The 114,225-nt window shown below is 62.0% G+C and carries 105 protein-coding genes, 7 tRNA genes and 1 riboswitch (2 of these 113 cut by a window edge); of the genes, 46 read left to right on the top strand and 66 right to left on the bottom strand.

The genetic code is table 11. The features are described 5' to 3' along the window. The 6 genes from N005_RS07305 to leuC form a co-directional block, all read right to left on the bottom strand. A protein-coding gene (locus N005_RS07305) for an aspartate-semialdehyde dehydrogenase (RefSeq protein WP_047700575.1) crosses the window boundary here: on the bottom strand, positions 1 to 223 show its beginning. Its footprint begins 788 nt before the window's first position; only the first 223 of its 1,011 coding nucleotides appear in the window; its start codon is at positions 221 to 223; its stop codon lies off the left edge, out of view. A 250-nt stretch (positions 224 to 473) separates the two neighbouring features. Further along, the gene (gene asd, locus N005_RS07300; RefSeq protein WP_024779161.1) at positions 474 to 1,586 is read right to left on the bottom strand and encodes an aspartate-semialdehyde dehydrogenase; all 1,113 of its coding nucleotides are present in this window, start codon (positions 1,584 to 1,586) and stop codon (positions 474 to 476) included. Between the two features lie 54 nt (positions 1,587 to 1,640). Next, positions 1,641 to 2,723 (bottom strand): 3-isopropylmalate dehydrogenase, encoded by a 1,083-nt coding sequence (leuB, locus tag N005_RS07295; protein ID WP_024779162.1) that lies wholly within the window; start codon positions 2,721 to 2,723, stop codon positions 1,641 to 1,643. Between the two features lie 63 nt (positions 2,724 to 2,786). Next, the gene (locus N005_RS07290; protein WP_047700574.1) at positions 2,787 to 3,551 is read right to left on the bottom strand and encodes a class I SAM-dependent methyltransferase; all 765 of its coding nucleotides are present in this window, start codon (positions 3,549 to 3,551) and stop codon (positions 2,787 to 2,789) included. A 138-nt stretch (positions 3,552 to 3,689) separates the two neighbouring features. Beyond that, positions 3,690 to 4,334, bottom strand: a complete 645-nt coding sequence (gene leuD / locus N005_RS07285; RefSeq protein ID WP_047700573.1) for a 3-isopropylmalate dehydratase small subunit — start codon at positions 4,332 to 4,334, stop codon at positions 3,690 to 3,692. A gap of 14 nt (positions 4,335 to 4,348) precedes the next feature. After that, positions 4,349 to 5,767 carry a 3-isopropylmalate dehydratase large subunit gene (gene leuC, locus N005_RS07280; protein WP_047700572.1) on the bottom strand — a complete coding sequence of 473 codons (1,419 nt, stop codon included), beginning with the start codon at positions 5,765 to 5,767 and terminating at the stop codon, positions 4,349 to 4,351. A gap of 156 nt (positions 5,768 to 5,923) precedes the next feature. Between leuC and N005_RS07275 the strand changes: the two genes are divergently transcribed. Both N005_RS07275 and N005_RS07270 read left to right on the top strand, forming a co-directional pair. Next, positions 5,924 to 6,814, top strand: coding sequence for a LysR family transcriptional regulator (locus N005_RS07275; RefSeq protein WP_047700571.1), 891 nt, complete (start codon positions 5,924 to 5,926; stop codon positions 6,812 to 6,814). A 67-nt stretch (positions 6,815 to 6,881) separates the two neighbouring features. After that, positions 6,882 to 10,160 carry a PAS domain S-box protein gene (locus N005_RS07270; protein ID WP_047700570.1) on the top strand — a complete coding sequence of 1,093 codons (3,279 nt, stop codon included), beginning with the start codon at positions 6,882 to 6,884 and terminating at the stop codon, positions 10,158 to 10,160. Positions 10,161 to 10,377: 217 nt separating this feature from the next. Here the strand turns inward: N005_RS07270 and N005_RS07265 are convergent, their stop codons facing one another. From N005_RS07265 to uvrB, 11 genes are all read right to left on the bottom strand, one after another. After that, positions 10,378 to 10,830 carry an Hsp20 family protein gene (locus N005_RS07265; RefSeq protein WP_047700569.1) on the bottom strand — a complete coding sequence of 151 codons (453 nt, stop codon included), beginning with the start codon at positions 10,828 to 10,830 and terminating at the stop codon, positions 10,378 to 10,380. Between the two features lie 120 nt (positions 10,831 to 10,950). After that, positions 10,951 to 11,910: a tRNA dihydrouridine synthase gene (locus N005_RS07260; RefSeq protein WP_047700568.1), complete on the bottom strand. Its 960-nt coding sequence runs from the start codon at positions 11,908 to 11,910 to the stop codon at positions 10,951 to 10,953. Positions 11,911 to 12,106: 196 nt separating this feature from the next. Beyond that, entirely contained in the window at positions 12,107 to 12,565 is a 459-nt protein-coding gene (locus tag N005_RS07255) for an acyl-CoA thioesterase (protein ID WP_047700567.1), read from the bottom strand. 140 nt (positions 12,566 to 12,705) lie between these two features. Beyond that, complete coding sequence (locus N005_RS07250; RefSeq protein ID WP_047700566.1) at positions 12,706 to 13,539, bottom strand: alpha/beta fold hydrolase; 834 nt, start codon at positions 13,537 to 13,539, stop codon at positions 12,706 to 12,708. A 29-nt stretch (positions 13,540 to 13,568) separates the two neighbouring features. Continuing rightward, the gene (locus N005_RS07245) at positions 13,569 to 14,108 is read right to left on the bottom strand and encodes a TetR/AcrR family transcriptional regulator (RefSeq protein WP_047700565.1); all 540 of its coding nucleotides are present in this window, start codon (positions 14,106 to 14,108) and stop codon (positions 13,569 to 13,571) included. Positions 14,109 to 14,291: 183 nt separating this feature from the next. After that, positions 14,292 to 14,367, bottom strand: a tRNA-Glu gene (locus tag N005_RS07240). A gap of 77 nt (positions 14,368 to 14,444) precedes the next feature. Continuing rightward, a tRNA-Ala gene (locus N005_RS07235) sits at positions 14,445 to 14,520 on the bottom strand. 53 nt (positions 14,521 to 14,573) lie between these two features. Next, positions 14,574 to 14,649, bottom strand: a tRNA-Glu gene (locus N005_RS07230). A 76-nt stretch (positions 14,650 to 14,725) separates the two neighbouring features. Further along, positions 14,726 to 14,801 (bottom strand) — tRNA-Ala (locus tag N005_RS07225). 146 nt (positions 14,802 to 14,947) lie between these two features. Further along, complete coding sequence (gene gltX, locus N005_RS07220) at positions 14,948 to 16,429, bottom strand: glutamate--tRNA ligase (protein WP_041023763.1); 1,482 nt, start codon at positions 16,427 to 16,429, stop codon at positions 14,948 to 14,950. A 221-nt stretch (positions 16,430 to 16,650) separates the two neighbouring features. Continuing rightward, positions 16,651 to 18,666, bottom strand: coding sequence for an excinuclease ABC subunit UvrB (gene uvrB, locus N005_RS07215; RefSeq protein ID WP_047700564.1), 2,016 nt, complete (start codon positions 18,664 to 18,666; stop codon positions 16,651 to 16,653). Between the two features lie 332 nt (positions 18,667 to 18,998). Here uvrB and N005_RS07210 point away from each other — a divergent pair, with 332 nt between their 5' ends. From N005_RS07210 to N005_RS07195, 4 genes are all read left to right on the top strand, one after another. Beyond that, complete coding sequence (locus tag N005_RS07210) at positions 18,999 to 20,195, top strand: amino acid aminotransferase (RefSeq protein ID WP_047700563.1); 1,197 nt, start codon at positions 18,999 to 19,001, stop codon at positions 20,193 to 20,195. Positions 20,196 to 20,434: 239 nt separating this feature from the next. Continuing rightward, positions 20,435 to 20,510, top strand: a tRNA-Asn gene (locus N005_RS07205). 246 nt (positions 20,511 to 20,756) lie between these two features. Beyond that, positions 20,757 to 20,951 carry a hypothetical protein gene (locus tag N005_RS07200; protein WP_047700562.1) on the top strand — a complete coding sequence of 65 codons (195 nt, stop codon included), beginning with the start codon at positions 20,757 to 20,759 and terminating at the stop codon, positions 20,949 to 20,951. 88 nt (positions 20,952 to 21,039) lie between these two features. Further along, positions 21,040 to 21,222, top strand: coding sequence for a hypothetical protein (locus N005_RS07195; RefSeq protein WP_047700561.1), 183 nt, complete (start codon positions 21,040 to 21,042; stop codon positions 21,220 to 21,222). A 9-nt stretch (positions 21,223 to 21,231) separates the two neighbouring features. On the opposite strand, the gene N005_RS07190 is transcribed toward N005_RS07195, so the two are convergent. Continuing rightward, on the bottom strand, positions 21,232 to 22,293 hold the full coding sequence (locus tag N005_RS07190) for an AI-2E family transporter (RefSeq protein ID WP_047700560.1): 1,062 nt from the start codon (positions 22,291 to 22,293) through the stop codon (positions 21,232 to 21,234). A 146-nt stretch (positions 22,294 to 22,439) separates the two neighbouring features. Here N005_RS07190 and trhP point away from each other — a divergent pair, with 146 nt between their 5' ends. After that, entirely contained in the window at positions 22,440 to 23,765 is a 1,326-nt protein-coding gene (gene trhP / locus N005_RS07185) for a prephenate-dependent tRNA uridine(34) hydroxylase TrhP (RefSeq protein WP_047701019.1), read from the top strand. Between the two features lie 297 nt (positions 23,766 to 24,062). Here the strand turns inward: trhP and N005_RS07180 are convergent, their stop codons facing one another. The 6 genes from N005_RS07180 to N005_RS07155 form a co-directional block, all read right to left on the bottom strand. Continuing rightward, positions 24,063 to 25,742 (bottom strand): methyl-accepting chemotaxis protein, encoded by a 1,680-nt coding sequence (locus N005_RS07180; RefSeq protein ID WP_047700559.1) that lies wholly within the window; start codon positions 25,740 to 25,742, stop codon positions 24,063 to 24,065. A gap of 170 nt (positions 25,743 to 25,912) precedes the next feature. Continuing rightward, positions 25,913 to 27,229, bottom strand: a complete 1,317-nt coding sequence (locus N005_RS07175; protein WP_162843638.1) for a Na+/H+ antiporter family protein — start codon at positions 27,227 to 27,229, stop codon at positions 25,913 to 25,915. A 242-nt stretch (positions 27,230 to 27,471) separates the two neighbouring features. Beyond that, positions 27,472 to 28,785 carry a sensor histidine kinase gene (locus N005_RS07170; protein WP_047700557.1) on the bottom strand — a complete coding sequence of 438 codons (1,314 nt, stop codon included), beginning with the start codon at positions 28,783 to 28,785 and terminating at the stop codon, positions 27,472 to 27,474. Further along, positions 28,782 to 29,450 (bottom strand): response regulator transcription factor, encoded by a 669-nt coding sequence (locus N005_RS07165; RefSeq protein ID WP_047700556.1) that lies wholly within the window; start codon positions 29,448 to 29,450, stop codon positions 28,782 to 28,784. The genes N005_RS07170 and N005_RS07165 overlap by 4 nt, the downstream gene beginning before the upstream one ends. Further along, positions 29,450 to 29,761: a PepSY domain-containing protein gene (locus tag N005_RS07160; protein WP_047700555.1), complete on the bottom strand. Its 312-nt coding sequence runs from the start codon at positions 29,759 to 29,761 to the stop codon at positions 29,450 to 29,452. Before N005_RS07160 ends, N005_RS07165 begins: the two co-directional genes overlap by 1 nt. Further along, entirely contained in the window at positions 29,761 to 30,069 is a 309-nt protein-coding gene (locus N005_RS07155; protein WP_144402634.1) for a PepSY domain-containing protein, read from the bottom strand. The genes N005_RS07160 and N005_RS07155 overlap by 1 nt, the downstream gene beginning before the upstream one ends. Before the next feature lie 237 nt (positions 30,070 to 30,306). Between N005_RS07155 and N005_RS07150 the strand changes: the two genes are divergently transcribed. The 3 genes from N005_RS07150 to N005_RS07140 all read left to right on the top strand — a co-directional run bounded on the left by N005_RS07150 (position 30,307) and on the right by N005_RS07140 (position 32,930). Next, complete coding sequence (locus tag N005_RS07150) at positions 30,307 to 31,386, top strand: patatin-like phospholipase domain-containing protein (protein WP_047700554.1); 1,080 nt, start codon at positions 30,307 to 30,309, stop codon at positions 31,384 to 31,386. A gap of 83 nt (positions 31,387 to 31,469) precedes the next feature. Further along, complete coding sequence (gene queD, locus N005_RS07145; protein WP_047700553.1) at positions 31,470 to 31,826, top strand: 6-carboxytetrahydropterin synthase QueD; 357 nt, start codon at positions 31,470 to 31,472, stop codon at positions 31,824 to 31,826. Positions 31,827 to 32,099: 273 nt separating this feature from the next. Continuing rightward, complete coding sequence (locus N005_RS07140) at positions 32,100 to 32,930, top strand: alpha/beta fold hydrolase (protein WP_047700552.1); 831 nt, start codon at positions 32,100 to 32,102, stop codon at positions 32,928 to 32,930. A gap of 57 nt (positions 32,931 to 32,987) precedes the next feature. Here N005_RS07140 and N005_RS07135 read toward each other — a convergent pair whose 3' ends face one another. Then, a complete protein-coding gene (locus tag N005_RS07135) occupies positions 32,988 to 34,148 on the bottom strand; it encodes a patatin-like phospholipase family protein (protein ID WP_047700551.1) in 1,161 nt (386 codons plus the stop codon). Between the two features lie 36 nt (positions 34,149 to 34,184). Further along, positions 34,185 to 35,117: a lipid A biosynthesis lauroyl acyltransferase gene (locus tag N005_RS07130; RefSeq protein ID WP_047700550.1), complete on the bottom strand. Its 933-nt coding sequence runs from the start codon at positions 35,115 to 35,117 to the stop codon at positions 34,185 to 34,187. A 118-nt stretch (positions 35,118 to 35,235) separates the two neighbouring features. Here N005_RS07130 and minC point away from each other — a divergent pair, with 118 nt between their 5' ends. The 6 genes from minC to N005_RS07100 all read left to right on the top strand — a co-directional run bounded on the left by minC (position 35,236) and on the right by N005_RS07100 (position 39,952). After that, the gene (gene minC, locus N005_RS07125) at positions 35,236 to 35,973 is read left to right on the top strand and encodes a septum site-determining protein MinC (protein WP_047700549.1); all 738 of its coding nucleotides are present in this window, start codon (positions 35,236 to 35,238) and stop codon (positions 35,971 to 35,973) included. Positions 35,974 to 36,174: 201 nt separating this feature from the next. Further along, on the top strand, positions 36,175 to 36,987 hold the full coding sequence (gene minD, locus N005_RS07120) for a septum site-determining protein MinD (RefSeq protein ID WP_024779631.1): 813 nt from the start codon (positions 36,175 to 36,177) through the stop codon (positions 36,985 to 36,987). Beyond that, positions 36,987 to 37,241: a cell division topological specificity factor MinE gene (gene minE, locus N005_RS07115; RefSeq protein ID WP_007960071.1), complete on the top strand. Its 255-nt coding sequence runs from the start codon at positions 36,987 to 36,989 to the stop codon at positions 37,239 to 37,241. The genes minD and minE overlap by 1 nt, the downstream gene beginning before the upstream one ends. A gap of 180 nt (positions 37,242 to 37,421) precedes the next feature. Then, entirely contained in the window at positions 37,422 to 38,057 is a 636-nt protein-coding gene (locus N005_RS07110) for an RluA family pseudouridine synthase (protein WP_003204542.1), read from the top strand. Positions 38,058 to 38,236: 179 nt separating this feature from the next. Then, positions 38,237 to 39,526, top strand: a complete 1,290-nt coding sequence (locus N005_RS07105) for a M18 family aminopeptidase (RefSeq protein WP_047700548.1) — start codon at positions 38,237 to 38,239, stop codon at positions 39,524 to 39,526. 243 nt (positions 39,527 to 39,769) lie between these two features. Further along, positions 39,770 to 39,952 (top strand): hypothetical protein, encoded by a 183-nt coding sequence (locus N005_RS07100; protein WP_047700547.1) that lies wholly within the window; start codon positions 39,770 to 39,772, stop codon positions 39,950 to 39,952. Here N005_RS07100 and N005_RS07095 read toward each other — a convergent pair. Further along, positions 39,944 to 40,672 carry a UTRA domain-containing protein gene (locus N005_RS07095; RefSeq protein ID WP_047700546.1) on the bottom strand — a complete coding sequence of 243 codons (729 nt, stop codon included), beginning with the start codon at positions 40,670 to 40,672 and terminating at the stop codon, positions 39,944 to 39,946. The two genes, N005_RS07100 and N005_RS07095, sit on opposite strands and share 9 nt — an antisense overlap. 361 nt (positions 40,673 to 41,033) lie before the next feature. Here N005_RS07095 and N005_RS07090 point away from each other — a divergent pair, with 361 nt between their 5' ends. The 6 genes from N005_RS07090 to N005_RS07065 all read left to right on the top strand — a co-directional run bounded on the left by N005_RS07090 (position 41,034) and on the right by N005_RS07065 (position 46,406). Continuing rightward, positions 41,034 to 42,101 carry an ABC transporter substrate-binding protein gene (locus N005_RS07090; protein WP_047700545.1) on the top strand — a complete coding sequence of 356 codons (1,068 nt, stop codon included), beginning with the start codon at positions 41,034 to 41,036 and terminating at the stop codon, positions 42,099 to 42,101. A 183-nt stretch (positions 42,102 to 42,284) separates the two neighbouring features. After that, the gene (locus tag N005_RS07085; RefSeq protein WP_047700544.1) at positions 42,285 to 43,091 is read left to right on the top strand and encodes an alkaline phosphatase family protein; all 807 of its coding nucleotides are present in this window, start codon (positions 42,285 to 42,287) and stop codon (positions 43,089 to 43,091) included. Positions 43,092 to 43,096: 5 nt separating this feature from the next. Then, on the top strand, positions 43,097 to 43,933 hold the full coding sequence (locus tag N005_RS07080; RefSeq protein ID WP_162164414.1) for an ABC transporter permease: 837 nt from the start codon (positions 43,097 to 43,099) through the stop codon (positions 43,931 to 43,933). Then, a complete protein-coding gene (locus N005_RS07075) occupies positions 43,920 to 44,720 on the top strand; it encodes an ABC transporter permease (RefSeq protein WP_047700543.1) in 801 nt (266 codons plus the stop codon). Before N005_RS07080 ends, N005_RS07075 begins: the two co-directional genes overlap by 14 nt. Continuing rightward, a complete protein-coding gene (locus N005_RS07070; protein ID WP_047700542.1) occupies positions 44,717 to 45,706 on the top strand; it encodes an ABC transporter ATP-binding protein in 990 nt (329 codons plus the stop codon). Before N005_RS07075 ends, N005_RS07070 begins: the two co-directional genes overlap by 4 nt. A 46-nt stretch (positions 45,707 to 45,752) precedes the next feature. Next, positions 45,753 to 46,406: an HAD family hydrolase gene (locus N005_RS07065; protein WP_047700541.1), complete on the top strand. Its 654-nt coding sequence runs from the start codon at positions 45,753 to 45,755 to the stop codon at positions 46,404 to 46,406. Between the two features lie 201 nt (positions 46,407 to 46,607). On the opposite strand, the gene N005_RS07060 is transcribed toward N005_RS07065, so the two are convergent. The 3 genes from N005_RS07060 to N005_RS07050 all read right to left on the bottom strand — a co-directional run bounded on the left by N005_RS07060 (position 46,608) and on the right by N005_RS07050 (position 49,026). Continuing rightward, positions 46,608 to 47,210, bottom strand: coding sequence for a hypothetical protein (locus N005_RS07060; protein ID WP_047700540.1), 603 nt, complete (start codon positions 47,208 to 47,210; stop codon positions 46,608 to 46,610). 9 nt (positions 47,211 to 47,219) lie between these two features. Beyond that, positions 47,220 to 47,462 (bottom strand): hypothetical protein, encoded by a 243-nt coding sequence (locus tag N005_RS07055; protein WP_047700539.1) that lies wholly within the window; start codon positions 47,460 to 47,462, stop codon positions 47,220 to 47,222. Between the two features lie 601 nt (positions 47,463 to 48,063). Next, positions 48,064 to 49,026, bottom strand: a complete 963-nt coding sequence (locus tag N005_RS07050) for a zinc-binding dehydrogenase (protein ID WP_047700538.1) — start codon at positions 49,024 to 49,026, stop codon at positions 48,064 to 48,066. Positions 49,027 to 49,165: 139 nt separating this feature from the next. Between N005_RS07050 and N005_RS07045 the strand changes: the two genes are divergently transcribed. Then, entirely contained in the window at positions 49,166 to 51,247 is a 2,082-nt protein-coding gene (locus tag N005_RS07045; protein WP_162843637.1) for a carboxy terminal-processing peptidase, read from the top strand. Between the two features lie 119 nt (positions 51,248 to 51,366). Continuing rightward, a complete protein-coding gene (locus N005_RS07040; RefSeq protein WP_047700536.1) occupies positions 51,367 to 53,154 on the top strand; it encodes a bifunctional diguanylate cyclase/phosphodiesterase in 1,788 nt (595 codons plus the stop codon). A 496-nt stretch (positions 53,155 to 53,650) separates the two neighbouring features. Here the strand turns inward: N005_RS07040 and N005_RS07035 are convergent, their stop codons facing one another. The 6 genes from N005_RS07035 to bamJ all read right to left on the bottom strand — a co-directional run bounded on the left by N005_RS07035 (position 53,651) and on the right by bamJ (position 61,489). Continuing rightward, positions 53,651 to 54,067: a hypothetical protein gene (locus tag N005_RS07035; protein WP_047700535.1), complete on the bottom strand. Its 417-nt coding sequence runs from the start codon at positions 54,065 to 54,067 to the stop codon at positions 53,651 to 53,653. After that, entirely contained in the window at positions 54,067 to 58,800 is a 4,734-nt protein-coding gene (locus N005_RS07030) for an RHS repeat-associated core domain-containing protein (RefSeq protein WP_047700534.1), read from the bottom strand. Before N005_RS07030 ends, N005_RS07035 begins: the two co-directional genes overlap by 1 nt. Before the next feature lie 403 nt (positions 58,801 to 59,203). Then, positions 59,204 to 59,575, bottom strand: coding sequence for a hypothetical protein (locus N005_RS07025; RefSeq protein WP_003179080.1), 372 nt, complete (start codon positions 59,573 to 59,575; stop codon positions 59,204 to 59,206). Beyond that, positions 59,572 to 59,913: a helix-turn-helix domain-containing protein gene (locus N005_RS07020; RefSeq protein ID WP_047700533.1), complete on the bottom strand. Its 342-nt coding sequence runs from the start codon at positions 59,911 to 59,913 to the stop codon at positions 59,572 to 59,574. The genes N005_RS07025 and N005_RS07020 overlap by 4 nt, the downstream gene beginning before the upstream one ends. Positions 59,914 to 60,026: 113 nt before the next feature. Next, positions 60,027 to 60,482 (bottom strand): YkvA family protein, encoded by a 456-nt coding sequence (locus N005_RS07015; RefSeq protein ID WP_047700532.1) that lies wholly within the window; start codon positions 60,480 to 60,482, stop codon positions 60,027 to 60,029. 293 nt (positions 60,483 to 60,775) lie between these two features. Beyond that, positions 60,776 to 61,489: a BamJ family beta-barrel-assembly machinery protein gene (gene bamJ / locus N005_RS07010; RefSeq protein WP_003204577.1), complete on the bottom strand. Its 714-nt coding sequence runs from the start codon at positions 61,487 to 61,489 to the stop codon at positions 60,776 to 60,778. A 377-nt stretch (positions 61,490 to 61,866) separates the two neighbouring features. Here bamJ and N005_RS07005 point away from each other — a divergent pair, with 377 nt between their 5' ends. Together N005_RS07005 and N005_RS07000 are read left to right on the top strand one after the other, a co-directional pair. Then, entirely contained in the window at positions 61,867 to 63,675 is a 1,809-nt protein-coding gene (locus tag N005_RS07005) for a c-type cytochrome (RefSeq protein ID WP_047700531.1), read from the top strand. Positions 63,676 to 63,706: 31 nt separating this feature from the next. After that, a complete protein-coding gene (locus tag N005_RS07000; RefSeq protein WP_047700530.1) occupies positions 63,707 to 64,843 on the top strand; it encodes a catalase family protein in 1,137 nt (378 codons plus the stop codon). Between the two features lie 84 nt (positions 64,844 to 64,927). On the opposite strand, the gene N005_RS06995 is transcribed toward N005_RS07000, so the two are convergent. Both N005_RS06995 and N005_RS06990 read right to left on the bottom strand, forming a co-directional pair. Further along, a tRNA-Asp gene (locus N005_RS06995) sits at positions 64,928 to 65,004 on the bottom strand. 17 nt (positions 65,005 to 65,021) lie between these two features. Continuing rightward, positions 65,022 to 65,097 (bottom strand) — tRNA-Val (locus N005_RS06990). Between the two features lie 160 nt (positions 65,098 to 65,257). Here N005_RS06990 and rdgC point away from each other — a divergent pair. The 3 genes from rdgC (at position 65,258) to sugE (ending at position 67,728) form a co-directional block, all read left to right on the top strand. After that, a complete protein-coding gene (rdgC, locus tag N005_RS06985) occupies positions 65,258 to 66,178 on the top strand; it encodes a recombination-associated protein RdgC (protein WP_047700529.1) in 921 nt (306 codons plus the stop codon). Between the two features lie 149 nt (positions 66,179 to 66,327). Then, a complete protein-coding gene (locus tag N005_RS06980; RefSeq protein WP_047700528.1) occupies positions 66,328 to 67,296 on the top strand; it encodes a bile acid:sodium symporter family protein in 969 nt (322 codons plus the stop codon). A 117-nt stretch (positions 67,297 to 67,413) separates the two neighbouring features. Then, on the top strand, positions 67,414 to 67,728 hold the full coding sequence (sugE, locus tag N005_RS06975; protein ID WP_041022709.1) for a quaternary ammonium compound efflux SMR transporter SugE: 315 nt from the start codon (positions 67,414 to 67,416) through the stop codon (positions 67,726 to 67,728). A gap of 98 nt (positions 67,729 to 67,826) precedes the next feature. Here the strand turns inward: sugE and N005_RS06970 are convergent, their stop codons facing one another. The 4 genes from N005_RS06970 to N005_RS06955 form a co-directional block, all read right to left on the bottom strand. Next, a complete protein-coding gene (locus N005_RS06970) occupies positions 67,827 to 69,701 on the bottom strand; it encodes an MFS transporter (RefSeq protein ID WP_047700527.1) in 1,875 nt (624 codons plus the stop codon). 100 nt (positions 69,702 to 69,801) lie between these two features. Continuing rightward, positions 69,802 to 70,950 (bottom strand): TDT family transporter, encoded by a 1,149-nt coding sequence (locus N005_RS06965; protein ID WP_047700526.1) that lies wholly within the window; start codon positions 70,948 to 70,950, stop codon positions 69,802 to 69,804. A gap of 104 nt (positions 70,951 to 71,054) precedes the next feature. Continuing rightward, positions 71,055 to 71,366, bottom strand: coding sequence for a cupin domain-containing protein (locus N005_RS06960; protein ID WP_047700525.1), 312 nt, complete (start codon positions 71,364 to 71,366; stop codon positions 71,055 to 71,057). Positions 71,367 to 71,434: 68 nt separating this feature from the next. Beyond that, complete coding sequence (locus N005_RS06955; RefSeq protein WP_047700524.1) at positions 71,435 to 72,628, bottom strand: MFS transporter; 1,194 nt, start codon at positions 72,626 to 72,628, stop codon at positions 71,435 to 71,437. Between the two features lie 116 nt (positions 72,629 to 72,744). On the opposite strand from N005_RS06955, the gene N005_RS06950 reads away from it, so the two are divergent. Together N005_RS06950 and N005_RS06945 are read left to right on the top strand one after the other, a co-directional pair. Continuing rightward, positions 72,745 to 73,284 (top strand): TetR/AcrR family transcriptional regulator, encoded by a 540-nt coding sequence (locus N005_RS06950; protein WP_047700523.1) that lies wholly within the window; start codon positions 72,745 to 72,747, stop codon positions 73,282 to 73,284. Positions 73,285 to 73,653: 369 nt separating this feature from the next. Continuing rightward, positions 73,654 to 77,124: a hybrid sensor histidine kinase/response regulator gene (locus tag N005_RS06945; protein ID WP_047700522.1), complete on the top strand. Its 3,471-nt coding sequence runs from the start codon at positions 73,654 to 73,656 to the stop codon at positions 77,122 to 77,124. A 179-nt stretch (positions 77,125 to 77,303) separates the two neighbouring features. On the opposite strand, the gene N005_RS06940 is transcribed toward N005_RS06945, so the two are convergent. Both N005_RS06940 and N005_RS28060 read right to left on the bottom strand, forming a co-directional pair. Continuing rightward, positions 77,304 to 78,692, bottom strand: a complete 1,389-nt coding sequence (locus tag N005_RS06940; protein WP_162843636.1) for a DNA recombination protein RmuC — start codon at positions 78,690 to 78,692, stop codon at positions 77,304 to 77,306. A gap of 175 nt (positions 78,693 to 78,867) precedes the next feature. Continuing rightward, the gene (locus N005_RS28060) at positions 78,868 to 79,191 is read right to left on the bottom strand and encodes an SEL1-like repeat protein (RefSeq protein WP_081993228.1); all 324 of its coding nucleotides are present in this window, start codon (positions 79,189 to 79,191) and stop codon (positions 78,868 to 78,870) included. Between the two features lie 909 nt (positions 79,192 to 80,100). Between N005_RS28060 and N005_RS06930 the strand changes: the two genes are divergently transcribed. The 3 genes from N005_RS06930 to N005_RS06920 all read left to right on the top strand — a co-directional run bounded on the left by N005_RS06930 (position 80,101) and on the right by N005_RS06920 (position 82,504). After that, the gene (locus N005_RS06930; protein ID WP_008051046.1) at positions 80,101 to 80,325 is read left to right on the top strand and encodes a hypothetical protein; all 225 of its coding nucleotides are present in this window, start codon (positions 80,101 to 80,103) and stop codon (positions 80,323 to 80,325) included. 276 nt (positions 80,326 to 80,601) lie between these two features. Continuing rightward, positions 80,602 to 81,084, top strand: coding sequence for a hypothetical protein (locus tag N005_RS06925; protein ID WP_047700519.1), 483 nt, complete (start codon positions 80,602 to 80,604; stop codon positions 81,082 to 81,084). Between the two features lie 145 nt (positions 81,085 to 81,229). After that, complete coding sequence (locus N005_RS06920) at positions 81,230 to 82,504, top strand: OmpP1/FadL family transporter (protein ID WP_047700518.1); 1,275 nt, start codon at positions 81,230 to 81,232, stop codon at positions 82,502 to 82,504. An 88-nt stretch (positions 82,505 to 82,592) separates the two neighbouring features. Here N005_RS06920 and N005_RS06915 read toward each other — a convergent pair whose 3' ends face one another. The 13 genes from N005_RS06915 to cobO all read right to left on the bottom strand — a co-directional run bounded on the left by N005_RS06915 (position 82,593) and on the right by cobO (position 94,095). Further along, positions 82,593 to 83,144 (bottom strand): glutathione peroxidase, encoded by a 552-nt coding sequence (locus N005_RS06915; protein WP_047700517.1) that lies wholly within the window; start codon positions 83,142 to 83,144, stop codon positions 82,593 to 82,595. Positions 83,145 to 83,326: 182 nt separating this feature from the next. After that, positions 83,327 to 84,526, bottom strand: coding sequence for an MFS transporter (locus tag N005_RS06910; protein ID WP_408003365.1), 1,200 nt, complete (start codon positions 84,524 to 84,526; stop codon positions 83,327 to 83,329). A gap of 61 nt (positions 84,527 to 84,587) precedes the next feature. Next, on the bottom strand, positions 84,588 to 84,992 hold the full coding sequence (locus tag N005_RS06905; RefSeq protein WP_047700515.1) for a MarR family winged helix-turn-helix transcriptional regulator: 405 nt from the start codon (positions 84,990 to 84,992) through the stop codon (positions 84,588 to 84,590). Between the two features lie 94 nt (positions 84,993 to 85,086). Further along, positions 85,087 to 85,818 carry an adenosylcobinamide-GDP ribazoletransferase gene (locus N005_RS06900; RefSeq protein ID WP_047700514.1) on the bottom strand — a complete coding sequence of 244 codons (732 nt, stop codon included), beginning with the start codon at positions 85,816 to 85,818 and terminating at the stop codon, positions 85,087 to 85,089. A gap of 2 nt (positions 85,819 to 85,820) precedes the next feature. Then, a complete protein-coding gene (gene cobC, locus N005_RS06895; protein ID WP_047700513.1) occupies positions 85,821 to 86,396 on the bottom strand; it encodes an alpha-ribazole phosphatase family protein in 576 nt (191 codons plus the stop codon). Then, positions 86,393 to 87,448 (bottom strand): nicotinate-nucleotide--dimethylbenzimidazole phosphoribosyltransferase, encoded by a 1,056-nt coding sequence (gene cobT, locus N005_RS06890; RefSeq protein WP_047700512.1) that lies wholly within the window; start codon positions 87,446 to 87,448, stop codon positions 86,393 to 86,395. Before cobT ends, cobC begins: the two co-directional genes overlap by 4 nt. Continuing rightward, the gene (cobU, locus tag N005_RS06885; RefSeq protein ID WP_047700511.1) at positions 87,445 to 87,966 is read right to left on the bottom strand and encodes a bifunctional adenosylcobinamide kinase/adenosylcobinamide-phosphate guanylyltransferase; all 522 of its coding nucleotides are present in this window, start codon (positions 87,964 to 87,966) and stop codon (positions 87,445 to 87,447) included. The genes cobT and cobU overlap by 4 nt, the downstream gene beginning before the upstream one ends. 120 nt (positions 87,967 to 88,086) lie before the next feature. Beyond that, complete coding sequence (locus N005_RS06880; RefSeq protein WP_047700510.1) at positions 88,087 to 89,538, bottom strand: cobyric acid synthase; 1,452 nt, start codon at positions 89,536 to 89,538, stop codon at positions 88,087 to 88,089. Next, complete coding sequence (gene cobD, locus N005_RS06875) at positions 89,535 to 90,527, bottom strand: threonine-phosphate decarboxylase CobD (protein WP_047700509.1); 993 nt, start codon at positions 90,525 to 90,527, stop codon at positions 89,535 to 89,537. Before cobD ends, N005_RS06880 begins: the two co-directional genes overlap by 4 nt. After that, positions 90,520 to 91,428: an adenosylcobinamide-phosphate synthase CbiB gene (gene cbiB, locus N005_RS06870; RefSeq protein WP_047700508.1), complete on the bottom strand. Its 909-nt coding sequence runs from the start codon at positions 91,426 to 91,428 to the stop codon at positions 90,520 to 90,522. The genes cobD and cbiB overlap by 8 nt, the downstream gene beginning before the upstream one ends. Beyond that, a complete protein-coding gene (gene bluB, locus N005_RS06865; protein ID WP_047700507.1) occupies positions 91,425 to 92,075 on the bottom strand; it encodes a 5,6-dimethylbenzimidazole synthase in 651 nt (216 codons plus the stop codon). The genes cbiB and bluB overlap by 4 nt, the downstream gene beginning before the upstream one ends. Further along, positions 92,072 to 93,472: a cobyrinic acid a,c-diamide synthase CobB gene (locus N005_RS06860; protein ID WP_047700506.1), complete on the bottom strand. Its 1,401-nt coding sequence runs from the start codon at positions 93,470 to 93,472 to the stop codon at positions 92,072 to 92,074. Before N005_RS06860 ends, bluB begins: the two co-directional genes overlap by 4 nt. After that, on the bottom strand, positions 93,469 to 94,095 hold the full coding sequence (gene cobO / locus N005_RS06855) for a cob(I)yrinic acid a,c-diamide adenosyltransferase (RefSeq protein WP_047700505.1): 627 nt from the start codon (positions 94,093 to 94,095) through the stop codon (positions 93,469 to 93,471). The genes N005_RS06860 and cobO overlap by 4 nt, the downstream gene beginning before the upstream one ends. Before the next feature lie 80 nt (positions 94,096 to 94,175). Further along, positions 94,176 to 94,375, bottom strand: a riboswitch (cobalamin riboswitch). 158 nt (positions 94,376 to 94,533) lie between these two features. Here cobO and N005_RS06850 point away from each other — a divergent pair. Both N005_RS06850 and N005_RS06845 read left to right on the top strand, forming a co-directional pair. After that, entirely contained in the window at positions 94,534 to 95,118 is a 585-nt protein-coding gene (locus N005_RS06850; RefSeq protein ID WP_047700504.1) for a hypothetical protein, read from the top strand. Positions 95,119 to 95,184: 66 nt separating this feature from the next. Beyond that, positions 95,185 to 96,495 carry a PQQ-dependent sugar dehydrogenase gene (locus N005_RS06845; protein WP_047700503.1) on the top strand — a complete coding sequence of 437 codons (1,311 nt, stop codon included), beginning with the start codon at positions 95,185 to 95,187 and terminating at the stop codon, positions 96,493 to 96,495. Between the two features lie 145 nt (positions 96,496 to 96,640). Here the strand turns inward: N005_RS06845 and N005_RS06840 are convergent, their stop codons facing one another. The 6 genes from N005_RS06840 to N005_RS06815 form a co-directional block, all read right to left on the bottom strand. Next, positions 96,641 to 97,303 carry a class I SAM-dependent methyltransferase gene (locus tag N005_RS06840; protein WP_047700502.1) on the bottom strand — a complete coding sequence of 221 codons (663 nt, stop codon included), beginning with the start codon at positions 97,301 to 97,303 and terminating at the stop codon, positions 96,641 to 96,643. A 15-nt stretch (positions 97,304 to 97,318) separates the two neighbouring features. Beyond that, positions 97,319 to 97,852: a C40 family peptidase gene (locus N005_RS06835; RefSeq protein WP_047700501.1), complete on the bottom strand. Its 534-nt coding sequence runs from the start codon at positions 97,850 to 97,852 to the stop codon at positions 97,319 to 97,321. Positions 97,853 to 98,017: 165 nt separating this feature from the next. After that, the gene (locus tag N005_RS06830; RefSeq protein WP_041020804.1) at positions 98,018 to 98,644 is read right to left on the bottom strand and encodes a C40 family peptidase; all 627 of its coding nucleotides are present in this window, start codon (positions 98,642 to 98,644) and stop codon (positions 98,018 to 98,020) included. A 212-nt stretch (positions 98,645 to 98,856) separates the two neighbouring features. Further along, a complete protein-coding gene (gene hda, locus N005_RS06825; protein WP_003178999.1) occupies positions 98,857 to 99,561 on the bottom strand; it encodes a DnaA regulatory inactivator Hda in 705 nt (234 codons plus the stop codon). A gap of 179 nt (positions 99,562 to 99,740) precedes the next feature. Beyond that, positions 99,741 to 100,814, bottom strand: coding sequence for an AI-2E family transporter (locus tag N005_RS06820; protein ID WP_047700500.1), 1,074 nt, complete (start codon positions 100,812 to 100,814; stop codon positions 99,741 to 99,743). Between the two features lie 32 nt (positions 100,815 to 100,846). Continuing rightward, positions 100,847 to 101,905: a DUF2066 domain-containing protein gene (locus tag N005_RS06815; protein ID WP_047700499.1), complete on the bottom strand. Its 1,059-nt coding sequence runs from the start codon at positions 101,903 to 101,905 to the stop codon at positions 100,847 to 100,849. A gap of 366 nt (positions 101,906 to 102,271) precedes the next feature. On the opposite strand from N005_RS06815, the gene purM reads away from it, so the two are divergent. The 4 genes from purM (at position 102,272) to N005_RS06795 (ending at position 105,208) form a co-directional block, all read left to right on the top strand. Beyond that, positions 102,272 to 103,330: a phosphoribosylformylglycinamidine cyclo-ligase gene (gene purM, locus N005_RS06810; RefSeq protein WP_047700498.1), complete on the top strand. Its 1,059-nt coding sequence runs from the start codon at positions 102,272 to 102,274 to the stop codon at positions 103,328 to 103,330. 11 nt (positions 103,331 to 103,341) lie between these two features. Beyond that, a complete protein-coding gene (purN, locus tag N005_RS06805; protein WP_047701017.1) occupies positions 103,342 to 103,992 on the top strand; it encodes a phosphoribosylglycinamide formyltransferase in 651 nt (216 codons plus the stop codon). An 8-nt stretch (positions 103,993 to 104,000) separates the two neighbouring features. After that, the gene (locus N005_RS06800; RefSeq protein WP_041020213.1) at positions 104,001 to 104,714 is read left to right on the top strand and encodes a DUF3108 domain-containing protein; all 714 of its coding nucleotides are present in this window, start codon (positions 104,001 to 104,003) and stop codon (positions 104,712 to 104,714) included. Positions 104,715 to 105,013: 299 nt separating this feature from the next. Next, positions 105,014 to 105,208, top strand: a complete 195-nt coding sequence (locus tag N005_RS06795) for a hypothetical protein (RefSeq protein ID WP_047700497.1) — start codon at positions 105,014 to 105,016, stop codon at positions 105,206 to 105,208. A gap of 123 nt (positions 105,209 to 105,331) precedes the next feature. Here N005_RS06795 and N005_RS06790 read toward each other — a convergent pair whose 3' ends face one another. Both N005_RS06790 and mazG read right to left on the bottom strand, forming a co-directional pair. Further along, on the bottom strand, positions 105,332 to 105,871 hold the full coding sequence (locus tag N005_RS06790) for a DUF2058 domain-containing protein (protein WP_024779739.1): 540 nt from the start codon (positions 105,869 to 105,871) through the stop codon (positions 105,332 to 105,334). Positions 105,872 to 105,897: 26 nt separating this feature from the next. Continuing rightward, entirely contained in the window at positions 105,898 to 106,731 is an 834-nt protein-coding gene (gene mazG, locus N005_RS06785; RefSeq protein WP_047700496.1) for a nucleoside triphosphate pyrophosphohydrolase, read from the bottom strand. A gap of 264 nt (positions 106,732 to 106,995) precedes the next feature. Between mazG and rpmE the strand changes: the two genes are divergently transcribed. The 3 genes from rpmE (at position 106,996) to N005_RS06770 (ending at position 109,491) form a co-directional block, all read left to right on the top strand. Further along, complete coding sequence (gene rpmE, locus N005_RS06780) at positions 106,996 to 107,214, top strand: 50S ribosomal protein L31 (RefSeq protein WP_047700495.1); 219 nt, start codon at positions 106,996 to 106,998, stop codon at positions 107,212 to 107,214. A gap of 41 nt (positions 107,215 to 107,255) precedes the next feature. Continuing rightward, positions 107,256 to 108,041 (top strand): thermonuclease family protein, encoded by a 786-nt coding sequence (locus N005_RS06775; protein ID WP_047701016.1) that lies wholly within the window; start codon positions 107,256 to 107,258, stop codon positions 108,039 to 108,041. A gap of 181 nt (positions 108,042 to 108,222) precedes the next feature. Then, complete coding sequence (locus N005_RS06770) at positions 108,223 to 109,491, top strand: malic enzyme-like NAD(P)-binding protein (RefSeq protein ID WP_047700494.1); 1,269 nt, start codon at positions 108,223 to 108,225, stop codon at positions 109,489 to 109,491. Between the two features lie 292 nt (positions 109,492 to 109,783). Here N005_RS06770 and N005_RS06765 read toward each other — a convergent pair whose 3' ends face one another. Continuing rightward, the gene (locus N005_RS06765; RefSeq protein WP_408003361.1) at positions 109,784 to 112,228 is read right to left on the bottom strand and encodes a penicillin-binding protein 1A; all 2,445 of its coding nucleotides are present in this window, start codon (positions 112,226 to 112,228) and stop codon (positions 109,784 to 109,786) included. 207 nt (positions 112,229 to 112,435) lie between these two features. On the opposite strand from N005_RS06765, the gene N005_RS06760 reads away from it, so the two are divergent. The 3 genes in view from N005_RS06760 to pilO are tightly spaced (each overlapping or abutting the next) and all read left to right on the top strand, a layout consistent with a single transcriptional unit that may run on beyond the window. Then, positions 112,436 to 113,500 carry a pilus assembly protein PilM gene (locus tag N005_RS06760; RefSeq protein ID WP_047700492.1) on the top strand — a complete coding sequence of 355 codons (1,065 nt, stop codon included), beginning with the start codon at positions 112,436 to 112,438 and terminating at the stop codon, positions 113,498 to 113,500. After that, positions 113,500 to 114,066 carry a PilN domain-containing protein gene (locus N005_RS06755; RefSeq protein ID WP_047700491.1) on the top strand — a complete coding sequence of 189 codons (567 nt, stop codon included), beginning with the start codon at positions 113,500 to 113,502 and terminating at the stop codon, positions 114,064 to 114,066. The genes N005_RS06760 and N005_RS06755 overlap by 1 nt, the downstream gene beginning before the upstream one ends. After that, a protein-coding gene (pilO, locus tag N005_RS06750) for a type 4a pilus biogenesis protein PilO (protein WP_047700490.1) crosses the window boundary here: on the top strand, positions 114,063 to 114,225 show its 5' portion. 461 nt of this gene lie beyond the right edge of the window; the window shows 163 of its 624 coding nt (coding positions 1-163); its start codon is at positions 114,063 to 114,065; the stop codon falls past the right edge of the window. Before N005_RS06755 ends, pilO begins: the two co-directional genes overlap by 4 nt.

Raw genomic sequence — 114,225 nt, 5'->3', positions numbered from 1 at the left:
CGGCAGCGAAGAACACCAGCTGCACTTTGCTGAAATCGAACGCGTCGACTTCTCGCACTCGCACGTTTTTGTTGCGGAACATCACCGAACTGCCTGCCGACTCACTGCTGGCCAACAGGTGCAGGGTGCCGACGGGGAAATCCCGCTCTTCGAGAATCTGGACGAGGGTTTCGCCGACCGTACCGGTGGCGCCGATCACGGCAATGTCAAAGGACTGGCTCATGGGGGTCTACCTCGGGTAATGCGTGGGGAGCGGCACTTTACCGGGTGGTTGGCGGCCAGGCAATTGACGGGGATTTGTGGTGGATGGACTGGCGCCATCGCGAGCAGGCTCGCTCCCACATTGGATCTTCAGTGAACACAAAACCTGTGGGAGCGAGCCTGCTCGCGATGACGACCTCACTGCCGATACAACCCCATAAAAAAACCCGCACCTCTCACAAGGCGCGGGTTTTTTCACAGCAGTGACACGATCAACGCTCGAGCAGGATCCGCAGCATGCGACGCAGCGGTTCGGCCGCGCCCCACAGCAGCTGGTCGCCGACGGTGAAGGCACCGACGAACTGCGAGCCCATGTTCAGCTTGCGCAGGCGCCCCACCGGCACGTTCAGGGTGCCGGTGACCTTGGTCGGGCTCAGCTCCTGCATGCTGGTTTCGCGGTTGTTCGGCACCAGTTTGACCCAAGGGTTGTGCTGGCTGATCAGTCCTTCGATGTCGGCGATCGGCACGTCCTTGTTCAGCTTGATGGTCAGCGCCTGGCTGTGGCAGCGCATGGCGCCGATGCGCACGCAAATGCCGTCCACCGGGATCGGGCTCTTGAAGCGACCGAGGATCTTGTTGGTTTCGGCCTGGGCCTTCCACTCTTCGCGGCTCTGGCCGTTAGGCAGTTCCTTATCGATCCACGGGATCAGGCTGCCGGCCAGCGGTACACCGAAGTTCTCGGTCGGGTAGGCATCGCTGCGCATCGCCTCGGCGACCTTGCGGTCGATGTCCAGGATGGCGCTGGCCGGGTTGGCCAGGTCATCGGCGACGGCCGCGTGGGTCGCGCCCATCTGCTTGATCAGCTCGCGCATGTTCTGCGCGCCGGCACCGGAAGCCGCCTGGTAGGTCATGGCGCTCATCCATTCCACCAGACCGGCCTCGAACAGGCCGCCCAGGCCCATCAGCATCAGGCTGACGGTGCAGTTGCCGCCGATGTAGTTCTTGGTGCCGGCATCCAGTTGCTGGTCGATGACCTTGCGGTTGACCGGGTCGAGGATGATCACCGCGTCGTCCTGCATGCGCAGGCTGGAAGCGGCGTCGATCCAGTAGCCCTGCCAGCCGGCCTCGCGCAGCTTCGGGAAGACTTCGCTGGTGTAGTCGCCGCCCTGGCACGTCAGGATCACATCGAGGGTCTTGAGCTCTTCAATGCTGTAGGCATCCTTGAGCGCCCCGGTATCCTTGCCCACGGACGGGCCCTGGCCACCGACATTGGAAGTGGTGAAGAACACCGGCTCGATGAGATCGAAATCCTGCTCTTCCAGCATTCGCTGCATGAGCACGGAACCGACCATGCCCCGCCAACCGATCAGACCTACACGTTTCATCGCAACTGCACCTATACAAAAGTGGGCCACCGTCGAAGCGGTGGACCGGAGAGATTACAGATTCCGCAGCGCGGCGACTACCGCGTCGCCCATTTGCTGCGTACCGACTTTGGTACAACCGGCCGACCAGATGTCGCCGGTGCGCAAACCCTGGTCCAACACCACGCTGACGGCCTTTTCAATGGCGTCGGCGGCGTCGGTGAGGTTGAAGCTGTAGCGCAGCATCATCGACACCGACAGGATGGTCGCCAACGGGTTGGCAATGCCCTGCCCGGCGATGTCCGGCGCCGAACCGTGACACGGCTCGTACATGCCTTTGTTGTTGGCATCCAGGGAGGCCGACGGCAGCATGCCGATGGAGCCGGTGAGCATCGACGCTTCGTCGGACAGGATGTCGCCGAACATGTTGTCAGTGACGATCACATCGAACTGCTTCGGCGCGCGCACCAGTTGCATGGCGGCGTTGTCGACGTACATGTGGCTCAGTTCGACATCCGGGTAATCCTTGGCCACCTGCTCGACCACTTCGCGCCACAGTTGGCTGGACGCCAGCACGTTGGCCTTGTCCACCGAGCACAGCTTCTTGCCACGCACGCGGGCCATGTCGAAGCCGACCCGGGCGATACGGCGGATTTCGCTCTCGCTGTACGGCAAAGTGTCGTAGGCCTGGCGTTCGCCATTATCCAGCTCGCGGGTACCGCGCGGGGCACCGAAATAGATACCGCCGGTCAGTTCACGGACGATGAGGATGTCCAGGCCGGAAACGATTTCCGGCTTCAGGCTCGACGCGTCGGCCAGTTGCGGGTAGAGGATCGCCGGACGCAGGTTGCCGAACAGACCCAGTTGGGCACGAATCTTCAGCAGGCCGCGCTCGGGGCGGATGTCGCGCTCGATCTTGTCCCATTTCGGGCCACCCACGGCCCCCAGCAGCACGGCATCGGCTGCACGGGCACGGTCCAGGGTTTCATCGGCCAGGGGCACGCCGTGCTTGTCGATGGCCGCGCCGCCGATCACGTCGTGACTGAGTTCGAAGCCCAGGCCGTACTTGTCGTTCGCCAGTTCCAGGACCTTGACCGCTTCGGCCATGATTTCCGGACCAATGCCGTCGCCTGGGAGAATCAGAATCTGCTTGCTCATGCTTTCCTCGTTTGTTGTACCGGCGCGCCAGGTTTTCTACTGCCTGGCAGGCCGGGAAAAAGGCTATCGCTCGGCCCACAGCACCAGTACGTCCGTACTGAAAGAACCATCGGCCTTAATCTCGAAATATTCACGCACTTCATCGCCCATCGAGCGCTGCAGCGCGAGTATCGCCCCGCGCATCACCTCGGGCGTGCGCATGCGCTCGACCCAGGAGCGGTATTCCAGGCGCAGGCGCTGGCGCGAAGTGCTGCTTACCTGTAACCCCGCTTCGCTGACCTGGCGCAACCACTCGGCAGCGGAATAATCGCGCACATGACTGGTGTCGCGCAGCACCTCGACGCTTTGCAGGTAGGTGTCCAGCAGCGGCATGCCCGGCGACAGTACATCAATGAACGCCGCCACGCCGCCCGGCTTGAGCACCCGGCGCACTTCCCGCAACGCCACACCCAGGTCGCCCCAATGATGCGCCGAATAGCGACTGAACACGAAGTCGAACTCGGCATCGGCGAACGGCAGGCGCTCGGCGGCACCGCACACCGTGGTGATATTGCCCAGGCCACGCTCCGCCGCCGCTGCCGCCACGACATCGAGCATCTGCCGGGACAGGTCATAGGCCACCACTTCACCGGCCAACGGCGCCACGTGAAAACTCACGTGACCGGCGCCGCAGCCCAGGTCCAGCACCCGGGCATCGCCACGATCGGCCAAGGCAGCCTGTAGCAGCGCGAACTCGGCGCCCTGGGCGTGCACGGCACTGCTCAGATAGGCCGAAGCCTGTTCACCGAATTGCTTTTGTACAACCTGACTGTGGGCGGTGCTGGTCATGGGAATGTCCTTAGGGTTCTGTAGTGCCTGGGCTGGCCTCTTCGCGAGCAGGCTCGCTCCCACAGGGTTTTGGATACGGCGCAAATCCAATGTGGGAGCGAGCCTGCTCGCGATGGCGTCGTCATGCCTTACGCGAAATCAAACCTCGCGAAACAACCAGGGCTGACTCGCCCGATGCTTCGCTTCAAACGCGGCAATCGCCTCGCCGTCCTGCAGGGTCAAGCCGATGTCGTCGAGGCCGTTGAGCAGGCAATGCTTGCGGAACGCATCGATCTCGAATCCCAGCACCTTGCCGTCGGGACGGGTCACGGTCTGGGCTGCAAGGTCGATCTGCAGTTGATAACCCGGGTTGGCCTCGACCTGCTGGAACAGTTCGTCCACTTCAGCGTCGCTGAGGATGATCGGCAGCAAACCGTTCTTGAAACTGTTGTTGAAGAAGATGTCGGCGTAGCTCGGCGCGATGATGCTGCGGAAGCCGTACTCTTCAAGCGCCCATGGCGCGTGTTCGCGGCTCGAACCGCAACCGAAGTTCTCCCGGGCCAGCAGCACGCTGGCGCCCTGGTAGCGTTCGGCGTTGAGCACGAAGTCCTTGTTCAGCGGCCGCTTGGAGTTGTCCTGGTAGGGCTGGCCCACATCCAGGTAACGCCATTCGTCGAACAGGTTCGGGCCGAAGCCGGTGCGCTTGATGGACTTCAGGAATTGCTTGGGAATGATCTGGTCGGTGTCGACGTTGGCACGATCCAGAGGCGCGACAAGACCATTGTGCTGGGTAAAAGCTTTCATGCTGCGCTCTCCTTTCAGATCAATTCACGAACGTCGACGAAACGGCCGTTGACGGCAGCCGCCGCGGCCATGGCCGGGCTGACCAGGTGGGTACGGCCACCGGCGCCCTGACGGCCTTCGAAGTTACGGTTGGAAGTGGACGCGCAGTGTTCGCCCGATTCCAGGCGATCCGGGTTCATCGCCAGGCACATCGAGCACCCTGGCTCACGCCACTCGAAACCGGCCTCGAGGAACACCTTGTCCAGCCCTTCCGCTTCGGCCTGGGCTTTCACCAGGCCGGAGCCCGGCACCACGATGGCCTGCTTGATGGTCGATGCGACCTTGCGGCCCTTGGCGATCACCGCCGCGGCGCGCAGGTCTTCGATCCGCGAGTTGGTGCAGGACCCGATGAACACGCGGTCGAGCTGAATGTCGGTGATCGCCTGGTTCGCCTTCAAGCCCATGTATTTCAAGGCACGGACGATAGAGTCGCGCTTGACCAGGTCCATCTCCTTGTCCGGATCCGGTACGTTCTGATCCACCGCCAGGACCATCTCAGGGGACGTCCCCCAGCTGACCTGCGGCTTGATCTGGGTCGCGTCGAGCTCGACCACCGTGTCGAACCTGGCATCGGCGTCGGACACCAGGTCTTTCCAGGCCTCGACCGCCAGGTCCCATTCGGCGCCTTTCGGGGCGAACGGACGACCCTTGACGTATTCGACGGTCTTTTCATCGGCGGCCACCAGGCCCACGCGGGCACCGGCCTCGATGGACATGTTGCAGATGGTCATGCGGCCTTCGATGGAGAGGTCGCGGATCGCACTGCCGGCGAACTCGATGGCATGGCCGTTACCGCCGGCGGTGCCGATCTTGCCGATCACGGCCAGGACGATGTCCTTGGCGGTCACGCCGAACGGCAGCTTGCCCTCGACGCGCACCAGCATGTTCTTCATTTTCTTGGCCACCAGGCACTGGGTGGCGAGCACATGCTCGACCTCGGAGGTGCCGATGCCGTGGGCCAGGGCACCAAAGGCACCGTGGGTGGAGGTGTGGGAGTCGCCGCAGACCACGGTCATGCCGGGCAAGGTCGCGCCCTGCTCCGGGCCGATGACATGGACGATGCCTTGGCGCACGTCGTTCATCTTGAATTCAACGATGCCGTATTCGTCGCAGTTATCGTCGAGGGTCTGGACCTGCAACCGCGAAACCTGATCGACAATGGCGTCGATACCGCCCTTGCGCTCCGGGGTGGTCGGCACGTTGTGGTCCGGGGTCGCGATGTTGGCATCGATCCGCCATGGCTTGCGCCCGGCCAGGCGCAGGCCCTCGAAGGCTTGCGGCGAAGTCACTTCGTGGATGATGTGACGGTCGATATAGATCAGCGCCGAGCCATCGTCGCGCTGCTTGACCAAATGCGAATCCCAGAGCTTGTCGTAGAGCGTTTTGCCGGCCATCAGACGGTTCCTCATCAGCTTGTTTCTATGCCCCGGATTTTGAATGACTCAATAACCCTTTGGCTTGTGAGGCTGATGTTATGAGGCTACATTAAATAACTCAAATTCATATTTTTCATACTTTGCATAACCAACAGGAATTCGACCGAGACCGCCATGGACCTCGCCAACCTCAACGCCTTTATCGCCATCGCCGAGACGGGCAGTTTTTCCGGCGCCGGTGAACGCCTGCACCTGACCCAGCCGGCCATCAGCAAGCGCATCGCCGGGCTGGAACAGCAACTCAACGTCCGCCTGTTCGACCGGTTGGGCCGTGAAATCGGCCTGACCGAGGCCGGCCGGGCCCTACTGCCCCGGGCCTATCAGATTCTCAACGTACTGGACGACACCCGTCGCGCCCTGACCAACCTGACCGGCGAAGTCACCGGCCGACTGACACTCGCCACCAGCCACCACATCGGCCTGCACCGCTTGCCGCCTCTACTGAGGGAGTTCACCCGACGTTACCCACAGGTAGCGCTGGATATTCAGTTCCTGGATTCGGAAGTGGCCTACGAGGAAATTCTCCACGGCCGGGCGGAACTGGCGGTCATCACCCTCGCCCCCGAGCCACATGCGTTGATGCGCGCCATGCCGGTGTGGGACGACCCCCTGGATTTCGTGGTGGCACCGGAACATGCGCTGCTGGACAATCCCGCGGTCAGTCTGGCGGACATCGCCCTGCACCCTGCGGTTTTCCCGGGGGGCAACACTTTCACCCATCACATTGTCCGGCGTCTGTTCGAGGCCCAGGGCCTGACCCCGAACATCGCCATGAGCACGAACTATCTGGAAACCATAAAGATGATGGTCTCCATCGGCCTGGCCTGGAGCGTCCTGCCGCGCACCATGCTCGACGATCAGGTGGCGCGCATCCCTTTGCCGGGCATACAGCTCAGTCGCCAGCTAGGCTATATCTTGCACACTGAACGGACGCTATCGAATGCTGCGCGCGCTTTCATGTCCTTATTGGACGCACAAATCGATCTGCCAGGGACAAGGGCATAGGTTGTGCTACTCCTATAGAGCCGAAATGCCTGCGCTTAACGCCCAACTGCCCAAGGCTCGCTAGATAATGCCCAAACCCGCTGATCATCTTCCGCCCTTGCCGCGCATCCAGGCGCTTGACCCGAAACGGTCCGAGCAAAGCTGGGACAGCGCGCCGCAGTTACTGGCTGCGCTGAACGGTGCGCGGCTGGGTGCCTGGTCGTGGGACATCGACACCGGACGGATCAGTTGGTCCAGGGGCACCCAGGCGCTGTTCGGCTTCGACCCGCGCCAGCCGCTTCCGGCCGACGTGGATTACCTGGACCTGCTCTTGCCCGAAGACCGGGCCAAGGCTGTCCGCGCCTTTCACGCGGCAGTGGCCGGTGCGCCACTGGAACAGGCGATGCACCATCGCATTGTCTGGCCCGACGGCAGCCTGCATTGGCTGGAAATCAACGGCAGTGTGTTGCCCGACAAGCACGGGCGTCCGCGGATGATCGGGGTCATTCGCGAGATCACCCACCAGCGCGAGCGCGAGCAGGCCTTGCGCAGCTCGGAGAAACGCTTCGCCACGCTCTTTCATCTCTGCCCGAACATGGTACTGCTGACCCGCCAGGAAGACGGGCTGATCAGCGAAGCCAACCAGTATTTCGAAAGCCTGTTCGGCTGGCCGGTACACGATGTCATCGGCCGTACCACCCTGGAGCTGGGTTTGTGGGTCGACCCCAGCCAGCGGGCGAAGCTGGTAGAGGCCACCAAGGCCAAAGGCGAACTGGTGAGCATGGAAGTGGAGTTCCGCGCCAGTAACGGCCAGATCCACAACGGCATCCTCAGCGCGCAGAAGGTCGAACTCGAAGGCCAGCCCTATCTGCTGAGCACGTTTCTCGACACCACGGAACGCAAATTGGCCGAGCAGGCCCTCAAGGACAGCCAGGAACGTCTCGACCTGGCCCTCGACTCGGCGCAGTTGGGCACCTGGGACTGGCACATACCCAGCGGCATGCTCTACGGCTCGGCCCGTGCCGCACAACTCCATGGCCTGGAGCCCAAGCCGTTCCACGAATCGTTCGACGCGTTTTTCGAAGGGGTGCCCGACGAAGAGCGCAACAACATGCGCAATGCGTATCGCAGCCTGCGCGAAGGCCCGGCGGGGAATTATCAGCTGACCTACCGCGTGCAATTGCCGGATGGCAGTTCCCGTTACCTGGAGAGCCGCGCCCGCCTCTACCGTAACGACGACGGCAGCCCCCAGCGCATGGCCGGCACCTTGCTGGACATCACCGATCAGGTGGAGCGCGAGCAGAGCCTGGCGGCGTCCGAGGAAAAATTCGCCACGCTGTTCCAGGTCAGTCCCGACCCGATCTGCGTCACCCACCAGGACAGCAGCCGCTTCCTCGAAATCAATTCCAGCTTCACCCAGACCTTCGGCTGGTCCGCCAGTGACGTGATCGGCCGCAGCGCCGACGAAATCGGGCTCTGGGACGCTTCGGGCAACAGCCTGCAACGCATCGAACGGGTGATTCGCGAGCAATCGTTGAACAACGTTGCCATTGTCGTCCATCACAAGGACGGTCAGCCGCTGACCTGCGTGATCTCCAGCCGGCAGATCAACGTCAGCAACCAGCCCTGCATCGTCACCACCCTGCGGGACATCACCCAGCAACAACGCTCCGAAGCGGCCCTCAAGGCCAGCGAGGAAAAATTCGCCAAGGCGTTCCACTCCAGCCCGGACGCCATCACCATCACCGAACGCGAAAGCGGCCGCTACCTCGAGGTCAACGACGGCTTTTGCCGTCTGACCGGCTACCGCGCCGACGAAGTGATCGGGCACACGGTGTACGAGGTGGGCATCTGGGCCGAGGAAAAACAGCGCGCAGCCCTGTTGGCCGAACTGCAACTCAAGGGCCGTGTGCATCACCAGGAAATGCTCGGGCGCAACAAGCGTGGGGAATTGCTCACGGTCGAGGTGTCGGTCGAGCCTATTACGCTCAACGAGACGGACTGCCTGCTGCTGACCGCGCGGGACGTGAGCCTGCTGCGCAACGCCGAGGCCCAGATCCGTCACCTGGCCTATCACGATCCGCTGACCAACCTGCCCAACCGGGCCTTGCTGATGGACCGGCTGAGCCAGCAGATCGCTTTGCTCAAGCGCCATAATCTGCGCGGTGCGCTGCTGTTCCTCGATCTTGACCACTTCAAGCACATCAACGATTCCCTGGGCCATCCGGTGGGCGACACGGTGCTGAAAATCATCACCGCGCGCCTGGAAGCCAGCGTGCGCCTGGAGGATACCGTCGCGCGGTTGGGCGGTGACGAGTTCGTGGTGCTGCTCAGCGGCCTGGAAGGCACCCGCAACGAAGTCAGCGAGCAGGTGCAGAAGCTGGCCGACACCCTGCGCGAACTGCTTTCGGAGCCGATGTTCCTCGACGGCCAGCGCTTGCAGGTCACCCCCAGCATTGGCATGGCGCTGATTCCCGACCACGGCTCCACTCCGACCGATCTGCTCAAGCGCGCCGACATTGCCCTCTATCGCGCCAAGGATTCGGGGCGCAACACCTCGCAGATGTTCCACACCACCATGCAAAAGGCAGCCAGTGAACGGCTGCGCATGGAAACCGACCTGCGGCAGGCCCTGGCCCGGGATGAATTCAGCCTGCATTTCCAACCCCAGGTCGACGCCCGGGACAACCGTATCGTCGGTGCCGAAGCGCTGGTGCGCTGGCATCACCCCGAACTGGGTGCCCAGTCGCCCAACGAGTTCATCAAGGTTCTGGAAGACAGCGGGCTGATCCTGGAAGTGGGCACCTGGATCCTCGACGAAGCCTGCGATGGCTTCAAGCAATTGATTGCCAAGGGCAAGATCGATCCGCAGCGGTTCAGCCTGTGCGTAAACATCAGCCCGCGACAGTTCCGCCAGAGCGATTTCGTCGAACGCATCGAGAACAGCCTCGCGATGCACGGCCTGCCTTGCACCATGTTGAAGCTGGAGATCACCGAAGGCATCGTGATCCAGAACCTGGACGACACCATCGGCAAGATGCGCCGCCTCAAGAAACTGGGGGTGAGCTTCGCCATGGACGACTTCGGCACCGGTTATTCGTCGCTGACCTACCTCAAGCGCCTTCCAGTGGACACCCTGAAAATCGATCAGTCATTCGTGCGCGACGCCACCAGCGACCCCAACGACGCCGAAATCATCCGCGCCATCGTCGCCATGGCCCGCAGCCTCAACTTGGAAATGATTGCCGAAGGTGTGGAGACTCTGGAACAGCTGCACTTCCTGCAGGGGCTCGACTGCCATTTGTACCAGGGCTACCTGCACAGCCGGCCGTTGCCGCTGGATGCGTTCGAGCGGTTGTTGCCATAACGAGCGCAGCTGTCTTCTGTGGCGAGGGGATTTATCCCCGCTGGGCTGCAAAGCAGCCCCCTGCTGCAGACTCAATCCATCTGACATACCGAGTTGGCTGATTTTAGGGCTGCTACGCAGCCCAGCGGGGATAAATCCCCTCGCCACAATGGAGTTTTACAAAGTTTTCGATATGAAAAAGGGCGCCCTTTCGGCGCCCTTTTTCAGTGGCGATGCATCAGTTCTGCAGCGCGGGTTGCTGCTGCGCACCGTTGATCGGGATGCGCTTGGCTTTCGCCTCTTCCGGAATCACCCGCAACAGGTCGATGCTCAACAGGCCGTTGCTCAGGCCGGCGGATTTGATCTCGATATGATCCGCCAACCGGAAGGACAGCTTGAATGCACGCTGGGCGATGCCCTGATGCAGGTAGGTCACGCTGTCGTTGCTGGCCTCGCGCTTACCGCCGCTGATGGTCAGCACACCTTTTTCCACCTGCAGGTCCAGGTCTTCTTCCCGGAAGCCAGCGGCGGCGACTACGATACGGTATTCATCATCACCGTATTTTTCCACGTTGTAGGGTGGATAGCTGCTGCCCGGTTCGTTGCGCAGGGCGGTTTCGAACAGGTCGTTGAAACGGTCGAAGCCCACCGAGGAACGGAACAGAGGGGCCAGCGAAAATGCAGTACTCATGATTCAAATCTCCTGAAAAGTTCAGCAAGGTTTTTTGTCTCCGCGACCCGAATTCGGCATCGCGTACCCCTTATCTAGGGGTCGCCAAATACTTTTCAAGAGCTATTTTCGAAATTTTTTTCAGGCCGCTTCGGTGCGCTGCACACCCAGCAAACGGCCTACGGCGTCGAGCTCGGTTTCCCGACGCAGTGCGGTAAACAGCTCGACCGCTTCGGGATAATTGCGGGTCAACATCGCCAGCCACTGCTTCAGGCGCCCGGGCGCCTGGCGCGGCGTCAGCTGGTCGACCACTTGCATCCAGAAATCCTGGAGCATCGGTTGCAGCTCGGCCCAGGACATCTGCACCACCTCTTCACCGGCGCGGGCGGCGGCGATCTGCCGGGCCAGGTCCGGGCGGGAGACCAGGCCGCGACCGAGCATGATGTCCTCGACGCCGCTGATTTCACGGCAACGACGCCAATCTTCGACGCTCCAGATATCCCCATTGGCGAACACCGGCACCTTGACCACGTCCTGCACCCGGGGGATCCACTCCCAATGGGCCGGCGGCTTGTAGCCGTCCGTCTTGGTCCGCGCGTGCACCACGATGTGCTCCGCCCCGCCTTCGGCCAGTGCCGTGGCGCAGACCAGCGCACCGTCCGGACTGTCGAAGCCCAGGCGCATCTTGGCCGTGACGGGGATGTGCTTTGGCACCGCGCGACGGACGTGTTCGACGATCTGGTTGAGCAGTTCCGGTTCCTTGAGCAACACCGCGCCGCCGCGGGACTTGTTCACCGTCTTGGCCGGGCAGCCGAAATTCAGATCGACCACTTCCGAGCCCAATTCACAGGCCAGCGCTGCGTTTTCCGCCAGGCACACCGGGTCGGAACCCAGCAATTGCACCCGCAGCGGCACGCCGGCGGCGGTCCGGGCGCCGGTCAGCAACTCGGGGGCGAGCTTGTGGAAATAGGCCGGTGTAAGCAGGCGATCATTGACACGGATGAACTCGGTCACGCACCAGTCGATACCACCGACGCGCGTCAGGACGTCCCGCAGGATGTTGTCGACCAACCCCTCCATGGGCGCCAGGGCAATTTGCATGGGAAAACGTACTCAACGAAAAAACGTGCGGCAGTTTACCGGATTCTGTGGGAGCGAGCCTGTTCGCGATAGCGGTGGGTCAGTTTGCCGTGATGCTGGATGTGCCGCCGCCATCGCGAGCAGGGCTCGCTCCCACAGTAAATGTCCAGCCGCGCAAATCCCTTGTGGGAGCGAGCCTGCTCGCGATGGCGGTGGATCAGCTTGCAAGGACGCCGGCTGTACCGCAGGCCTCCAGCGCCGGGCCATAGCCTTCGATGAACTCCGGCGGCATGCGCTTGGGCTTGCCGGTGGAGAGTTCGATGCAGACAAATGTGGTCTGCGCCCGCAGCACGGTGGTGTTGTCACTGGGGCGGATCAGCTGGAAATGCCGGGTCATCTTCAGTCGCTGGTCCCAGTCGACGATCCAGGTGGCCAGTTGCAGTTCGTCACCTTCGTAGGCGGCCGCCAGGTAATCGACTTCATGGCGCACCACCGCCATCGCCCGGTCCAATCGGCGGTACTCCGCCAGATCCAGCCCCAGGCGCTGGGAATGGCGCCAGGCACAGCGTTCGAGCCAGGTGACGTAGACCGCGTTGTTGGCGTGGCCCAGCCCGTCGATGTCTTCGGCGGCTACTTGAAGATCAATGATGAACGGTGTTGCCCGATCCCAGCCCATGCCCCTCTCCCGGTCGAATGTGGATCGGGGCAGTGTACCCGATCCCTGTGGGAGCCGGGCTTGCCCGCGATGACGGCGGGTCAAACTGCATCAATGTTGAATCTACCGATGCAATCGCGGGCAAGCCTTGCTCCCACAACTCAGGCCGATTGCCGCGCCTGCAGATTGCGCCCGGCCAGCAGCGATAACACGCCATCGATGACGCGGGGATCGGCCAGCACCCGCTGGTGCCCACCCTGGGGCAAGCGCAGCAGGCGGCTGTCAAACCAGGCCTCATGGATCAACTGCGACTCCTTGACCGAGACAGACGTATCGTCCTCGGCATGGACGATCAACCCCGGCACATCCAGCTGATAATGCGCGACATCCAGCGTCGAGGCGCGCATGCCCACGTCCTTTTCCACCTGGCGGATGAAGGCCGAACGCGCCTGGGGCGGCAGGCCTACCAGCCGGGCGAAGCCGCGCAGCACAGCCAGGATACGTGCAGGTGCGGCAATGCTGACCAGCGTCTCGGTACGAAGCCCCAACTGCACCGCGAGCATGGCACTGGCCCCGCCCATGGAATGCCCGATCACCGCTTGCAACGGCGGCAATTCCGCTGCGGCTTCGAGCATCGCCCTGGCGAACGACAGGACGTTCGCCTCACGGCCAGGCGAGCGGCCATGGGCTGGACCGTCCAGCGCCACCACCGTATAACCGGCGCCCACCAGCGCCGTGATCAGCGCGGCGAACTGCGTAGGCCGCCCTTCCCAGCCATGCATCAACAAGACGGTCGGGCCTTTGCCCCAACGCAGGGCCGAAAGACCGAAGCGCAAGGTGATGCGCTCGGAGCTTGCCAGCAATGGCAATTCCCAGTCCCGTGGCGGCAGGTTCCGGGGATGCATGAACAGCGCGCGCATTTTCCTTGCCACCAAACGCGGAGCCACCCGCCCCAGCGTGCCGTTGACGCCACGAATCCAGCTCAATCTGTCCATCGCTCTTCTCCCACGGCTTGCGCCTTAGCTCACCGCACCGCGGATTTGGCCGCGCGCAGCACACGATCCGATAACTCTCCCGGGCCCAGCGCCCGAGCCAGGGCCAGGCCACCGACCATCAAGGCAATATCGGCGAGGGCCTTGTCGGCGTCTTCCGGGCTGGCCGCCAATTGCGCAGCCATTAACTCAATGTGTTCGTTGAGCACTTCACGAAACGGATCCGGCAGCCGTCCCAGCTCACCAATCGACGCCGGGATCGGGCAGGCGTTTTCGGTGGAGTCCCGATGCTTGCGCGACAGGTAGAACGCCGCCACCAGGGCACGCCGCTCTTCGCCGGTCAGTTCGGCATCCATGTCGGCGATCAAGCCGCGGCGCCGACTGAGCAGTTGCTTGAACGCCTCCAGCATCAACGCATCCTTGCTTTCGAAATGGGCGTAGAACCCGCCCACTGTCAGCCCGGCCGCCCCCATTACCTCGCCCACGCTCGGCTCGGCCGGGCCACGCTGGATCAGCGCGTCGCTGGCGGCCTTGATAATGCGTTCACGGGTCTGTGCTTTTTTATCGCTCATCGTTCGCCTCCAAATATTACGATCACAATATTATTCACATAATAATTTTCCGCAAGCAGAATCTCGTTCCGCTGGTCGGCCGTCTATTTTTCGAGGATGGGAGAATTGGCTGAACGCCAGACAAACAAAAGGGCCATTCAAGAATTGAATGACCCTTATAAAATCCCGCAGAGCGGGTAATCGTGGCGTCCCCTAGGGGACTCGAACCCCTGTTACCGCCGTGAAAGGGCGGTGTCCTAGGCCACTAGACGAAGGGGACGCAAACCCTTCTAACTGCTGATCAACACTGCGTGTCGATCGCTTCAAGGCCGGTGTGGCCAGGCCTTGAATGTAAATTGGTGGAGCTAGACGGGATCGAACCGTCGACCTCTTGCATGCCATGCAAGCGCTCTCCCAGCTGAGCTATAGCCCCAGGTTTTTCGCCTCGCGGCGGAGCGACATCTTGCAACATCGCTTCTGTAAAACTGGCGTCCCCTAGGGGACTCGAACCCCTGTTACCGCCGTGAAAGGGCGGTGTCCTAGGCCACTAGACGAAGGGGACACAAACCTTCTTGCTTGATCAGCGCTGAGAACTGATCGATTCAAGGCCGGTGTGGCCAGACCTTGAACCTGACGATTGGTGGAGCTAGACGGGATCGAACCGTCGACCTCTTGCATGCCATGCAAGCGCTCTCCCAGCTGAGCTATAGCCCCTCATCGCTGAGGACGGGGCGAATCTTAAGGGCGTATCGGAGGGCTGTCAAATTTATTTTCAACAAATTTGAAAATTTTTTGCCGGGATAACAATCACTTACCGACAAACCCCGGAAAACCGGGGTATGCCCTGCCCTGACGACCGCTTAGGCAATCGCGCCCAGCAGTTTTTCCCACTCTTTGTTCTCCTTCTTCGACACGCCACCGAGCAGATCGATGGCCTGGCGCAGACGGAAACGGGTCAGGTCCGGCCCGAGGATTTCCATCGCATCGAGCACCGACACCGAGCTGGCCTGGCCGGTAATGGCGGCGAACATCAGCGGCATGGCGTCACGCAATTTCAGCTCCAGGGATTCGACCACGGCCTGGATGGTCGCGGTGATGCTGTCCTTTTCCCACTGGCGAAGGCTTTCCAGCTTCCACAGGATCAATTGCATCAACTGGCGCACCTGGTCGCCCGAGAGCTTCTTGGATTCGAACAGCTTCGCATCCGGCGTCACGCCACCGGCAAAGAAGAAGCCGGCCAGCGGCGCGATCTGGCTGAACGTCTCCACCCTGCCCTGCACGTGCGGAGCGATCTTCATCATGTACTCGGGGTTCAATGCCCACTTCTGCACACGTGCGGCGAACTCTTCCACCGGCAGGTCGCGCAACCATTGGCCGTTGAGCCAGGACAGTTTCTCGATGTCGAAGATCGGACCGCCCAGGGACACCCGCGACAGGTCGAAATGCTCGACCATTTCCTGCAGCGAGAACTTCTCGCGCTCGTCCGGCATCGACCAGCCCATGCGGCCCAGGTAGTTGAGCATCGCCTCGGGCATGAAGCCCATGCGCTCGTAGAACGTCACCGAAGTCGGATTCTTGCGCTTGGACAGCTTGCTCTTGTCCGGGTTACGCAGCAGCGGCATGTAGCACAGCTGCGGTTGCTCCCAGCCGAAGTATTCGTAGAGCAGAATCAGTTTCGGCGCCGATGGCAGCCACTCTTCCCCACGCAGGACGTGGGTGATGCCCATCAGGTGGTCGTCGACCACGTTGGCCAGGAAGTACGTCGGCAAGCCGTCGGTCTTCATCAGCACTTGCATGTCCATGCGATCCCACGGGATCTCGACATCGCCACGCAGCATGTCCGGCACCACGCAGACGCCTTCGCTCGGCACCTTCATGCGGATCACATGGGGCTCGCCAGCGGCCAGGCGCCGGGCGACTTCTTCCTTGGACAGCAGCAACGCGCGGCCGTCGTAGCGTGGGGTTTCGCCGCGGGCCATCTGTTCGGCGCGCATCTGGTCCAGCTCTTCGGCGGTGCAGAAGCAGGGGAACGCGTGCCCCATGTCCACCAGTTGCTGGCAATACTGCTTGTAGATGTCGCCACGCTCGCTCTGCCGGTACGGGCCGTGCGGGCCGCCAACGTCCGGACCTTCGCTCCAGTCGATGCCGAGCCAGCGCAGGGCGTCGAAAATCTGCTGTTCGGACTCGCGCGTCGAACGCAACTGGTCGGTGTCCTCGATCCGCAGGATGAACTCACCGCCGTGCTGCTTGGCAAAGCAATAGTTGAACAAAGCGATGTAGGCGGTGCCGACATGGGGATCGCCAGTGGGCGAAGGCGCGATGCGGGTACGGACGGTGGTCATGGCATGTCTCGGAAAGAATAGAAAAGCGAAGATGAAACAGGGGGCGAATGGTAACAGGCGTTGGTGGGCGGGCTCCAGTCAGAGGGGGATTTGAGTGGCACCTGGCAGACCGGGTCGCGCCCATCGCGAGCAGGCTCGCTCCCACACTGGACTTGTGGCGTTCACAAATCCCTGTGGGAGCGAGCCTGCTAGCGATGAGGCCCTTAAGGCCACTGCAAAACTCAGACAGTGAGCAATCGCTCCCGCAACTTGCCAATCTCGTCCCGCAACTGCGCCGCGGCCTCGAACTCCAGGTCCCGGGCCAGTTGGTACATCTTCTCCTCCAACTGCCGGATGCGCTTGGTGATTTCGCTTGGCGAGCGCAGCTCCGCTTCGTAGCGGGCGCTCTCTTCGGCGGCCTTGGCCATGCCCTTGCGCTTCTTGCTGCGCGAACCGGGCACGGTGGCACCTTCCATGATGTCGGCCACGTCCTTGAACACCCCCTTGGGCGTGATGCCGTTGGCCAGGTTGAAGGCGATCTGCTTGTCGCGACGGCGCTCGGTCTCGCCGATGGCCCGTTCCATGGAACCGGTGATGCGGTCGGCATACAGGATCGCCCGACCATTGAGGTTACGCGCCGCCCGGCCAATGGTCTGGATCAGCGAACGCTCGGAACGCAGGAAGCCTTCCTTGTCGGCGTCGAGGATCGCCACCAGCGACACTTCCGGCATGTCCAGGCCTTCGCGCAGCAGGTTGATGCCCACCACCACGTCGAAGGTGCCCAGCCGCAGGTCACGGATGATCTCGACCCGCTCCACCGTGTCGATGTCCGAGTGCAGGTACCGCACCCGCACGCCATGGTCGGCCAGGTAATCGGTGAGGTCCTCGGCCATGCGCTTGGTCAGGGTAGTCACCAGGACCCGCTCGTCAATGGCCACGCGCTTGTTGATTTCCGACAGCAGGTCGTCGACCTGGGTCAGTGCCGGGCGCACTTCGACTTGCGGGTCCACCAGGCCGGTCGGCCGTACCACTTGCTCGACCACGCGGCCGGCGTGCTCGGCCTCGTAGTTGCCGGGGGTGGCCGAGACGAAGATGGTCTGCGGGCTCACACTTTCCCATTCATCGAAGCGCATCGGCCGGTTGTCCAGCGCCGAAGGCAGACGGAAGCCGTATTCCACCAGGGTTTCCTTGCGAGACCGGTCGCCTTTGTACATCGCGCCGACCTGGGGCACGCTGACGTGGGATTCGTCGATCACCAGCAAGGCGTCGGCCGGCAGGTAGTCATACAAGGTCGGTGGTGGCGCGCCCGCCGGGCGGCCCGACAGGTAGCGCGAGTAGTTTTCGATGCCGTTGCAGTAGCCCAGCTCAAGGATCATTTCCAGGTCGAACCGGGTCCGCTGCTCCAGGCGCTGGGCTTCCACCAGCTTGTTGTTCGAGCGCAGGTACTCCAGGCGCTCCTGGAGCTCGGCCTTGATGCCGTCAATGGCGTCCAGCAGGGTCTCCCGCGGCGTGACGTAATGGCTCTTGGGGTAGAAGGTAAAGCGCGGCAGCTTGCGGATCACCTCGCCGGTCAGCGGATCGAACGCCGAAATGCTCTCTACTTCGTCATCGAACAGCTCGATGCGGATCGCCTCCAGGTCGGATTCCGCCGGGTAGATGTCGATCACATCGCCGCGCACCCGGAACGTGGCCCGGGCGAAGTCCATGTCGTTGCGGGTGTATTGCAGGTCCGCGAGGCGGCGCACCAAGGCACGCTGGTCGAGTTTGTCGCCGCGATCCACGTGCAGCACCATCTTCAGGTACGTTTCCGGACTGCCCAGGCCATAGATGCACGACACCGTGGTGACGATGATCGCGTCCTTGCGCTCAAGCAACGCCTTGGTCGCCGACAGTCGCATCTGCTCGATGTGGTCGTTGATCGAGGCATCCTTCTCGATGAAGGTGTCCGACGACGGCACGTAGGCTTCCGGCTGGTAGTAGTCGTAGTAGGAAACGAAGTACTCCACCGCGTTATTGGGGAAAAACGCCTTGAACTCGCCATACAGCTGCGCCGCCAGGGTCTTGTTCGGCGCCAGCACCAGGGTCGGGCGCTGCACCTGGGCGATCACGTTGGCGATGCTGAAGGTCTTGCCCGATCCGGTCACACCGAGCAACGTCTGGTGGGCCAGCCCCGCCTCGATGCCTTCGACCATCAGGCGGATGGCTTCCGGCTGGTCGCCAGCGGGCTTGAATCGGGTGACTAGCTGGAATTCAGACATAACATAACCCCTGGGTTCACGCCTGTCGGCCAGGCGACGGGAATGAGGAAGACCGAAACGACTGATGTCGCCCGAGGAAAAAGCTGGAATGCAGACAATGTGGAGGTGAATGCCTTCGCTTTCAAGACGAACGTCCTACACGCCTTTGAGTCTTTGACGCGGCTAAGGGACTAACGGTCGAAAAAAATCGAAAATACTTACCGTAAAAACCGAATCGCCTGTCGCCCTGCCCGGTGATGGCCTCTATACTAGCTCCCCGTTTGTGCACCGCTCTAGTGCATCCGGCTGGAGCGCCACACGTCCCTCCACACTCCATTCAGAGCCGCGCACTAATGAGCCTGTTTTCCGCTGTCGAATTGGCACCCCGCGACCCAATCCTGGGCCTCAACGAAGCATTCAACGCCGACACCCGTACCGATAAGGTCAACCTGGGCGTGGGCGTTTACTGCAATGAAGAGGGGCGCATTCCGCTTCTGCGCGCCGTTGTCGAAGCCGAGACGATTCGCGTGGCTCAGCACGTTTCCCGCGGATACCTGCCGATCGACGGCATCGCGGCCTATGACCAGGCGGTCCAGACCCTGCTGTTCGGCAAGGACTCGCCACTGATCGCCTCCGGCCGCGTCATCACCACCCAGGCCGTGGGCGGCACCGGCGCCCTGAAGATCGGCGCCGACTTCCTCAAGCAACTGCTGCCTGACGCCGTCGTGGCCATCAGCGACCCGAGCTGGGAAAACCACCGCGCCCTGTTCGAAACCGCCGGTTTCCCGGTGCAGAACTACCGCTACTACGACGCCGCCACCCACGACGTGAACCGTACCGGCCTGCTGGAAGACCTCAACGCCCTGCCCGACCGCTCGATCGTCGTGCTGCACGCCTGCTGCCACAACCCGACCGGCGTGGACCTGAGCCCCGAGGACTGGAAAAACGTCCTGGCCGTGGTCAAGGCCAAGAACCATGTGCCGTTCCTGGACATGGCCTACCAGGGCTTTGGCGACGGCATCGACGAAGACGCGGCGGCCGTGCGCCTGTTCGCCGAATCGGGCCTGACTTTCTTTGCCTCCAGCTCCTTCTCCAAGTCGTTCTCCCTGTACGGCGAGCGCGTGGGCGCCCTGTCGATCGTCAGCGAATCGAAGGAAGAAAGTGCTCGCGTGCTGTCCCAGGTCAAGCGCGTGATCCGCACCAACTACTCCAACCCACCGACCCACGGTGCCAGCATCGTTGCCGCCGTACTCAACAGCCCCGAACTGCGGGCCCAGTGGGAAGCCGAACTGGCAGAAATGCGCCTGCGGATCCGCGGCATGCGCAACCAGATGGTGGACATGCTGGCCAAAGCCGCGCCGCACCGGGATTTCAGCTTCGTCGCACGCCAGCGGGGGATGTTCTCCTACTCCGGCCTGACCGTTGAACAAGTGACGCGCCTGCGCAACGAGTTCGGCATCTATGCCCTGGATACCGGCCGCATCTGCGTGGCCGCGCTGAATCAGAAAAACATCGAGGCGGTGACCAAGGCGATTGTCCAGGTGATCTGAAAAACCGCATAAAACCTGTGGGAGCGAGCCTGCTCGCGACGGCGGCGAATCATTCAACATCAATGTTGGATGACCCTCCGCCATCGCGAGCAGGCTCGCTCCCACAGTCGTTTTTGCGGCGCGATCCTTACTTGTGTGAAGCGGTAACAAGTGTTTGAGTCCCCCCCACGGCCAATCAAACCCACCGCCCACCACCCAAAGCTTGACTTCTCTTTTCCAATCAGTAACATACGCGTCATTCCGCGATAGCTCAGTTGGTAGAGCAAGTGACTGTTAATCACTGGGTCCCTGGTTCGAGTCCAGGTCGTGGAGCCAGACAGCAACATCAAAAGCCCCTGAATCGAAAGATCCAGGGGCTTTTTTGTGGGCAAAAAACCTGTTGGAGGCCGTATAAGGCCCGCCAGAGGTCGCTACCGGAACAATATTCCGGTGCCAAGAAGGCATTATGGTCTGAATCCTGCTTTGTTTTCCGCCAACTCGAGCTGTCACGTGAGCGTCATGGCAGTGCCGCAAGCTGGCCCTGTCCGTCAACAACAGCTTCATAACAACAAGGACGAAGGTATGCCCACGCAAAACCCCCACCGCATCGTCGGCCTGTGCACCTCCGGCAAGGTGTACAACGCGCTGACCGAGCTCAAGCACCTGGAAGGCCATCGCACCGCCAAGTTCCTTTCGTTGTTGACGGAAAACCTGGTACGCAAGGGCGTGCTCAATGAACGGGAAGTGGTGCATATGCTCGATCTGGTGGTCGATTGAGCGGCATCGATTCCCACTATTGAAGCAGTTGATTTCTCCCTTCGCCGACTGAGTCGTAAGGTACTCCCATCGATAGATGGAGGTTCCCATGCTCAACATTCAAATCATGTCTGTCATTGGCAGCGCCGTCCCCGCCGCACTCCGTGAACGTGGCCTGTTGGCCTGCTGGTACCTGGTCCAGGACGGGGTCACCATCAGCGGCCCACTGACTTCACTGCCCGCCGCCCAGGCCTTGTCGCAGCGCATCGGCACCTACCTGTTGAGCGCGTGATAGTCACGGCTAGGGCAATTTCACCCGAGGCGTGCTTTCGACAAACAGGGCCCAACAGGAAATGAACAAGGCAGCGATGAGCGGCCCGATCACGAACCCGTTCAGCCCGAACACCGCCAGGCCGCCCAGTGTCGAGACCAGCACCATGTAGTCAGGCATCTTGGTGTCCTTGCCCACCAGGATCGGGCGCAGAAGATTATCCACCAGGCCGATCACGAACACCCCGAACAGCGTCAGCACAACGCCTTGCCAGATCGCCCCGGAGAGCAGGAAATACACCGCCACCGGCGCCCAGACGATGCCCGCCCCCACCGCTGGCAATAGCGACAGGAAGGCCATCAGCACGGCCCAGGGCAGCACCGTTGAAATCCCCAGGACCCAGAAGATCAGCCCACCCAGCGCCCCCTGGGTGATCGCGACCAGCAGGTTGCCCTTGACTGTCGCCCGCACCACCCGATTGAACTTCAATTGCAGGCGCCGTTTCTGGTACTCCGCCAGGGGAATGGCCGCGCGGACCTTGCGCACCAATTCCGCGCCGTCGCGCAAGAAGAAGAACAGCAGGTAAAGCATCACAAAGAAGCTGACCAGGAACTGAAACGTCCCCTGGCCGAAGCTGAAGGCCTGGGTGGCGAAGAACTCGCTGCCCTGCATGGCGCTCTTGACGATCTTGTCCCGCAACCCGCTCAGGTTACCCAGCCCAAAGCGGTCCAGCAGGTGCTGAAAGTACGGCGGCAAGGCGTCCTTGAACCGCGCCAGGTAGTCGGCAATGTCCAGCTCCCCGCTTTCCAGGCTCTTGTACAGCGCCGTGCCTTCCTGGACCAGCAGCGTGCTGATGACGATCACCGGCAGGATCGCGATGACCACACAGATGCCCAGGGTGAACAGTGACGTGACATTGCGCGGCCAGCCGAACTTCAGTTGCAGCCGATGCTGCATCGGTGCGAAAACGATGCCGAGGATGACCGCCCAGAAGACCGCGCCATAGAACGGCAGCAGGATCCAGATGAAAGCGATGCTGACCAGGATCAGCAGCAGCATCTGGGATTTGTATTGCAGGCTCTTTCGGTTCATTGGCTTTCCATGTCACAGGCTCGATAAGTGTTAGTCCGTCGGGATTCGCCGGAGTGCCGTTGCGTTCACCGCCCTCTTTGATCCAGATCAATAACGCCAGGCCGGCCGTGGCGTACCGTCGGCGCTTTTTGCGATCAGACGCCACCATGCCCCTCGTAGCCCCCGAACTGCTTGCCCCGGCCGGCACCCTGAAGAACATGCGCTATGCCTTCGCCTACGGCGCCGACGCGGTCTACGCCGGCCAGCCGCGCTACAGCCTGCGGGTGCGCAACAATGAATTCGACCATGCCAACCTGGCCCTGGGCATTCGTGAAGCCCAAGCTTCGGGCAAGCGCTTCTACGTGGTGGTGAACATTGCGCCGCACAACGCCAAGCTGCGCACTTTCCTCAAGGACCTCGAGCCGGTGATTGCCATGGCGCCCGATGCGCTGATCATGTCCGACCCGGGGCTGATCATGCTGGTGCGACGGCATTTCCCACAGATGCCGATCCACCTGTCGGTGCAGGCCAACACGGTGAACTGGGCGAGTGTCGAGTTCTGGCAACAACAGGGCCTGAGCCGGATCATCCTTTCCCGGGAACTGTCCCTGGAGGAAATCGCCGAGATCCGTCAGCAGGTGCCGGCCATGGAACTGGAAGTGTTCGTCCACGGGGCCCTGTGCATGGCCTATTCCGGGCGCTGCCTGTTATCGGGCTACCTGAACCGGCGCGACGCCAACCAGGGCAGTTGCACCAACGCCTGTCGCTGGAAATACTCAGCCCAGCCAGCGGTGGAAAACGCCGTGGGCGACATCGTGCAGAGCTATCAACCTGAACCCACCCTGGGCCTCGGCGCGCCCACCGATCAGGTGTTCCTGCTCCAAGAAGCCAACCGTCCGGACGAATCCATGCCGGCGTTCGAGGACGAGCACGGCACCTACATCATGAACGCCAAGGACCTGCGGGCCGTGCAGCATGTGGAGCGGCTGACCCGCATGGGCGTGCATTCCCTGAAGATCGAAGGCCGGACCAAGTCGCACTTCTACTGCGCGCGCACCACCCAGGTGTATCGCCGGGCGATCGATGACGCCATGGCCGGCCGCAAATTCGACCTGGGCCTGATGACCGACCTGGAGTCACTGGCCCAGCGGGGCTACACCGAGGGCTTCCTGCGTCGGCATGTGCATGACGAATATCAGAACTATCAGAACGGCAGTTCAGTATCGGAGCGCCAGCAGTTCGTCGGCGAACTCACCGGCGAGCGGCGCGAACGCCTGGCCGAAGTACGGGTCAAGAACCGCTTCGAGTTGGGCGACCACATGGAGTTGATGACGCCAAAGGGCAATTTCCACTTCGACCTGCATCAACTACAGGACGTGAAAGGCCAGAGCATCGACGTCGCGCCGGGGGACGGGCATGTGGTGTACGTGCCGATACCGGATGCGGTGGATCTGCGGTTCGGGTTGTTGATGCGCGATCTGCGCAAGTCATAGGAGGGGCTTGCCAACTGAACCACCGCTATCGCGAGCAGGCTCGCTCCCACAAGGGATTGGTGGTGACGCTATCCGATCAAGCCCGGACCCTGTGGGAGCGAGCCCGCTCGCGATAGCGGTGTGTCAGTCATGAATGTTCAGCTGGCTCACCACTCCAACAGGGATGAGTGCCAACCAACGGACCACGGCAGGAACTGCCGAAGGCTGCGATCCTCCTTTCCCGATAGGGCCTGGTATCCCAGGCGAAGACATCTGGATCGGAAGCAGAAGATCGCAGCCTTCGGCAGCTCCTGGCCGTCAGATACGGAACTGTCCGACCAGTTTGCCCAGGCGCTGGCCCAGCTCGTTCAGGCTGCGGGAGGTCTGGGCGCCGAGTTGGGTTTCGTCGGCGACGCTGTCCACTGCCACGGCGATCTGATGCACGCTGCGGTTGATTTCCTCGGCCACCGCGGTCTGCTCTTCCGCGGCGCTGGCGATCTGGGCATTCATCGAGTTGATGGTGCCGATCAACTGCGCCATGGTGTCCAGGGACGCTCCCGCCTCGTTGGCCCGGACCGATGTGCCGTCGCCGGCCTCACTGGAGCGACGCATCGCCTCCACAGCCGCATGGGTACCCGATTGCAGGCGGTCGATCATCCCCTGGATTTCCTGGGTGCTCTGCTGGGTCCGGCTGGCCAGGGCCCGCACTTCATCGGCCACCACCGCGAAACCACGCCCCGCTTCCCCGGCACGCGCCGCCTCGATGGCTGCGTTGAGGGCCAGCAGGTTGGTCTGCTCGGCAATCGAACGGATCACGCCGAGTACGCTGACAATCGAGGCCACGTCCTGTTGCAGGCTGTCCAGGGACACGCCACTGCTGCGGATATCGTTCACCAGCGCATGAATCTGCTGGATGCTGCCGGCCACCACCCGCTTGGCAGACTGACCTTCTTCGTCGGTCTGCTGGGCGGCCACGGCGGCGCCCTGGGCGCTGCGGGCCACTTCCTGGGCGGCGGACGACATCTCGTTGATCGCTGTGGCGACCTGGTCGGTTTCGTGGCGCTGGCGCTCCATGGCCTGCTCGGAACGCTGGGCCTGCTCGGAAACCTGGGTCACCAGCCCGGTCAGTTGCGAAGTCATGTCGGTGATCTGCCGCACCAGGCCGTGGATCTTGTCGACGAAGCGGTTGAACGAGCCGGCCAGTTGGCCGAGTTCGTCCTGGCTGGTGATCGCCAGGCGCCGGGTCAGGTCGCCCTCGCCCGCCGCGATGTCGTCGAGGTTGTCTTTCATCAGGTGCAAAGGTCGCAGGATGGTGTTGGCCAGCAGAATCCCCACCACCGCAATCACCAGCAACACCACGGCGGCGATACCGATGATGCTCAATATCACGCCTTGCACACGCTCATGGACCTTGGCTTCCACCAGGGCCACCTGGGCTTCGATGCCGTCCAGGTTGACCGAACTACCCACCGCCATGTCCCACTTGGACAGGTATTCGGTGTAGCCGAGCTTGGGCACCAGGTCCTTGCTGTTGGGCAGCGGCGAGCTGTATTCGAGGTAGTGAGTCCCGTCCTTGGCGACTTTCACCAAGTCACGGTTGACGTAGACACCGTTCGGGTCGCGGTTTTCCTTGAAACTCTTGCCCACGCCGTCGGGGCTGTTGGCCTTGAACAGGCGCACGGTTTCGGAGTCGTAGCCGAAGAAGTAGCCGTCCTTGCCGTAACTGATGTTCGACAGCAGTTTGATGGCCTCGGCCCGCGCCGCGTTATCACCGGGAGCGGCCGCATCGTACAGCGGCTTGATGGCGGTCAAACCCACCGCCACGTAGCTCTGCAGGGTGGCCTTGGCGTCGGCGAGCAGGCGTTCGCGGGTCTGCTGGACCTCTTTACCGGCTTGCTCCGTCAAGATGAAAGCCGTGGTCAGGCTGATGATCACCGCAGACAACAGTACCGGCAATATTGCCAGGGACAGGACTTTAGCCTTCAGGCTCAGGCGCATGCTGGTCACTCTTGTTGGTGTTATTGGCGTGGTTAGCTGTATTAACGGCAAGCTTGGGAAAAACTGTAGGGCAATCTCAAAAGCAATCGCGAGCAGGCTCGCTCCCACAGGGAAATGCATTCCAATGTGGGAGCGAGCCTGCTCGCGGTGGAAGCGACTCGGTTTTCGGACTACAACACCATCGCCGCCACCCAACCAAACGCCAGCAGCGGCAGGTTGTAGTGGATGAAGGTCGGGACCACGGTGTCCCAGATATGGTGGTGCTGGCCGTCGATGTTCAGACCGGAGGTCGGTCCGAGGGTCGAGTCCGAGGCAGGCGAGCCCGCATCGCCCAGGGCGCCGGCGGTGCCGACGATGCAGACGATCGCCAGCGGGCTGAAGCCCAGTTGCAGGCACAGCGGCACGAAAATCGTCGCCAGGATCGGTACGGTAGAGAACGACGAGCCGATGCCCATGGTCACCAACAGGCCCACCAGCAACATCATCAGCACGCCAATGCCCTTGCTGTGGCCGATCCAGGCCGCCGAGGTTTCCACCAGGCTCTGGACTTCACCAGTGGCCTTCATCACCTCGGCGAACCCCGAGGCGGCGATCATGATGAAGCCGATCATCGCCATCATCTTCATGCCTTCGGTGAACAGGTCGTCAGTCTCGCGCCAGCGCACCACCCCCGATAGCGAGAAAATCAGGAAGCCGGCCAGGGCGCCGATGATCATAGAGTCCACCAGCAACTGAATCGCGAACGCTGCCGCCACGGCGAGCCCGGCCACCATCAGGCTCATCGGGTTGTAGCGCACCGCCACCTGCTCGACCCGGGCGATCTTCTTCAGGTCGTAGACACGCTTCTTGCGGTAGCTGAACAACGACAGCAGCAAGCCGAACACCATGCCCAGCGCTGGGATGCCCATGGCATGGGTGACGTTGATGCCACTGACGTCCACGCCGCTGCGGGCGATGTTGGCCAGCAGGATTTCATTGAGGAAAATGTTGCCGAAGCCCACGGGCAGGAACATGTAGGGGGTGATCAGGCCGAAGGTCATGACGCAGGCGATCAGCCGACGATCCAGCTGCAGCTTGGTCAGCACGTAGAGCAGCGGCGGCACCAGCAGCGGAATGAAGGCGATGTGGATCGGCAGGACGTTCTGCGAGGCGACGGCAACCGCTCCCAGCAAGCCGATCAGCACCCATTTGACGCCAGAGCCACCGGCGGCGTCCTGGCGGTCCACCAGGGCCAGGGCCTTGTCGGCCAGGGCGTGGGCCATGCCGGACTTGGCGATCGCCACCGCGAAAGCGCCGAGCAAGGCATAGGACAATGCCACCGTCGCACCGCCACCCAGACCCGAGTTGAACGCCTTGAGCGTCGCCTCGATGCCCAGGCCACCCGTCAGGCCACCCACCAACGCGCCGATAATCAGCGCGATCACCACATGCACGCGGGACAGGCTGAGCACCAGCATGACGCCAACCGCGGCAATTACTGCATTTATCATCGTTACCTCAAGGCACAGCGGTGGAAAGCCACCGGAAAAAAGGCGGGGACTTTGCAGCAAGCGGCGCCAAGCTGCAAGGGCCGTGCGGCGGCTTTCGGGGCGTTTGCTGTATTCAAAATCAGCGCAGCCCCCCTGTGGGAGCGAGCCTGCTCGCGATAGCGTCCGATCAGTCACCCTGGATGCAAGCTGATACGCCGTCATCGCGAGCAGGCTCGCTCCCACAGGGTGATTCGGCGCGATCAGCGCCGAGGCAGTTCGATCAGGACCTTCAGCCCGCCCCACTCGCTGTCGTGCAGGGTCAGCGTCCCGCCCCAGGTGTCGACGATGTCCCGCACGATTCCGAGCCCCAGGCCGTGGCCGTCGGTCTGCTCGTCCAGGCGCGTGCCCCGGCTGAAGACCTGCGCGCGCCGCTCCTCGGGAATGCCCGGGCCGTCGTCTTCCACCGCCAGGATGAATGCCCCGGCCGTCTCGGTCACGCTCAGGCGCACCTCGGCATCCGCCCACTTGCAGGCGTTGTCCAGCAGGTTGCCCAGCAGCTCCAGCAGGTCTTCGCGGTCCCAGGGCAGGTGCTGCCCTGGCGCGGCCACATAACTCAGGTGCAGATGCTCGCCATGGATCATGTTCAGCGTCGCCAGCAGCCCTGGCAGTTCCGCATCGCAGTCCAGCTGCGCGCCGGGCAAGGCATCGCCGGCCAGTCGGGCGCGGTTGAGCTCACGGTTCAGGCGCTGGCGCACCTGCTCCAGTTGTTCGAGCAGTAAGCTGCGCAATTCGGGGTACGGGTCGAGTTTTTCGTTCGAGGCCAAGCTCTGCAACACCGCCAACGGGGTTTTCAGGGCATGGCCCAGGTTGCCCAGGGCGTTGCGCGAGCGCTTGAGACTGTCTTCGGTGTGAGCCAGCAGATGGTTGATCTGCGCCACCAGCGGTTCCAGCTCCAGGGGCACCTGCTCGTCGAGTTGCGAGCGTTGTCCACGCTGCAGTTGCGCGATCTGTTCCCGGGCTTTCTCCAGCGGACGCAGGGCGCGGCGCACCGTGAACCGTTGCAGCAACAGGATCAGCAACAGCCCCGCCAGGCCAAGGCCAAGGCCGATCTGCTGCATGCGCAGGAAACTGTCGCGCACAGGCGTGTAGTCCTGAGCCACGCTGATGGAAATCGCTTGGCCCAGGCGCCGGTAGTCAGTGCGCAATACCAGCAGTTTCTGGCCTTCAGGCCCCAGTTGCAGGTTTGCGTGCAGGCCCGGATGGTCGAGCCGGGGCAGTTCCTGGTCCCAGAGGGAACGGGAGCGCCAGTGCACGTCGGCGAAATCGATGCGGAAATAATGTCCAGAGAAGGGTCGCAGATAGGCCGGCGACAGACGCCGTTCATCCAGCTGCAGCCCCTGGGGACCACGCACCAGGGCTACCAGCAGGCTTTCGCTGTCGTTGCGCAGCCCGGCCTCCAGATAGCGCTGCAATCCCAGCTCGAACAGCCACAGGCTGGTCTGCGCCAGGACCAGGCCAACCACCACCATCACACCGATCAGGCCCAGGCTCAGCCCTCGCTGGATGGATCTCACCGGGCCTGCCCGCCGAACAGGTAACCCTGGCCGCGACGGGTTTCGATCACGCTGCGTCCCAGCTTGCGTCGCAGGTGATTGACATGGACTTCCAGCACATTGGAGTCCCGCTCGGTTTCGCCGTCATACAGATGTTCGGCGAGATGGCTCTTGGAGAGGATCTGCTCGGGGTGAAGCATGAAATAGCGCAGCAAGCGAAATTCAGCGGCGGTCAGCTGGATGTCCGCGCCGTCGCGGACCACGCATTGGCGCCCCTCATCCAGATGCAGCCCGGCGGCCTGAAGCGTCGGCTGATTGGCCTGGCCATGGGAGCGGCGCAGCAACGCCTGGACCCGCAGGTGCAGTTCCTCGGGATGAAAAGGCTTGGTCAGGTAATCGTCGGCACCGGCCTTGAGGCCTTCGATGCGTTCGGCCCAGGAACCGCGGGCGGTGAGGATCAGCACCGGAGTACTCATCCCGCCGGCACGCCATTGGGCCAGTACTTCGAGCCCCGGCACACCCGGCAGGCCAAGGTCGAGGATGATCAGGTCATAGGGTTCGCTGCTGCCTTGGTACACCGCGTCGCGACCATCGGCGAGCCAGTCGACGGCATAGCCCTGCCGTGTCAACCCGGCCATCAACTCGTCGGCCAGGGGAACGTGATCTTCCACCAGAAGCAGGCGCATCAGTCTTCCTTATCTTTGAGTAAACGGCCGGATGCGGCCTCCAGGTCCAGTTCGCGCACGACGCCATCGGTATCCAGCAGCTCGACCTCGTAAATATAGACGCCGTGTTTCTCTTCCAGCTCGGCCTCCAGCAACTTGGCGCCGGGGTGCAGGTCCAGTGCCTGTTGCAGCAGTTGCTCCAGCGGCAGGATCACCCCCCGCTGGCGCAGTTGCAGGGCCTCGTCCTGGTCCAGGTCCCGAGCCATGACCGCCGAACAAAACGCCAGCAGCACCAGCGGCCATCGACTGCGGGAGCAGAGATTAAGCTTCATTAAGTATCCTGATGATTCTTGAGCACCTTGCCGGTAACGGCGTCCAATTCCATATCCCATTCAATGCCCTGGGTGTCGCGCAGCTCCACCTGATAGATGAACTTGCCGTACTTTTCTTCCAGCTCGGTATCGGTCAAGGTGGCGCCAGGGTGCTTGGCCAAGGCAGCGGCATTGAGTTTTTCAAAGGATTGAATGGTACCAGCGTCTTGCAGTTTTCGGGATTCGTCGGGGCCGAGGTCCCGTGCGTGGGCAAGGCTGGCGCCCAAAGCCATGAGCGTTGCGATGAAAAAGGCAGTCAGGCGGTTCAAGGGTTATCTCCTTTTTATAATCGTCACGAAGCGACTGTAGCCGGGTGAACTTAACTGAAACTGAATTGCCATCATGGAACCCAGATCAACGACCGGGCCCTGTGGGAGCGAGCCTGCTCGCGATGGCTGTGGGTCAGTTGAATTGATGTGACTGATAGGACGCCATCGCGAGCAGGCTCGCTCCCACAAGGGATTGTGTCGCTATAATTCGTGGCCTGCCCACGCCAAGAGACCGGTATGACCGCCATTCACATCAAGTTTCCCGCCCTCACCCTCAAGGCCGGCCCTCGTGCCCTGGCGCGGATTCGCGAAGCCGGCCTGAAGGCGGCCGACGTCGGCATCCTGCCGGGCGCCGCCGGTGGCCCCAAGGCCCTGGGTATCCAGGGGTTGGACCTGGCGCTGTTTGGCGATTGGTTGCCCGCCGCCCCAAGGGAGCGTTCGTTGATCGGGGCTTCCGTGGGCTCCTGGCGCTTCGCCAGCGCTTGCCTGCCGGATGCCGCCGAGGGCATCCGGCGCCTGGGCAGCTTGTACAACGGACAGAGTTTCGCCAAGGGTGTGACCATGGCCGGGGTCAGCCAGAGTTCGCAACGCATGCTCGACGACCTGCTCGAAGGTCGCGACGCGACGATCCTCGCCAACCCGCATTACCGTCTCAACATCATGGTCGTCAAAAGCCACGGCTTGCTCGCGCAGGATCATCGCGGGCGGCTGGGCCTGGGCCTGTCGTCGGTGATCGCCGACAACCTGCGAGGCCGGGCGCGGCTGTCGCGGCATTTCGAACGGCTGATCGTCCACGACCCGCGCCTGGCACCGCCACTGCATCCCTTGAACGATTTCCCATCACGCTTCGTGCCGCTGGCGGCCGACAATCTGCGCCAGGCGCTGCTGGCCTCGGGCTCGATTCCGATGGTAATGGAGGGGGTACGCGACCTGCCGGGGGCCGGGGCCGGTACCTACCGCGACGGCGGCTTGCTGGACTATCACCTCGACCTGCCTTACAGCGGCGAAGACATCGTGCTGTATCCCCATTTCACCGACCGGGTCATTCCCGGCTGGTTCGACAAGAGCCTGCCGTGGCGCCGGGGCAACATCGAACGCCTGCAAGATGTCCTGTTGCTGGCGCCGTCCCGTGAGTACCTGGCCCGCCTGCCCTACGGCAAGCTGCCGGACCGGAACGACTTCAAGCGTTTCATGGGCGATGACACGAGCCGCCGTACCTACTGGCAGACGGCGATGGACGAGAGCCGTCGCCTGGGCGACGAATTCCTCGAGTTGGCGGCCAACGGTGGGCTGGGCGAGCGTTTGCTGACCCTTTAGTCAGCATGAGCGCGCAACGCCGGAGCCAAACTGATAAACTCCGCCGCCTGCCTCGCGACCGCTACCTTAAAGAGCCTGAACCTGTGGAAATCTTCAAAGAATTCACCTTCGAATCCGCCCACCGCCTGCCCCACGTACCGGACGGCCACAAGTGCGGCCGCCTGCACGGCCACTCGTTCAAGGTGGCGATTCACCTGAGCGGCGACATCGACCCGCACACCGGCTGGATTCGTGACTTCTCGGAGATCAAGGCGATCTTCAAGCCGCTCTACGAGCGCCTGGACCACAACTACCTCAACGACATCCCTGGCCTGGAAAACCCGACCAGCGAAGTCCTCGCCAAGTGGATCTGGAACGAACTCAAGCCGTTGCTGCCGGAACTCAGCGCCATCCGCATTCATGAGACGTGCACCAGCGGCTGCATCTATCGGGGCGAGTAACCCGCGGCCCCAATCTTGAAAACAGCTTCTGTGGCAGGGGATTATCTGTGGCGAGGGGATTTATCCCCGCTGGGCTGCGAAGCAGCCCCAATTTCCAGCATCAATTCGCTTCGTATCTTTGGGGCGCGCTGCGCACGCCAGCGGGGATAAATCCCCTCGCCACAGATTGCCCCTCTCCACAGATGAATCCCCTCGCCACAGGTGTGTTTTCCCCAGGAAAACTGCAATGGCCTATGCTCTATCCCCTGACCCCTCTTCAGTGGAGCATCGACCATGACCAACTGGCCCCTGGATCAGGTATACACCTTCAACGGACACGCCATTCGCTACGCCATCCACGGCGAAGGGCCGCCGCTGGTATTCGTCCATGGCACGCCATTTTCGTCCTACGTGTGGCATCGTATCGCCCCGCTCTTCAGCGCCACCCACCGCGTGCATTACTTTGACCTGTTGGGTTATGGCCAATCCGCGCAACCCGATGCCGATGTCTCCCTCGGCGTACAGAACCACCTGTTCGCGCAATTGCTGGAGCACTGGGGCCTGGACTGCCCCGATGTGTTGGCCCACGACTTTGGCGGCGCCACCGCCCTGCGCACGCACCTGCTGAACGGCAAGAACTACCGCAGCCTGACGCTGATCGACCCGGTGGCGCTGTCGCCTTGGGGCTCTCCCTTCGTCCAGCATGTGCGCCGGCATGAAGCGGCCTTCAGCGGCCTGCCCGATTACATTCAGCGCGCCATTGTGCCGACGTATATCCGCGGCGCGATCAAACGGGACATCCCGGACGCAGAACTGGCGCCCTACGTGCAGCCGTGGCTCGGCGAGACCGGCCAGGCCGCGTTCTATCGGCAGATTGCGCAGATGGACGAGTGCTACACCCGCGAGGCAGAGGGCCTGTATTCGAGCGTGCGCTGCCCGACGCAGATAATGTGGGGAGAAGATGACCAATGGATCCCCATCGAACGCGGTCGGGCGTTGCACAAACTGATCCCAGGCGCGCAATTCCACCCGGTGCCGAACGCCGGGCATCTGGTCCAGGAAGATGCGCCGGAAGCTATTGTGGCGGCAGTACTGCGATTCTTGTCATCACCCCGATCCGACTGAATATCCCCAATCCCTGTGGGAGCGAGCCTGCTCGCGATGGCGCCGGGTCAGCCGGCATCAATCCTGAGCCAACCCCAGGAACCGGCTCAGCTCAACGCGCTGGGCCAGCGCGTCCTGGCGGCCCAACTCGATCAGTTCGTTGCAATACCCGGCCTCGAACAGCAGATAGCTCAATACACTGGCGCCGCTGGTCTTGGTCGCGCCTGGCCCGCGCAGGAACAGCCGTAGTGCACGGGGCAGCTCCTGGCGATGGCGGGCGGCGATTTCGTCAATCGGCTGGCTCGGAGAAATCACCAGCACATCTACCGGTGCCGCGCCCAGGGCATGGGCCGGTACGTCATCGGGCAGCAAATGACTGAACCCGTTCAGGCGCTGAAGCAACTCGATATCGCTTTCCAGGCTGTCGATGAAGGTACTGTTGAGCATGTGCCCGCCGATCTGCGCCAGGGTCGGTTGCAGGCCGGTGTAGCTGCGCGCCACCGGCACCGCCGCAGCGAGCCCGCGAGGGTTGCCGCTGACACCGATGACCAGCACCCGATTCGCGCCCAGGTGCAACGCCGGGCTGATGGGCGCCGACTGGCGCACCGCACCGTCGCCGAAATACTGCGGGCCGATCTTGACCGGCGCGAACAGCAGGGGAATCGCCGAACTGGCCAGCAGATGCTCGACCGACAGGACCGTCGGCACGCCGATCCGCCGATGGCGCAGCCAGGCGTCGATAGTCCCGCGACCCTGGTAGAACGTCACGGCCTGGCCGGACTCATAACCGAACGCCGTCACCGCCACCGCACGCAATTGGTGTTCTGCGATGGCCTGCTCGATACCCGAAGCGTGGAACTGTGCTTCGAGCAAATCACGCAGGGGGGAACTGTCGATCAGCGCCACCGGCAACCGTGCCCCCAGGCCCAGCAGGCTATGGCCAAGGAAACGCCTTGCCTGGCCCAGCACTCCCCACCAGTCGCTGCGCATGACCTGATGGCTGCGCACCGCCTGCCAGAACGCGGTCAACCGCTCGATGGCCGTCTTGAAGTGCATCGCCCCGCTCGCCAGGCTGACCGCATTGATCGCCCCGGCCGAGGTGCCGACAATCACCGGAAACGGGTTCTGCGCCTCGTCCGGCAACAATTCGGCGATTGCCGCCAATACCCCCACCTGATACGCCGCCCGAGCCCCGCCGCCGGAAAGAATCAAACCTGTGACCGGTTCAGCTGGGATCATCGCAACACTCCGTGCTCATGGATGGGAACTGCTGACTCAACCGCGCTTGCCGTACAGCTTCGGCTCGCCCGGCGGACGACTCTTGAAACGCCGGTGGGCCCAGAGGTATTGCTCGGGACAGTCGCTCACCGACTGCTCCACCCACCGATTGATACGGATGCAATCAGCTTCCTCGGTTTCACCCGGAAAACCTTCCAACGGCGCCTGGATCACCAGACGATAGCCGCTGCCATCGGCCAGGCGCTCCTGGACGAACGGCACCACCAGCGCCTTGCCGAGGCGGGCGAACTTGCTGGTGGCGGTCACCGTGGCCGCCTGGATGCCGAACAACGGCACGAACACACTCTGCTTGGCGCCGTAATCCTGATCCGGCGCGTACCAGATCGCCCGGCCGGCACGCAGCAGCTTGAGCATGCCGCGCACATCTTCACGCTCCACCGCCAGGGAATCGAGGTTGTGCCGTTCGCGGCCCCGGCGCTGGACGTAGTCGAACAACGGATTCTTGTGCTCACGGTACATGCCGTCAATGGTGTGTTGCTGGCCGAGCAAGGCCGCGCCGATTTCCAGTGTAGTGAAGTGCAGGGCCATCAGGATCACGCCCTTGCCCTCGCGTTGGGCCTGCTTGAGATGTTCCAGCCCTTCGACATGAGCCAGCCTGGCCAACCGCGAACGCGACCACCACCAACTCATGGCCATTTCGAAGAAGGCGATACCGGTGGAGGCAAAGTTTTCCTTGAGCAGGCGCTTGCGTTCAGCCGCGGACTTTTGCGGAAAACACAGCTCCAGGTTGCGCTTGGCGATGCGCCGTCGGTCGCCGGCCGCCCGGTACATCAGCGCCCCCAGGACACGCCCGATCCGCAGCAGCAACGGATAAGGCAACTGGACGATCAGCCACAGCAGCCCCAGGCCGCACCATAGCAGCCAGAAACGCGGGTGAAAAAAAGCACTTCGAAAACGCGGGCGATCCATTACAGCTTCCATAAAGACATGGGCCGCGCATTCTACATCGTTCGACCCGGCTTGCGGCTCGCGGACGATCTCGTTATAAGTCTCGGCACTTTTAGTGACAAGCCGTTGTACGCCGACCATGAGCCAAACCGAACCGCTAGACCAAGATCCCGTGTTCCAGCTGAAGGGCAGCATGCTCGCCATTACGGTGCTGGAGCTGGCCCGCAACGACCTGGAGGGCCTTGACCGGCAGCTTTCGGCCAAAGTCGCCCAGGCGCCGAACTTCTTCAGCAACGCTCCCCTGGTGCTGGCCCTGGACAAGCTGCCGGCCCACGAAGGCTCGGTGGACCTGCCGGGCCTGATGCGCGTCTGCCGCCAGCACGGCCTGCGCACCCTGGCCATCCGCGCCAGCCGCATCGAAGACATCGCCGCCGCCATCGCCGTGGACATTCCGGTGCTGCCGCCGTCCGGCGCCCGGGAGCGCTTGTTGGAACCGGCCCCGGCCGAAGCGGCGAAAAAACCGGAAAAACCGCCGGAGCCCGAAATCAAGCCGACCCGGGTCATTACCTCGCCGGTGCGCGGCGGACAGCAGATTTATGCCCAGGGTGGCGATCTGGTGGTGGTGTCCTCGGTCAGCCCGGGCGCGGAACTTCTGGCCGATGGCAACATCCATGTATACGGTCCGATGCGCGGCCGCGCGCTGGCCGGTGTCAAGGGCGACACCAAAGCCAGGATCTTCTGTCAGCAATTGAGCGCTGAACTGCTCTCCATCGCCGGGCAGTACAAGGTTTCCGAAGATTTACGCCGCGACCCGCTGTGGGGGGCCGGCGTCCAGGTCAGCCTGTCGGGCGACGTGTTGAACATCATTCGGCTTTAACGGATACTGCCGCATTTTCCAAGCATCTCTAAAACGTAGCGAAAACGGCTAAAACGACGTAGGAAAAAGGATCAGGCAGTGTTTACCGGAGGTAAACCCGGCCCCGTGTCCTATTCCAGCCAAGCCTGTCCAATTGCAGCAGTTTTCAAGAGATGTTTTTCAGGGACCGACAATGTCCTTTTTCCTTAGGGGTGAAACACCTTGGCCAAGATTCTCGTGGTTACATCCGGCAAGGGTGGTGTGGGTAAGACCACCACCAGCGCCGCTATCGGTACCGGCCTCGCACTGCGCGGCCACAAGACTGTCATCGTCGACTTCGACGTTGGCCTGCGTAACCTCGACCTGATCATGGGTTGCGAGCGGCGCGTGGTCTATGACTTCGTCAACGTCGTCAATGGCGAAGCGAACCTGCAACAGGCCCTGATCAAGGACAAGCGCCTTGAGAACCTCTACGTGCTGGCCGCCAGCCAGACCCGCGACAAAGACGCGCTGACCCAGGAAGGCGTGGAAAAAGTCCTGATGGAGCTCAAGGAACAGTTCGAGTTCGTGGTCTGCGACTCCCCGGCCGGTATCGAAAAAGGTGCCCATCTGGCGATGTACTTCGCTGACGAAGCGATTGTCGTGACCAACCCTGAAGTGTCCTCGGTACGTGACTCCGACCGCATGCTGGGCCTGCTGGCGAGCAAATCCCGCCGCGCCGAGAAGGGCGAGGAGCCGATCAAGGAACACCTGCTGATCACCCGCTACCACCCGGAACGCGTGGAAAAGGGCGAAATGCTCGGCGTCGAAGACGTCAAGGAAATCCTCGCGGTGCGCCTGCTCGGCGTGATCCCGGAATCCCAGGCGGTGCTCAAGGCTTCCAACCAGGGCGTCCCGGTGATCCTCGACGACCAGAGCGACGCCGGCCAGGCCTACAGCGATACCGTCGACCGTCTGCTGGGCAAAGACCTGGAACACCGGTTCCTCAACGTCGAGAAGAAGGGATTCTTCGAGCGCCTGTTTGGAGGTAGGTAATGAACCTTTTTGACTTCTTTCGTGCCAACAAAAAGCCCAGTACCGCCTCGGTCGCGAAAGAGCGTCTACAGATCATCGTGGCGCACGAACGCGGCCAACGCAGCACCCCGGACTACCTGCCCTCCTTGCAGAAGGAACTGGTCGAAGTGATCCGCAAGTACGTCAATATCGGCAACGACGACGTGCATGTCGCACTGGAAAGCCAGGGTAGCTGCTCGATTCTGGAACTCAATATCACCCTGCCGGATCGCTGATCGATCCAGCGGGAGCCACGGCGGCTCGGGCCTGATCCTGTGTGGGAGCGAGCCTGCTCGCGATGACGGTGACCCCTTCAGCTTCAATGCAAGCTGAACCACCGCCATCGCGAGCAGGCTCGCTCCCACACAGGGGATGGATCCGAGCCGCCGTTGGCGTTTGTACCGAGACTGTTTTCAATGCCCCTTTCCAACATCCGCATCATTCATCAGGACGCCGCCGTCCTGGTGGTCGACAAGCCGACCCTGCTGCTGTCGGTGCCCGGCCGGGCCGACGATAACAAGGACTGCCTGATCACCCGCCTGCAGGAAAACGGCTATCCGGAAGCACGGATCGTGCACCGACTGGATTGGGAAACGTCGGGGATCATCCTGCTGGCCCGGGATCCGGACACCCATCGCGAACTGTCCCGGCAGTTTCATGACAGGGAAACCGAAAAGGCCTACACCGCGTTGTGCTGGGGCCAGCCGGAGCTGGACAGCGGCAGCATCGATTTGCCTTTGCGCTACGACCCGCCGACCAAGCCTCGTCACGTGGTCGACCATGAACATGGCAAGCACGCCCTGACCTTCTGGCGCGTACTGGAACGCTGTGGCGATTGGTGCCGGGTCGAGCTGACGCCCATCACCGGACGCTCGCACCAGTTGCGCGTGCACATGCTATCCATCGGCCATCCACTCCTGGGCGACGGCCTCTATGCCCACCCGCAAGCCCTGGCCGCCTGGCCCCGCCTGTGCCTGCACGCCAGCATGCTCAGCTTCACCCACCCGCAAAGCGGCGAGCGCCTGCGCTTCGAGTGCCCGGCGCCGTTCTGAAGGATTGCGGCTCGCTCCCACAGGGGTCTTCGTCGAATACAGGTTCTGTGTTCAGCGCAAATACCTGTGGGAGCGAGCCTGCTCGCGATGAGGACAGCCCAGTCAACATCGATTTCAGCCCCCCTCCCTATCAACGGCCAATACGGTAAACTCCCGCCCATCGCTGTCTGGAGCTATTTATGCGCGCAGAGTTGAACCAGGGCCTGATCGACTTCCTCAAGGCCTCCCCTACCCCGTTCCATGCCACCGCCAGCCTTGCCCAACGCCTGGAGGCGGCGGGTTATCAGCGCCTCGACGAACGCGAGACCTGGGCCACCGAGGCCAACGGTCGCTACTACGTCACGCGCAACGACTCTTCGATCATTGCCTTCAAGCTGGGCCGCAACGCACCGCTGCACGACGGCATCCGCCTGGTCGGCGCCCACACCGACAGCCCTTGCCTGCGGGTCAAGCCCCAGCCTGAGCTGCAACGTCACGGGTTCTGGCAACTGGGGGTGGAAGTGTATGGCGGCGCGCTGCTGGCGCCATGGTTCGACCGCGACCTGTCCCTGGCCGGGCGCGTCACCTTCCGCCGGGACGGCAAAGTCGAAAGCCAGCTGATCGACTTCAAGGCGCCCATTGCCACGATTCCGAACCTGGCTATCCACCTCAATCGCGAAGCCAACCAGGGCTGGGCCATCAACCCGCAGAACGAACTGCCGCCGATCCTCGCCCAGTTCGCCGGCGATGAGCGCGTCGATTTCCGTGCCGTGCTCACTGACCAATTGGCCCGCGAACACGGCCTGAACGCCGACGTGGTGCTCGATTACGAGCTGAGCTTCTACGACACCCAGAGCGCCGCGATTATCGGTTTGCATGGCGACTTCATTGCCGGCGCCCGCCTGGACAACCTGCTGTCGTGCTACGCGGGCCTGCAAGCCTTGCTCAACGCCGACTCGGAAGAAACCTGCGTGCTGGTGTGCAACGATCACGAGGAAGTCGGCTCCTGCTCGGCCTGCGGCGCCGACGGCCCGATGCTGGAACAGACCCTGCGTCGCCTGCTGCCAGAAGGGGAAGAGTTCGTACGGACCATTCAGAAATCCCTGTTGATTTCTGCGGACAACGCCCACGGCGTACACCCCAACTACGCCGATAAACATGACGCCAACCACGGACCCAAGCTCAACGCCGGTCCGGTGATCAAGGTCAACAGCAACCAGCGTTACGCCACCAACAGCGAAACCGCCGGTTTCTTCCGCCACCTGTGCATGGCCGAAGAAGTGCCGGTGCAGAGCTTCGTGGTGCGCAGCGACATGGGCTGCGGTTCGACCATCGGCCCGATCACCGCCAGCCAGCTGGGGGTCCGCACCGTGGACATCGGCCTGCCGACCTTCGCCATGCACTCGATTCGTGAACTGTGCGGCAGCCATGACCTGGCACATCTGGTGAAAGTGCTGAGTGCGTTCTATGCCAGCCGGGAGTTGCCGTAACCCCCACGCCCCGTAGCAGACAGAGCTGTTGTGCTGTTGTGGCGAGGGAGCTTGCTCCCGCTGGAGCGCGCAGCGGTCCCAAGCTTTTTTGGGGCCGCTGCGCAGCCCAGCGGGAGCAAGCTCCCTCGCCACAGCAAGCTCCTCGCCACAATAGCGGTCGCACTGAGGTCTATGTGACCTGCATCATTACACCTCGCAAAACCCCAGCTAGACTGACCTTATCCCCCCGACAAGGCCGTCACCATGATTCCCTCGTCAATCTTCAACGCCATGCTGGTGCCCATCCTCGCCGGGATGATCCTGCTGGCCATCGGCTTCAATTTTCGTGACAAGAATGTCGGGGTCTTCGCCATGTGGATCGGCATGTTGCTGATCCTCGCCACGGTCCTGTTCAGGATCATGACCAAACTCAACCAGTCAATCTGACGCCGCCTCCAGCACGTCCACGCCGACATGAATCGCATCGTGTCGCCAGAACTCCAGGTCGCAGTCGATCAGCCGTTGGTGCTGGTCATAATTGACTCGCGCAATCCGCAAGCCGGGGCTGCCCACCGAGACCTTCAACGCCGCCGCGGCTTCGGGTTGCAACGACGTGGGCACGATCTCGAATTTCACCCGGCCGTAGTGCAGGTCGTAATGGCGGGCGTACAGCTCGGTCATGGACTGGTTGAGGTCGAACCCGAGGATGTCGGGAAAATACTGCGGGTTCAGGTAATGCTCGACATACAACACCAGCCGCTCGTCGATGCGCCGCACACGGCAGATCTGGATCACGCTCGACAAGGCCGGCAACTGCAGCCAGGCACACACCGCCGCCGAGGCCGGCTGCAGGCGAGCCGAGATCACCTGGGTCGAAGGCACCCGCCCCTGGGCGGTCACCATGGCGTGGAAGTGGCTGCGCTGCATCAGGTTATAGGCCAAGCGTGGCGGCGAGACGAACCAGCCCCGGCGCTCCTCGCGATAGATCTGCCCCTGGGCCTCAAGCTGCAGCAAGGCTTCGCGCACGGTGATGCGCGTGGTCCCAAACAACTCGCTGAGCTTGCGCTCGGCCGGTAACTTGCTGCCGGGGGCCAGCAATCCATGGTCAAGCTGCTCTTGCAGGACCTGGCCGATGGTTGTCACCGCTTTGGTTGTCTCAATGCGCATCAACGTTACCTATCTGGACTAGACCAGCACTGTTTCGGGGCGGAATCGGTCATGCATCGAGCCACGTTGCATCCCTGCAAGCCTAGGCACTGCACATGACTGGCAGATGACAGAACCGCCGAACGGTCGATCCGCAGACGTGCAAGTTTGCGGCCAAGTCCTTTCATATCAGCCGTTTAACCATGGTCTACGCTTAGCTATCAGTCACTGCACGCGAACCGAATCGGTGTGGGTACATCCACCGCCGACATCAAAATGTCACAGGGCTCGCCTACATTGGCTCAGGTATTGCTGACCTAGACCAACATAACCGCCAACACAACCGCAATCGCAGCGTTGAAAACGCCCATAGGAGCTTCGGATGAAACAGCTTTTCCTGGCATCACTGTTAGGCTCGACCATCGCCATGTGCACCGCCGCCATGGCCGCTGATACCGATCTGAAAACGTTGGAAGCCGCTGCGAAAGCGGAAGGCGCCGTCAACAGCGTCGGCATGCCCGATGACTGGGCGAACTGGAAAGGTACCTGGGAAGACCTGGCCAAGACCTACGGGTTGAAACACGTGGACACCGACATGAGCTCGGCCCAGGAAATCGCCAAGTTCGCCGCCGAGAAAGACAACGCCAGCGCCGACATCGGTGACGTCGGCGCGGCTTTCGGCCCGATTGCGGTCAAGCAGGGTGTGGTGCAACCGTACAAGCCAAGCACATGGGAGCAGGTTCCGGACTGGGCCAAGGACAAGGACGGCAACTGGGCCCTGGCCTACACCGGCACCATCGCGTTCATCGTCAACAAGAAACTGCTGCACGGTTCCGACGTACCGACCAAGTGGGCTGACCTGAAGGGCGGCAAATACAAGGTATCCATCGGTGACGTGAGCACCGCGGCCCAGGCCGCCAACGGCGTGCTGGCGGCGGCACTGGCCAACGGTGGCGACGAGAAGAACCTGCAACCGGCCCTGCTGATGTTCGCCGAGATCGCCAAGCAAGGACGCCTGTCCATGGCCAACCCGACCATCGCCACCATGGAAAAGGGTGAAGTCGAAGTCGGCGTGGTCTGGGACTTCAATGGTCTGAGCTACAAGGCCAAGATGGCCAACCCGGATGACTACGTCGTGCTGATTCCATCCGACGGCTCGGTCATCTCCGGCTACACCACCATCATCAACAAATACGCCAAGCACCCGAACGCCGCCAAGCTCACTCGCGAGTACATCTTCAGCGACGCCGGCCAGATCAACCTGGCCAAAGGCAACGCCCGGCCGATCCGCGCCGAGCACCTGACACTGCCGGAAGAGGTCAAGGCCAAGCTGCTGCCGAACGAGCAGTACAAGCACGTGACGCCGATCAAGGACGCGGACGCCTGGGAGAAGACCTCCAAGGCACTGCCGCAGAAGTGGCAGGAAGAAGTGATCATCAACATGCAGTGAGGCGGTAGTTAGCCCGCTCGGATATCCATAGGAGATCCCATTGTGGGAGCGAGCCTGCTCGCGATAGCGGTCTACTTTTCAACATTGAAGTCGACTGACACTGCGCTATCGCGAGCAGGCTCGCTCCCACAGGGGCTGCGGTGAATCCGAGCTTTCTGGTTCCTGTCCGGAGTCCCGCTCCCCATGAAGCACAACGTCATCCTGGTAGTGCTCGACGGCCTCAATTACGAAGTCGCCCGACATGCCATGGGACATTTGCAGGCTTACGTCAGCGCAGGACGCGCGGCTCTCTACAAACTGGAATGTGAACTGCCGGCCCTGTCCCGCCCACTCTATGAATGCATCCTCACCGGCGTCGTGCCCATCGACAGCGGCATCGTGCACAACAACGTCTCGCGCCTGTCGAACCAGCGCAGCGTTTTCCACTACGCCACCGAAGGCGGCTTGAGCACGGCGGCTGCGGCGTACCATTGGGTCAGCGAGCTCTACAACGTCTCACCGTTCGTGGCCGGACGGGATCGGCATACCGACAATCCCGACCTGCCGATCCAGTACGGGCATTTCTACTGGAATGACCACTACCCCGATTCCCATTTGTTCGCCGACGCCGAACATTTGCGTCAGCGCCATTCGCCGAACTTTTTGCTGGTGCATCCGATGAATATCGACGATGCCGGCCACAGGCATGGCCTCGACACCGCGCAATACCGCAACAGTGCCCGCTCGGCCGACATCAACCTGGCGGTCTACCTGCAAGCCTGGCTCGAGGGTGGTTATCAGGTGCTGGTGACTTCCGATCACGGCATGAACAATGATCGCTCCCATAACGGTCTGTTGGCCGAGGAACGGGAGGTGCCGCTGTTCGTGCTTGGGGACGGCTTCAGCCTCGACCCCGCCGCGAAGCCCCGGCAGACCGAACTGTGCGGCACCCTCTGCCAGTTGCTCGGTGTCGCTCACGACAAACCGTATTGCCAGGAGTTGCTCAAGTGAATGCCATGACACGCGGCAAATGGCTGGCAGCGTTGTGCCTGGTGCCCTTCGCGATTTTCTTCATCGTGTTCCAGATCGCCCCGCTGCTCTGGGTGCTGGTCAATAGCCTGGAGTCGGAAGAGTTCGGTTGGGGCCTGGCCAACTTCAGCAAGATCTTCAGTTCGAAGTTCTACCTGCAAGCGATCCAGCACAGCCTGGAAATCAGCTTCTGGTCCAGTGTGTTCGGGATCATCATCGCAGTGCTCGGCAGCTATTCGCTGCGCCGGGTCGATTCTAAGCTGCGCAATTTCGTCAACGCCTTCGCCAACATGACCAGCAACTTCGCCGGCGTGCCCCTGGCGTTCGCCTTCATCATTCTGCTGGGGTTCAACGGCAGCATCACCCTCATGCTCAAGCAGGCGGGGATCATCGAAGACTTCAACCTGTACTCGAAAACCGGGTTGATCATCCTCTACACCTACTTCCAGATTCCCTTGGGCGTGCTGCTGCTCTACCCGGCCTTCGACGCCCTGCGCGAAGACTGGCGCGAGTCCGCCGCGCTGCTGGGCGCCAACGGCTGGCAGTTCTGGCGACACATCGGGCTGCCGGTGCTGACCCCGGCGCTGCTGGGTACCTTTGTGATCCTGTTGGCCAACGCCTTGGGTGCCTACGCCACGGTGTACGCACTGACCACCGGCAATTTCAACGTGCTGCCGATTCGCATCGCCGCCATGGTCTCCGGCGACATTTCCCTGGACCCGAACATGGCAAGCGCCCTGGCCGTGGTGCTGGTGGCGTTGATGACCCTGGTGACCGTCGTCCATCAGCTACTGCTCAAGAGGAGCTACCATGTCTCGCGCTGAATCGAGCCCTGCCGGCCTCTATCATCGGGCCGTGGTGTACCTGCTGTTCGCCATCCTGTTGCTGCCCCTGGCCGGCACGCTGATCTACTCCATCGCCAGCAGTTGGTCGGCCACCGTGCTGCCCGCTGGCTTTACCTTCAAATGGTACGTGCAGCTGTGGAGCGACCCGCGCTTTCTCAGCGCCTTCGGCCAGTCGCTGATCGTCTGCGTCGGCGCGCTGGTGCTCTCGGTGGTGCTGATCCTGCCACTGCTGTTCGTGGTGCATTACCACTTCCCGAAACTCGACGCGCTGATGAACATCCTCATCCTGTTGCCCTTCGCGGTGCCGCCGGTGGTGTCGTCGGTAGGCCTGCTGCAACTCTATGGTTCCGGCCCGCTGGCCATGGTCGGGACGCCGTGGATCCTGATCGGCTGTTACTTCACCGTCGCCCTGCCGTTCATGTACCGCGCGATCACCAACAACCTGCAGGCCATCAACCTGCGCGACCTGATGGACGCCGCGCAGCTGCTCGGTGCCAGCACCTTCCAGGCGGCCTTGCTGGTGGTGCTGCCCAACTTGCGCAAGGGCCTGATGGTGGCGCTGCTGCTGTCCTTCTCCTTCCTGTTCGGTGAGTTCGTGTTCGCCAACATCCTGGTGGGCACCCGCTATGAAACCCTGCAGGTCTACCTGAACAACATGCGCAACAGCAGCGGCCACTTCACCAGTGCTCTGGTGATTTCCTACTTCTTCTTCGTACTGGTCCTGACCTGGGCGGCGAACATTCTGAACAAGGACAAAAGCCAATGAGCTACGTCAGCGTCCAACACCTGCAAAAAGGCTACGCGGGCACGCCGGTGTTCAGCGACATCAATTGCGAAATCGGCAAGGGCGAATTCGTCACCCTCCTCGGCCCTTCCGGCTGCGGCAAGTCCACACTGTTGCGCTGCATTGCCGGACTGACGGCGGTAGATGCCGGCAAGATCCTGCTGGACGGCCAGGACATCGTCCCCCTGAGCCCGCAAAAGCGCGGCATCGGCATGGTGTTCCAGAGTTACGCCCTGTTCCCCAACATGACCGTGGAACAGAACGTCGCCTTCGGCCTGCGCATGCAAAAGATCCAGGCCGAAGACAGCCGCCAGCGCGTGCAGGAGATCCTGCGCCTGGTGGAACTGCACGATTTCGCCACCCGCTACCCCCATCAACTCTCCGGCGGCCAGTGCCAACGCGTTGCCCTCGCCCGCTCCCTGGTGACCCGGCCGCGGCTGTTGCTGCTGGACGAACCGCTGTCCGCCCTGGATGCGCGGATTCGCAAACACCTGCGCGAACAGATCCGACAGATCCAGCGCGAGTTGGGCCTGACCACGATTTTCGTCACACACGATCAGGAAGAAGCCCTGACCATGTCCGACCGGATTTTCCTGATGAACCAGGGAAAGATCGTACAGAGCGGCGATGCCGAAACCCTCTACACTGCCCCCGTCGATGTCTTCGCAGCCGGCTTCATCGGCAACTACAACCTGCTGGACGCCGACAGCGCCAGCCGATTGCTGCAACGGCCGGTGAACAGCCGTATCGCCATTCGCCCGGAAGCCATCGAGCTGAGTCGCAGCGGCGAACCGGATGCATTGATCCGCAGCCACAGCCTGCTGGGCAACGTGATCCGCTACCGGGTCGAGGCCCGCGGCGTGGAACTGGTGGTGGACGTGCTCAACCGCTCGGCCGCCGACCTGCATCCCGATGGCGCCCGCCTGGCGCTTTCCATCGATCCGTCGGCCCTGTGTGCGGTAGCCTGATGGCTTTGTTGATTATGAAGCTGACTTTGAGAAGGGAAACGCACTGATGGCCCTGGCAATTTTTGATCTGGACGAAACCCTGATCCACGGCGATTGCGCCACCCTCTGGAGCGAGCAGATGGGGCGCCTGGGCTGGGTCGATCCCGAGTCGTTCATGCGTCGCAACAATGAGCTGATGGATGCCTACAGCCACGGCAAGCTGCGCATGGAAGAGTACATGGACTTCAGCCTGGAACCGATGATCGGCCGCACACCGGCAGAAGTCGAACACCTGGTAGCGCCTTGGGTGGAAGACTTCATCGAACCGATCATCTTCAGCGACGCCACCAAGGCCGTCGCCGAACACCGCAAGGCCGGCGACCGGATCCTGGTGATCTCGGCCTCGGGCACACACTTGGTGGGGCCGATTGCCGAACGCCTGGGCATCGATGAGATCCTGGCGATCGAGCTTGAAGTAACCCACGGCGTGTACAGCGGCAAAACCGTGGGCACCCTGACCTACCGCGAAGGCAAGATCGCGCGGTTGCTGGACTGGCTGGACGCCGAGGAAGAAAACCTGGAGGGGGCGAGTTTCTACTCCGATTCGCGCAATGACCTGCCGCTGTTGCAGCGGGTGGACTTCCCCCACGTGGTGAACCCGGACCCGGTGTTGAAGGCCCATGCCGAACTGGCCGGGTGGCCGATTCACAGCTGGAAGTGAACACAGCTCCCACAGTTTATCGAGGTGTTCACAAAAGCAGCGTCCGAGCCTGATAGGGAACACCCTCGCTCGGACGAGCGCTAGGCGGTGGGTCAGTCAACCGGATGCCAACGGGTCCGACGCCATCGCAAGCAAGCTCGGCTCCCACAGATAAGCGTGCCATGGCCGTCAGGTGTGGATCGGTGTCCATTCGGATCGGAGCTAGAAGCCGCAATACACCTGCATCGCGTTCAGGGCCGTGTCGTCGCCGTTGCCCTGGTCAGGTTCCACTCTGGTGCGGAACCCCCTGACTTTCTGGTACCCATTGCCATCGACGCATCGGTAAAATCCAGTCCACTCCCCCCACGCGGCAGGCGGATCGCCCGTCAGGATTTCCGACCCGCAGTCCATCTTGATATTGCCGGCGGCGGTATCGTCCTTCGAACCCTTTTCCTTGTCCTTGCCCTGAAACCGCTCCACTTGAATGGCAAAACCGATGACGGGCGTCTCACGGCAAACATGGTCCCTGCCCCAGGATCCCCACCCTCCTTCACGACTGTGAATGTACGTGGGTACACCCGAGGCTCCGTTCTTGCAGATGAGCTGCACCGCATTCAGGGCCGTGTCGTCACCGTTGCCCTGGTAGGGCTCACCCTTGACACGAAATCCCCAGACATACTGACCCGCCGGACAATACGCAGGCGGCCCCCACTCCCCCCAGGATCCTTGTTCCGAAGTGTCCGATGGCACTTGTGCCCAGGTCGACGCCAAGCTGCCAAGGGAGAGCGCGAACACCAATGTCCGTAGTGCGGCGTGAGGAGACATACCTCCTCACTACTCGAACACGGAAAAGGCCTTGGCCAGTTCCAGCAGGGCATTTTCGTCCTGCACGTCCATATCGCCATCAGCATCGGTGTCAGTCTTGACGTTGACGGTATCGTAGGCACCGTTCTTTTTTGAAGCGGAGATAAAAGTCGCGAACTGCAGCGCCTCGTCTTTATAGAACTCCACGAGAATATCGGGTGAGCTGTCGTCATCAATATCTTCTTTGGACAGGCGGATCTCTTGTTTGGCCATCACGGCACCTCTTCTGTCAGGGAAACGATCAGAGAGACCTCTATTACTCTCAATGGCCAATCTAGAGCGGCTGTCTCCGCGCCGTCTACTGTCAGACTTGACAGAGTGTATATCCATCTAGTGAGTGAAATCGACAGGTATTAACCGGCGTACAGCAGGTGGCGTCTACTGTCAGGAATGACAGTTCGGACCAGCAGCCGGACATTTGGAACCCTGTGGGAGCCGAGCTTGCTCACGATGGCGGTGAGGCAGTTTGCACGATGTTGTCTGTGGTGCCGCCATCGCGAGCAGGCTCGCTCCCACAGGTTTTCGCGGAGTTCATGAGAGCAATGTTCGGGCACCCCTTGTGGGAGCCGAGCTTGCTCGCGATGGCGGTGGGTCAGCTTGCCTCGATGTTGACTGTGGTGCCGCCATCGCGAGCAAGCTCGCTCCCACAGGTTTTCGCGGCGTTCATGAAAGCAGTGTTCGGGCACCAATCCCTTGTGGGAGCGAGCCTGCTCGCGATGGCGGAGGGTCAGTCAACTACGCTGCAAACTGATCCGACGCTATCGCGAGCAAGCTCGGCTCCCACAGGCGCCATTTCCGTCCCCGCCAAGCCCACTCAGCTCAAACTTTCATCAATCACCAGCACTAACTTCCCTGACACCTGGTTGGTCGCCAGCTCGGCAAACGCTGCTTCGGCGTCCTTGATCGAGAAAGTCGCGGCCAATTGTGGGCTCAGGCGCCTCTCGGTGAACAACGGCCAGACATGCTCACCCAGTTCTCGCAGCAGATCGGCCTTGAATTGATCGTCGCGACTGCGCAGGGTCGACCCCAGCAACTGGATACGCTTGGCGAGGATCTTCGCCAGGTCCAGATGGCTTTCCCGTCCGCCCATCAGCCCAATCAACACCCAACGCCCGTCAACTGACAAAAGTTTCACGTTGAGCCTGGCGTAGCTGGCGCCCACCGGATCGAGGATCACATCGAAGGGCGCAAAGTCGTTCAAGCGCTCGATGTCGTCGGCCCGCACCACCCCGCCCTGGGCCCCCAACGTCTCGCAATAAGCCAGCCGATCGGCAGAGCCGACGCTGACCCAGCATGGGTTGCCAAACGCCTTGCACAGTTGGATCGCCGCGGAACCGACGCCACTGGCGCCGGCGTGCAGCAGCACTTTCTCCCCTGGCTTGAGGCCTGCCAGCTTGAACAGATTCAGCCACGCGGTGCTGTAGACCTCAGGCAGCGCGGCCGCTTCAGCCAACGACAGGCCCTGGGGCACTGGCAGCACATGCCGGCCATCGACCACCACTTCCTCGGCCATGCCACCGCCGGCGAGCAACGCACACACGCGGTCGCCTACCTGCCAGGCCGAGCCCGGCCCAACCTCGCTGATGACCCCGGAACACTCCAACCCCAGCACGTGACTGGCCCCGGGCGGCGGCGGATAAAGTCCGGCTTTCTGCAATAAATCGGCCCGATTCAGGCCGGCAGCCGCCACACGAATGCGAACTTGCCCTACATCGCACGTAGGACTTGGCTCATCAGCCCATACCACTTGGCCTTCAACGCCTTGCAATGCTTTCACGGTGCCTCCATAGTGAGTCTCGACTGGGCCCGCTGCTGTAACGCCGGGCTTTCTTGCATTTTGCGCCCGGGCCACATGGAACCGGCGACTTCAAAGACGGCCTAATATGCGTTATCAATTGTCCCTGCGTCGAATCAGTATGAAGCACCTGTTCCCCAGCACCGCCCTCGCGCTTGTCATTGGCCTCGGTCTGTTGCCAATGTCGAGCGATACGTTCGCAGCCAACAGCTGGGACAAGCTTCAACCCGATCGCGACGAGGTGATTGCCAGCCTTAACGTCGTAGAATTGCTCAAGCGTCATCATTACAGCAAACCACCGCTCGATGACGCGCGCTCGGTCATCATCTATGACAGCTACCTGAAGCTGCTTGATCCGTCGCGCAGCTATTTCATGGCCAGCGACATCGCAGAATTCGACAAGTGGAAAACCCAGTTCGACGATTTCCTCAAGAGCGGCGACCTGAACGCAGGGTTCGTCATCTACAAGCGCTACCTGGACCGCGTGAAGGCGCGCCTGGATTACGCCATTGGCGAGCTGAACAAAGGCGTCGACAAGATCGATTTCAACACCAAGGAAACCTTGCTGGTCGACCGCAAGGACGCCCCTTGGCTCAAAAGCACAGCCGAACTCGATGACCTGTGGCGCAAACGCGTCAAGGACGAAGTGCTGCGCATGAAGATCGCCGGCAAGGACCCCAAGCAGATCCAGGAAACCCTGATCAAGCGCTACAAGAACCAATTGGCTCGTCTGGAGCAGACTCGCGCCGAAGACATCTTCCAGGCGTACATCAACACCTTCGCCATGTCCTACGACCCGCACACCAATTATCTGTCGCCGGATAACGCGGAGAACTTCGACATCAACATGAGCCTGTCCCTGGAAGGTATCGGCGCGGTGCTGCAGAGCGACAACGACCAGGTGAAGATCGTGCGCCTGGTACCGGCGGGCCCGGCCGACAAGACCAAGCAGGTCGGCCCGGCGGACAAGATCATCGGTGTCGCCCAGGGCAACAAGGAAATGGTCGACGTGGTCGGCTGGCGCCTGGACGAAGTGGTCAAGCTGATCCGTGGCCCGAAAGGCTCGGTGGTGCGCCTGGAAGTCATTCCGGCCAGCAATGCGCCGAACGACCAGACCAGCAAGATCGTGGCCATCACCCGTGAAGCGGTGAAACTGGAAGAACAGGCCGCGAAGAAATCGATCCTCAACCTGAAACAGGATGGCAAGGACTACAAGCTCGGCGTCATCGAGATCCCGGCCTTCTACCTGGACTTCAAGGCGTTCCGCGCCGGGGATCCGGACTACAAGAGCACCACCCGCGACGTCAAGAAGCTGCTGACCGAGCTGCAGAAGGACAAGGTCGACGGCGTCGTCATCGACTTGCGCAACAATGGCGGCGGTTCCTTGCAGGAAGCCACCGAACTGACCAGCCTGTTCATCGACAAGGGCCCTACCGTACTGGTACGCAACGCCGATGGCCGGGTGGACGTGCTCGAAGACGAGAACCCGGGCGCATTCTACAAGGGGCCGATGGCCTTGCTGGTCAATCGCCTGTCGGCGTCGGCCTCGGAAATTTTCGCCGGTGCCATGCAGGACTACCACCGGGCATTGATCATTGGCGGCCAGACCTTCGGCAAGGGCACCGTGCAAACCATCCAACCGTTGAACCACGGCGAACTGAAACTGACCCTGGCCAAGTTCTACCGGGTGTCCGGCCAGAGCACCCAGCACCAAGGCGTGCTGCCTGACATCGATTACCCGTCGATCATCGACACCAAGGAAATCGGCGAAAGCGCCCTGCCCGAAGCCATGCCGTGGGACACCATCCGGCCAGCGATCAAACCGGCGGTGGACCCGTTCAAACCGTTCCTGGCCCAGCTCAAGTCCGATCACGACGCCCGTACTTCCCAGGATGCCGAGTTCGTGTTCATCCGCGACAAGCTGGCTCTGGCGCAGAAGTTGATGCTGGAAAAAACCGTCACCCTCAACGAAGCCGACCGTCGTGCCCAGCATGCCGACATCGAGGCCAAGCAACTGGCGATGGAAAACCTGCGTCGCAAGGCCAAGGGCGAAGAGCCGCTCAAAGAGCTGAAGAAAGAAGACGAAGACTTGATCACCGAGCCGGAAAAGACCAAGCCGGAAGACGATGCGTACCTGAGCGAGACCGGGCGAATCCTGCTGGATTACCTGAAACTCAATACGACCGTCGCCAAGCAAGGATGATGGCCATTTAATGGTGACTCTCGTCGGAGTGTCATCAAACTGACATCAGTCTGTCGTGAAATACAGGACTGGGCGCCCCACCACGGCGCCCGGTCCTTTTTTTATCGCCAGAGATCGCCATGACCACGACCGAACAGCTGAGTGCCTTGAGTTCAATCCTGACTCAAAGCGGTTTGCACAGTCTGTTCCAACCGATCGTATGCCTGTCCGAACGGCGCATCCTGGGTTACGAAGCCTTGACCCGCGGGCCGTCCAACAGCCCCTTGCACTCGCCCATCGCCTTGCTCTCCGTGGCCCGCCAGGCCGGACGCCTCAGTGAACTGGAACTGGCCTGCCGACGCAGTGCCTGCCAACGCTTCAACGAGCAGAAACTACCGGGCAAGCTGTTTCTCAATGTCTCGCCCGAGTCGCTGCTGGAGTCGGCGCACCAGACCGGACGCACTTTGCAACTGCTGCAGGATTTCGGCATCCCGCCCAGTCAGGTAGTGATCGAACTGACCGAACAAACCCCGATCGATGATTTCCAGCTTCTGCAGAACGCGCTGCATCATTACCGGGCCATGGGTTTCTCCATCGCCCTGGACGACCTTGGCGCCGGTTATTCGAGCCTGCGGCTGTGGTCCGAATTGCGCCCTGAATATGTGAAGATCGACCGCCATTTCATCGACGGCATTCACCAGGATGCCCTCAAGCGCGAATTCGTCGGCTCGATCCTGAAAATCGCCCGGACGTCACGTTCCCAAGTGATTGCCGAGGGCATCGAACTGCCGGAGGAACTGGCGGTGCTTATGGAAATGGGCGTTGATCTGGTTCAGGGCTATCTGCTCGCCCGCCCCCAGGAACAGCCGTCACGGGACGCCAAGGCGCTGATGCCCCGGCAGGACAGCGGCACGGTGTCGCTAAGCGATGAAATCAACGACCTCAGCGCCCTGCTCAACGAGCAACCGGCCATGTCCCACGACACCCCCACGGCACGGGTCCTGGAAGCCTTTCGGCGCCAGGCCAACCTCAACTCCCTGGCCGTGCTGGACAATCAGAACCGCCCCTGCGGCATCGTCCACCGCCATTCACTCTCGGACGCCTTGCTCAAACCCTTCGCCACCGACCTGTTCGCCCGCAAACCCATCAGCCGCCTGATGAGCGATGATTTCCTGGCCGTGGAACTGAGCCAGTCGCTGCAGCAAGTCAGCCGCCTCATCACCAGCCGCGCCCGGCAACGCATCGAAGAAGACTTTATCATCACCCTCAACGGTCACTACCTGGGGCTGGGACGGGTGATCGACGTGCTCAAGCTCATCACCGAACTGAAGATCCAACAGGCCCGCTACGCCAACCCGCTGACCCTGCTGCCGGGCAACGTACCGATCCAGCAATGCCTCACCCGCCTGCTGCAACAGCGACAGGAAGCGGTGATCTGCTACGTCGACATCGACAGCTTCAAACCCTTCAACGACATCTATGGCTACGGCCGCGGCGACGAAGTCCTGCTGTGCCTGGCTCAATGCCTGAACGAACGAATCGACCCCAGCCGCGACTTCGTCGGCCACATCGGGGGCGACGACTTCCTGCTGGTCCTCGGCCCGGAAGACTGGCGCAAGCGCCTGAACCAACTGCTCAGCGACTTCCAGACCCATTGCCGCCGGTTCTATCGGCCGGAGCATCTGGAGGCTGGGTGCTTCACGGCATTGAATCGGCAAGGGGTTCGACAGGATTTCGCGTTGTTGTCGTTGTCGATTGGGGTGGTGCATCTGAGGTCGGACGCGTGTGGGGAACTGGATGCGAGCCAACTGGCGGAACTGGCTTCGCAGGCTAAGCATCATGCGAAGGAGATTTTGGGAGGAAGTGTCTATTTGATTGACGGTTTGACTGAGCGGGAGCCTGTCATGGAGTCAAGTTTATCGGTGTAAGGGCCCGCGTCTTGGGCACAGACCGCCACGCTGTAAGCACGACTAGCGATACCTTGTGGCGAGGGAGCTCGCTCCCGCTGGGCTGCGAAGCAGCCCCCTGACCAGCTCCCCAGCGTGCCTGGCTGATCGAGCAGACTGCCTCAGGGTCGCTTCGCAACCCAGCGGGAGCAAGCTCCCTCGCCACAAAAGCAGTTCGTGGTGTGCCGATAGGCAGTAGAGAACCGCTGTGTGCGGCTCATATCCGCAGCAAATCGATGCAGCTTTTAACAGCTTGCCAACATCGCCTGCCCTAAGAACTCCCGTGTCAAATTCACCCAGGAAGGCGTTAAGGACTTGCTCAATAGTTTCGTGTTCGGCTGGCCAGGTCTTGATGGAATGACCGCCAAAAAAATTATACAACTCGTGAAACCGTCATTTAATCCATCAATCTAGCGGATTCTTTTTAGAGCAGAGTATTTCCTATGCAAGGATATCCATTTGGTAAGCTACTGCTGGCCTACCAAGTCGATGGGTCTTCTCGGGCCGCTGTCTTGAGATCCTCTCTCCAAACTTCCTTCGCAAGCACAAACACATCGTGGAAAAACTCTCGAGGATTTTTTAAGTTATACCATTCACCGCGTGGCCAACTGCCCGCACAATCCTCATCGATTTCAAACAACGCTTGGAAATCATAGTTCGGGTCCTTAAGCGCCTCCTCGAGAAATACCACCAGTACATATTTATGCCTATACGACAGACACGCTAAATCAAGAGCATATTTAACAATCAGTTCAGAGCGATCATGCTTATCATTGGGATCGTACACTCCCAACGCTACGCCTCTTGTTTCTTCCCGATCGTAGACGTCGAACTGACCGATAAACCACATGAGATCAGGCACAAACTGCTCATTCAAAAAAGGATCTTTCAACATTATTTTTTCTCCGCGGGAAATCCGGTATACGGCACACCATGCTTATCGAACTTCACCTCGAACCAATTCAGATTTTCATTCAACTTGGGATTCTGTTTATCTTTCTTATTCGGCTTGTAACCACGCCCTGCTCCGGGTAACTCCTGCCTTACTATCCTATCTTTTTTGTGATCCAGTCCTGTAAACGGATCCAACCCAAGCCCTTCTCTGGTCATAGCTTTATTCAGCGCATTTAAATGCACGCGCCAATTGCTGAACTGGGAGCTTAAACTTCCATTCGCGCCTTTCGGAATTTCACCCGTATGTGGATTTGCACCGTTAATTGCCCTCTGTTTGAGTGCTGCATCTGAAATTTCTGGCCCATGCTTTTCAACGGTATGCATGCCATATTCTTTTTCCATTCGAGTGACACGCCGCTTGGCATTCGCCTCCCCCAACTCATCAATCCGAGCCCGCCGCTGCTCCGCCGTCATCGGCAGCCGCGGCTCTCCCTCATCCACCCCAACCTTCGCAGCCGGATCCTGCTCCCCAACCGCCGCCTTGCACCCACCCTTCCCCGGGCAATCCACCAACCCCAACGGATCCACCCACCCCGTCGGGTTCAGGGTGTACCGATACCCATTGAGCCCACCCGCCAACTTGCTCGGGTCAGGCGTCAGGTAGCGGCCCGTTTCCGGATTGTAGTAGCGGTGCCGGTTGTAGTGCAGGCCGCTTTCCGGGTCGAAGTATTGGCCCTGGAAGCGCAGCGGTTGTTCCAGCTGTTCGCCGCCGCCGTGTTCTAGCGCGCGGGTTTTGCCGTAGCCGTGGTAGCGCGCCGACCAGACGATCTGGCCGCCGTAGTTGGTCAGTTCCTGGGGCGTGCCCAGGTGGTCGAGGTGGTAGTAGAACGGGCAGGCGTTGAGGCCTTTGCCGTCGAGCAGTGCCAATGGGCGGAAGGTGCCCGGTTCGTAGAGGTAGCAGCGGTGGTGCTCGTAGAGGTAGCGGCCGAAGGCGTCGTAGCGGTAGGCCGTTTCGCGGCCGTCCGCCGTGGTGACGCCGATCAGGCGGTGCTGGCTGTCGTAGCGGTATTCGGTGACGAGTGCCTGGGCCTTGCCGCGGCGTTCGCGGATCAGGTTACCGAAGGCGTCGTAGTCGTAGTGGCGGTCGCCCTCCATCAGCAGACGATTGCCCTTGAGCTGGGTCGGGCCGGGACGGTCCTGCATCAGCAGGTTGCCGGCCGGGTCGTGGGCGAAGTGTTCCGTGGGATCGGTGTGGGAGTGCTCGATCCGGGTCAGGCGGTCGAGCGGGTCGTACTGGTACTCGCGCCGCCCTCGACGGCTGTCGGAAAGGGCGGCGAGGTTGCCCTTGGGGCTGTAGGCATAATCGCGCCAGAACAAGCTCTGCTGGTTCTGCAGCACGGTGTGGGCCTTGAGCCGGCCCTGTTCGTCGTGTTCGTACTGGCTGAGCAGCAGGCCCTGTTGGCGCTGGTGTTCGCGGCCGCCCCGCAGCTGGTGTTCGCTGAGGCGTGCACCGTTCAGGTCGATGGCGGTCAGTGCGCCGCCCGGGGCGTGGTGGTAGTCGACCTTGCTGTTGTCCGGCAGGCGCAGGTGATTGAGCCGCCCGCAGGTGTCGTAGCCATAGCGCAGGGTGCCCCAGCCCTGGTGCTCGCTGATCAGCCGGTCCTGGGTGTCGTATTCGAAGGCCAGCGGATGGTCGCTGCCGTCATCGACATCCACCAGCCGGCCCAACCCGTCGTAGCGGTACTGGATTGTCTGGCCGTCGGGCAGGGTCTTGATCAGCAGGCGTCCGGCCGCGTCGCGCTGGTAGGCGGTGACAAGCTGGCTGCCGTCGGCACCGAACTCGGTTTTTTCCAGCAAGTGCCCATTGAGGTCGTAGGCATAGGCGCTGCGTTGGCCGTCGAAGCCGACTTGCTGTCGGATCAAGCCGCTGGGGGTGTAGTCCAGCTGATATTTTTCGCCGGACTCGTTCTCGATCTCGGTCAGCAGCAGCCGCGCCGAGTCGTAGCGGTAGTGCAGCGTGCTGCCGTCGGGATTGATGCGACGGCTGACCAGGTGCAGGTCGTCGGCGTATTCGTAGCGGGTGACGCGGCCCTGTTCGTCGCGCTCGGAGGTGACCTTGCCGTAGGCGTTGTAGGTCCAGGCGCGGCTGGCGCCGCTGGGCAAGGTGGTCTGCAGCAGACGGCCCACGGCGTCCCATTGGTAGTGCGTTACCCCGCCGTGTTCGTCCTGGCGGGTCAGCAAGCGCCCCAGGACGTCGTAGGCAAAAACCCGCTGGCTGGCGTCAGGCAGGGTTTCTTCCGTCAGTTGGCCGAGCCGGTTCCAGGTGAAGCGGTGTTCGCTGCCGTCCGGGTAGTGGATCGACAGCAACTGCCCGTGGGCGTCGTAGGCATAGCGGGTGCGCTGTTGATCCGGGTCGATGGCCTCGATCACCTCGCCCCGGTCGTTGCGCCGGTAGGTCCAGATGGCCTTGCCGCGAGAACGGGTGTGCAGGAAGCCGTTGCGGTATTCGTAGGACGTGGGCGCGTCTTCGGGGGGAATCAGCGCCACCAGCCGTCCGACTTCGTCGTAGTGGTATTCGGTGACGGCGCCCAGCGGGTCCTGTTCGGCAATCAGCCGGCCCTGTGCGTCGTAGGCCTTGAGGTGTTCGCCGCCGTCGGGCTCGACCTTGCGTACCAGCCGCGCGCGGTCGTCGTGGACATAGGTTTCTTCGCTGCCGTCGAGGTGGCGGACCGTGACGCTGCCGTCCTCGCCCCAGCTGTAGCGCGTATCCATCTGCGCGAACGAGGCCCAGTGCCGCACGCAGCGGGCCGCCTGTCCGGTGCCCTGCCATTCCCAGAAGAAGCTCGCGCCGCCGGCCAATTGCCGCTGGAGGATGACGTGCGCATCGTCGTAGTCGTAGCGCTCGCTTTCGCCGGCGGCGTTGGTGGCCTCGATCAGCCGTGAGCGTGCGTCGTAGCGATAGGTCGCCAGGGTCTGTTCGGTGCGCCAGGCTTCGTCCAGGGTCAGCGCCGGGTGAAAGCTCTGGTAGTCGAGGGCGACGAGGTGGCGCTGTTCGTAGCGCAGCTGCAGGGCGCGCCCGGCACCGTTGTCCAGGCGGCAGATGTCGCCATGGATGTTGCGCTGGATCGTCAGGCGGTTGTCGAAGCGGTCGCTGAGGGCGGTGAGATAACCGTCGCGAAAGTGTAGGAAAGGTGAGTTTTCGCCGGGTTGGGCGACGATCAGTTCGTCCGGCGCGCTGCCCAGGTAGATCGCCGCCCGGGCCAGGCTGTTGTGGATCGCCGGACGCTGGGCGTTGGGCAGCGGAAAGGTGGTGCGGCGGTTTTCCTGGTCGATCCAGATGACCTGCTCGCCCTCAAGCTGCAGGCGATGCGCCAGGGCATGGCTCCAGCCGCGCCCCAGCCCCACGTCCTGCTCCGCCGCGCTGCTGCGGTACAGGCGGGTGAAGACGAACGGCAGCCGGCCATCGAGCGTGCCGTCGTCCAGGGTCAGCAGTTCTTCGCCGGTGACCATCGACACCGGGCAGCCGTCGGTGCGGGTCAGGGCCGCGCTGTCGGCGCTGTCGCCGTTGGGGTTTTTCGATTGGGCCGGGGCGTCGTCGTGGGGTTCGTCTTTTTTCAGCGTGGTGTTGCGTTGCGCATCCCAGCGTAGCTGCATCCGACCTTTCTTTATTCCGGCCGCGATACCCCGCGCCGCCACGGCCTTGTAGCGGTCGACGTAGCCCATGAAGCCGTTGACGACGGCAAAGATCGCGCAGACGAAACGCTGTACGGCATTCATCAGGCTGGCGCCGTGCCTGGCCAGACGCATCGCCAGGTAAGCGATGCCGGCCCCCGCCCCGGCGAAGGTCAGCACCACGCCGATCAGGAGATCGAGCAGCAACTGCACCACCACCGTCGAGATTGCTTCCGTCGTTTCGCCGGCGAGCTCACTGGGTGGCAGCATCTCCAGCCAGAGACTGGCGGTGCGAACCAGCAGGCACAGCGCCGCCTCATCACTGGTCAGCAGTTGCAGCTTCGCCATCACTTGCGGCGCGTCCTGCGCCAGCTTCATCAACTGACTGGCACTGCTGCCCAGGCGGTCAACAAACTGCCCGGGGTCCTTGAGGATGTCCGAGAGCAGGTTGAGGCTGTCCCACACGCCTTCGATCGCCGCCCAACTGCCGGCGAGCAAGCCGTTGCCCACCGCGGCAGCCGAAGTGGCCAGGGATTGCTGCGCCCACTGCGGCTTGAAACCCTGCCACTCGCCGCGCAGCCAGTCTGTCAGCTCCGTGGTCAGGCCATCGTAGGAGGAAAACAGCTGACTGATCTGCGCGGACGATACCTCGCCCTGGACATGAACCCGATAGAACCTGCCCGCATCCCCCCTGAAGGTTCCCACCCCCTGGGCATCCAGGGTGACCGGCGTGACCTCGCCGCTGTCCACCGCCACCACATCCACCACGATGTCACCCAGCGGAACGTCGTACACCGACTCGAGCTTGCTCTCGATCGTCATCACCCCGCCTTGGGGGCACCGGACAACGGTGGAGAGAAAGTCATAATCGCCCGTGCTGACAGCGGTGGTGCTGCCACCGAAGCGGATCAGCCGCTCCATGCCCATCAGCGAAGGCAGGTCGGCCGCCTGGCTGGCCCGATCGACCGCACGGCCGTACCAGCGCTCCAGTTGCTCGCGATAGAGGGAAAGGGTGTCTTTGAAACTGTCGAGCTCCTGCTCGATACGGTGCACCTGATCCATCAAGGCATGACACGATCAAGGGCCAGCAGGAAAAACCGGTCGAACATGGGCAAACGTCTCGCAGCACTCAGGAAGCGCGAGACTTTGCCGGGGATGGCTGAGGAAATAAGTCAGGGAAAGATGCAGTGGGCGTAGGGCGATTCGCTAAATGCAAAAACCCATCGCCCCCTTGGAGTCGATGGGTCTTCAATCCGCAAAAAGATCATTGTCGGCGATTGCTCAGCGCATGCGTCAGTCGCTGAAGCGTCGGCGCTTTACCGCCGCATGCCCAACTGAGCCCAGGCAAAAATCTTCTTTTTCGACTGGGCTGCCCAATTTTTCTTGAGTTGCCCAGAAAAATCTTGAGAACGCCCGGTTTTACCGATTTTTCTTTAACGGTTCGCAGCAGGATCCGTCAGAGCAATCAGGCCTCCGCCGACTCCGGATACTCGTACTCGAACACCCGGACCACTTCCGACGCATGCCAGGACGCAGCGGCCACGCCATCGGAAGGGCCGGAAAAGCGCCCCAGGCGTTCGACGCACTCGAAGAAACCGGTACGTGGCAACCGGCTGGCGCCCTGGCTGATGACCAGGGAGCTGCGCAGCGGCTGCTCGGCCCGAGCGTCCAGCGCCGCCAGGTGTTCAAGGGCAGCGGTCAAAGTCTGCATGGCCGGGCTGGGCAGCTGCAAGCGCTCCAGCAAGGCACGATACGTCAACAAATGGCGCTGGCGGCGCGCCTGGTCCAACTCACCCAACAATCCATCCCAATGCTGCCGACTGATGCGTACACTCACGATCCTTCCCTCCACCCCGGCACCGTCAATTCCCAGGCCAGACTACGCCGAATCGCGGCATCGGGCTGACGCTCGCCGCTTTCGATCATGGCCAGATAAGACGGGCTGATACCTACCGTGCGGGCCAGCGCCTCAATGGCGATGCCCTTCCCTTCGCGCAAACTGCGTAATTGATCCAGACCAGGAAGAATCTGGTCCGGTGCCGCCGCGTGCTGGGCCATGGCCTCTTGCGGCGGTGCTTGATGGATGCCTGCGGCCTTCAACAACGACTGGTACTGCTCCCACGGCAAAACCGCGTACTCGGGCTCTCCGTCGCGTGTGATTATCTGAATATCCATCTCTACCCCGTAGGACGATGACGCTTAGCGAGTCAGCCTTTTCCTTAGAAGTGTAATCCTAAATGACGGCCAAGGTCGCGGGGTGATGCTCGCCCGATGGGAAACGAACAGAATCAGGGCTTTTTCTGTTCCTGGAGTTGGAGTTGTCGAGGGGTATCGGGGAGTCTTTCGACCCGTGCGAGCTTCTCGGGAGACTGGCTATCACGCCAGGCGCGGAAGGCACTGAGCTCGTCATCAAGGGTTTTCATGAGCCACGCCAGCACGGCGATATCGTCGATCATGCCAAACATTGGCAGCAGGTCCGGAATCGCATCCAGGGGGCTGAGGAAATACATAAGCCCCGCCACTACCGAGAGCAACGACTTGGCACTGACCGCCCGGTATTCGCCACGCCAGTAAGCCAGGCACAACGCCTGCAGCAAACGTAGATCGTCCTTGAGTTTCCCCAGGCGTCCTCCTTCCCGGGCGCCTTTGCGGGCGACGGCAAAGAGCAGCGTCGGCAATCGGCCACGGGCCAGCAGCCGTCCCGCCAAAGGCAGAAAGCGTGCAAAATTCCACGGTGCCTTCATTTTTTCTTCCTACTGAAATGTTATCCACACAAATTGTGGATAACCTTGTGAACAGAGCTTCATTTCACCGCTGAAGCCCGCGTCTCATAAGGCCCGAGCTCAGATCGGGCGTTTTTTACTCACATAAAAAAACCCAATATTTCATTGACTTGACAGGCTGACTGGGTCTAGCACAGCGCCTGTATTGCCTATGACTGCCGCCTGCGCTGTGCGTTCGGTTTATTCGGATTTTCCGCAGCCCGGATGCAACAACGCCCCGCATGAGCGAGGCGTTGTCGTTATAGCAGACGCGATTACTTGGCTGCGTCTTCTTTTGCCGGGTCCTTGATCGCCAGCAGCTCCAGGTCGAAGACCAGGACCGAATTGGCAGGGATCGCAGGGCTCGGGCTCTGGGCGCCGTAGGCCAGGTCGCTCGGGATGTACAGCTTGTACTTCTCGCCGACATGCATCAGTTGCAGGCCTTCGACCCAACCCGGGATCACGCCGCTGACCGGCAGGTCGATCGGGCTGCCGCGTTCCACGGAGCTGTCGAACACGGTGCCATTGGTCAGCTTGCCGGTGTAGTGGACAGTCACGACGTCGGTCGGCTTGGGCTGCGGGCCGTCAGCTTTCTTGACCACTTCGTATTGCAAGCCGGAAGCGGTGGTGGTCACGCCAGCCTTCTTGCCGTTTTCCTCGAGGAATTTCTTGCCGGCGGCCGCCGACTCTTCACTCATCTTGGCCATGCGCTCTTCGGCACGCTTTTGCAGCGCGGCAAAGGCTTCGACCAGTTCTTCGTCTTTCAGCTTCTGTTCTTTCTTGCCGACGGCATCTTCGATGCCTTGGGCGACCGCTTTGGAATCCAGGTCGTCCATACCTTCCTGAGCCAGGCTTTTGCCCATGTTCAGGCCGATACCGTAGGAAGCTTTCTGCGCCGGGGTTTTCAGCTCAACGCTGGTCTGCGAGTCGCAACCTGCGAGTACCAGGCCAACCAGGGCAACCGCCGCCGCCAACCGATGCTGTTTCATGCTATTTCCTTGTTCATGCGCCTAAAGGGCAATCGAGTAAAGCCGCGAGCTTATCAGGCCGCCACGACCAATGGCTACCGGCATGTGAGCCGAAAACCGGGGATAAGTTCAGGTGCCACAAATGCTTTTCACGGTTGCAGGATGAAGCTTCTGTCATCTGTTACGTACATGGACATAGCGACCGCACCAAAACCACTGTGGGAGCGAGCCTGCTCGCGAAGGCGGTGTTCCAGTCAAAACGAATGTGACTGACAGACCGCCTCGCGAGCAGGCTCGCTCCCACAGTGGTTCAATTCATGCAGACCGAAAATAATGGCCACTTGCCGGCCGCGCAGCACTGAGGCATAAGGGCGTATCAAAAAAACAAGGATGTGACTGTGCGCCTCCTCTCTCGCATTTTCCTGCTGCTTTTCGTGCTGGTACTGGTCGCCGTGGCCGTGGTGCTTTATTACGTCGCCAATCCCCGGCTGCCGTTCTACACCCCCGTCGAACAGGTCCACTACCTGGACCAATGGAGCGCCGCCGAGCGCCAGACGTATTACTTCACGCCTCAGGGGACGCAAGTCAAAGGCCTGCGCTACGACTGGTTCACAGCCCTTGAACTGCCCTTCTCGCAACAGCGCTTCGCGTCGCCCGAATACCTGGCGCGCTTCGGCTTTCTGGTCGACCCGGCGCAGAAAGCCTCCCAGGACAATCCCGGCAACTTGCCGGTGGGTTTTGCGCGGCACCAGAACCCGGGCAGCACCGAGCAATTCCTGGACATCACCTGTGCCGCCTGCCACACCGGCGAGTTGCGTTTCAAGGGCCAGGCGATACGGATCGACGGTGGCTCGGCGCAACATGTCCTGCCTTCCAGCGTGCCGACCTTGCGCGGTGGCAGCTTCGGACAGGCACTGGTCGCCAGCCTCGCCTCGACCTACTACAACCCGTGGAAATTCGAACGCTTCGCCCGCCAAGTCCTGGGCCAGGACTACGACGATGCCCGCCACGACGCCTTGCGCAAGGCCTTCAAGGACTCCCTGGATACGTTCCTGCGGGTCGCCTGGAATGACACCCACCGCGGCCTCTACCCAACCGAAGAAGGGCCCGGCCGCACCGACGCGTTCGGCCGTATTGCCAATGCCAGTTTCGGCGACGCCATTTCGGCGAAGAATTACCGGATCGCCGACGCCCCGGTGGATTACCCGCAGTTGTGGGATATCTGGACCTTCGACTGGGTGCAATGGAACGGTTCGGCCCAACAGCCGATGGCCCGCAACGTCGGTGAGGCGCTGGGTGTGGGCGCCACGCTGAATTTCTTCGATGCCCAGGGCAAGCCGTTACAGGGCGATGCGCGCTATCCCTCCAGCGTGCGCGTGCGCGACCTGCACACGATCGAAGAAACCTTGCAGTTGCTCAAACCCCCGGTGTGGCCGGAAGCACTGCTGGGCTCGATCGATAAACCCCTCGCCGCCAAGGGCCGGGCGCTGTTCGCCGAAAACTGCGCCGGCTGCCATGTGCCCAACGTGGTCCAGGGCCCCGACAGACCGGTCCAGCAACTGCACATGCTGCCGGTGAAGGTAATCGGCACCGACCCGGGCACGGCCAATAACATTGCCGACCACCGCTTCGACTTGACCAGCTTGCAATGGAACCCGGCCGAACTGGCGAAACTGGACGTGCAACTGCACCCGACCCCGACACAACCGCTGGACCTGAGCCAGGTTTCGGTCGCCAAGGGCCTGGCCTACGTCACGGCGTTCGTCGAGAACCGCGCCTACCGGGACGCCGGCGTCACCCCGGTCGAGCGGCCGGCCATGGATGGTTTCGGCCTGCCCATCGGCGTACGCGAACTGCGCGCCTACAAGGCCCGGCCACTGGCCGGCGTCTGGGCCACGCCACCGTTCCTGCATAACGGCTCGGTGCCGACGATCTATCAGTTGCTGTCTCCGCAGGATGAACGGGCGACTACCTTCTATAAAGGCAGCTTCGAGTACGATCCCCGACACCTGGGTTATCGCACCGAAGCCTTTACCAACGGTTTTCTCTTCGACACCCGGATCACCGGCAACCACAACAGCGGTCATGAATTCCGCGCCGGCGAGCGGGGTAACGGGGTGATCGGTCGCCTACTGCAACCGCAGGAACGCTGGGCATTGCTGGAGTACCTCAAGGTGCTGGGCGGGCCGCTGGAATCGCAACTGTGATGATGAATCCCTCAGGCAAAAGGACTGACCCATGCTGATCACGCTCTGGCTGCGCCTCGGCGCCTTTCTGGGCAAGACCCTCCTGTGGCTGTTGGGCATCGGCCTGCTCGGCTGGGCGCTCGCCACGGGCTGGTTCGCCTGGCAACACAGCGGACCGGTGTCGGACAAGGAACAGATACCACCCGGCGAAGCCGCCATGACCCAGGAGATCATCCAGACCGCCATCCGCATCGTCGATCAGCATCGCGAAGGCACGCGCTATCTACGCGACGCCCATGCCAAGGCACACGGTTGCGTGACGGCCGAAGTCCAGGTGCCGAGCGACCTGCCCGCCCCTCTGCGCCAGGGCGTGTTTGCCGAACCGGGCAAGGTCTGGCAAGCAACGATACGCCTGTCCAACGGCAACGCGTACCCGCAATTCGATAGCCTGCGGGATGCGCGAGGGATGGCCATCAAACTGCTGAATGTACCGGGCAAGGCACTGTTGGCGGATAGGCAGTCACAAGGCGAACAGGATTTCGTGATGTTCAATCACCCGAACTTCTTCGTCAGTGATGTCGCCGAGTACCGTCAGAATGTGGCTGCCCAGGCCGACGGAAAAAAAGTGATGGCGTTCTTTCCTGGGCTGGACCCGCGCAGCTGGCAGATCCGCCATCTGTTCATCGCCCTGGCGACGCTGTCACCGCCTCCCGTCAGTCCGACCCAGACTACGTACTTTTCGGTATCGCCCTACAAGTTCGGCGAAGCCAACGCTAAGTTTCGGGTAGCGCCAGACCCGGACAGTTGCCCAAGCTATACCCTGCCGGCACAAAACCAGGCACTGCCGAATTTCCTGCGCAGTGCCTTGCATCAGCAGTTGTCCACAGACCGGGTGCCAGCGTGTTTTGTCCTGCAGATCCAACGCCAGGACCCAGGCAAATACATGCCGATCGAGGACACCAGCATTGAATGGCGAGAAAGTGACGCGCCGTTCGAGACGGTGGCGCGAATCAAGGTACCGCCCCAGGACTTCGACACCCCCAAGCTGAACCTGGCCTGCGACAACCAGTCGTTCAATCCCTGGTTCGGCATCGAGGCGCATCGCCCTATCGGTGGCATCAACCGTTTGCGTAAAGCGGTGTATGAGGCGGTCAGCGATTACCGTCACAGCCGGAATGCCGAGCAGTAGATAAAAGGCAGACAACAAAAAGCCCGCTCAATGAGCGGGCTTTTTGTTGGTGACCTGGCATTCAGTATTCCAGGTCATCGAAGATGGCGCAGCGGACGGGACTCGAACCCGCGACCCCCGGCGTGACAGGCCGGTATTCTAACCGACTGAACTACCGCTGCGCGTAACACTGAAAGATTGGTGGGTGATGACGGGATCGAACCGCCGACATTCTGCTTGTAAGGCAGACGCTCTCCCGGCTGAGCTAATCACCCTTCGCTTTCGGTGTGGCGCGCATTCTACGGAGCGTCCTCCATGCTGGCAAGCACTTTTTAAATTAATTTCCTCAGGTCTTCCAAAGGCTTAGCGAAGGGTTGGCCTATGGTCCCGCGAAGAGAATAATGCGCTCCTTTGTATAAAGGAGAGATTCACCCCATGTGGTTCAAAAACCTGCTTATCTATCGCCTGACCCAAGATCTGCCTTTTGATGCCGAGGCGTTGGAAACTGCACTGGCCAGCAAACTGGCGCGTCCATGTGCAAGCCAGGAGTTGACCACTTACGGTTTCGTCGCGCCGTTCGGCAAAGGCGAAGACGCCCCCCTGGTGCATGTCAGCCAGGATTTCCTGTTGATCGCCGCGCGCAAGGAAGAACGCATCCTGCCTGGCAGCGTCGTACGCGATGCCGTGAAGGAAAAGGTCGAAGAAATCGAAGCCGAACAAATGCGCAAGGTCTATAAAAAGGAACGGGACCAGATCAAGGATGAAATCATCCAGGCGTTCCTGCCCCGTGCATTCATTCGTCGCTCTTCCACCTTTGCTGCCATCGCACCGAAACAGGGGCTGATCCTGGTCAACTCCGCCAGCCCGAAACGTGCCGAAGACCTGCTCTCCACCCTGCGCGAAGTCATCGGCTCGCTGCCGGTGCGTCCGCTGACCGTCAAGACCGCACCGACCGCCATCATGACCGACTGGGTCAAGACCCAGAAAGCCGCGGACGACTTCTTCGTGCTGGACGAATGCGAACTGCGCGACACCCATGAAGACGGTGGCATCGTGCGCTGCAAGCGCCAGGACCTGACCAGCGACGAAATCCAGCTGCACCTCAACACCGGCAAGGTAGTGACGCAATTGTCGCTGGCCTGGCAGGACAAGCTGTCTTTCATTCTCGACGACAAGATGGTGGTCAAGCGCCTGAAGTTCGAAGATCTGTTGCAGGACCAGGCGGAGCAGGACGGTGGCGATGAAGCCCTCGGCCAACTGGACGCCAGCTTCACGCTGATGATGTTGACCTTCGGCGAATTCCTGCCGGCGCTGGTTGAAGCGCTGGGTGGGGAAGAGACGCCACAGGGGATTTAACGGAATAGCATCACCTCTGTGGGAGCGAGCCTGCTCGCGAATGCGTCGGATCAGTCAACATCGATGTTGCTGATGCACCGCTTTCGCGAGCAGGCTCGCTCCCACATTGGTTTTGTGTGGTTTCAATTACTGATAACAAGGATCTGGTCATGCGCGCATTGGCTGCACTGAGCCGCTTCGTCGGCAATACCTTCGCTTATTGGGTACTGATTTTCGCCATCGTGGCATTCCTGCTACCGCAGTGGTTCGTGGACCTGAAAGTCGCCATTGTGCCCTTGCTGGGGCTGGTGATGTTTGGCATGGGCCTGGCACTCAAGCTGGAAGACTTTGCCGAAGTGGCCCGCCGTCCAGGACGTGTGGCTCTGGGGGTGATTGCCCAGTTCGTCATCATGCCCGGTACCGCGTGGCTGCTTTGCCAAGTGTTCAGCCTGCCTCCAGAAATCGCCGTCGGTGTGATTCTGGTGGGCTGCTGCCCAAGCGGCACGTCGTCCAATGTCATGACCTGGCTGGCGCGCGGCGACCTGGCCCTGGCCGTGGCGATCTCCGCGATCACGACCCTGCTGGCGCCCCTGCTGACCCCGGCATTGATCTGGTTGCTGGCCTCGGCCTGGTTGCCGGTATCGTTCTCGGCGCTGTTCTGGTCGATCCTGCAAATCGTGCTGCTACCGATTGCACTGGGCATCATTGCCCAACGCCTGTTAGGCGCCCGAGTGCGTCATGCTGTAGAAGTGCTGCCGCTGATATCAGTGGTGAGCATCGTGATCATCGTGGCGGCGGTGGTGGCAGCCAGTCAGGCGAAGATCGCCGAATCCGGCCTGCTGATCATGGCCATTGTGATGTTGCACAACAGTTTCGGTTACCTGCTGGGGTACTTCACCGGACGCTTGTTCGGCCTTCCATTGGCCCAACGCAAGACGCTGGCACTGGAAGTCGGCATGCAGAACTCCGGCCTGGGTGCAGCCCTGGCGAGTGCGCACTTCTCGCCGTTAGCGGCGGTACCCAGTGCGTTGTTCAGCGTCTGGCACAACATCTCCGGCGCGCTGCTCTCAACCTACTTCCGCCGCATGAGCGAAAAGCAGGACCGCGAGACGCTCGCCAGCCAGCAGACGGCGGACTGAGGCAAACTTGATCGAGTGCCCGATCATGGGCACTCTATCTCACCAGTGCGGGGACGACCCCGCAGCTTGTATCAACTTTTATCCGGGGACGACCCCATCCATGCATGGAGGTGTGTAATGTCCTGGATCATTCTGTTTTTTGCCGGCCTGTTCGAAGTCGGCTGGGCCGTCGGCCTGAAGTACACCGACGGTTTCAGCCGCCCGCTCCCGACCGCATTGACGATCGCTGCCATGGCGATCAGCCTCGGCCTGCTCGGCCTGGCGATGAAGGAACTGCCACTGGGCACCGCCTATGCAATCTGGACCGGGGTCGGCGCCGTGGGCACGGTGATCGCCGGGATCATTCTGTTTGGCGAGTCGATGGCGCTGGTTCGGTTGGTCAGTGTGGCGTTGATCGTGGCGGGATTGATCGGGCTCAAGGTCAGCGCCTAGATCACTACCGCTATCGCGAGCAGGCTCGCTCCCACATTGGAATGCATTTCCCCTGTGGGAGCGAGCCTGCTCGCGAAAAATCGAAAGACCGCAGCCTCTTATCTGACTGCCCCGCGCAACTCACCGACCAACGCTTGCAGCCTGGCCGGCTCAGCCATCTCCACCGCCACCGCCGGCCCCGCCACCAGGGTCACCCGCGACCAGAACCGCCGGAACAGCCCCTTGGCCGGATCGCGGCTGAAGAAACTGCCCCACAAGCCCTGCAGCGCCAGGGGAATCACCGGCACCGGGGTTTCCTGGAGGATGCGCGTCAAGCCGCTCTTGAACTCATTAATCTCACCGTCGGCGGTCAGTTTTCCCTCAGGGAAGATGCACACCAACTCACCGTCCGCAAGGTACTGAGCGATGCGCTTGAAGGCCTTTTCGTAGATGTGAATGTCTTCCTGGCGCCCGGCAATCGGAATGGTTCCGGCAGTACGGAAGATAAAATTCAGCACCGGCAGGTTGTAGATCTTGTAGTACATCACGAAGCGAATCGGCCTACGCACCGCGCCGCCAATCAGCAACGCATCGACGAAGGAAACGTGATTGCAGACCAACAGGGCTGCACCTTCATCGGGAATCGCGTCCAGATTGCGGTGTTCCACGCGGTACATGGAATGGCTCAACAGCCAGATCATGAAACGCATGGTGAACTCGGGGACGATCTTGAAGATGTAGGCGTTGACGCCGATGTTCAGCAGCGACACCACCAGGAACAGTTGCGGGATCGACAGTTTGGCCAGGCTCAGCAACACGATGGAGACAATGGCCGAGACCACCATGAACAAGGCATTGAGAATGTTGTTGGCGGCAATCACCCGTGCCCGCTCGTTTTCAGCGGTGCGCGACTGGATCAGCGCGTACAGCGGCACGATGTAGAAGCCGCCGAACACGCCGAGACCCAGGATGTCGATCAATACCAGCCAGGCATGGCCGAAGCCGAGCAGTTCGAGCCAACCATGGCCGTCGACACTGGCGGGGATCGCACCGGAATGCCACCACAACAGCAGCCCGAACACCGTCAGGCCGAACGAACCGAATGGCACCAGGCCGATCTCGACCTTGCGCCCGGACAGTTTTTCACAGAACAGCGAACCCAGGGCGATCCCCACCGAAAACACCGTCAGGATCAAGGTCACCACGGTTTCGTCACCGTGCATCCAGTCCTTGGCGTAGGCCGGGATCTGCGTCAGGTAAATCGCCCCGACGAACCAGAACCAGGAGTTGCCGACGATAGAGCGGGAAACGGCCGGGGTCTGCCCCAGGCCCAGCTTCAGGGTGGCCCAGGACTGGCTGAAGATGTTCCAGTCCAGACGCATTTGCGGCGAAGCGGCTGCCGCTCGGGGAATGCCGCGGCTGGCCAGGTAACCGAGCACGGCGATGCCGATGATCGCGGTCGACACCACCGGTGCGTAGTGGGCCGAAGACATCATGACCCCGGCACTGATGGTACCGGCGAGGATCGCCAGGAAGGTGCCCATCTCCACCAGGCCATTGCCGCCAACCAGTTCATCCTCGTGCAACGCTTGCGGCAGGATCGAATACTTGACCGGACCGAACAGCGCCGAATGGGTACCCATGGCGAACAGCGCCACTAGCATCAGCGACAGATGATCGAACAGAAAACCCACGGCGCCGACGGCCATGATGACGATTTCGCCAAGCTTGATCAGACGAATCAACGCATCCTTGGCGAACTTTTCCCCGAACTGCCCCGCCAGCGCCGAGAACAGAAAGAACGGCAGGATGAACAGCAGCGCACACAGGTTGACCCAGATGGAGCGATCACCCTCGATGGTCAGCCGGTAGAGAATGGCGAGGATCAGCGACTGCTTGAACACATTGTCGTTGAAAGCCCCGAGGGATTGCGTGATGAAAAACGGCAGGAAACGCCGCCGGCGAAGCAAGGTGAACTGCGAAGGGTGACTCATCTTCCATGTTCCTGAGTGGCGTGGACGCTTATTGGAATAACGTTTTTTTATCCAGGCCACACATTAACCTACGGCACGTCGCTTGGGAGCCGCCGGGCAATTATTTCGCCAGCCCGGCAATGCACGGCGACACGAACAACTCACCGTGCCAGGCACCCGCCACCGTGCGCCAGCCGACAATCAGCCACAGCACCACCAGCATCGCCACCAGCAAGCAACCGAACAGGCTGAAGAATCCCAGGCCCAACAGGCTCGCCAGCTTCAGCGTCGTCAGCGCGTACACGCCCAGAGGGAAGGTAAAGCCCCACCAGCCGAGGTTGAACGGGATGCCTTCGCGCAGGTAGCGCGCCGTGATCAGCAGCGCCATCAACATCCACCAGAACCCGAACCCCCATAGCGTGACACCGGCCACCAGCCCCAGGCCGGCGGCGATTTCGCCCATGCCCGGCAAGCCGTTGGCGGCAAAAATCATCGGAGCGTCGCTGCCCAGCACCAGCATGCCCAGGGCCCCCGTGCCGATTGGTCCCAGCGCCAGCCAGCTCGAAGCGGCCATGTTCTCGTGAGGCAGTTTGTGCAGGGCCATGCGCAGCAGCAGAATTGTCAGAATGCTGAACGCCACCGGTAGGGAAAAGGCCCAGAGCACGTAGCTGGTGACCAGCATGACCAGTTGCGAATGAGCGCCAGCCAAATGCGGCGCCAAGAGCCCACCGCTGGCGGCTGCGACTTCGGCGGCCACCACCGGCAACAGCCACACGGCGGTCATCTGGTCGATCCGATGCTCCTGCCGGGTGAACATCAGGAAGGGGATCAACACGCCGCAGGCCAGCGACATCGCCACATCGACCCACCACAACGCCTCGGCCAGCGACACCACGGCGTCTCCCCAGCGCGACAGGCCAAATACCAGGAAACCGTTGATGATGGTCGCCAGGCCCATGGGGATCGTGCCGAAGAACATCGAGACCGTTGAATGGCCGAAAATCCGCCGCGCCTCATCGAAGAACAGCAGCCAGCGGGCTGCGTACAAACCGCTGAACAACACGAACAGCAGGATGTTGAATAACCACAACCCTTCCCCCACGACCCGCAGGCCAGGCACATTGCCCGGCCATTGCGCCAAGGCCAGGGCGAGTACACCGGTGCCCATGGTCACAGCGAACCAGTTGGGCGTGAATTGACGGATGGCCTCCAACGGCCTGGGCAAGTGGCTCAATGGACGCAAACGGTTTGTTGCAGGGCAGCATGTCATGTCGAACTCCAGTCCCCGGTTGAGGTGGAGTCATCTTAGAGCCAGATCGAATATCGATATAACGGGTAATTTCTCTATATGTTATCTGTTTTACAGATAACCCATCAGACACTGCCTTCGCTTTCGACCACCAGGATTCTCGCTGTTCCCTGGGGCTTGGCCACGTGCTCGGTCCCGACCGAGGCGTAGAAGATATCCCCAACACCCAACAAGGCGTCCTTTTCGACCCCCTCCTCCCGGTAGCACATCTGCACGAGCCCATCGAGCACCACGAAGACTTCCTGACCATCGTTGACGTGCCATTTATACGGCTGATCGGTCCAGTGCAGGCGCGTGGTGATGCCGTTCATGTTGGCGATGTCCAACGCGGCCCAGGCACGGTCGCCGGTGAAAGACTTGCTGCGAATAATCTTCAAGGGAAATCACCCGAGATAAATGGCGAAACGCCAAGGCTAACTCAATTCAACCGTTTGCATTCAACGTATCAAGGTCGGACGCCACTGCCTGCCGGTTTGGCAGCCTGACGCAACAACCCCAGCAACGCAGCGATTGCCAACAGAATCAGCACCAGACCATAACCATCGGTTGTCGGGATCAACCCGAACACCCGCGTCAGGTTCCCGGCCAGCAGTGACGGCAAGCTGAACGCCAGGTAACTGAGCACATAGAATGCCGACATCAAACCGGCCCGCTCATGGGGCAAGGCCAGCGGCATGATGCTGCGCAACGCGCCGAGGAACCCCGCGCCGAAACCGCTGCCGGTCACCAGCGTGCCGATGAAGAACAACGGCAGGCTCCCCGTGTGCGCGGCGATCAACACCAGTGCGAGGCCGGTTATCAATAAGCTGGCGGCAAGACGCAGCATTTTCTCCGCGCTTTGGTTGCGCAGCGTGTAGATGGACAAGGCCCCGGTGAGCGTCAGGGCTGCCACCAATGCACCGCCAATCAGGTTGGAGGTCGATCCGGTCGCTGCCCGCACCAGGGACGGTGCCAACGACAGATAGAAACCGCCCACCGCCCAAGCCGCCAGGTTCAACGGCAACACCAGCCACAGGGGCCGTCGCGCCTGCGGCGGCACATGCAGAGTTGGACGCAAGGACTGCCAGGCACCGGGTTGCGGACTGACACTTTCTCCCAGGCGCCAGAGATAAATCGCCTGGGCCAGAAACAAACCCAACAACAGCCAATAGGTCAGTTGCAGGGGCAACGGCGCAAACTCCGCCAGCAAGCCACACCCCAGCGCCCCAAAGGCCATCCCCAGCAAGGGCGCGACACTGGTGATCAGCGGGCCTTGTTGACGATCGAAGTCCAGCAGCGCGGCCCCCAGTACACTGGTGGCCATGCCGGTGGCGAAGCCTTGGATCAACCGGGCCCCGATCAGCCAAGCGATGCTGTCGGCATTGATAAACAGCAGCATTGCCAGCATGTTGAGCAACAGCGCCACGAAGATCACCGGTTTGCGCCCCAGGTAATCCGATAACGAGCCCACGGTCAGCAAAGCCGCCAACAAACTGAACGCATAGACACCGAAGATCAGCGTAAGGATTGCCGGGGAAAACTGCATGTGTTCCTGATAGAGGTGATACAACGGCGTCGGCGCGCTGGAGGCGGCGAGGAAGCCAAGCAAGGTGATTGCCAGGAAGATCAGGCTGGCACGGGTCGAAGCTGGACGGGACATGGGCACACTCCGCAGAAGCTGTTCACAAAATATCAGCAAAAGCTAATTTTTTGCTTTTGCCGAGTGTGCTACCGACGTGCTCTTAAAGCAAATTCTTTGTGTTAAGGTCTGCCCCCATGGCTATTAAAGAAGGTTTACGCCCCGGCGGCAGAAGCGCCCGGGTACAAGAGTCGATCCATTCGGCCGTCCGCGCCCTGCTCCAGGAACAGGACCGCGCCACGCTGACCGTGCCGCAGATTGCCGCGCGCGCGGGGGTGACGCCGTCCACCATCTACCGGCGCTGGGGTGACCTGCCGGCGCTGCTGGCCGATGTCGCTGTGGCCCGCATGCGCCATGACAGCGAACCGGCCAACACCGGCAGCCTGCGCGGCGACCTGCGTGCCTGGGCCGAGCAATACCTCGACGAGATGAGTTCCGAACCGGGTCGCAACATGATGCGCGACATCCAGGCCTGCGCCACGCCAGGGCATTGCGTGGGGATCATCGGCGCGCAGTTGCAGATCATCTTCGACCGCTACCCCGACGAGCCCAACCCAGGCGTCGAACGGTGGATCAACCTGGTGGTGGCGCCGACGGTCTTCCGCATTCTGTTTGCCAGCGCACCGCTGGAGGTTGAGGAACTGTATCGGTTGATTGATATCGCGTTGGGTCAGTAAGGCAGCCATCGCGAGCAGGCTCGCTCCCACAGGAACTGGCGGCGCACGCCGGATCTGTGAATGGTCCATAACCCTGTGGGAGCGGGCTTGCTCGCGAAGACGACTTTACATTCACCATTGATGCAAGCTGACCCGGCGCTTTCGCGAGCAAGCCCGCTCCCACATTTTGTTCTGCGGTGGATGAGCGATTCGTGACCACTGCGAATCCCTTGTGGGAGCGAGCCTGCTCGCGATGAGGCCCGTGAAACCCTCCCCCAGGCTGCACCCCCCCACCACGCCTCGACCTTGGTCGACACTGACGAACCCGAGCGGGCATGCGAGACTGTCTTGCCGGGCCCAGGCCCCGGTGTTCTTCGTTCGGGAGTTTCCATGTCGTTGTCCAGCGGGCTGATCGCCATCGTCGCCCTGGCCTATATGGCCATCATGTTCGCCATCGCCTTCTACGGCGACCGGCGCAGCACGCCGTTGCCGCCACGGGTGCGGGCCTGGGTCTACAGCCTGTCGCTGGCGGTGTATTGCACCAGTTGGACGTTCTTCGGCGCGGTGGGCCAGGCCGCCGAACAGCTCTGGTCGTTCCTGCCGATCTACCTCGGGCCGATCCTGCTGCTGGTGCTGGCGCCCTGGGTCCTGCAAAAAATGGTGATGATCAGTAAGCAGGAGAACATCACCTCCATCGCCGACTTCATCGCCGCCCGCTACGGCAAGTCCCAGTCGCTGGCGGTGGTGGTCGCGCTGATCTGCCTGGTGGGCGTGCTGCCGTACATTGCCTTGCAGCTCAAGGGCATCGTGCTCGGAGTGAACCTGTTGATCGGCGCCGGCGCCGATGCCATGGGCACCCGCGCCCAGGACACCGCGCTGATCGTCTCGCTGATCCTGGCCTTGTTCACCATTGTGTTCGGCACTCGCAACCTCGACGCCACCGAACACCACCGTGGCATGGTGTTGGCCATCGCCTTCGAATCACTGGTCAAGCTGTTCGCCTTCCTCGCGGTCGGCGCGTTCGTGACGTACGGCCTCTACGATGGCTTCAACGACCTGTTCGACCAGGCGATGCTCGCTCCGCGCCTGGAGCAATACTGGAAAGAAACCATCAACTGGCCGTCCATGGTGGTGCAGACCGGGGTGGCGATGATGGCGATCATCTGCCTGCCGCGACAATTTCACGTGACCGTGGTGGAGAACATCGAGCCCCAGGACCTGCGCCTGGCCAAGTGGGTATTCCCCGCCTACCTGGCTCTGGCCGCGCTGTTCGTGGTACCCATCGCCCTCGCCGGGCAGATGATGTTGCCCAGCTCAGTGCTGCCGGATTCGTTCGTCATCAGCCTGCCGCTGGCGCAGGCTCATCCGGCGCTGGCGTTGCTGGCGTTCATTGGCGGCGCTTCGGCGGCCACCGGCATGGTGATCGTCGCGAGCGTAGCCCTGTCCACCATGGTGTCCAACGACATGCTGCTGCCCTGGCTGTTGCGTCGCAACAACGCCGAGCGGCCGTTCGAGGTGTTCCGCCAGTGGATGCTCTCGGTGCGGCGGGTGAGCATCGTGGTGATCCTGCTACTGGCCTACGTCAGCTACCGACTGCTGGGCTCCACCGCGAGCCTGGCGACCATCGGCCAGATCGCCTTCGCCGCGGTCACCCAATTGGCGCCGGCCATGCTCGGCGCGCTGTACTGGAAACAGGCGAACCGCCGCGGTGTATTCGCCGGCCTCGCCGCCGGGATTTTCCTCTGGTTCTACACCCTGGTGTTGCCAATTGCCGCCCACAGCCTCGGCTGGTCCCTGAATACCTTTCCGGGCCTGGCCTGGCTGCACGGCAACCCATTGCATCTGCCGATCAGCCCGCTGACCCAGGGCGTCGTCCTATCCCTGGCCGGTAATTTCACGCTGTTTGCCTGGATCTCGGTGCTGTCGCGCACCCGGGTGTCGGAGCACTGGCAGGCCGGACGCTTCATCGGCCAGGAAATCAGCGCCCGCCCTAACGCCCGGTCAATGCTGGCGGTGCACATCGAAGACCTGCTGCAACTGGCGGCACGCTTCGTCGGCGAGGAACGGGCACGCCAGAGTTTCATCCGCTTTGCCTACCGCCAGGGCAAGGGCTTCAACCCGAACCAGAACGCCGACAGCGAGTGGATCGCCCACACCGAACGCCTGTTGGCCGGTGTGCTCGGGGCCTCGTCGACGCGGGCCGTGGTAAAAGCCGCGATTGAAGGTCGGGAGATGCAACTGGAGGATGTCGTCCGGATCGCTGACGAAACCTCGGAAGTGCTGCAGTTCAACCGCGCCCTGCTGCAAGGGGCCATCGAGAACATCACCCAGGGCATCAGCGTGGTCGACCAGTCCTTGCGATTGGTGGCGTGGAACCGTCGTTACCTGGAACTGTTCAACTACCCGGACGGCCTGATCAGCGTCGGCCGGCCGATTGCCGACATCATCCGCTACAACGCCGAACGCGGCCTCTGTGGTCCGGGCGAGGCCGAAGTCCACGTCGCCCGGCGCCTGCACTGGATGCGCCAGGGCCGCGCCCATACATCCGAGCGGCTGTTCCCGAACGGCCGGGTGATCGAGCTGATCGGCAACCCGATGCCGGGCGGCGGTTTCGTCATGAGCTTCACCGACATCACCGCCTTCCGCGAAGCCGCACAGGCCCTGACCGAAGCCAACGAAGGGCTGGAGCAACGGGTGGCCGAACGCACCCGGGAGTTGTCGCAACTGAACGAAGCCCTGACCGAAGCCAAAAGCACCGCCGAAGCGGCCTATCAATCCAAGACCCGCTTCCTGGCCGCCGTCAGCCATGACCTGATGCAACCCCTCAATGCCGCTCGGCTGTTCTCCGCCGCGCTGTCCCATCAGCACGACGGTTTGCCAGGCGAAGCCCGGCAACTGGTACAACACCTGGACAGTTCACTGCGCTCGGCCGAAGACCTGATCACCGACCTGCTGGACATTTCCCGCCTGGAAAACGGCAAGATCAACCCCGACCGCAAAGCCTTCGCCCTCAATGACCTGTTCGACACCCTCGGCGCCGAGTTCACGGTGCTGGCGCGGGAACAAGGCCTGAAATTCCGCGTTCGCGGCTCGCGATTGCGGGTCGACAGCGACATCAAATTGCTGCGGCGTATCCTGCAGAACTTCCTCACCAATGCCTTCCGCTATGCCAAGGGACCGGTGCTGCTGGGCGTGCGTCGGCGCAGCGGCGAGCTATGCCTGGAGGTCTGGGACCGCGGGCCGGGCATCGCCGAAGACAAGCAACAAGTGATTTTCGAAGAGTTCAAACGCCTGGACAGCCATCAGACCCGCGCCGAAAAAGGCCTGGGCCTGGGCCTGGCCATCGCCGACGGGCTGTGCCGCGTACTCGGCCATACCTTGCGCGTGCGCTCCTGGCCGGGACGCGGCAGTGTGTTCAGCGTCAGCGTACCGCTGGCCCATACGCAGGTGGCTGTGCCCCATATCGTGGCCGAGCCCAACGGCCATTTGCCCAGCGGCGCGCAGGTTTTGTGTGTCGATAATGAAGACAGCATCCTGATCGGCATGAACAGCTTGTTGACCCGCTGGGGTTGCCAGGTGTGGACCGCACGCAACCGTGAAGAATGCGAGCGCTGGCTCGCCGAAGGCGGACGCCCGCAACTGGCCCTGGTGGACTTTCACCTGGACGATGGCGAGACCGGTACCGAGCTGATGGCCTGGTTGCGCACCCGTATGGGTGAACCGGTGCCAGGGGTTGTGATCAGCGCCGACGGCCGCCCCGAGACGGTGGCGCAGGTACACGCCGCCGGGCTGGATTACCTGGCAAAACCGGTGAAACCGGCGGCGTTGAGGGCGTTATTGAGTCGGCATTTGCCGTTGTAGAAGCTACGCAGCTCCGGCCAGGCATCGAACTTGTGGCGAGGGGATTTATCCCCGTCAGGCTGCGCAGCAGCCTCCCTTATGTGAGTGCTGCGCACTCAAGCGGGGATAAATCCCCTCGCCACAAGGTTTGCATCAGCCAAAGGATTCGCATCAATCACGGGGCTTGCATTAGTGCCTGATCAAGCGTCGGGTTTAGCATCGACTTCTTCCGCCAACTCGGGCAGCCCATCCTCATCGGTCATCGCCCGCTCAAGCAGTTCACCCGGTAACCGCTTGCTCGCCCGGGCGCCGAGCAGCTTGAGTTGCTCGGTGCGACTGACCAGGTTGCCGCGCCCTTCTGTCAGCTTGTTGCGAGCGGCACTGTAGGCCTTGTCCAGTTGTTGCAGGCGGTTGCCGATTTCGTCCAGGTCCTGGATGAACAGCACGAACTTGTCGTACAGCCAACCGGCCCGCTCGGCGATCTCCCGGGCGTTCTGGCTCTGGCGCTCCTGCTTCCACAAGCTGTCGATCACCCGCAGCGTCGCCAGCAACGTGGTCGGGCTGACGATCACGATATTGCGATCGAAGGCTTCCTGGAACAGGTTCGGCTCGGCTTGCAGGGCAGCGGAAAACGCCGCTTCGATCGGCACGAACAGCAGCACGAAATCCAGGCTGTGCAAACCGTCCAGGCGTTTGTAGTCCTTGCCGGCGAGTCCTTTGACATGGGCCCGCAGCGACACGATGTGTTGCTTGAGGGCTAACTGGCCGATGGCGTCATCTTCAGCGGCCACGAACTGCTGATAGGCGGTGAGACTGACCTTGGAATCGACCACCACCTGCTTGTCGCCGGGCAGGTAGATCAACACGTCGGGCTGGAACCGCTCGCCGTCCGGGCCCTTGAGGCTGACCTGGGTCTGATACTCACGGCCCTTCTCCAGGCCCGCGTGCTCGAGCACCCGCTCGAGAATCAACTCGCCCCAGTTGCCCTGGGTCTTCTGGCCCTTGAGCGCACGAGTCAGGTTGGTGGCTTCATCGCTCAGGCGCAGGTTCAGCTGTTGCAGGCGCTCCAGCTCCTTGCCCAGGGAAAAACGCTCCCGGGCTTCGGCCTGATAGCTTTCTTCGACGCGTTTTTCGAAAGACTGGATGCGCTCTTTCAACGGATCGAGCAACTGCCCGAGGCGCTGCTGGCTGGTTTCGGCGAAGCGTTGCTCGCGTTCATCGAAGATTTTTCCGGCCAGCTCGGCGAACTGAGCCCGCAATGCGTCCCGCGAACCTTGCAGGTCATCCAGGCGTTGCTGATGGTTTTCCTGTTGCTCGCGCAATTCGGCATGCAGCGACGCCGCCTGGGCATCGAGCCGCCGCAGTTCCGCCTCTTTACCAGCACGTTCCAGGTTCCAGGCATGGGCCGCATCCCGGGCATTATCACGCTCGATCTGCAACAGTTCGACCTCCCGGCAGGCCGCCGCGAGTTCGGCTTGCTTGGCCCCATTGGCCTGGCTCAGGTCGCTGATTTCGTCGCGGCAGGCATCGAGCTGGGCGTTCAGGCCATCATGGGCCAAGTGCGCAGTGGCCAGGCGCTCTTCCAGCAGCGCCACTTCGGTTTGCGCGGCACTGGCCTGGCGTTGCAGGTGCCAGGCCAGCGCGAGCAACGGCACCGCGGCGCCTGCCAGGCCCAACAACAGGCTGGTCAAATCCATAGCCATGACAAATCCTGCCGATCAGATAAAGCCCGAAGGTTAACCAAGCCGCTGGGGGTTGCCCAGCTCAGTCTTCTATTTCAAGCAGCGCCTGCCGGGCCCGCTGGTCCCCGGCGCGGGCAGCCTGGCGCAGCAGGTCCTGGCCGATGCGTCGGTCCCGGGCGTTACCGCATTCACGGCACATCAACTGGCCAAGGCGACTTTGCGCAGCGACGACACCTTCGCGAGCCGGTTGCTTGAGTAGCCGGCCGGCCAGGTGCTTGATACCAGGGCTTTCTCCCAGACGTGGGCTGTCGAGCAACCACTCGGCAACGCGCATCGACATGCGCTTGGGCGGGGTAACACCAGGGGGTGTGGAAGTAACAGGATTTGATACTGAGCGAAACTTCATAACGCACTATGGGGCAGATCGAAAGGCGCGCCACTCTACTCCTTTTTTCTTGTGGGTAAAGCCGAAAAAAACCGGCACGCCCGTGCTAGAGCAAGTGCTTGGGACAATCCACAGAAGCTGTGGATAACTCAGTGGACAACCCCCCCTGAAGGGGTCGAAAGCCCTATGGGACGGGGCCTGCGCTCAAACTGACGATTTTTTCACCAGTAAAAAAAAGCGATGTTTTTCATTGACTTAAATTTTGGATACAGGCACCCACCCTGGATTGGTGCGACATGACAGTTCGGTGACAAACACCCCGAGGAGTGTGCACAAGTAACACCCAAACCGGTTATATCGCTGCGCTTTCCTGATGCATTTTAGCGGTAAGCCTGGGGATAACCCGACTCAACGGCACAGCGCTCCAGCCCCGCCCTTCCGACCAAACGCAGCGGATCTGGATATTTTTTGAACAACCCGCTTCCCTTATGCCGCTCGATCCGTTAACATCCGCGCCGTTAGTACCAAGCTGAAAGTCAATTCCGGGTCGAACACATCTCCACGGTCAGCCATCCCCAAGGGACGCCTCACCGATAAAAGAGACCGACCCCCTCGATGGTTTCCAGGTAAATCTTGCGTGACACAGCCTTTGACTGAATACAAAGGGTGCTGCCAAGTTGATTACTCTGACCGAACCAACCTGCAAAATTGATCAGGATCTTCACCCCGGGCCCAGAACCTTTGCCCTTGCTGTGTCGCCTGCCCTCCTAAGTACCTACCTGCCAGCCCAAGCGCGCACTTTCATATAGCGCTCGAACTGGCTGCTTTGTTCCAGTCGGGTTCTTCGTTCGACCAATGGTGGTCGACGTTACTGGAACGTTTTAACGTTGCACGGTTCTTAACCGTGTCATTTGTAGGAACACCCATAACATGTCGACTCAAATCCAGACACAGGATGCCATCCGCACCCTAACCAACGCTTTTGCTCCAATGAACTGCCTGATCATGGCCGCTCGCAAAGGCTGCTTCAGCTTCACGCTGGTCAACGAACACGGCATCGCCCGTCACAGCGAACGCCTGTACCCCGATCAGTACTCCAGCGCAGAACCGCTGCAGGCCGTGATCGAGCGTACCCGTCAGGCACTGGTTGCCTGAGACGCCCGAAGCGCTGAAAACCCAAAGGCCCCGCCCGAAAAGCGGGGCTTTTTATTGCCTGAAACTTCTCGATAAAGCGAAGCGGCTTAAGCACCAACGGATATAACAGTTATAACCGCTCGCGGAAGATGTTTTAAAAACAGACCTTTACAACGGAAATATCACACTACACTTCAAGTCAAGCGGCATGATCCGCTGCCGGCGGAGCCTGGACCGATCCACCGCTGCCAAGCCCCACTCCTCCAGGCTCCGCCCTTCTTACGCTTCGAGGGTGTTATGGGTATCGCTGCCAGCGAACTGTGTCGATATGTGATCCGCCCGACGCTCCTGTACCTGGGGCGTCACAGCGCAACGGCGGAATCCTTGCTGTTGGGCATTGCCGCCAGCCAGTCCGGCCTGGGCTCAGCCCTGCACGACCGTCGCGGCCATGGCCTGTATCGCATTACCGAATGCCGTCATCAAGCACTCTGGGATCATTACCTGGCACTGGATCCAGAGCGCGCCAGCCTTGTGCGCGGCCTGGCCAGCCAACATGCCTTTCTCAGCGGTCCGCACCTGGAACTGACCGTCAACCTGCGCTACGCCACTGCCATCGCCTGGCTGCTGGTGGAGGAACAGAACATCCCGCTTCCCGACGCCGACGATCTGCTGGGCATGGCCCGGATCTGGCGCCAGACGTTTCACCCCCAAGGGCGCCTGCGGGACTTCACCTGCGCCTGGCAACACTGTGTTTCATCGCTGAACCAGGTCGCGTGCTGAAGAGGATGTTTGGAAACTTCCTACAACGGTCGCGAATTTGGTCGGATTGTCCTACAAAACCGCTCTAACTCACGCAACACAGGCTATAGCGCTTGAACGAAAATGTTGGTAATTTTCGCCTCGGTGACCACACGGAGTTCTAACAATGAAAAAAATGATGCTCAAAACCACCCTTGGCCTCGCCGTAACTTTGGCCTCCTCGCAGTTGTTCGCCAGTGGTTTTGCCCTGAACGAACAGAGTATCAGTGGCATGGGCACTGGTTTCGCGGGTCGTTCCTCTTCTGCCGATGATGCAAGTACCGTGTTTGGCAACCCTGCCGGCATGTCGCGTCTCAAGCGCCAGCAAGTGACGGGTGGCTTCGCCGCCATTGACGCCTCTACTGACATCAACGATGCCAGCGGTACCCAGTCCGGTACCAACAAGGGCGACATGGTTCCGTTCACTGGGGTTCCGATGGGCTATTACGTCAAGCCTATTGATGATCAGTGGGCTTTTGGCTTGGGTGTCTATGCCCCTTTCGGCCTGATCACCGATTATGAAAGCAATTTCCAAGGTCGTAACTTCGGCAGCAAGAGCGAAGTGAAGGTCGTGACCTTCCAGCCAACCATCAGCTATGCCTTCAACGACAAGGTTTCGATTGGTTTCGGTCCGACGATCAACCGTATTTCCGGTCAGTTGGAGTCGGCGCTGGACGTACCAGGCTTACCCGGCAATGGCAACGTTAAGATCAAGGGTGACGACATTGGCTACGGCTACAATATCGGTCTGCTGGTTCAGGCGACCGACACCACCCGCGTCGGCCTGACCTACCACTCCAAAGTCAAGTACAAACTCGACGGCCACACCGAGGTAACTCCTGGCGCAGGTACGCCACCCGTGGCTTTGGCTGCTGGGCGTTACGACGCGTCGCTGGATATCACCACGCCTGAGTCGGTGGACTTTTCGGTGACCCAGGACATCAACGATGCCTGGAAGGTCTATGCTGGTAGCACTTGGACTCGCTGGAGCCGCCTGAAAGACATCACCGTGAACAACGATATTACCGGCGGCGGTGGCTTGAACCCACTCCTTTTCGGCACCATCACCGAAGAACAGAACTGGCACGACACCTGGGCCTACGCCATCGGCACCTCCTACCAGCTGAACAAGCAGTGGGTACTGCGCACCGGCCTGAGCTTCGACCAGTCGCCCGCCAACAACACAGACCGCTCGCCACGCATCCCAACCGGCGACCGGACCATCTTCAGCCTGGGTGCCGGCTGGAGTCCGACCGACGACCTGACCATCGACGTTGCCTATTCCTACCTCAAGGAGGAGAAGGTCAACGTCAACCGTACCAATGCATTGGGCCAGGCCTATAGCGCTGAATACGAAAACAGCGCAAACGGCTTCGGTGTTGGCGCAACCTACCGCTTCTGATGATCCACGGCGAGCCTGAACCCCTCGCCATCCGAAGCGAAAAAGCCCCGCACTCTGCAAAGAGCCGGGGCTTTTTCGTGGCCAGCGATCAGGGTTTAGACGCGATGGCTGCCTCCACCGCCTTGATGAACTCAGGATCGTCAGGTTTGATCCGACTGGAGAAACTGGCAACAACCTTACCCTGCCGATCCACCACGTACTTATAGAAATTCCATTTCGGCGCGCCGGACTGTTCGGCCAAATGCTTGAACAATGGTATGGCGTCGGCACCGCGTACCGGTTGCGGTTCGGTCATGGTGAAGGTCACGCCATAGTTGACGTAACAGACCTTGGCCGTCTCGGCACCGTCCTTGGACTCCTGCTTGAAGTCGTTGGACGGCACGCCCAGCACTTGCAGCCCTTGGTCCTTGTAGCGCTGGTTCAGTGCTTCGAGGCCTTTGAACTGGGGCGCGAAGCCGCAGAAGCTGGCGGTGTTGACCACCACCAGCGGTTTGCCGGCGAAGCGCTGACACAGGTCGATGGTTTCCTTGGCTCGCAGCTTGGGCAACGCCCCTTCCAGCAACGGTGGGCAGTCGGAGGCCCATGCTTGCCCGGTCACAACCAGCAGCAGGGTGGGAATAGCTAACCAGCGCATCAGCATGTAGGCACTTCCTTGAAGACATGTCAGACCACGACGTTACTCGTCATGACCAGATGCGTCCACCGCTCAGCAGTTGCCCATGCCCAGTTGCATCAAGGCCAACCCGCCCTGATGCCAGCCCCACCAGGCAAACGCCAGCAGCAGGACCGCGCCGGCCACGATCAACCAGGGGCCGACGCGACTCATGCCGCACCGGCCTGAATTTGCAGGCGCGCCACCGGACGCTCGCGCACCGGCCAGTTCAGCGCCGCCGCCAGCAAGCTGAGCAAGACAGCGACTTGCCAGATCAGGTCGTAGCTGCCGGTGCGGTCATACACCACCCCGCCCAGCCAGCCGCCCAGGAACGATCCCAACTGGTGGAACAGGAACACGATCCCACCCAGCATCGAGAGATTTCGCACACCGAACAGGGTGGCTACGGTGCCGTTGGTCAAGGGCACGGTGGAGAGCCACAGGAATCCCATCGCCATGCCGAACGCGTAGGCCGTGGTGGTGGTGACCGGCAGCCACAGGAACAGGCTGATCACCACCGCCCGCGCCAGGTACAACCCTGTCAGCAGCCGCGGCTTGGACATGCGCCCGCCGAGCCAGCCGGCGGTGTAGGTGCCGAAGATATTGAACAGCCCGACCAGGGCCAGCACGGTGGTGCCGACGCTGGCCGCCAGGTGTTGGTCCACCAGGTAGGCCGGCAGGTGCACGCCGATGAACACCACCTGGAAACCGCAGACGAAAAAGCCGAACGCCAGCAACCAGAACCCGGAATGATTGCACGCTTCGCGCAGCGCTTCGGACAAAGTCTGCTCATGACCGGCCAAGGGCGTCGGCGTGTCCTTGAGCATGCGCACCAGCGGCACGATCAGCGCCACCAGCAGCCCCAGGGCCAGCAGCGCAGCGGACCAGCCGAGCCAGCCGATCAAACCCAGGGTGCCCGGCAACATCGCGAACTGGCCGAAGGAACCGGCGGCACTGGCAATGCCCATGCCCAGGCTGCGTTTTTCCGCCGGTACGGCCCGACCGACCACCCCGAGGATCACCGAGAAAGACGTACCGGACAGACCGATACCGATCAGCAGCCCTGCACTCAATGACAGCGACCAGGCGGAATCCGACAACCCCATGAACACCAGGCCCACGGCGTAGAGCACACCGCCGATCAGCACCACTTTCGCCGCACCGAAGCGATCAGCCAACGCCCCGGTAAACGGCTGCGCCAGGCCCCAGATCAGGTTCTGCAGGGCGATGGCGAAGGCGAACACCTCACGCCCCCAGCCGAACTCGGTGCTCATGGGGGCCAGGAACAACCCAAAACCATGCCGCACACCCAGGGACAACGCCAGGATCAGCGCACTGCCCACAAGGACCCAACCACAGGTACGCCACATCGATGCCATTTTTATTCTCCGCTCGCGGGTATATACCCGCTTAATATCGAACGAACCGGCTTTACGCCAGTTCGTCCAGCAAGGCCAGCAGTGCCGTGCGCTTCTCGGCGCCCAGTTTATCGATCAATCGTTGTTGCGCCGCTTCCCAGGCGGGCAACGCCGCCGCCAGTCGGTCGCGTCCGGCTTGCGTCAGGACGACGATGCGGTTGCGCATGTCTTCACCCTCGGCAAGCGCTACCAACCCCTCGCCCTCCAGGACCCGAAGATTGCGCCCCAGGGTGCTGCGGTCCAGGCCCATGGCCTCGGCCAGGGACGAAATACTCGGCTGATCCAGGCGCGCCAGGTTGTTCAGCAAGGAATACTGGGCAACGTTGATCCCGAAGCCATCGAGAGCGCCGTCGTAATACCTGCTGACGCCTCGAGCGGCGCGACGCAGGTTGATGCACAGACATTGGGAAGGAAGCATGATGCGTGTATATACCCGTTAACTGGATGAATGCAAATTTAAATGTATCGCTTGATGAGGAAAACCTGTGGCAGCAAATTGTGGGAGCAAGGTGTCAGATCAATGCCATCCCCACCAACACTGCCATCTCAAGCAGCTCCAACAAGGCCCCCGCCGTGTCGCCGGTGCACCCACCCAGCCGACGCAACATCATCTGCCGCAATCCGATGAACACCACCGCGGCGATGATCAGCGCCCAGACCCCGGCCCATCCCGCCACCAGCACGCAGCCCAGCGCACAGGCCGACAAGACCTGCCACCCCGCAGGTCGCGGCAGATGATCGGCGAGTGCCTGGCCCAATCCGCCGGCACGCACATAAGGCGTGGTCAGGAACAGGCCCAGCAGCGCCGCACGCCCCAATACCGGCACGATGAGCAACACCAGGGCCTGCCCTTGTTCGAGCAGCGCCAGCAGCGCCGCGAATTTGAGCAGCAGCACCAACACCAAGGTGATCACCGCAATCGGGCCACTGCGCGGGTCTTTCATAATCAGCAGCGTACGTTCACGGTCGCCAAAACCACCGAGCCAGGCGTCCGCACTGTCAGCCAGGCCATCCAGGTGCAGGCCGCCACTGAGCAGCACCCAGGCCGTCAGCAGCAACGCGCCATGCAGCAGCAACGGCGTACCGGGCAGCAAGGTATTGAAGCCCCACAGCAACGCACCGAACAACAACCCCACCAGCGGATAGAACAGCAGCGACCGGCCAAGCTGCGCCGGCTCAGGCATGCCCAGCAGGCGAACCGGCAAGCTGCTGAGAAATTGCAGGGCGATCCAGAACGGCAGCATCTTCAGCTCATCTCCGTCAAGACCGGACCGGACGACACCCGCAGGGAGAACCGCGCCCCGTGGGTCACTTCAACGTTGAGCAATTGCTCCCGGGGCAGGCCTCGGGCCTGGGCCAGCAACAATTTCATCACGCCGCCATGGCTGACCAGCAACACCCGCTGCCCCGCGTAAGCCGCGTGCAGGCGCTCCACCGCCGCCAGGACCCGCGTCGAAAACGCTAGCACCGGCTCCCCGTCGGGGGGTGTAAAAGCATAAGGATCGGCCCAGAACCGGCCCAAAGCCTCGGCGTCGGTGTCCATCAACGCCGCGGCGCTGCGGCCCTCCCAGGCACCGAAATGCAGTTCCTGCAGATCCGCGTCCAGGTGCACCGGCAGATTGAGTCGGCTGCCGAGCTGCTCGGCAAAGCGCGCACATCGTTGCAGCGGCGAACTCACCAGTCGATCCCAAGGACCGTCCGTGGCTACGGCTGCATGCATCTGCTCCCAGCCCCTGGCCGTCAAGGCATCGTCGAGGCTGCCACGCAATCCGCCGCCCAGCTCGGTTTCGCCATGGCGCAGCAGGTCCAGGCGCAAGGTCATGCCGGGCGATCCGCCACGGCCGCTTCGGCAAACGTCGCCATTTGCCCGTGCAGGTCACAGGCCAGACGCAACAACGGCACCGCCAGCGCAGCGCCACTGCCCTCGCCCAGGCGCAGGCCCAGGTCGAGCAGCGGTTCGGCAGCGAGGGTTTCCAGGACGTAACGATGCCCCGGTTCGGCGCCGCGATGGCCGAACAACAGCCATGGCCGGCACCCGGGATTGAGGCGCACCGCCACCAATGCCGCGACGCTGCAGATAAAGCCGTCCACCAGCACCGCGACGCCCTGCTGCGCGCAGGCCAGGTACGCACCGACCAGCGCGGCGATTTCAAATCCACCCAGGTTGAACAGCGTCTGCAACGGATCGTTGCCCTGGGCGCGATGCAGCGTCAGGGCGCGTTCAATCACCTGGGCTTTGTGACTGACACCCGCCGCGTCCAATCCCGTACCCGGCCCGACCAGATGACCCACCGGGCAGTCGAGCAAGGCGCAGGCCAGGGCACTGGCCGCCGTGGTGTTGCCGATCCCCATCTCGCCGCCGATGAACAACTGCGCGCCACTGGCGATTGCGCGGGCGACACTGTCACGCCCGGCTTGCAAGGCCTGCTCGCCTTGGTCCACGGTCATCGCCGGGCCCTGGACAAAATTCGCCGTGCCGGGCCCGACGTGCAAATGCCGCACACCGGGCAGATCCAGCGACGGCGTCACGGTCCCCAGGTCCACGACCTCCAACCCGGCACTTAATTGCCGCGCCAGGACGCTGATGGCCGCGCCACCGCTGACGAAATTGAGCAGCATCTGTCCGGTGACTTCCTGGGGATAGGCCGACACGCCCTCCGCCACCACCCCGTGATCGCCGGCAAAAATCGCGATCCACAGTCGGTCCAGGCTTGGCTTGACCTGCCCTTGCAGGCCCGCCAGTTGCACTGCCACCGACTCGAGCCGTCCCAGGGAGCCGGCCGGCTTGGTCAGTTGTTGCTGACGGGCCGCGGCCTGTTCCAGGGCCTGGGCATCGAGGGGCTTGCACGGGTCCAGCCACCAGCGGTGATTCATAACGCAGTACCTTTGAGGGTCAGGGGCAGGCCGGCGACGGTCAGCACGACACGCTGACAACGCTCGGCCAGGGCTTGATGCAGCCAACCGGCTTCATCGACATAACGGCGAGTCAGCTCGCCCAGCGGCACGACACCCATGCCGGTCTCGTTGCTGACAAAAATGATTTCACCGGGCAGTGCGGCCACGCAGTCCAGCAGGGCGTCGCGCTCCTTGCCCAGTCGCGGGACGTCATCGAGCATCAGCAGGTTGGTCAGCCACAGGGTCAGGCAATCCACCAGCAGGCACTGTCCCGGTGCGGCGTTGTCCCGCAACACTTGGGCCAGGGCGAACGGCTCTTCCACCAAGGCCCATTCGGCCGGACGACGCGCGCGATGCAGGGCGACCCGCTGGTTCATCTCGCCGTCCAGGGGTTGGCTGGTGGCGATGTAGGTCACCGGCAAGCAAGTGTCCGCCGCGAGTTTTTCAGCCAGGCGACTCTTGCCGGAGCGGGCGCCGCCGAGGATCAGTTGGAGCATGGTGTATTACCTTTCAAATAGAAGGTGTTGCTGCCGGCCCCATCGCGAGCAGGCTCGCTCCCACATTGGTCCGGTGTTCACAATCCCCTGTGGGGGCGAGCCTGCTCGCAATAGGGCCACCTAGATCCCACAGAGCTCACGCAACAACCCGGTATCCAGGTGCTTCTCCACCAGATCCGCCAGCCGCTCGATGTCCCGCTCGCGCAAGCCGTGGTAATCCACCGTTTGCACGTCCGCCAGCCCGGCCCAACGCAACAAGGCACTGCTGGATTCGGGCGACTCGAACAGGCCGTGCAGGTAGGTGCCGACGATCTGTCCATCGAGGCTCCGGGCGCCGTCGCAGCGGCCGTCATCCAATTGCACCAAGGGCTGTTCCAGGGCCGGGCCGACGGTCACGCCGGCATGGATCTCATAGCCACTGACCTCGGCGTTCTCCAGGGTCAAACGGCCTCGGACATTACGCAACTGCTTCTCGTGCTCCAGGGTCGTTTCGAACGCCAGGAGCCCAAGCCCGGCGCTGGAGCCCGGCGCGCCTTCCAACCCCAGCGGATCGTGGACCTGTTGGCCGAGCATCTGCAAACCGCCGCAGATCCCCAGCAGCTTGCCGCCATAGCGCAGATGCCGCTGGATGGCCGCTTCCCAGCCGTGGGCCCGCAAATGGGCGAGGTCGCTACGCACGCTCTTCGAGCCCGGCAAGATGATCAGGTCGGCTGGCGGAATGGCCTGGCCGGGACCAATGAATTGCAAGTCGACCTGCGGGTGCAGGCGCAACGGATCGAAATCGGTGTGATTGCTGATACGCGGCAGCACCGGCACCACCACCTTGAGCACCTGCTCGGCCTTGTCGGCTTGACGCTGGTCCAGCCCGTCCTCGGCTTCCAGGTGCAGGTCCATTACGTACGGCAACACCCCCACCACCGGTTTGCCGGTGCGGGCTTCCAGCCAGTCCAGCCCCGGTTGCAGCAAGGCGATGTCGCCGCGAAAACGGTTGATGATGAAGCCCTTGACCCGCGCCTGCTCGCTGGGCGAAAGCAGCTCCAGGGTGCCCACCAGATGGGCGAATACCCCACCGCGATTGATGTCGGCGATCAGCAACACGGGGCAGTCCACCGCTTCGGCAAATCCCATGTTGGCGATGTCACCGGCCCGCAGGTTGATCTCGGCCGGCGACCCCGCGCCCTCCACCATCACCACCGGATACGCCGCGCTCAAGCGCGCGTGGGAAGCCAGCACGGCCTGCATCGCGATGGCCTTGTAATCGTGATAGGCCACGGCATTCATGGTGGTGACCGCGCGGCCATGGATGATGACCTGGGCCCCCGTGTCGCTGTTGGGCTTGAGCAGCACCGGGTTCATGTCGGTGTGCGGCTCGAGGCCGGCCGCCTGGGCCTGCACAGCCTGGGCGCGACCGATTTCGCCACCGTCGGTGGTCACCGCGCTGTTGAGGGCCATGTTCTGCGGCTTGAACGGCACCACACTCACGCCCTGGCGCCTGACCCAGCGGCACAGGGCCGTGACCAGGGTACTTTTACCGGCATCGGACGTGGTGCCTTGCACCATCACTGTGGTCATTGGAAGTCCTCGGCGTAGGCCTCGAAAGCCTGTTCCAGGCGCAGGAATTCGGCATCGTCGGCAGGCAATCCGAAGCGCAGGCTGCTGGTGTTCGTGAACAGCCGCAGGAGAATGCCGCGATGGGCCATGAAGTCGTGAAGCATCTGGGCGTGTTCGGTGACCAGCCACTGGAACAACGCGCAACCACCCTGGGGCTTGAAGCCGTGACGGCCCAGCAGCAGCGCCAGGCGTTGGCTGGCAGCTTCACAGCGCTGTCGCTGACGGATGTGGGCGGCGGTGTCGAGTAAACAGGCTTGGCCCAGGACCCGGGTCGGCCCGCTGACCGCCCACGGCCCGACCTGTTCGGCGAGCAACCTGAGCAAATGTTGCTCGGCCAGGACAAATCCCAGGCGAACCCCGGCCAGGCCAAAGAACTTGCCGAAGGAACGCAGCACGATCAGCCCGACCTGATGGGCGTGGGCAGCCAGGCTCAGTTGCGGGGTGACATCCATGAAGGCCTCGTCCACCACCAGCCAGCCGCCACGCTGGGCCAGTCGGGCGTGCCAGTCCAGCAAACGCTCGGGGCTCAGGTTCAGGCCCGTGGGGTTGTTCGGGTTGACCACCACCAGCACGTCGAGGCTATCGAGGAAGAAATCCACTTCCGATTCCAGCACCTCACGCACGATGTAACCGTTGCGGCGCCAGGCTTCGGCGTGCTCGGCGTAACAGGGCGACAGGACACCGACCTTGCCGCTGCGACGCAGGCGCGGCAATAGCTGGATCGCCATCTGCGAACCGGCCACCGGCAGTACCTGGGCCGCCCCGTAATAAGTGCAGGCAGCCTGCTCCAGCCCGTCATCGGTTTCAGGCAGGCGTGCCCAGGCCCGCAAAGGAATCGCCGGAACATCGAACGGCCATGGCGCCAGGCCGCTGGACAGGTCGAGCCAATCCACCTCGGCAATGCCATATTCCCGGACCGCCTTGCGCAGGCGTCCGCCGTGCTCAAGCATAGAACTCAGCTCCCAGGCAGAGAATCAGCAACCACAACCATACGCCGCGCTGCACCAGTTGCCAGCCGCGATCAATGGAATCGGCACTCGCCGGCACGCCCTCGCCTAGCGGCGGACGCTGGTGCAGCTCCCCGTGATACACCGCTGCGCCCCCCAGCTCGACACCCAGCGCACCGGCACCGGCGGCCATGACCGGCCCGGCATTGGGGCTGTCCCAGGTCGGGCCCTGACTGCGCCAGCACTTGAGCGCCAGACGGGTTTTACCGAGCAGCGCGTAGGTCAACGCCACCAGCCGCGCCGGAATGTAGTTCAGCACATCGTCGATTTTTGCCGCTGCCCAGCCAAAGCGCTCGAAGCGCTCGTTGCGATAGCCCCACATGGCGTCAAGAGTATTGCTCAGGCGATACAACACCACACCGGGCGCTCCCGCCACGGCGAACCAGAGCAGCGCGGCGAATACCGCGTCGCTGCCGTTTTCCAGCACCGACTCGGTGGCTGCGCGGGCCACGGCGGTTTCGTCCAGCTCACGGGTTTCGCGGCTGACCAGATAGCCGACGCGGGTGCGGGCTTCCTCCAGATCGCCGCTGCGCAGCGCCCGGGCCACCGGCTCGACATGTTCGCCGAGGCTGCGCAGGCCGAGGGCGCAGTACAGCGCCAGGATATCCACCAGCCACCCCACCAGCGGCGCCCAGGACAGGGCCGTGGCGAGCAGGGTCAACGGCACCACCGCAATCACCCACGCCGTGACCCCATGGCTGCGCCAGCCGCGCCCGCCGGAATTGAAGCGTTGTTCGATGCGATCGGCAAAACGGCCGAACGCCACCAACGGATGCCAGCGCCGCGGCTCCCCCAGCAGTGCATCCAGCGCTACGGCGGCGGCACTGAGCAACGCGACACTCATGGGTTCACTCCCCAACGGTTTTCATAGAGCAGTTCATTGAGTGAACGCGGTTGTGCCCAGCCCTCCAGGGCGAGCATCGGTGCCGGATAAAAACTCTCCACCGGGCCGAGACAGAGTATCGCCAGGGGCTTGGCGCCCGCAGGCAGGCCCAGCAGATCGGCCAAAGCCTGGGGCTCGAACAGCGAAACCCAGCCCATCCCCAACCCTTCGGCGCGGGAAGCCAGCCACAGATTCTGGATCGCACAGGACAGCGAGGCGAGGTCCATTTCCGGCAAGGTCCGACGGCCGAAGATGTGCCGCTCGCGATCATCCATCAACGCCGCCACCAGCACTTCGGCGCAGTCATTGATGCCCTCGACCTTGAGCTTCATGAATTCATCGCTGCGTTCGCCCAGGGCCTCGGCGGTGCGAATGCGCTCCTGTTCCACCAATTGCTGGATGTCTGCGCGCAATGCGCGGTCGCTGATGCGGATGAACCGCCACGGTTGCATCAGGCCCACACTGGGCGCCTGGTGAGCGGCTTCCAGCAGGCGCCGCAGCAACTGGGGCTCAACCGTGCCGCCGATGAAGTGGCGCATATCGCGGCGCTCGGCGATGGCGCGGTAGATGGCGTCGCGTTCGGCCTGGGGAAATGCGTTGTCGGTCATGGCCTCTTCGCGAGCAGGCTCGCTCCCACAGAGAATTGTGAACACCCATCCAATGTGGGAGCGAGCCTGCTCGCGAAAGCGGCCTCAGGGTCCGGCGCAAGTAGCGCGGCAATCGCCCGCGGATTCGACGGAAAATAGAAATGCACATAGGAGGCCGTCATCCGCCCCTGCCGGAACACCGCCTCCGCACCACGTCCGCCGTTAGGGCTATGGCCACGGGCGATCGGCTCCAGGTCAGTGCTGGTCAGCGAATGATGGTAAGTGTGTCCGCGCAAAGTGCCTTCCGGCAGCTCCACCGATTGCAGCGCCAGGGCGGCCAGGCGTTTCTGCATCTGCGCATCTCCGGCAAGCAACCCGAGCAGCTCGGCGCGATTGCCCTCGACATCGGTCAGCGAATCCAGCAGATACAACATGCCACCGCACTCCGCCAGCAACGGCTTGCCGGCGTCATGATGCGCACGGATTGCCGCCAGCATCGGCGCATTCCGGGCCAGGGCCAGGTGATGCAGTTCAGGATAACCGCCGGGCAGGTACAGGCTGTCCGCCTCGGGCAGTTCGCGGTCATGGATCGGTGAGAAAAAGCGCAACTGCGCGCCCATGGCTCGCAGCAGATCGAGGCTCGCGCCATAGGTGAAGGCAAACGCTTCGTCCCGGGCCACGGCGATACGGACCCCGTCGAGCCACGGTTGCGCGACGCCTACCTCGGGCGCGGCGAATGTCACCGCTGGCGGAAGCGTCACTTCGCACGTGCCGGCCAGGGCCTCGGCTGCGGCATCGAGGCGCAGGTCCAGGTCGTTCAACTCGCTGGCCTGGACCAGCCCGAGGTGGCGGCTTGGCAGTTCGATGCCGGTTTCCCGGGACAGCGCGCCATACCAGCGCAGGCCTTCGGTGAGGCTGCCTTCAAGCAATTGCGCGTGACGGACAGTGCCAACCCGGTTGGCCAGCACGCCGGCGAACGGCAGGTCCGGTTGATAGCGCGCCAGCCCCAAGGCCAGGGCGCCGAAGGTCTGGGCCATGGCCGTACCGTCGATCACCGCCAGCACCGGCACGCCGAAATGCCGCGCCAGGTCGGCGCTGGACGGCGTGCCGTCGAACAATCCCATCACCCCTTCTATCAGGATCAGGTCCGCGTCGGCGGCCGCTTCCCACAACAGCCGTCGGCTTTCCTGCTCGCCGACCATCCACATGTCCAATTGATAGACCGGCGCGCCGCTGGCACGCTCCAGGATCATCGGATCGAGGAAATCAGGGCCGCATTTGAATACGCGCACCTTGCGCCCCTGGTTGCGATGCAACCGGGCCAGGGCAGCGGTGACCGTGGTCTTGCCCTGCCCCGACGCCGGGGCGGCAATCAGTACCGCCGGGCATTGACGGTCCGGGAACGAAGGGTCACTCACAGTTCGACGCCTTTCTGTGCCTTGATGCCGGCCTGGAAGGCGTGCTTGATCATGCCCATTTCGGTGACGGTGTCCGCCAGCTCGATCATTTCCGGCTTGGCGCCGCGACCGGTCACCACGACATGCTGCATGGGCGGACGCGCCTGCAGGTCGCTCAGGACCTGGTCGAGATCGAGGTAACCGTGCTTGAGGGCAATGTTCAGTTCGTCGAGCACCACCAGGCCAATGGACGGATCGCTCAACAGTTGGCGCGACACGGCCCAGGCTGCTTCGGCGGCCGCGATATCGCGCTGGCGATCCTGGGTTTCCCAGGTAAACCCTTCGCCCATGACGTGAAAGCGTACCTGCTCCGGGAAACGCCGGAAAAACAATTCCTCGCCGGTGCTGTTGCGGCCCTTGATGAACTGCACCACGCCACATTGCATCCCGTGACCCATGGCCCGGACCAGCATGCCGAACGCCGAACTGCTCTTGCCCTTGCCGTTGCCGGTCAGCACCAGCAGCAAGCCGCATTCGTTCGGGGCATTGGCGATACGCTCGTCGATCACGGCTTTCTTGCGCAGCATGCGCGCCAGGTGACGCTCGTCGCGGTCGGACACATCTGTATCAGGGGAGCCGGTCATGGGGAAGCCTCCGTTGGGACTGGATAACGGCAGGCGGGCACGGGAAAAGACGGCAACAAGCCTGGCATCGCCCACCGTGATGCCGTTGGATGAATCAGGCCGGTCTCCGGGCTCATGAGCGGCGTGATGCCGGGCTGCGCGCCTTCCCATGTCGAAACACAGTGGCTTGCTGGCAGCTTTGACTCATTTACCGTTGCGGGGGCAGCGCCGGGTTCTCACCGGTTTCCCTGTTTCACTCTGTCGACCCGGGTCACAGAGCACCTGAAACAAGTCGCGAAGGTTAGAGGGTTGGGGGTGGAGCGTCAATTAAAGCCGCCGCGGGCCCGGCATTGATTATGGGCCTGGATCAATAAAGTGACGCCAATCTTGTGTCACACTGTGGCAAGTGATATCAAATAGGCATTACGACCCGATATCACAAAAACAAGAGGGCAAAACATGCAAGGCATGATCATCAGCAATCCAAGGCTGGAATTCCTGCGCCCGGTGCTGGAACGCTGGTTTGACTGTATCGACCGCTACAACGCCGTGCGCGGCGATAACGATACGCCCTACTGGTTCGATGAAAAGGCCAACCTCGGCCTGCTCTCGGCCGCCGCCTGGATGGCCGAGATGGTCACGCTGCAAAACACCGCGACCCGCAAACAGAATGAAGAAGGCGAACGCAACGTCAGCGCCGATCTGTTCATCGCCGGTGCCGAGGATCGAGCGTTCATCCAGGCCACCCAACGCTGGCCTAAGGTCAAGAGCCTGAACCTGACCCAGCCTCTGCAGGAGATCGCCAGCGATGCCAAGCGCATCAGCTATGCCACCGACCTGAAGCTGGGCTGCCTGTTCGTCGCCCCGCAAAAAGCCCAGCAAAGTGCCACGCCTGAAGAACTGCAGGACATGATCGATGACCTGCAAAAGGAAAATACCTGCGCCGTGGCCTGGTACTTCCCTTACAACTACCGCAAGTTGCGCAACGAGGCCGGTCATTACCATCCGGGCATCGCCGTGCTGTTCAAGCAGGCCCACGGCTGACCGGTTGAACCATCGCCGGTATATGCTTCTCTATGAATAACTACATGCATTCATAGGGAAGCCAGCATGCTCAAGCCACCGCACCTCCTGATCGTCGCCCTCGCCGCAGGGCTTGTCGCTTGTGGCGAGTCTTCCACGCTGCAAGTCTCCGACGGCACCGGCCCATCGCCAAAACTGCCCGAACCGAACAAGACCCTGGTCCCCACCGTCAACATCGCCGAAGCGGTCGGCTGGCCCCAAGGCGCCAAGCCAACCGCGGCCGAAGGCCTGCAAGTGGTGGCGTTTGCCGAGGGGCTGGACCATCCGCGCTGGCTCTACGTGCTGCCCAACGGCGACGTGCTGGTGGCGGAAACCAACGCCCCGCCCAAGCCGGACGACGCCAAGGGCATCCGTGGTTGGGTGATGAAAAAAGTCATGGGGCGCGCCGGCGCCGGCGTCCCCAGCCCGAATCGCATTACGTTGTTGCGCGACGCCAACCACGATGGCATCGCAGAAACCCGCACGGTCTTCTTGGAAAACCTCAACTCGCCGTTCGGCATGACATTGGTGGGCAATGACCTGTACGTGGCCGATACCGATCGACTGATCCGTTTCCCTTACAAGGACGGCGATACGCAAATCAAGGCGCAGCCGACCAAGGTCGTCGACCTGCCGGGCGGCACCATCAACCACCACTGGACCAAGAACGTGATTGCCAGCCGTGACGGCAGCAAGCTCTACGTCACCACCGGCTCGAACAGCAACGTCGCGGAAAACGGCATGGAGGCGGAGGAAGGCCGCGCGGCGATCTGGGAAGTGGACCGCGCCACCGGTAATCACCGCATTTTCGCTTCGGGCCTGCGCAACCCCAACGGCCTGGCCTGGGAACCGCGCAGCGGGGCGTTGTGGACAGCGGTGAACGAGCGGGATGAGATCGGCAGCGACCTGGTGCCGGACTACATCACCTCGGTCAAGGATGGCGCCTTCTATGGCTGGCCCTACAGCTATTACGGGCAGAACGTCGACGTGCGAGTCGAGCCACAGAACCCGGCACTGGTGGCCAAGGCCATCGCCCCGGACTACGCCGTCGGCCCGCACACGGCCTCATTGGGCCTGACTTTCGCCGAAGGCAGCGCCCTGCCTGCGCCCTTCACCGAAGGCGCGTTCATTGGCCAGCATGGTTCCTGGAATCGTAAGCCCCACAGCGGTTACAAAGTGATTTTCGTACCGTTCAACGGCGGCAAACCGGCGGGGAAACCTGTGGATGTGTTGACCGGCTTCCTGAACGCAGATGAAAAAGCCCAGGGCCGGCCCGTGGGCGTGGTGATCGACAAGCAGGGTGGGTTGCTGGTGGCCGATGACGTGGGGAACAAGGTATGGCGGGTGTCGGGTAAATAAATCCGCCTAGGACCGGTGGACATCCTGTGGCGAGGGAGCTTGCTCCCGCTGGGGCGCGAAGCGGCCCTGCTTTTTGGGGGCTGCTACGCAGCCCAGCGGGAGCGAGCTCCCTCGCCACAAGAGCCCTCACCGCTTGAAACAAGCTTTAGAGCTTGCGACACAAGGTCAACCCATCCCCCAGCGGCAACAGTGACAAATCCACCCGCAAATCATCCTTCAACGCGCGGTTCAGTGCCTGGATGGCGCGGGTGTCCTCGCTCTCGGGCTGGGCTTCCAGCACCCGGCCGCTCCACAACGTGTTATCGAACATCACCAGCCCACCGCCGCGCAGCAACCGTAGCGCACGCTCCAGGTAAGCCGGGTAGTTGGCCTTGTCGGCATCGATAAAGATCAGGTCGAACGTGCCGCCCTGCCCTTGGCGCTCAAGGTCGTCGAGGGTTTCCAGGGCCGGCGCCAGGCGCAGCTCGATCCGCTCGGCCAGCCCGGCTTCGCGCCAATATCGCAGCGCCACGGCGTTGTAGTCGCCGGGAATATCGCAACAGATCAACGAACCATCCTGCGGCAAGGCGGAGGCCAGGCACAACGCGCTGTAGCCCGTGAACGTACCGACTTCCAGCAAGCGTCGGGCGCCGGTGAGCTTCACCAGCAATGCGAGAAACTGCCCCTGCTCGGGCGCTATCTGCCAGCGCGCCATGGGCAGCGCCTGGGTCTCGTCCCGCAAACGTCGCTGCAAGGGCGTCTCCCGCAGGGAAACGTCCAGCAGATACTGGTAAAGGGCATCATCGAGATTGAGGGTGCGAGCGGTCATGACAACCTCCGCGAATCAGGGATAACGCGCCAGGCGCTCCGGTTGCAGCACCCGCTTGGCGCTCAGATAGGCTTTCTGCCAATAGGCCTTGGACAAGCTGTCGAGCTTGACCGTGCCGCCGGTGGCCGGCGCATGAACGAAGCGCCCCTCACCGACGTAGATCCCCGCATGGCTGACCTGGGAGCCACCGTTGGTGGCGAAGAAAATCAGGTCACCGCTTTGCAGTGCATCCTTGCCGACATCCGGGGCGCGCATGCCGATCATCTCGCGGGTCGAACGTGGCAGGGAAATACCGGCGGCATCACGGTAGACGTAACCGATCAGGCCGCTGCAATCGAAACCCGAATCCGGCGTATTGCCGCCCCAGCGGTAGGGCGTCCCAACCAGGCCCAACGCCCGGAAGAGCACATCTTCGGCGGCCGGCGACAAGGGTTGCGCGGGTGCAAAGACCACGGGAGCCCGCACTGGTGCGGGTGGTGGCGTACGGCTTGCGCACGCGCTGAGCAGTGCGACAAGGCAGATGAGAGCGAGGCGGGCCGACGTCGACATATGCAGAACAATCCTGATCTGGATGCGGCTTTTCTGCCGTGGACATGAAAACAAATCCGCCTGCGGAGTACGCAGGCGGATTGCCATCAATCAATGATCAAGGATTCTAGCGGCTATGAGGCAAACTTCAAGTAAGACTTTAAGTTTGCCTTACAAACTGTGCGCTTACTTGCGAGCGGTGACCACGGTCGGAGCCATGGCGAGGGCGCGCTTGGCTTCGATGAAAGTCTTGTTCCAGTAGGTGTCACCCAGGCTGTCGATCCGCACACCACCGCTACGGCGGCTGCTGGAATGGATGAACTGGTTGTCGCCCAGGTAGATACCGGCGTGGCTGACGCGTCCGCGACGACCGCTGGTGCTGAAGAACAGCAGGTCACCGGGCTCCAGCTGATTACGTGCCACCAGGGGGGCGTTCACGTTGATCATTTCCCGCGTGGAGCGTGGCAAGCTCATGCCGGCCTCTTCACGGAACAGGTAGCCGATGAAACCGCTGCAATCGAAGCCGGCTTCAGAGGTGCCACCAAAACGGTAACGGGTGCCGATCAACGACATGCCGCGTTCCAGGATGCTGTCGGCCAGCACCGGAAGCTGGTAAGGCTTGTTGCCGGCGAAGGCTGCCAGCTCTTTGTCGTTGGCCATTTCTTCCTGGAAGGAGACGGAGGAAGACTGGGCGGTAACGGTGTTCTGAACCTGTGGTTGTTGTACTTGCTGGGACACTGGGGAGTGGGCAGCGCAACCGAACAGCAGGGTAACGAGTGCGAGAGGCACGAGGGGTGCGAAGCGATTGAGCATGGGCACGACCGTGGCTGAAGTAGTAAAGATCGCGAGACTATGCCTTCTATCGACTTCATTTGCAAATTCAATCGATGAAAATGTGACTTCCCGGTTTTCCGTCTACATCTAAGCGCTTAAGCCCATTTTGAAAGTCACGTGGCCTGCCGCCCAGCAGGACCGCGGGTTTCGCTGTGTCCGGACAAGGCCAGAAGCCACTACCGACAACGGTTCTACCAGCCCAGGGTTTCTTTCAAAAAAGGAATAGTCAGCTTGCGCTGGGCTTGAAGGGAAGCCTGGTCGAGGCGTTCGAGCAATTCGAACAGCGCGCTCATGCTGCGGGTGCCACGAGTGAGGATGAAGTGCCCGACCTCATCGGTCAGGTGCAAGCCACGTCGAGAGGCGCGCAACTGCAAGGCACGGAGTTTGTCTTCATCGGACAGCGGCCGCATCTGGAAGATCAACGCCAGGGTAAGGCGGGACTTGAGATCCGCCAGTTTCACCGGCAGCTCCCGCGGCGACGTCGATGCGGCGATCAGCAAGCGCCGACCGCTGTCGCGCAGCCGATTGAACAGATGGAACAGCGCCTCTTCCCAATCAGCCTTGCCGGCCACGGCCTGGAGGTCGTCCAGACAGACCAGCTCATATTGTTCGAGGTTATCCAGGATCTCGACCCCGCGATCCAGCAACTCGGCCAATGGCAGGTACACGGCAGGCTCACCCAGTTGCTCGAACCGCAGGCAAGCCGCCTGTAACAGATGCGTACGCCCTACCCCGTCCTTGCCCCACAGATAGATCAGACTCTCGGTCCAGCCGGCGTCGGCTTCGCAAAGCCGCTCGACATAGCCGAGTGCAGCGGCATTGGCGCCTGGGTAGTAGTTGATGAAGGTGGCGTCGTCACGCAGACGCACACCTAGGGGCAGCTGAATCGGTTTCATGCTGGCTGGACAGCTCCAAAGGAACCGTGAGTGGCCTCTGTGTAAAGTTTGCAAAGTCTATACCCGTGGCGCGGACCGCACAATGCGCCGGACCACGAGCAAAATCAAAGGTTTGCAGCGCCAGGACAGTGGGACGAGCATTTCCCTGGCGCCAGGACACGCCTCACGCTGCCACCGGCCTACAGCTCGGGGTCTTCGACGCCGCTGTAGATATCCGAATCCTTGTACAGGTCATGTACATGACGCACCAGCACCATGATCACCGCTGCCACCGGCAGCGCCAGCAGGATCCCGGTGAAACCGAACAACTCGCCGCCCGCCAGGATCGCGAAGATCACCGCCACCGGATGCAGGCCGATGCGATCCCCCACCAGCAACGGTGTCAGCACCATGCCCTCCAGGGCCTGGCCGACCATGAACACCGCCACGATGCCGACCATGGGATAGAGATCGCCACCAAACTGGAACAACCCAGCGATCAATGCCGCGCCAATACCGATCACGAATCCCATGTACGGAACGATGGCGGCCAACCCGGCGATCATGCCGATCAAGAGTCCCAGCTCCAGCCCCACCAGCATCAGCCCCGCCGCATAGATGAAGCCCAGCGCCACCATCACCAGCAACTGCCCGCGCACAAAGGCACCCAGCACTTCGTGGCATTCGCCAGCCAAGGTCATGATGCGCTCTTCGCGGTGCCGGGGCAGCAGGCTGCGGATCTTGGCCATCATCAGGTCCCAGTCCCGCAGCAGGTAGAAACTCACGACCGGAATCAGCACCAGGTTGGCCAGCCAGCCGATCAGCGCCAGGCCCGAGGCGGTGGCCTGGCTCAGCACGACGCCGACGATGTCGGTGGTCTGGCCCATGTGGGCGCTGATGGCCGCCTTGACCTTGTCGAACTTCCAGAAACCGTCCGCCAAGCCCAGCTTCGACTGCACCCACGGCACCGCCGTGTGCTGCAACCAATCGAGCATCTGCGGCGCCAGCTCGTACAGACGCACCAACTGCTTGGCGAGCATCGGTATCAACACCAGCAACAGGGCGCTGACAATCAAGGTGAACAGGGCAAATACCGCCACCACGCCCCAGGTTCTCGACAGGCCGAGCTTTTCCAGGCGATCCACCACCGGGTCAAACAGGTAAGCCAACAGCAGCGCAACCAGGAACGGCGTCAGAATCGGATGCAGCAAATAGATAAACGCGAACAGCAGGGCAACCCCGCCCAACCAGAACCAACGCCGCGTATCGCCCATGAACCACTCCCAGCTATATAAAGAAAGAAAACCTACCAGCGAAACCGCAGGCTGGCCGTCGGCGCGGGCGCCGGTGCTGCTGCCGGAGCCGTTCCATCGGCAGCCGGTGGAACCGCGGGCACCGGGGCCATCGCCTCACCGGCGGGAATTTCCTGCAATTTCGCCAGGGCCAGTTGCGCCTTCAGTTGCTCCGCGCTGCCGTTGACCCGATAGATGATCCGATCACCCTCGACCCGCTGCACCTGCCCACCGAACGGCTCAAGCAAACGCCCAAGGGCGGCATAACGCTCGAGATTCATGCCCTGCACTTCCAGTGACTGCTCGGTGGCCACGCCCGGCTTGGCCACGAAGCGCGGCGCCAGGCGCTGACTCACTGCCAGCATCACCGCATCGGCCAGCGCAGCCTGATCGGCGCCCTGGGCAGTGCCCTGCTCGCGCTGGTCGCCCAGCCACAGGCGCCAGGTTCCGCGCCACTGGCCACCCTCTTCCTTGGCGTGGACCGCCAGCAAGGCGTCCGCCGCGTATCGCTCCGAGGCATCGCGCAACGGCGCCGGATCGCTGCCTTCCAGGTTCGGCGCGGTGGCCACGATCTGCTCGCTCAAGTCCGCCAACGGCAAATGCAGCGCCAAGCCCCGGTGCTGGGCAGCGCGGCGCAACGGCGTGGCACTGGCCTGGCCATCGCCCACCAGGCTGGAGCCTTCGGCTGAGTCGTTGAGCCACCAGCCCAGGATCGACGGCCGGTTCACGCCCCACAGCGACAGCCCGGCCGAACGCAAGGCCCGATCAGTGCTCGTCGGATCGAAGTCGACCTTGAGGCTTTCCGGCGGGCCGGCGTCGTAGCCATATTGCAGAATGATCTGCTGCGGGTCCTTGCGGATTGCCGCCAGCCCCGGATTCTGGGCGGCCTTGGCGTCGCCGGTCAGGCGCAGCACGAGCGTATCGAGTGCACGCAGGGTCGCCTGGTTGCGCTCATCCGGCGTCTGGCTGCTCACCGGCTCGAGCACTTGATAGAGACCACTGAGGGTTTCGGCCTGGCTCGCCAGGCTGATCAGCGACAGGCAGCCCACGGACAAGAATTTGAACAAACGCATGGAAGATTCCCGGACATAGACGACTGGAACAAGCCGTGTGAAGAAAAATCGAGCATGGCTGTGACCACAGCACCTGGCAAAACATTCACACACCCGATGGAAGTTTCGCACCGCGTAACCATAGCCGGTTACCGCTACACCTTATACAGGCGCACCGCGCAGCACCAACAGAAGAAATATCGGTTTTTTTCCTCGGATATGTCCCTGCCCGTCGGCGCGAGGATGGCCGCTGCCCCACAAGCCTGATAAAATCGCGCGCCTTCGCAGACCGGCAATGGCCGGGCACCCGGAATAATTCGTACAACGGTTATTCAATGGCCCCGGCGATCGGTCGTTACCCAGAAATCCCCCCTAAAGGCCTGGATCATGAGCAAGCAACCCTCCCTGAGCTACAAGGACGCCGGTGTAGACATCGACGCCGGTGAAGCATTGGTCGAACGCATCAAGAGCGTCGCCAAGCGCACTGCGCGCCCGGAAGTCATGGGCGGCCTGGGCGGTTTCGGCGCCCTCTGCGAGATCCCGGCCGGCTACAAGCAACCGGTGCTGGTCTCGGGCACCGACGGCGTGGGCACCAAGCTGCGCCTGGCGCTGAACCTGAACAAACACGACAGCATCGGCATCGACCTGGTAGCCATGTGCGTGAACGACCTGGTGGTCTGCGGCGCCGAGCCGTTGTTCTTCCTCGACTACTACGCCACCGGCAAGCTGAACGTCGACACCGCCGCCCAGGTCGTGACCGGCATCGGTGCCGGCTGCGAATTGTCCGGTTGCTCCCTGGTCGGCGGCGAAACCGCTGAGATGCCAGGCATGTACGAAGGCGAAGACTACGACCTGGCCGGTTTCTGCGTCGGCGTCGTGGAAAAGGCCGAGATCATCGACGGCTCGAAAGTCGCCACCGGCGATGCCCTGCTCGCCCTGCCGTCTTCCGGCCCGCACTCCAACGGCTACTCGCTGATCCGCAAGATCATCGAAGTGTCCGGTGCCGACATCGAAAACATCCAGCTCGACGGCAAGCCTCTGACCGATCTGCTGATGGCCCCGACCCGCATCTACGTCAAGCCGCTGCTCAAGCTGATCAAGGACACCGGTGCCGTCAAGGCCATGGCCCACATCACCGGCGGCGGCCTGCTGGACAACATCCCGCGGGTCCTGCCAAAAGGCGCCCAAGCGGTGGTCGACGTGGCGAGCTGGACCCGTCCGGCGGTGTTCGACTGGCTGCAAGAGAAAGGCAACGTCGACGAAACCGAAATGCACCGCGTGCTGAACTGCGGCGTGGGCATGGTGATCTGCGTGGCCCAAGAGCACGTCGAAACGGCCCTGAACGTACTGCGTGAAGCCGGCGAGCAGCCTTGGGTCATCGGCCAGATCGCAACCGCGGCCGAAGGCGCTGCCCAGGTCGAGCTGAAAAACCTCAAGGCTCACTGATGCAGGAAAACATGCCTGCAACCTGTGACGTCGTGGTGCTGCTGTCCGGCACCGGCAGTAACTTGCAGGCGCTGATCGACAGCACGCGGACCGGTGACAGCCCGGTCCGCATCCGCGCGGTGATTTCCAACCGTGCCGATGCCTACGGCCTGCAACGTGCCAAGGACGCGGGTATCGACACCCGCGTCCTGGATCACAAGGCGTTCGACGGCCGCGAAGCCTTCGACGCCGCGCTGATCGAACAGATCGACGCCTTCAATCCCCACCTGGTGGTCCTGGCCGGCTTCATGCGCATCCTCAGTGCCGGCTTCGTGCGCCACTACCAGGGCCGCCTGTTCAATATCCACCCCTCGCTGCTGCCCAAATACAAAGGGTTACACACTCACCAGCGCGTGCTGGAGGCCGGAGACACTGAGCACGGCTGCTCCGTGCACTTTGTCACCGAGGAACTCGATGGCGGACCACTGGTCGTACAGGCAGTAATACCGGTAGAGTTGCACGACACGCCGCAAAGCCTGGCACAACGGGTTCACGCCCGGGAACACCAGATCTACCCGATGGCCGTGCGTTGGTTTGCCGAAGGACGGCTCACCCTCGACGATCGTGGTGCCTCACTGGACGGCCAGTTACTCGCCGCCAGCGGCCATTTGATTCGACACTAGGAGATTTTATGCGTCGCGCCCTGCTCTTCGCTTGTGCTCTGCTTGCCTTGCCCCTGGCACAGGCTTCAGACCTTCAACCGTTCTCCGCCAGCTACACCGCCGACTGGAAACAGCTGCCCATGAGCGGCACCGCCGAGCGCAGCCTGACCAAGGAGGCCAACGGCACCTGGAAGCTGAGCTTCAAGGCGTCGATGATGATCGCCAGCCTGACGGAAGAAAGCACCCTGACCCTGGACAAGGACACGCTGCTGCCGCAGTCCTACCACTTCGAGCGCGGTGGCCTGGGCAAGGCCAAGAAGGCCGACCTGGACTTCGACTGGAGCACGAAGATGGTCACCGGCACCGACCGCGGCGACGCGGTGAAGCTGCCGCTGAACCGTGGCATGGTCGATAAATCCACTTATCAACTGGCCCTGCAGCACGACGTCGCGGCCGGCAAGAAGAGCATGAGCTATCAGGTCGTCGATGACGGCGAAGTCGATACCTATGACTTCCGCGTGCTGGGCTCGGAAAAGGTCGACACCAAGGCCGGCCAGATCGATGCGATCAAGGTCGAACGCGTACGCGATCCGACACAGAGCAAACGCACCACCGTGCTCTGGTTCGCCAAGGACTGGGACTACCTGCTGGTCCGCCTGCAACAGGTCGAGACCGACGGCAAGGAGTACAACATCATGCTCCTGGACGGTACGGTCAACGGTAAGCCGGTGAAAGGCAGCTGATCGACATGAACACCAGAAAGCCCCGCCGATGCGGGGCTTCTTTTTGCCCGATGTTCACCAATATCCCCACTGGCTCGCTCCCACAGGTCATCGTCCGTGGTTTCGTGTCCGCCACATGAAACCTTTTTCATGAATCCACCCATGCGACCAAACGCCGCGCCCTGCTTGGCCTCCAGGATTATTGCGATTTTCATGAAAACTTCTTAACCGGCCAGGGCATTTACTTAGCAGGCTATCCAAACCTATAACAAAGTCCTGCACACGCCTTGCTGCAGATGACAGAGATTGGAGTTTGCAAGATGACTGTGAAAGTAAATGAACGCGATGATGCCCACATGTCCCACGAAGCCATTGCCGCAGGCATCCAGATCTGGGATGTGCGCCAACAAGATCTGCTGGTGGGGATGTTCCACTCCGAGACGGAGGCCTACCGCTACAAGGCCGAGCTGGAGCGTGAGGAAAGCGAGCGCGCCCATGGGACAACAGAGTCCTGAGGACACCCTGAATACCTGTGGGAGCGAGCCTGCTCGCGATGGCGGTATATCAGTCGACATTTGTGCCGGCTGGTACTCCGCTATCGCGAGCAGGCTCGCTCCCACAGGGTTTTGTTTAGCTCACTACCACATCAAATCATCAGGAATCTGATACGCCGCGTACGGATCGTCGGCATCCACTTCTTCGGTCTGGGTGTTGAGCTGGACGATGCGCTTGGGGTCGCGTTCCTGGATCTTCAGCGCGGCCTCGCGCGGGATCACTTCGTAGCCGCCGGCATGGTGGACGATCGCCAGGGAGCCGCTGCTCAGCTTGTTGCGCATCAGGGTGTTCACCGAGATGCGCTTGACCTTCTTGTCGTCGACGAAGTTGTAGTAATCCTCGGTGGTCAACTTCGGCAGGCGCGACACTTCGATCAATTGCTTGATCTGCGCGGCACGGGCCTTCTGCTCGGCCTTCTCCTGCTGCTGACGGTTGAGTTCCTGGTCGCGCCGGGCCTTCTCGGCCATGGCTTCCTGGGCGGCGCGCTGCTGGGAGTCATCCAGCTCGATCTGGCCTTTGTGGGCCAGGCGCTGCTGCTTCTGCTTGTCCTTGCCGACCTGCTTGACCTGCTTTTGGTTGACCAGCCCTGCTTTGAGCAACTGGTCGCGAAGGGAAAGGCTCATGGTGCTTACTCACTTAGGCAACGGCCTCAGCCGCAGCTGGGCAAATTCTTTTCCTGACGTTTGGCTTCGCCCCACAAGGCGTCCAACTCTTCGAGGGTGCAATCTTCCATGGGACGGTGGGTGTCGCGCAATGCCTGTTCGATAAAACGGAAGCGTCGCTCGAACTTGGCGTTGGCCCCGCGCAACGCGCCTTCCGGATCGACCTTGAGGTGCCGGGCCAGGTTGACGACCGAAAACAACAGGTCACCGATCTCGTCGGTGACTGCCGCCTGGTCATTTTCCGACATCGCTTCGAGCACTTCGTCCAGCTCTTCCCGGACCTTGTCGAGTACCGGCAAGGCGTCCGGCCAGTCGAAACCGACCTGCCCGGCACGCTTCTGCAATTTGGCCGAGCGGGACAGTGCCGGCAACGCGCCGGGCACATCGTCGAGCAGGGAGAGTTGCAGCGGCGCGGCGGACTTCTCGGCACGTTCCTCGGCCTTGATTTCCTCCCAGCGCTGCTTGACCTGCTCTTCGCTCAGGCGCGGCACATCCAGCGGCGCATACAAGTCGCCGGAGGGAAATACGTGGGGATGACGACGGATCAGTTTGCGGGTGATGCTGTCGACCACGCCGGCGAATTCAAAGCGGTTTTCTTCCCGGGCCAGTTGGCTGTAATACACCACCTGGAACAGCAGGTCGCCCAACTCACCCTGCACATGATCGAAGTCACCGCGCTCGATCGCATCGGCCACTTCGTAGGCTTCCTCCAGGGTATGGGGGACGATCGTTTCCCAGGTCTGCTTGATGTCCCACGGGCAACCGTACTGCGGGTCCCGCAGGCGGTTCATCAGGTGGAGCAGGTCTTCAAGGCTATACATAAATCCATCTCGTCACACAAAACCTTGTGGGAGCGAGCCTGCTCGCGATGGCGGCGTGCCAGTCAACAGTCATGCTGCTGATCCACCGCCATCGCGAGCAGGCTCGCTCCCACAAGGATTGTGCTTGAGGCCGGGAGCCTAGCAGACGGTTGGTACAAGGCATAGCTTGCGTCATCGTCGATGTCTGGTAGAATCCGCGCCCTAATTACGTGCGGTATTCAACAATAGTGTTGGGTGGCGGCACGCTAGCCTGAGGAAAACACCATGAAAGCCGATATCCATCCGGAATACCCAGTCGTTGCTGTAACCTGCAGCTGCGGCAACAAGTTCGAAACCCGTTCGACCTACGGCAAAGCCCTGGCGATCGACGTTTGCAACGAATGCCACCCGTTCTACACCGGTAAGCAAAAGACTCTGGATACCGGTGGTCGCGTTCAGAAGTTCGCCGACCGTTTCGGTGCTTTCGGCGCCAAGAAGGCCTGAGACTGATCATTTTGGCGGGTCGTTTCGGCGGCTGCGAAGTGATGAAAAAGGCGTCCCTTGTGGGCGCCTTTTTTGTGTCCGCGATTTGGCTGACCGGCGCCCAGGCTTTTTGCCCGGCACCGACGGGCGCGACCGAAGTGACAGTCCGGCGGGTGGTGGATGGCGATACCCTGCGCCTGGCAGACGGTCGCAGCGTGCGCTTGATCGGGCTCAATACACCTGAGCTGGGCCGGCAGGGGCGTTCCGACGAGCCCTTTGCCGTTGCGGCCCGCCGTCGCCTGGAGGCCTTGGTGGCTGCCAGTGACGGGCGTGTAGGGCTGGTTCCCGGCAGGGAAAGCAAGGATCGTTATGGTCGGACACTGGCCCATGCCTACGGTGTCGATGGCCGCAACCTCGAGGCGCAGATGCTCGCCGAAGGCCTGGGCTTCCAGGTGGCGGTGGCACCGAATGTCGGCCTGGCGGACTGCCAACAATCGGCCGAACGCCAGGCGCGCAAGGCGCATCTGGGGTTGTGGAGGCGTTCACCCGTGCTCGAGGCCGGGCAGGTCAAGGCGTCCGGTTTCGCTGTGCTGAGCGGCCGCGTCAACGCGGTCAGACGCAATCGTGGCGGTGTTTGGCTGCAATTGGACGATTCGGTTGTATTGCGCGTTGCGCCCAATCTGCTGGATCGCTTCGATGTGGCTTCCCTCGAGCGCCTTGTCGGCAGGCAGGTCGAGGCGCGGGGCTGGGTGATCGACCGTTCGCGACGTGGGAGCACTGGGCAGGGGCAAGGCCGATGGCTACTGCCATTGACCGATCCGATGATGCTGAGTCCGGTGCCTGGATAAAAAATTGTCGACATTTTTGCTATTGATTGTATGCATTGAGCCCTTGTGTTTCGTGGCCCTTGGCCCAAAGTCGTAGGGCAGGGCGCTTGACAGCGGTGACCGGTCAGTCTTGTAGGGACTTTACGAGGCGCGTATCCTCGGCGGTCCGTCTGTCCAACACAGTAAAAAGCGGAATGCCCACATGTCTGATCTGAAAACTGCCGCTCTCGAATATCACGCTAATCCTCGTCCAGGAAAGCTGAGTGTCGAGCTCACCAAGGCCACCGCTACTGCCCGCGATCTGTCGCTGGCCTACAGCCCCGGCGTAGCCGAACCAGTCCGCGAAATCGCTCGCGACCCTGAACTGGCCTACCGATACACCGGCAAGGGCAACCTGGTTGCAGTCATTTCCGATGGCACCGCGATTCTCGGCCTGGGTGACCTGGGGCCATTGGCCTCCAAGCCGGTCATGGAAGGCAAGGGTGTACTGTTCAAGCGTTTCGCCGGTATCGACGTGTTCGACATCGAAGTCGACTCCGAAAGCCCGCAAGCCTTCATCGACACTGTCAAGCGCATCTCCATCACCTTCGGTGGCATCAACCTGGAAGACATCAAGGCGCCTGAGTGCTTTGAAATCGAGCGCGCCCTGATCGAACAGTGCGACATCCCGGTGTTCCACGATGACCAGCACGGTACCGCAATCGTGACCGCGGCCGGCATGATCAACGCTTTGGAAATCGCTGGCAAAACCTTGCCGGAAGCCAAGATCGTCTGCCTGGGCGCCGGCGCTGCGGCCATCTCCTGCATGAAATTGCTGGTGAGCATGGGCGCGAAGATCGAAAACATCTTCATGATCGACCGTACCGGCGTGATCCATTCCGGTCGTAGCGACCTGAACCAGTACAAGGCTGTCTTCGCCCACGCGACCGACAAGCGCACCCTGGCGGACGCACTGGACGGCGCCGACGTGTTCGTCGGCCTGTCGGGCCCGAACCTGCTGAGCCCGGAAAACCTGCTGCGCATGGCGCCGAACCCGATCGTGTTCGCCTGCTCGAACCCGGATCCGGAAATTGCCCCGGAACTGGCCCACGCCACCCGCAACGACGTCATCATGGCGACTGGCCGTTCGGACTACCCGAACCAGGTCAACAACGTGCTGGGCTTCCCATTCATCTTCCGTGGTGCCCTGGACGTTCGCGCCAAGCGTATCAACGAAGAGATGAAAGTGGCCGCCGCCAACGCCCTGCGCGAATTGGCCAAGCTGCCGGTGCCTCAGGAAGTCTGCGACGCCTACGGTGGCATCAAGCTGGAATTCGGTCGTGAGTACATCATTCCGAAGCCAATGGACGCCCGCCTGATCACCTTGATCTCCGACGCCGTGGCCAAGGCTGCGATCGAGACTGGCGTGGCAACCTTGCCGTACCCGAAAAACTACCCGCTCAAGAGCGTGGATGATGTGTTCAACGGTTAACAGCAGCCGCCCATAAAAAAACCTGGCCTCGGCCAGGTTTTTTTATGGGCTTCGAGCGGCAAGCTTCAAGCTGCAAGTAGAGGCGAGGCCTTGATCGTTCCCACGCTCTGCGTGGGAATGGAGCCAGGGACGCTCCGCGTTCCGTCAAGAGCCGAACGCGGAGCGTCCGTAGAGGCATTCCCACGCAGGAGCGTGGGAACGATCATCGACCTTGGGGGCGCCATTGCGAGCAGGCTCGCTCCCACATTTGGAATACATACCCTGTGGGAGCGAGCCTGCTCGCGATGCAATATCAGAACAGATCGATCGGCGCCGCTTCATCCGCCGGCAGCGGGCTGCCCGGCGCAACGCCGTTGCCCAGCTCGTTGACTGACGGTGGCGTGTCTTCGCTCTTGAACAGCTCGAAATAGGCACCCGGAGTGCCTGGCGTGGCTGCGCGACCGCTGACCGGGTCGACCCGCAGGCTGAGGATGCCTTCCGGTTCCGGCTGGGTGTGCGGCGGCTTGTCCTTGAGGGCGGCGCCCATGTAGCTCATCCAGATCGGCAGCGCCACGGTGCCGCCGAACTCACGGCGCCCGAGGCTTTCAGGTTGGTCGAAGCCGGTCCAGACGGTGGTGACGTAGTCGCCGTTGTAGCCCGAGAACCAGGCATCCTTGGATTCGTTGGTGGTACCGGTCTTGCCCGCCAGGTCGGTGCGGCCCAGGGCCAGCGCACGACGGCCGGTGCCGAGTTTGATCACGTCTTCCAGCATGCTGTTGAGAATGTAGGTGGTGCGCCCGTCAACGATGCGCTCGGCGACAGCGGGTGCCTGGGTCGCTGGCGTGGCGGTGGGGGCTTCGCCCGGCGTCGGGTTCACCGTGAATGTTTCGGCGGACGGGGCGGCGATGCCGTCGCTGGCCTGCTCGCCGGTAGGCACCCGCGGTGGGTTGGCCACGAACAGAGTCTCGCCGTTGCGGCTTTCGATCTTGTCGATGATGTACGGGGTGATCTTGTACCCGCCGTTGGCGAACGTGCTCCAGCCCGTGGCGATTTCCATCGGGGTCAGGGTCGCGGTGCCCAGGGCCAGGGACAGGTTGCGTGGCAGGTCCTGCTTGTTGAAGCCGAACCGGGCGATGTAGTCGATGGTGCGATCCACCCCCAACGCCTGCAACAGGCGGATCGACACCAGGTTGCGCGACTTGTACAGCGCCTCGCGCAGACGGATCGGGCCGAGGAAAGTGTTGGTGTCGTTCTTCGGTCGCCAGACCTTGTCCAGGTACTCGTCGACAAACACGATCGGTGCGTCGTTCACCAGGCTGGCGGCGGTATAGCCATTATCCAGGGCGGCGCTGTAGACGAACGGCTTGAAACTCGAGCCCGGCTGGCGCTTGGCCTGCAATGCACGGTTGTAGTTGCTCTGTTCGAAGGCGAAGCCGCCCACCAGGGAACGGATCGCACCGTCCTGCGGATCGAGGGACACCAGTGCCCCCTGGGCGGCCGGGATCTGGCTGAACTTGAGGGCGTTGTCCGGCTGGCGCTGCACCCGGATCAGATCGCCGACCTGGGCCACGTCCGACGGCTGGCGGGGGGCGGCCCCCATGCTGTTGGTGTTGAGGAACGGACGAGCCCATTTCATGGTGTCCCATTTCACCTGTTCTTCAAGCTCACCGTTGCGCGTCAGGACCTTGAGGCCGTCCTTGTCCACCTGGGTAACGATCGCCGGTTCCAGGCTGCTGATGGTGCGCTGCTTGGTCAGTTCAAGGGCCCAGGCTTCCTTGGTCTTGCCCGGCAAGCGCGATTCGGGGCCGCGGTAGCCGTGGCGTTGGTCGTAGGTCATCAGGCCTTCGTGCAGCGCGGTGTTGGCCATTTCCTGCAGGTTGCTCGGCACCGTGGTGGTGACGCGGAACCCTTCGGTATAGGCGTCGCTGCCGTAGCGTCCGACCATCTCGGCCCGAGCCATTTCGGCGATGTACGGGGCGTTCACTTCCGGCGTCGGTACGTGATAGCTGGCGTTCAAGGGCTCGTTGATCGCCGCGGTGTAGTCGGCTTCGCTGATCTTGCCGAGCTTGTACATGCGCCCCAGGATCCAGTCGCGCCGTTCCTTGCTGCGGGCCGGGTTGGCCAGCGGATTGAAGCGCGACGGCGCCTTCGGCAGGCCGGCGATCATCGCCATCTGCGCCAGGCTCACATCACGGATCGACTTGCCGTAGTACACCTGGGCCGCCGCCTCGATGCCATAGGCGCGGTTGCCCAGGTAGATCTTGTTCACATACAGCTCGAGGATTTCATCCTTGGTCAGCTGCCGTTCGATCTGCAGGGCCAGGAGGATCTCGGTGGTCTTGCGCGAGAAGCTGCGTTCGCTGGTCAGGAAGAAGTTCTTGGCCACCTGCATGGTGATGGTGCTGCCGCCGGACTGGATGTGCCCGCTCTTGACCAACTGGCTGGCGGCACGCATCAGGCTGCCCGGATCGACGCCATAGTGGTTGGCGAAATTGTCGTCTTCGGCACTGAGTAACGCATTGATGAAGTTGGGCGGGATGTCGGCGAAGCGGATCGGCGTGCGGCGCATCTCGCCAAATTCGGCAATCAGTTTGTTGTCGCTGCTGTACACCCGCAAAGGAATCTGCAACTGAATACTTCTCAGCGCCTCCACGGATGGCAAACCCGGACTAAGGTAAAGAAACGCACCGCTCAGACCCAGGAGCAGTCCGCAGAAAACGGCGATGATGGACCATCCGAAAAATTTCAGCAGACGAATCAAGGCTTTTGGATATCCAGGCAAAGAATGAAAAAGGCGTCAGGTGCAGGGAAGGACCCGTGCTTGCAGCAAAGCGAAAAAAACGCTGCGCATTATAAGCATTTTTTTCCGTTGGAAACGCCATCCGGCCGTCCGTCGGGCTGGGGTGATTGAACGCAATGCGTATTAGAGAGTCCGTAACTCACGGATAGTCATAGGGAATTGGTAGTGCTACGACTCTTCAATAAAAAAGCCCATACGCTTCTGGGCATCGATATCAGCTCCACCTCGGTGAAGCTGCTCGAATTGAGCCGCCAGGGCGACCGTTATCGTGTCGAGTCCTACGCGGTCGAACCGTTGCCGGCCAATGCCGTGATCGAGAAGAACATCGCCGAGCTCGAGGGGGTCGGCCAGGCGCTGTCCCGGGTCCTGGTCAAGGCCAGGACGCCCTCGCGCAGCGTGGCGGTGGCCGTGGCGGGTTCGGCGGTGATTACCAAGACCATCGAGATGGACGCCGGGCTGTCCGACGACGAGATGGAGAACCAGCTCAAGATCGAGGCGGACCAGTACATTCCCTATCCGCTGGATGAGGTGGCCATCGATTTCGAGGTGCTGGGGGTGTCGCCGCGCAACAGCGAGCGGGTCGAGGTGCTGCTGGCGGCCTGTCGCAAGGAAAACGTCGAGGTGCGCGAGGCGGCGCTGGCATTGGCGGGACTGACGGCCCGGGTGGTCGATGTGGAAGCCTACGCGTTGGAGCGCGCTTTCGGCCTGCTCGCCACGCAACTGGCCGCATCCCAGGAGCGGCTGACCGTCGCGGTGATCGACATCGGCGCCACCATGACCACCCTGAGCGTGCTGCACAACGGGCGCATCATCTATACCCGCGAGCAATTGTTCGGCGGTCGCCAGCTCACCGAGGAAATCCAGCGGCGCTACGGCCTGACCCTCGAACAGGCCGGCCTGGCAAAGAAGCAGGGCGGCTTGCCGGACGACTACCTCAGCGAGGTGTTGCAGCCCTTTCGCGAAGCGTTGGTGCAGCAGGTTTCGCGGTCCCTGCAGTTTTTCTTCGCTTCGGGCCAGTACAGTGCAGTGGACCACATCCTGTTGGCTGGGGGCACGGCGTCTGTGGCCGGGCTGGACCGGCTGATCGAGCAGCGCCTGGGCACGCCGACCCAGGTGGCCAACCCGTTTTCCAACATGGCCCTGGGCAGCAAGGTCAATGCCGGCGCCCTGGCCAGTGACGCGCCGGCGCTGATGATCGCCTGCGGGCTGGCCCTCAGGAGTTTCGACTGATGGCGCGGATCAATCTTCTTCCCTGGCGCGAAGAGCTGCGCGAAGAGCGCCGCAAGCGCTTCCTGCTGGCGTTGGTGGGGGCACTGGTCGGCGCCGTGGGAGTGACCCTGATCGGGGTGCAGTACTTGCACAGTGCCATTAACCACCAACTGGCGCGTAACGGGCATATTTCCGAGCAGATAGCGGTATTGGACGAGCGCATCAAGCAGATCAGCGAGCTGAAGGCCCGTCGTCAACAATTGCTGGAGCGCATGCGCATCATCCAGGACCTGCAGGGCAACCGCCCGGTGAGCGGGCGCATCTTCGATCAATTGGTGCGGACGTTGCCGGACGGGGTGTATTTCACCGAGGTGAAGATGGAAGACCGGACGCTCTCCATCAAGGGCGCTGCGGAATCCAACCACCGGGTCTCGGACCTGATGCGCAACCTGGACGCGTCGGATCTGTTCGACGCGCCCAGCCTGACCGAAGTCAAGGCCACGACGGCCGGGCAGCTCGACCAGGCCAACGTGTTCCAGCTGACGGTCCGCCAGACCCAGCCGGCCGACGCGGAGGATGCCCAATGAAACCTGGGGAATGGTTCGACGCGCTGCGCAAGGTCGACTTCAGCGACCTGGACACCAACAACGTCGGCTCCTGGCCGATGCCGGTCAAATGGCTGGCTGGCGTCCTGCTGGTCGTCCTGGTCCTGGGGTTGGGCTATAACTTTGCCGTGAGCGACCTGG

It is taken from the genome of Pseudomonas mediterranea CFBP 5447 (assembly GCF_000774145.1).
Lineage (GTDB): Bacteria > Pseudomonadota > Gammaproteobacteria > Pseudomonadales > Pseudomonadaceae > Aquipseudomonas > Aquipseudomonas mediterranea.
The sequence above is the reverse complement of the archived record's forward strand: the minus strand, read 5'-3'. Positions and strand labels throughout refer to the sequence as shown.

Bases quoted from the DNA above. Each gene is read 5' to 3' on its own strand.
- minC (WP_047700549.1), top strand. From the start codon at position 35,236: ATGAGCCAAACCGAACCGCTAGACCAAGATCCCGTGTTCCAGCTGAAG.
- minE (WP_007960071.1), top strand. From the start codon at position 36,987: ATGAACCTTTTTGACTTCTTTCGTGCCAACAAAAAGCCCAGTACCGCC.
- N005_RS06945 (WP_047700522.1), top strand. From the start codon at position 73,654: ATGTCGTTGTCCAGCGGGCTGATCGCCATCGTCGCCCTGGCCTATATG.
- N005_RS06915 (WP_047700517.1), bottom strand. From the start codon at position 83,144: ATGCTGATGCGCTGGTTAGCTATTCCCACCCTGCTGCTGGTTGTGACC.
- N005_RS07030 (WP_047700534.1), bottom strand. From the start codon at position 58,800: ATGGATCAGGTGCACCGTATCGAGCAGGAGCTCGACAGTTTCAAAGAC.
- N005_RS06880 (WP_047700510.1), bottom strand. From the start codon at position 89,538: ATGACCACAGTGATGGTGCAAGGCACCACGTCCGATGCCGGTAAAAGT.
- N005_RS07260 (WP_047700568.1), bottom strand. From the start codon at position 11,910: ATGCAAATTGCCCTGGCGCCCATGGAGGGGTTGGTCGACAACATCCTG.
- rdgC (WP_047700529.1), top strand. From the start codon at position 65,258: ATGTGGTTCAAAAACCTGCTTATCTATCGCCTGACCCAAGATCTGCCT.
- N005_RS07040 (WP_047700536.1), top strand. From the start codon at position 51,367: ATGACCACGACCGAACAGCTGAGTGCCTTGAGTTCAATCCTGACTCAA.
- N005_RS06905 (WP_047700515.1), bottom strand. From the start codon at position 84,992: ATGCTTCCTTCCCAATGTCTGTGCATCAACCTGCGTCGCGCCGCTCGA.
- cobD (WP_047700509.1), bottom strand. From the start codon at position 90,527: ATGCTTGAGCACGGCGGACGCCTGCGCAAGGCGGTCCGGGAATATGGC.
- leuC (WP_047700572.1), bottom strand. From the start codon at position 5,767: ATGGCCGGCAAAACGCTCTACGACAAGCTCTGGGATTCGCATTTGGTC.
- N005_RS06910 (WP_408003365.1), bottom strand. From the start codon at position 84,526: ATGTGGCGTACCTGTGGTTGGGTCCTTGTGGGCAGTGCGCTGATCCTG.
- N005_RS06965 (WP_047700526.1), bottom strand. From the start codon at position 70,950: ATGACATGCTGCCCTGCAACAAACCGTTTGCGTCCATTGAGCCACTTG.
- N005_RS06955 (WP_047700524.1), bottom strand. From the start codon at position 72,628: ATGTCCCGTCCAGCTTCGACCCGTGCCAGCCTGATCTTCCTGGCAATC.
- N005_RS07265 (WP_047700569.1), bottom strand. From the start codon at position 10,830: ATGAGTACTGCATTTTCGCTGGCCCCTCTGTTCCGTTCCTCGGTGGGC.
- hda (WP_003178999.1), bottom strand. From the start codon at position 99,561: ATGAAACCGATTCAGCTGCCCCTAGGTGTGCGTCTGCGTGACGACGCC.
- N005_RS07100 (WP_047700547.1), top strand. From the start codon at position 39,770: ATGATTCCCTCGTCAATCTTCAACGCCATGCTGGTGCCCATCCTCGCC.
- N005_RS07065 (WP_047700541.1), top strand. From the start codon at position 45,753: ATGGCCCTGGCAATTTTTGATCTGGACGAAACCCTGATCCACGGCGAT.
- N005_RS07160 (WP_047700555.1), bottom strand. From the start codon at position 29,761: ATGAAGCTTAATCTCTGCTCCCGCAGTCGATGGCCGCTGGTGCTGCTG.
- N005_RS06970 (WP_047700527.1), bottom strand. From the start codon at position 69,701: ATGAGTCACCCTTCGCAGTTCACCTTGCTTCGCCGGCGGCGTTTCCTG.
- N005_RS07190 (WP_047700560.1), bottom strand. From the start codon at position 22,293: ATGAACCGAAAGAGCCTGCAATACAAATCCCAGATGCTGCTGCTGATC.
- cobU (WP_047700511.1), bottom strand. From the start codon at position 87,966: ATGCTCCAACTGATCCTCGGCGGCGCCCGCTCCGGCAAGAGTCGCCTG.
- N005_RS06845 (WP_047700503.1), top strand. From the start codon at position 95,185: ATGCTCAAGCCACCGCACCTCCTGATCGTCGCCCTCGCCGCAGGGCTT.
- N005_RS06850 (WP_047700504.1), top strand. From the start codon at position 94,534: ATGCAAGGCATGATCATCAGCAATCCAAGGCTGGAATTCCTGCGCCCG.
- N005_RS06900 (WP_047700514.1), bottom strand. From the start codon at position 85,818: ATGCTGCCGTTCTGGATCGCCCTGCAATTTCTCAGCAGCTTGCCGGTT.
- N005_RS06920 (WP_047700518.1), top strand. From the start codon at position 81,230: ATGAAAAAAATGATGCTCAAAACCACCCTTGGCCTCGCCGTAACTTTG.
- N005_RS06770 (WP_047700494.1), top strand. From the start codon at position 108,223: ATGTCTGATCTGAAAACTGCCGCTCTCGAATATCACGCTAATCCTCGT.
- N005_RS07150 (WP_047700554.1), top strand. From the start codon at position 30,307: ATGACCGCCATTCACATCAAGTTTCCCGCCCTCACCCTCAAGGCCGGC.
- N005_RS06930 (WP_008051046.1), top strand. From the start codon at position 80,101: ATGTCGACTCAAATCCAGACACAGGATGCCATCCGCACCCTAACCAAC.
- purM (WP_047700498.1), top strand. From the start codon at position 102,272: ATGAGCAAGCAACCCTCCCTGAGCTACAAGGACGCCGGTGTAGACATC.
- N005_RS07095 (WP_047700546.1), bottom strand. From the start codon at position 40,672: ATGCGCATTGAGACAACCAAAGCGGTGACAACCATCGGCCAGGTCCTG.
- uvrB (WP_047700564.1), bottom strand. From the start codon at position 18,666: ATGTCTGAATTCCAGCTAGTCACCCGATTCAAGCCCGCTGGCGACCAG.
- N005_RS07055 (WP_047700539.1), bottom strand. From the start codon at position 47,462: ATGGCCAAACAAGAGATCCGCCTGTCCAAAGAAGATATTGATGACGAC.
- sugE (WP_041022709.1), top strand. From the start codon at position 67,414: ATGTCCTGGATCATTCTGTTTTTTGCCGGCCTGTTCGAAGTCGGCTGG.
- N005_RS07000 (WP_047700530.1), top strand. From the start codon at position 63,707: ATGCTGATCACGCTCTGGCTGCGCCTCGGCGCCTTTCTGGGCAAGACC.
- N005_RS07195 (WP_047700561.1), top strand. From the start codon at position 21,040: ATGCTCAACATTCAAATCATGTCTGTCATTGGCAGCGCCGTCCCCGCC.
- N005_RS07135 (WP_047700551.1), bottom strand. From the start codon at position 34,148: ATGATCCCAGCTGAACCGGTCACAGGTTTGATTCTTTCCGGCGGCGGG.
- N005_RS06755 (WP_047700491.1), top strand. From the start codon at position 113,500: ATGGCGCGGATCAATCTTCTTCCCTGGCGCGAAGAGCTGCGCGAAGAG.
- N005_RS07035 (WP_047700535.1), bottom strand. From the start codon at position 54,067: ATGTTGAAAGATCCTTTTTTGAATGAGCAGTTTGTGCCTGATCTCATG.
- N005_RS07165 (WP_047700556.1), bottom strand. From the start codon at position 29,450: ATGCGCCTGCTTCTGGTGGAAGATCACGTTCCCCTGGCCGACGAGTTG.
- N005_RS07180 (WP_047700559.1), bottom strand. From the start codon at position 25,742: ATGCGCCTGAGCCTGAAGGCTAAAGTCCTGTCCCTGGCAATATTGCCG.
- N005_RS06800 (WP_041020213.1), top strand. From the start codon at position 104,001: ATGCGTCGCGCCCTGCTCTTCGCTTGTGCTCTGCTTGCCTTGCCCCTG.
- N005_RS06925 (WP_047700519.1), top strand. From the start codon at position 80,602: ATGGGTATCGCTGCCAGCGAACTGTGTCGATATGTGATCCGCCCGACG.
- cbiB (WP_047700508.1), bottom strand. From the start codon at position 91,428: ATGAGTGTCGCGTTGCTCAGTGCCGCCGCCGTAGCGCTGGATGCACTG.
- N005_RS06980 (WP_047700528.1), top strand. From the start codon at position 66,328: ATGCGCGCATTGGCTGCACTGAGCCGCTTCGTCGGCAATACCTTCGCT.
- N005_RS07210 (WP_047700563.1), top strand. From the start codon at position 18,999: ATGAGCCTGTTTTCCGCTGTCGAATTGGCACCCCGCGACCCAATCCTG.
- N005_RS07080 (WP_162164414.1), top strand. From the start codon at position 43,097: ATGACACGCGGCAAATGGCTGGCAGCGTTGTGCCTGGTGCCCTTCGCG.
- N005_RS06775 (WP_047701016.1), top strand. From the start codon at position 107,256: ATGAAAAAGGCGTCCCTTGTGGGCGCCTTTTTTGTGTCCGCGATTTGG.
- N005_RS07130 (WP_047700550.1), bottom strand. From the start codon at position 35,117: ATGGATCGCCCGCGTTTTCGAAGTGCTTTTTTTCACCCGCGTTTCTGG.
- mazG (WP_047700496.1), bottom strand. From the start codon at position 106,731: ATGTATAGCCTTGAAGACCTGCTCCACCTGATGAACCGCCTGCGGGAC.
- cobO (WP_047700505.1), bottom strand. From the start codon at position 94,095: ATGACCGGCTCCCCTGATACAGATGTGTCCGACCGCGACGAGCGTCAC.
- N005_RS07020 (WP_047700533.1), bottom strand. From the start codon at position 59,913: ATGGATATTCAGATAATCACACGCGACGGAGAGCCCGAGTACGCGGTT.
- N005_RS07255 (WP_047700567.1), bottom strand. From the start codon at position 12,565: ATGGGCTGGGATCGGGCAACACCGTTCATCATTGATCTTCAAGTAGCC.
- N005_RS06815 (WP_047700499.1), bottom strand. From the start codon at position 101,905: ATGCGTTTGTTCAAATTCTTGTCCGTGGGCTGCCTGTCGCTGATCAGC.
- N005_RS06820 (WP_047700500.1), bottom strand. From the start codon at position 100,814: ATGGGCGATACGCGGCGTTGGTTCTGGTTGGGCGGGGTTGCCCTGCTG.
- N005_RS07290 (WP_047700574.1), bottom strand. From the start codon at position 3,551: ATGACCAGCACCGCCCACAGTCAGGTTGTACAAAAGCAATTCGGTGAA.
- leuB (WP_024779162.1), bottom strand. From the start codon at position 2,723: ATGAGCAAGCAGATTCTGATTCTCCCAGGCGACGGCATTGGTCCGGAA.
- leuD (WP_047700573.1), bottom strand. From the start codon at position 4,334: ATGAAAGCTTTTACCCAGCACAATGGTCTTGTCGCGCCTCTGGATCGT.
- N005_RS06790 (WP_024779739.1), bottom strand. From the start codon at position 105,871: ATGAGCCTTTCCCTTCGCGACCAGTTGCTCAAAGCAGGGCTGGTCAAC.
- purN (WP_047701017.1), top strand. From the start codon at position 103,342: ATGCCTGCAACCTGTGACGTCGTGGTGCTGCTGTCCGGCACCGGCAGT.
- N005_RS07110 (WP_003204542.1), top strand. From the start codon at position 37,422: ATGCCCCTTTCCAACATCCGCATCATTCATCAGGACGCCGCCGTCCTG.
- N005_RS07045 (WP_162843637.1), top strand. From the start codon at position 49,166: ATGAAGCACCTGTTCCCCAGCACCGCCCTCGCGCTTGTCATTGGCCTC.
- N005_RS06830 (WP_041020804.1), bottom strand. From the start codon at position 98,644: ATGCTCAATCGCTTCGCACCCCTCGTGCCTCTCGCACTCGTTACCCTG.
- cobC (WP_047700513.1), bottom strand. From the start codon at position 86,396: ATGACCTTGCGCCTGGACCTGCTGCGCCATGGCGAAACCGAGCTGGGC.
- N005_RS06835 (WP_047700501.1), bottom strand. From the start codon at position 97,852: ATGTCGACGTCGGCCCGCCTCGCTCTCATCTGCCTTGTCGCACTGCTC.
- N005_RS07070 (WP_047700542.1), top strand. From the start codon at position 44,717: ATGAGCTACGTCAGCGTCCAACACCTGCAAAAAGGCTACGCGGGCACG.
- gltX (WP_041023763.1), bottom strand. From the start codon at position 16,429: ATGACCACCGTCCGTACCCGCATCGCGCCTTCGCCCACTGGCGATCCC.
- N005_RS07090 (WP_047700545.1), top strand. From the start codon at position 41,034: ATGAAACAGCTTTTCCTGGCATCACTGTTAGGCTCGACCATCGCCATG.
- N005_RS07275 (WP_047700571.1), top strand. From the start codon at position 5,924: ATGGACCTCGCCAACCTCAACGCCTTTATCGCCATCGCCGAGACGGGC.
- bluB (WP_047700507.1), bottom strand. From the start codon at position 92,075: ATGACCGACAACGCATTTCCCCAGGCCGAACGCGACGCCATCTACCGC.
- N005_RS07250 (WP_047700566.1), bottom strand. From the start codon at position 13,539: ATGGACAGATTGAGCTGGATTCGTGGCGTCAACGGCACGCTGGGGCGG.
- rpmE (WP_047700495.1), top strand. From the start codon at position 106,996: ATGAAAGCCGATATCCATCCGGAATACCCAGTCGTTGCTGTAACCTGC.
- N005_RS07200 (WP_047700562.1), top strand. From the start codon at position 20,757: ATGCCCACGCAAAACCCCCACCGCATCGTCGGCCTGTGCACCTCCGGC.
- asd (WP_024779161.1), bottom strand. From the start codon at position 1,586: ATGAAACGTGTAGGTCTGATCGGTTGGCGGGGCATGGTCGGTTCCGTG.
- N005_RS07245 (WP_047700565.1), bottom strand. From the start codon at position 14,108: ATGAGCGATAAAAAAGCACAGACCCGTGAACGCATTATCAAGGCCGCC.
- N005_RS28060 (WP_081993228.1), bottom strand. From the start codon at position 79,191: ATGAAGTTTCGCTCAGTATCAAATCCTGTTACTTCCACACCCCCTGGT.
- N005_RS07105 (WP_047700548.1), top strand. From the start codon at position 38,237: ATGCGCGCAGAGTTGAACCAGGGCCTGATCGACTTCCTCAAGGCCTCC.
- N005_RS07075 (WP_047700543.1), top strand. From the start codon at position 43,920: ATGTCTCGCGCTGAATCGAGCCCTGCCGGCCTCTATCATCGGGCCGTG.
- N005_RS07085 (WP_047700544.1), top strand. From the start codon at position 42,285: ATGAAGCACAACGTCATCCTGGTAGTGCTCGACGGCCTCAATTACGAA.
- N005_RS06950 (WP_047700523.1), top strand. From the start codon at position 72,745: ATGGCTATTAAAGAAGGTTTACGCCCCGGCGGCAGAAGCGCCCGGGTA.
- N005_RS07270 (WP_047700570.1), top strand. From the start codon at position 6,882: ATGCCCAAACCCGCTGATCATCTTCCGCCCTTGCCGCGCATCCAGGCG.
- N005_RS07140 (WP_047700552.1), top strand. From the start codon at position 32,100: ATGACCAACTGGCCCCTGGATCAGGTATACACCTTCAACGGACACGCC.
- bamJ (WP_003204577.1), bottom strand. From the start codon at position 61,489: ATGAAACAGCATCGGTTGGCGGCGGCGGTTGCCCTGGTTGGCCTGGTA.
- N005_RS07060 (WP_047700540.1), bottom strand. From the start codon at position 47,210: ATGTCTCCTCACGCCGCACTACGGACATTGGTGTTCGCGCTCTCCCTT.
- trhP (WP_047701019.1), top strand. From the start codon at position 22,440: ATGCCCCTCGTAGCCCCCGAACTGCTTGCCCCGGCCGGCACCCTGAAG.
- cobT (WP_047700512.1), bottom strand. From the start codon at position 87,448: ATGAATCACCGCTGGTGGCTGGACCCGTGCAAGCCCCTCGATGCCCAG.
- N005_RS06795 (WP_047700497.1), top strand. From the start codon at position 105,014: ATGACTGTGAAAGTAAATGAACGCGATGATGCCCACATGTCCCACGAA.
- N005_RS06840 (WP_047700502.1), bottom strand. From the start codon at position 97,303: ATGACCGCTCGCACCCTCAATCTCGATGATGCCCTTTACCAGTATCTG.
- N005_RS07015 (WP_047700532.1), bottom strand. From the start codon at position 60,482: ATGAAGGCACCGTGGAATTTTGCACGCTTTCTGCCTTTGGCGGGACGG.